Source organism: Agreia pratensis (assembly GCF_900177685.1).
Lineage (GTDB): Bacteria > Actinomycetota > Actinomycetes > Actinomycetales > Microbacteriaceae > Agreia > Agreia pratensis.
Window position 1 is genome coordinate 456868 of the sequence record NZ_FXAY01000001.1, and the last position, 115343, is coordinate 572210.

Genomic DNA, 115343 nt, shown 5'->3' on the forward strand with positions numbered 1-115343 from the left:
ACGACACGACGAAGTGCATCCTCTGCGCCGCGTGCACCTCGAGCTGCCCGGTCTTCTGGACCGACGGCCAGTACTTCGGCCCCGCCGCCATCGTGAACGCTCACCGCTTCATCTTCGACAGCCGTGACGAGGGCGCCAATGTGCGCCTCGACATCCTCAACGACAAAGAGGGCGTCTGGCGCTGCCGCACGACCTTCAACTGCTCCGAAGCATGCCCGCGCGGAATCCAGGTGACCCAGGCCATCGCCGAGGTCAAGCAGGCCATCATGCGAGGCAAGCCCTAGCGGCTGCGCTCTCGAGTGTGCAGAAACGGCCCGTCGCGTTGATACGCACGGGCCGTTTCTGCACACTCGGAGCCTCTCAGGGGCGCCAGCCTCGTGAGATGAGGGCATTGCGCACTCTCGTTACGATCTCGGAGCGGTCTCCGTTCATGTGTTCCTTGAGCACGCGCACGACTCGCCACTCGTCGACAGAGAACGCCTCGAGGCGGTCCACATCGCGGTGGAACTGCCGGCGGTCATCGGCATGCTGGGAGCCGTCGTACTCGACGAGCACCTTGAAGCGCCGGTAGAGAAGATCGCCTCGGCCGATGAACGCGCCATCGGCACCGAAGACGTCGCCGTTGAGTTCGGGCTCGGGAAGGCCGCCCCGCACCAGCAGCAGACGCAACTCGGTCTCCTTCGGGGACTCCGACCCGGGACGCACCCACTCGAGAGCGTGCTTCAGCGTGCGGACGCCGCGCGCACCAGCGTATGAGTCCACGGCCGACCTGAGCTGCTTGACTGTTTTTTGAGGGTAGCGGCCGCCGACGATGTGGTCGCCCGCAATGATGAGCTCGTCGACCGACATGAATGGCGCGCATTGGCACCACGCGTCGACAAGAGAGACGACGGGCATCCGCCGGAGCGACCCGACGTCGATACTGCCCTGTCTTAATCGATGTCCGACGATTCCCGCTGCGCGAGGACTCTGCATCGGTAGAAACGTGGACACGTGCAAGGGCGCAGATTCCAACTGCGTCGGCATCGGGAGTCCGTGCAATTGCGCGGCCGTGACGTGGGAGAAAATGTGACCGCTCGGCATCCGCCTTGCGTAGGCGCGGCATCGAGACCAGACGTCACCGAACGCATCCGCGGCCGGGACGCGCACTCCGTGAAACGGCGCCGCCAGATCCTGTCGACGGAGACGTCCCCGCGAGACGCCGTGATCGAGGGCGTCACGTACCGAGAACGCGCGTCCACGGAGCCCGTCGGGAAGGTCTGCGCGTCGATTCACTCGTCGATGATGCCGCCACCGCCCCTGCTCTCGCAGAAGTTATCCCCACCCCCTGCGGCGATCGAACGTCGAGAGTGCACTTTCGGTCGGTCCGCCGAGGCGGAACGTGCAGAAAGTGCTCATTCGGGGAGACGAGGGCTGCGTCAAGTGGGGGCACAGATGTGGTCGGCCTGAATAGGGTTAGTGGGTGAGCGACAACAGCACCTCCACCGAGAAACCGGCCACCGGCATCCCTGCACTCGTGCAGAAGGTCATGAGGCTGAAGGCCGTTCGGGTGTTCCAGCACTACGCCTCGAACGGCGGACCCCTGATGGCGGCCGGTATGTCGTATCAGGCTCTGTTCGCTGTCTTCGCCGCACTGTGGGCCGGGTTCTCGATCGCGGGACTCGTGCTCGCCTCGAACAGGCAACTGCTCGAGGAGCTGATCACGATCATCGGCAGCGCGGTTCCGGGCCTCATCGGCGAGGGCGGTGCTGTGAACGCCGACGCCCTGTTGAACACGCCCGCCCTGAGCTGGTCTGGCGCCATCGCCCTGGTCGGACTCGTGTTCACGGCCCTCGGGTGGCTGGCGTCTGCACGCGATGCCATCCGGCGCATCTTCTCGGTCGGTCCCGACACGACCTTCTTTCTGCTTCTGAAACTCAAGGATGCCGGGCTCGCCATCGGCTTCGGTATCGTGCTCGTCGTCTCGGCCGGCATCAGCATCGGCAGCACGACCCTCATCGGCTTGGCGTTCGATCTGATCGGCGTCGACAACTCCTCCGGCTTCGCCGTCGTCGTGGCGCGCATCATCGGCCTGCTGATCGCGTTCGCACTGGACACGCTCGTGCTGCTGATCTTCTACCGAGTGCTGACGGGCATCAGAATCCCTTTCCGCCGCGTGATCAGCGGTGCACTCATCGGGGCGGCGGCGCTGGGTGTGCTGAAGGCGCTCGGTGGTCTGCTGCTCGGTGGCGCCAGTAACAACCCGCTCATCGCGTCGTTCGCTGTGATCGCAGGACTGCTGATCTTCTTCAACCTCATCTGCCAGGTCATCCTCATCACCGCCGCGTGGATCTCCATCGGAGTCGCCGATGTGGGGCTCGATGTGCGCGGGCTCTCGCGCGAACAGCTCGACGCGGAGGTGCAGTTGAAGCAGGCGGAGGCGCGAGTGCTCATCGCCGCGGCCGAGCGAGCACGCCTCGAAGACGAGCTTCGCGAGGCTCACGGCCTGCGCCGCCGAGGGCTCTCTCGCAAGCTGAAGGCGGCCGTCCGTGAGGAGTCGCGCTTGAAGGATGAGACCCCTCCGCATCGCTAAACTAGCGGGATGTCTTCGTCGATATCTGGCACATCCCTCCGCATCGCTTCAGTCAACGTCAACGGCGTGCGCGCCGCCTTCCGCAACGGCATGGGCGCCTGGCTCGACAAGCGCGAGGTCGACATCCTCGCGCTCCAAGAAGTACGAGCCGCCACGAGCGACCTCGAGAATCTCCTCGGAGACGAGTGGGACATCCTGCACGACGCCGCGACGGCCAAAGGCCGGGCCGGTGTGGCTCTTGCGAGCCGCAACAAGGCGTCGATCCACCGCGTCACGCTCGGGGCCGACGACTTCGACAGCGCCGGCCGCTGGCTCGAAGCCGACTACGAGGTGGGCGGCAAGGTCGTGACCGTGGTGTCCACCTACGTGCACTCCGGCGAGGCCGGAACGCCGAAGCAGGTCGAGAAGTACAAGTTCCTCGACGCGATGGTCGAGAGGCTCCCCCGACTCATGGAGCACAATCCCCTCTCGGTGATCGTCGGCGACCTCAACGTCGGTCACCGCACCCTCGACATCAAGAACTGGAAGGGCAACGTCAAGCGTGCAGGCTTCCTGCCCGAGGAGCGCGCCTACTTCGATCGTTTCCTCGGCGCCGAGGGCGACCCCGACTACAACGCGGGCGCAGGGTTCGGTTTCGTCGACATCGGGCGGCGCACGGCAGGCGAGGTCGAGGGTCCGTACACCTGGTGGTCTGCCCGCGGACAGGCTTTCGACAACAACACCGGTTGGCGTATCGATTACCAGCTCGCCACACCCGAACTGGCAGCAAAGGTCACCGACTATACGGTCGACCGCGCTGCAAGCTACGCCGAACGCTGGAGCGACCACGCTCCGGTCGTCGTCGACTACTCGATCTAATTTCGCCGCACCACCCTTCGACAAGCTCAGGGAACGACACGACTATGACCGCCAAGCCCCGCCTCTTCTCTGGCATGCAGCCTTCAGCCGAGTCACTGCACCTCGGCAACTACATCGGCGCGCTGCTGAGCTGGAAGGCTCTTCAGGAGACCCACGACGCGTTCTTCTTCCTCGCCGACATGCACGCCATCACTGTGCCGCAAGACCCGGTCGCCCTACGCGAGAACACGCGCCGCACGGCCGCCCAGTACATCGCCGCCGGCATCGATCCGTCGAAGTCGACGCTCTTCGTGCAGTCGCAGGTACCCGCGCACGCGCAGCTGGCCTGGGTGCTCAACACCCTCACCGGCTTCGGCGAGGCCAGCCGCATGACGCAGTTCAAAGACAAGGCGGCGAAGCAGGGTGCCGATTCGGCCTCGGTCGGCTTGTTCACCTACCCCATCCTTCAGGCCGGCGACATCCTGCTCTACCAGGCGGCCGAGGTGCCTGTGGGAGAAGACCAGCGCCAGCACATCGAGCTGACCCGCGACCTCGCGACCCGGTTCAACTCACGCTTCGGCGAGACCTTCCGCATCCCCGAGCCCTACATCCTGAAGGAGACGGCCAAGATCTTCGATCTGCAGAACCCGCAGTCGAAGATGTCGAAGTCGTCGGAGTCTCCCGCGGGCATCGTGTGGCTGCTCGACGACGCCAAGACCACGGCGAAGAAGATCATGCGGGCGGTCACGGATGCCGATGGCCAGATCATCTTCGACCGTGACGCAAAGCCCGGGGTCGCCAATCTGCTGACGATCTTCTCGGTGCTGGGCGAGATTCCGATCGCCACCCTCGAAGCGGACTTCGCGGGGCGCGGTTACGGAGATCTCAAGAAGGCCTTGGTCGATGTCGTGGAAGCGAGCCTCGGACCCGTTCGCGCGCGCACGCTCGAGCTGCTGGCCGATCCTACCGAGCTCGATCGCATTCTCGCGGCGAATGCCGACCGTGCCAACGAGGTGGCCTCGGCAACGCTCGCCGACGTCTACGACAAGGTCGGGTTTCTGCCGCGCTCGAGCTGATCGACGATGCGGGGCGAGATCAGCCTCGCACGCTCTGACCTGCCTCGACGATGACCTCGTGCACCCGGCGTAGGTCCTCCATGAGCGAGCCGATGAGAATCCAGTGCGTCGGACTCGGCGTGAGGATGTGAAAAGGCGCCGTCAAGGCGGGCAATTCAGCCGTGTGCGGCAGAGGCTCCGCGGTCTGAAGGTCGGACTCCTGCATCACGAGGCGCAGATCGTGCGCCGCCTTTCTCATCTGCTCGGCAAGACCTGCGACGGTGCCCTCGGCGTGCAGCGACTCGTCGTATCTGTCGGCCAGCACGCGCACCATGCCGGGCACACGACCCACGATCACTCCCAGCATGGCGAGCAAGTCGTCATCGAGCTCCAACGCGTCGGAGTTGGCGCGCCTGCGAGGGTTGAATCGCAAGCTCTCCTCCGCGCCCGCGACGGCTGCTCGGGCCTTCGCCAGCATGGGGGCCAGCAATCGCGCCTCCACGAGTGCGCCATTGCGCTCGGCCGCGCTCGACGGCTCGGCGAGCAGTCGGGCAAGAGCGTCGAGGCACGCGGCCGTCTCGCGTCCGAGGGCTGCCACCGCGTCGTGTGCCGGCTGAAGACCCGTCGGCGGAACGATCAAGAGATTGATCCCCACAGCGACCGCGGCTCCGAGCGCGGTTTCGACGATTCGACCGGCTGCGTATCCGGATGTCTGCGTGCCGAGCGTGAGAACGAGCATGGCGCTGATCGGCAGCTGCACGGTCGTCGACTGACTGAGGCGAAGCGCCCATCCCGTGAGCAGGGCCACAATGATCGCGAGCAGCACGATCCAGGTCGACGAGCCGAACGCCAGCCCTATGAGGTAGGCGATGATCACCCCGACGATGACTCCGACGGTGCGCTCGAGGGCCTTCGCGAACGACTGGTTCACGCTCGGCTGAACGACGATGATGGCCGCGATGGCTCCGAAGACCGGCACCTGTTCTGGCAGGATCGCGAGGCAGACGATCCACGCGAGGGATGCCGCGACCCCCGTCTTCACGATCTGCAGCAGGGGCGCCCTGCCATCGGCCCGCAGCACTCGGGCGTACCGAGCGGGGGCCAGCCCGGCCTCGACCATACGCCGGGCGAACGCACCGCGCCTGGAATTGTCGGTCGCCGACGGATGCATCACACCGTCAGCCTATTCCTCGGCCAGCCGATCGCTGACGCCGGCTCCAAGCCGAAGCTCGAATCGACGGACCTCGCCGGGACCGACGACAATGGGCACGGCGCTGCCGGGCAGGCGGAATTCTCGCGGCTGATCCCGGAGGTTGCCGATGAGAACGACGGTGGACCGCGCACCGGTGCGACCCGCCGCGAGCGCCGTGAGCCCGGGCGCGCGCGCGGATCGAACGGGCTGACCCTCGAGTTCCGACAGCCAGGAGAGCACCTGCTCCGCCGATTCGTGTGCGGGCGAACGTGCACCCCACTCTTCGAGATACGACAGCGAAAGAACCTTCGGCCCGGTGAGAGCCGCGACACTGGCGAGCAGCCAGGCCGCCAGAGAGGCCGAGCTGCTTCGCACGTCGGTCGCACCGGCCACGAGCGCAGCGCCGTAGCCCTCGTCGAGGTCGCGCCCGGAGGGAGTCGGTGAAGGCGTCGTCGCGACCGCGTTGAACCGTGCGCCCAGCGTGATCGGCCCGATGTGCAACGGGCGGCCGTGTGCAAGACGCCGCGCATTCTCTGCCACCTCGCGCTGCGTGGAGATCGACTCGACCATCTGCTGGCCGGATGTGTCGTGCATGAAGGGCGTGATGCTGAACGTCATCGGCCCACGCCACGAATCAAGCCGCCCGATCGATCGATTGAGCTCCGTGAAGTGCGCCCTCGTTCCGGCAACCACCTGGATGTCGAGCCCGCGCTCGTCGAGTGCGCTCAGGAGGGATCGTGCGATCTCCGGGACGGCGAGATGGTCTTCCCTTGCGAACAGGGCGATGCGCGTGATCTCGAGTGACGGATGCTCGGCGAGCGTATCGAGCACGGGCCCTACCTCGTCGACACGGTCGGCGACCAGACGAACGTCGAGGGGGCGACCATCGGCATCCTCGATCGCCCTCGCCAGCGCCGCTGCCCAGTTGCTCGACGAGGGGTCGAGCTCGACGAGAAGAGCGCCGGCCCAGCGCGCTCGACGGCGTTCGTCAGGCCGATGGATCGAGGCCGCTGTCGACGCCGTCGTCGTCAGCGCCGGCAGGGTGACTCCCCGCACGATATCGCCGATCACGAGTTCGCCCATGACGGGCCCGGAGGCATCGGCCGACTCCGAGGGCTCTGCTCCCGTCGCGACGCACCGCAGAACCAGCGATTGTTCGATGACCTCTCCCGCGCGCACCGAGACGGGAAATGGCAGCGAGAGAGGAGTGGAATACATCTTGTACGAAGCATCGGTCCAGTTGCGCTGGTCTTCCATCTCGAACACATCGCCGGCGAAGCCGAGTCGACAGCTCGTGCTGCGCCCGTCGCCGGTCACGACCCAGTCGAGACCACGGATGTCGACGGCCGGCTGATGCGGGGAGATATGGTCGGGAAAGACCGTCGAGGTCACGGCGCCAGACGGGTGGCTCACGTCGATGGGCGAGCCGGCCAACGCTGGCGAATGCAGCACGATCAGGCCCAGCCTGTTGCGGAGGAAGTCGCTCCCGGCCTCGGCACGGTATGCGATGCTCAGCTCGTCGCCGTCGGTCGCGACCTCCAGCAGCCACTTCAGAACGATCCGCTCGTCTCGCGTTCGCCCTTCGATGAGCAGGGAACCGGCATCCAGATCGACGCCGTGCATGCGATCGACGATCGATGCCACGGTGCGCCAATTCTCGTCGCGCACAACGGCGCGCACGCTGCGCAGGACGAGCACTCCGAGGTGTCGGATGTTCTCGAGCTGGCCCGCCCTCAGCTCGATCGTCCACGGGCCGCGGTGCACGACGGAGGTCGTCTGCTCGTCGGGGCGGAGCAGATCGCGAGGAGGAGCGCTGGACATCATCGGCCGCCTCTGTCTGTTCGAGGTCTAGAGAGTCGTCATGCCGCCGTCGACGCGGAACAGCGCGCCCGTGGCGAAGCTCGACTCGTCGCTGGCGAGGTAGATCATGATGCCCTCGACGTCGGATGCCTGGCCCGCGCGTCCCAGAGGGATACGCGAGACGATCGCCGCACGAGCAGCCTCATCGCCCGAGATGGCCGTCACCAGAGGCGTCTCCGTGTAGCCAGGCACCACCGTGTTGACGCGGATGCCCTCGGATGCGTACGCGGCAGCCACGGTGCGGCCGAGGCCATGGATGCCCGCCTTCGATGAACTGTAGGCGGTGAAGTCCTGCCCTTCGCCGTTGAGGCCCGTCGGGCTTCCGGTGAGGATGATCGAACCACCGCGTCCGAGCATCGAGCGCACGGCGTGCTTGACCGTGAGGAACGTGCCGGTCAGGTTGATGTCGATCGTGCGCTTCCATACGTCGAGGTCGAGGTCTGCGACCTTCGCGTCGTGCCCGAAGAGTTGCACACCCGCGTTCGCGACGACCACGTCTGGCGCGAACCCGTCGGCTTCGAGCTTCTCGAAGGCGTGAGCGACGCTCTGTTCGTCTGAGATATCGAGTTCGATGGCAATTGCCGTGGGCCAGGCCTCAGCAGCGGATTCCGCAGCCGCGCGGTCTCGATCGGAGAAAATCACGCGAGCGCCCTCACGAGCGAAACTCTCTGCGACGCTGCGGCCGATACCGGATCCGGCACCCGTGACGAGTGCGGTTTTTGTCTCAAGCCGTGCGGTCATGTCAGCCATCCCCTGTGAAAGCATCTGCGGTCGAACGGCTTCACTGTACACGCGAATTGGTCAACCGGTGCGCCGCTATCGTCGCCGGTAGCGGCGATTCACGAGGAGTTTACGAAGAGGGGCGCGAAGCAGTGTCGGAGACGACGGCGACAGGAGAGGTGACCGAGACGGCGTCGAGCGAGCGTGATGCGTTGAAGACCCAGAAGCGGTACAGCACGAAGCGGAACGCGGCTCCGAGCACGAGGCCGATGACGTTACCTGAGATGTTGTCGGCCAACACGCTGCGGAATCCGAGCACATAGTGCGAGAACCAGAGGCACCCGAGGCCGATCATCATGCCGACGACGCTGACCGCAAAGAATTCCACGCTCTCGCGCACGATCTTCGTCTGCCGCTTCGAGCGGAAGGTCCAGTAGCGGTTGCCGAGCCAGTTCACGACGATGGCGAGCAGTGTCGAAACCAGCATCGCGAGAATCGGCCCAGCATGGATGACGGTGGGAGAGAAGACCGTGGAGCGCAGGGTATTGAAGACCGACACCTGGACGACGAATCCGATGCCGCCCACCATGCCGAACTGTACGAGCTCGAGCACGATTTTGCGGTATCGCGAAGGCACGAAGCCGAGCAGGTCGATCGAAGCCATGAATGTTCCAGACGCAAAAGGAGAATTGGGAGGATCAACAGCGCTGTCGAGCTCTTCGAGGCTAGCAATGGCGACCCGGTCAATACTGTGAACCGGCCCAGGCTTGACTCTGCGTTCACACAGAATCCACCTCCGCGACACCTGCCGGGCCCGTGGCCGCATGACACTCAACAGAACACCAGGTAACGTCCAGCTATCTCGCCGGTGCAGGCCCTTAGAGTGACCACTGCTCCAGCCGCGATCGGCTGCCGTACGGTTTTGTCAGAGAGGCACCCCATGTCATCCACCCTTGTCGTCATCCCGACGTACAACGAGTTGCGCACCCTGCCCAGCGCGATCGAGCGCACGCTGCAGGCCGTGCCGACCACGCGCATCCTCGTCGTCGACGACAACAGCCCCGACGGCACCGGTCGCCTCGCCGACGAGATCGCCGCCCGCGACGACCGCGTGAGCGTGATGCACCGTTCCGAGAAGAACGGTCTCGGAGCCGCATACATCGCCGGTTTCCGCTGGGCAGAAGATCACGATGTCGACTTCATCATCGAAATGGACGCCGACGGTTCCCACCAGCCCGAAGAGCTCCCCCTGATGATCACCCAACTCGAGCGCGGCGCAGACCTCTCGATCGGAGCCCGCTGGATTCCCGGGGGAAAGACCCGCAACTGGCCGCTGTACCGACGCCTCATCTCGCGCGGCGGCACACTCTACGCACGCATTCTGCTTCGATCGAAACTGCACGACATCACCTCGGGCTTCCGCGGATTCCGCGTCGCCACCCTGAGGCAGATCGACTTCGACAGCGTCGCCAGCCAGGGTTACTGCTTTCAGATCGAGATGGCCTGGCTCATCGAGAAGACCGGCGGAGACGTGCGCGAGTTTCCGATCACGTTCGTCGAACGGGTCGAGGGCGCTTCGAAGATGAGCTCCGCGATCGTCGCCGAGGCTCTTCTCAAAGTGACGTCGTGGGGACTCGCCGACCGCTTCGGATCGTCACGCGGCGCCATGGAATATTCGCGACGCCCCGGCGTTGGGGGTATAAGTAGTAAGTGACCTCGCCGCAAGGCAGGTCGAGATTGTTGCAGTACGTGCTCCGGGGTCGGTGGAATTCCGAACCGGCGGTTATAGTCCGCGAGCCGCAGACGACGCGTTCTCCTCGAGAACGAACACTCTTCGGTTGACCTGGTGAAACTCCAGGACCGACGGTAACGAGGCGAGATCCTTCGCTTCCAAAGTCCGGATGAGAGGAAGCACGCGCACCGCAGTCACGCGCTCTCGCGCGGCTGCATCATGCGAACTCGTCGAACGACGGGGCCCCGGAATACGTCGACCAGACGGAGACCGGATGACCACCCAGAGACACGAGGCCGACGCCATGCGTCGCGCCATCGCGCTGTCGCGGCGAGGTCCGGCCAACGGCGCCAATCCGCGCGTCGGCTGCGTGATTCTGGATGCCGCGGGTCGCGTCATCGCCGAAGGCTGGCACCGCGGCCGGGGCACGGCGCACGCCGAGGTCGCGGCGCTCAGCGCTCTTCCGGATCGCTCGCTCGCCCTCGGCTCCACGGCCGTCGTCACTCTCGAGCCGTGCAATCACACGGGCGCCACCGGGCCGTGCAGCGAGGCGCTCATCGACGCCGGCGTCGGCCGCGTCGTTTACGCGGTGGCAGATCCTGGAGTCTCCTCCTCCGGAGGCGCGGAACGGCTTCGAACGGCGGGCGTCGACGTCGAGGCAGGCGTGCTCGGCGACGAAGCCGAAGAGAACATCCGTCCGTGGCTCACCACGATGCGACGCGGCACTCCGTTCGTGACCGTCAAATGGGCATCCAGCCTCGACGGACGCGCTGCGGCTGCCGACGGCACCAGCCGCTGGATCACCGGGCCGTGCGCTCGAGCCGATGTGCATCGTCGGCGCAGCGAGGCCGGAGCGATCGTCGCGGGCACCGGCACCGTCCTCGCCGACGATCCCAGTCTCACTGCGCGAGATTCCGAGGGCCGCGAACTCTCTGAGCAGCCGATGCCCGTGATCGTGGGCCGCCGATCGGTGCCGCGCGACTCGCGAGTATTCGCGCATCCGGCCGGGGTGATCGAGTACCCGAGCCACGATCTGCCGGGCCTGGTGCAGATGCTCGCCGAGCGCGACGTGCGGCACGTGTTCGTCGAAGGAGGACCGACCCTGGCGAGCGCATTTCTCGCCGCGGGCCTGGCCGACGAAGTGCTCGTCTACATCGCCCCCACCGTGCTGGGCGGGCCCATGACCGCGATCACCGAGATCGGCGTGCGCACCATCTCGGAGCAGGCTCGTATGCGCTTCGACCACGTCGACAGGCTCGGCGACGACGTTCTGCTCGTCGCCAGACCCCTCACCACCCGCCACCTGCCCATCACGAAAGAAGACGACTGACATGTTCACGGGAATCATCGAGGAGCGCGGAACGGTCATCGAGGTCGTTCCGTCACACGACGCGCTTCGGCTGACCGTTCGCGGCCCTCTGTCGGTGTCGGATGCCCGGCACGGCGACTCCATCTCGGTGAGCGGGGTGTGCCTCACCGTCGTCGATCGCTCGGAGGACACCTTCACCGCCGATGTGATGGCACAGACGCTCGCGATGTCGACGATCGCCTCACTCGTCTCGGGTTCGGAGGTCAACCTCGAGCGTGCGGCCCTGGTCGGTGACAGACTCGGCGGGCACATCGTTCAGGGGCACATCGATGGCACAGCAAGCGTCATCTCGGTCTCCCCCGGCGAGGCCTGGAGCGTGCTGCGCTTCCGCCTCGCCGACGATCTCGCTCGCCTCGTCGTCGACAAGGGGTCGATCGCCGTCTCGGGCGTCTCGCTGACGGTGTCGGGCATCGGCCGAGACGATGAGGGCGAGTGGTTCGAGGTCTCGCTCATTCCCGAAACGCTGTCGGCGACGACGCTCGGCACGCTGGTACCCGGCGATCGGGTGAACATCGAGACCGACATCCTCGCGAGACATGTTGAGCGGCTGCTGGCGTTCGGGGCCCGCTCATGAGCACCGCACCGGCGGTCGTGGCCACCCCCCTCTCGCCGATGGCAGACGTGCTCGACGCGCTGCGGTCGGGGCGCCCCGTGATCGTCGCCGACGCCGAGAATCGCGAGAACGAGGGCGACGCGATTCTCGCGGCAGAGCTTGCGAGTCCCGAATGGATCGCCTGGATGGTGCGGCACACCTCGGGCTTTCTCTGCGCGCCGATGATGCGAGAGACGAGTGACCGCCTAGGTCTTCCTGGCATGGTCGAGCGCAACCAGGATTCGCTGCGCACCGACTACACGGTGACGGTCGACGCGTCCTCCGGTATCACCACGGGAATCAGTGCGTCAGACCGGGCAGAGACATTCCGCCGCCTCGCCGATCCCGAGTCGACTCCGCAGAGCTTCATCCGACCCGGGCATGTTCTGCCGGTGCGTGCCGTCTCCGGCGGTGTGCGCGTGCGCCCCGGCCACACCGAGGCGACCGTCGACCTGCTCACGCTGGCCGGCCTCACCCCGGTGGGTGTCATCGGAGAGATCGTCGCCGATGACGGAGAGATGATGCGGCTCCCCGGGCTCCTCGCGCTCGGCGCCGAGTCCGGCCTGCCCGTCACCACGATCGCCGCACTCATCGATTACCTCGACGGGGTGGATGCCGCGGCGCGGCTCGTCGGCACGGCACCCGAGGCCATCGTCGCCGCTCCCGAAGCCGCTGCCGAAGCTCTTCGGGTCACCTTCGAGGTCGAGACGACCGTTCCCACCGTGCACGGCGATTTCCGCATCAGGGCTTACCACGACACGACCACGGGCTACGAGCACCTGGCCCTGATCTCGGGCGATCCGACGGCGGAGTCCGCTGTCGTGCGCATCCACTCCGAATGCCTCACGGGCGAGGCGTTCGGTTCGTTGAAGTGCGAATGCGGCCCGCAACTGCAGGAGGCTCTCGATCAGGTGCACGCCACCGGTGGAGCGGTCATCTATCTGCGCGGTCACGAGGGGCGAGGCATCGGCCTGCTCAACAAGCTGCGGGCTTATCGCCTTCAAGAGGACGGGCTCGATACCCTCGACGCCAACCTCGCACTCGGTCTGCCGGCCGATGCCCGCGACTACGGGGCAGCGGTCGCGATCCTCGAAGACATCGGGGTGAGATCGGTTCGATTGCTCACGAACAACCCCGACAAGGTCAGCCAGCTCGAGCAGCACGGCGTTACCGTGGCGGAGCGGGTGCCCCTCATCGTCGGAGTCGACGCCGCGAATACGGGATACCTCGCAGCCAAAGCCGCCCGAATGGGCCATGTCATTCCCGCCTGGATCACCGAAACCCGTGTGAACCCCACCACCCCCGACGAAAGGCCCTCATCATGAGCGGTGCAGGATCCCCCACATTGAACACCGACGGCACCGGCCTCAAGATCACGATCGTGGCCGGCATGTGGCACGAGACGATCACCAACGGTCTGCTCGCGGGCGCGCACCGCGTGCTCGAGGCCGCAGGCGCAGAGGTCACCGAGATCCGCGTGCCGGGCAGCTTCGAGCTGCCGGTCGTTGCCAACACCGCACTCGAGGCGGGAGCTGACGCGGTTGTCGCGCTCGGCGTGATCATCCGCGGCGGCACGCCCCACTTCGAATACGTGTCGGATGCCGCGACCTCTGGCCTCACGCAGGTGAGCATTCGCACGGGCAAGCCCATCGGATTCGGTGTTCTCACGCTTGACGACGAACAGCAGGGACTCGACCGCGCCGGCTTGCCCGGCTCGAAAGAAGACAAAGGTGCCGAGGCCGCCGAGGCCGCGATCGCCACGGTGCGAGCGATTCAGACGATCATGAAGTTGCGCGCCTGAGTGGCCCTGAGCGGTTTTGACAAAATGAAGTCATGACCGAACTCAATTGCGCTGACACCGACCGCGTGCGTGACATCATTCATGTGTTTGGTGGACTGTCATGGCCGGCGCCCCGCGAGGAGATGGCGAGCATCGGGGCTCGGTTAGAGTGGACAATCTTGTCGGAGACGCCACACTCGACTCGGTTTGACACTGGCTTCCCGACGAACTTTCCGATCGGGGGCGTCACCGTCGACGACGGTCGTATAGGCCAGGTGACTATAAAGCTCACAGACAAGGTCACGGATCCAGACGCGGAGTTGGCCGCGGAATTGTCATCATCGGCGGTTCACTTCCGGGAGGACATTACTGTCCTTGTAGGCGAGCCTGTGAGTGTGCGTGGGGGAGTCGAGTCGCATTGGACTTGGGACCTGGCGAACGGAGGGCGCGTGACGCTCACTCGTTCTAGCTCAGTTGTGACGCTGACCGTATTGCAGGAGCGCTACGCCGACATTGAGCGGAACGAAGAAGCTTTGGGGATCTCAGAGAGTCGCGACCCCGAAGCCGACCTGGTCTAGGTTCGCCATTGGTTCCGACCAAGTCTCAACTCTTTTTATGTGCAGGATCTTGAGAAGTTCCCTCGTGATCCGGAGAACATTCCGGAGTGGTTGCAGAAGCGTGTACTCGAAGCGAGAGGCTGAGGCGAGGTAGAGCCGAACAGTCGGACTCCCGAGTGTGGAAACACTAGTCGGGCTGGGCGCCGACCCAGGCGACGGCGCGACCCGCCGCGTCGCTGGCGGCCTGCATCGCAGCTCGCGCATCCAGGCCCGCAGCCAGGCCGGCGGCGAGCGTGCCGCAGTAGCTGTCGCCCGCACCCGTGGTGTCGACGACATGCTCGACACGCGCGGCCTCGACCTCGATCGAGCCCCAGCGAGAACCGGCAGAGCCCAAGGTCACCAGCAGCGACTCGGGTGACGCCCCGGAGCGCCCGAGCTGCTGCGCCTCGTGTTCGTTGACGATCACCGGGTCTGCCAGGGCGAGAATGTCGGCGGGAAGCTCGGCGAACGGCGCGAGGTTCAGCACGACCTGGGCACCGCGCGATCGCGCCATTCGAGCAGCCTCGGCGATCACGTCGAGGTCGGATTCCAGGGGCGCGAGCAGCACGTCGCCGGGCTGAATATTCTCGAGCGGGCCCAGGTCGGCCACACCGAGACGAGCGTTCGCCCCGGGCGACACGATGATGGTGTTCTCAGCCCGGGCATCCAGAGCGATCATCGCGTGACCTGTGGTCGAACCGGCCGTCACCGTCACCGCACTGGCGTCGATGCCGCGAGCGCGAAGCCTGGCGATGTAGTCATGCCCGCCGGAGTCGTCGCCTACGCGTCCGATGAAGAGCACGTCGGCCCCGGCGGCTGCCGCGGCGACCGCCTGGTTGGCGCCCTTGCCTCCGAAGAAAGTGGCCACATCGCCGCCCATCAGCGTCTCTCCAGGCCGCGGATGCCGCTCCACCTCGACCACCGAGTCGATGTTGAGCGAGCCGACGACGTAGACGCGGGGCATTGTCGATCCATCCTGGGTCGCCTTCGATGGCACACCCGGCACAATCCTAGGCGAGCCACCGGGAGCCGCTCGGAACGCTGGAAGGGCACTGTCCGGCCCGAGGGTGACCCGAGTTTTCTCAGGGGAAGCCCTAAAATGATGGGGCGCGGAACCTGCGCCGACATTTTTTCGCATCGATGGCGTCTCGCGAGACACGACGAACAACGCCGGTCTCTCGAGCAGCGCCCAGATGCCCCCTTCTCGTCGAGCCTCGACGCACTCACCGAAAGCCCGCCATGTCATCCGCAGCCCCGGCCGCAACAGCGCCCGCGCCAAAGACCAACCCCCGTTCCCGCGTCGTTCTCGCCAGCCTCATCGGCACGTCGATCGAGTTCTACGACTTCTACGTCTATGCGACGGCCGCGGTTCTGGTCTTCCCGAAACTCTTCTTTCCGAATGCCGACGACACCACCGCGCTGCTGAGCTCGTTCGCCGCATTCGGCGCCGCGTTCGTCGCTCGTCCGATCGGATCGATCATCTTCGGCCACTTCGGTGACAGGATCGGGCGCAAAGGCACCTTGGTGGCCTCGCTGCTCACCATGGGCATCGCGACAGTGCTGATCGGATGTCTGCCGACAGCGAGCGTCGACGGCTGGATCGTGCTTGCCCCGACCTTCCTGGTCATTCTTCGTTTCTGCCAGGGCCTCGGCCTTGGCGGCGAGTGGAGCGGCGCCGCCCTGCTGGCGACCGAGAACGCCCCCAAGGGCAAGCGGGCCATCTACGGCACGTTCCCCCAGCTGGGAGCGCCCATCGGATTCATTGTCGCCAACGGCGTGTTCCTGTGGCTCTCACTCGGGCTGAGCCCGGAGGAATTCGCGGCGTGGGGCTGGCGTATCCCGTTCCTCGGCAGCGCGCTGCTCGTCGCGGTCGGTCTCTACGTGCGATTTAAGCTGATCGAGACGCCGGCGTTCCAGAAGGTGGTCGAGAAGGGCGAGGTCGCCAAGCTTCCTCTCGCACGCGTCTTCAAGACCAGCTGGCGGCCGCTCATCCTCGGCACGTTCATCATGCTGGCGACCTACGTTCTCTTCTACCTGATGACCACGTTCACCCTCACCTTCGGAACCACGCCCTCGACGGTAGAGGCCGGCAAAGCAGCCGCTGAGAAGGCCGGCAAGCCCTTCTCCGCTGACACATTCGTCGCCGGGCTCGGCTATCCGCGCAACGACTTCCTCGTCATGCTCATCATCGGCGTCGTGTTCTTCGGAATCTTCACGCTGGTCGCGGGCCCCCTCGCCGAGAAGTTCGGGCGCCGCACGACGCTCATCTGGGTGACCGTCGGAATCATCGTCTTCGGTCTGCTCTTCGTTCCGCTCTTCGGCGGCGGGTTCGCGGGCGTGATGGCTCTGCTCATCATCGGCTTCACCCTCATGGGCCTCACCTTCGGGCCGATGGGGTCAGTGCTGCCCGAACTCTTCCCCACCAACGTGCGCTACACCGGGTCTGCGATCAGCTACAACGTAGCCAGCATCCTCGGCGCCGCTGTCGCTCCGTTCATCGCCGTGGCCCTCTGGACGGCGGCCGACGGAAGTACCTGGCTGGTCGGCCTGTACCTCAGCGTCATGGCCGTCATCACGCTCGTGGCTCTCCTCCTGAGCACAGAGACGAAAGACGTCGACTACGAGGCGAACGTCTCCTGATCCCGTAACAGCGCGCATCCTCGAGCCTGTGAACCGCCGCCAGTGGCCAACTGCACTGTCCGGCGGTTCGCAGGCTCGCGGCGTATGGTTCGAGCATGTCGTTTCATCCGGGTACTCCGTGGCATCACGCCGGCTCCTGGCGCGGCAACCGGCCGCATCGTGCCGTTCTCGCCTGGGTCGTCGCATCCGGTCTCGGCGGCCTGATGCTCGCAGCCCTTCTCCTCGCTCCCCCGGTGTCGACTCCGTCGCACGACGCTCCGACGCTCGTCGTCACCACCAGGTGACCCGCGGCTCTCAGACGCGGTGCACAATTGCTAGGGGCCCGCGCACTCCGCTCATCCGGTCGCGCGGCCCTCTGCACTTCCCTCTCTCCGCAGCAGAAAGTTTCGAATGAGTACGAGCACGCAACCACGTCGCAGGATGGGCCGATCGCCGAAGCCCGAAGACGGCCCTCGCGCCCGCTTCAGTCAGCTGCTGCCCTACCTCGCCGAACACCGACCGATCCTTGCCGTGGTCATCGTCCTGAGCATTCTGGGTGCGGCCGCAAGTTTGGCTCAGCCGCTGCTCGTCAGTCAGGTCATCACCGTGGTGCAGGCCGGCAACCCGCTGGGCACTCTCGTCGGCGCACTCGTGGCGCTCGTGATCGTCTCTGGCCTCATCAGCGGGTTCCAGCACTACCTGCTTCAGCGCACCGGCACAGCGGTCGTACTCTCGGCGCGCCGCCAACTCGTTCGTCGCATGCTGCGGCTGCCCATTCGAGAGTTCGACGTTCGCCGCACCGGCGATCTCGTGAGCCGCGTGGGCAGCGACACCACGCTTCTCTACGCCGTCATCACTCAGGGACTCGTCGACGCGATCGGCGGTTCGCTCGTGTTCTTCGGCGCGCTGATCGCCATGCTCATCATCGATCCGGTCCTCCTCGGCCTCACGGTCGCAGTCATCGCCGTCTCTGTCGTCACGGTCGTGCTCATCTCGGGCCGCGTACGCACGGCGAGCCGTAAGCAACAGGAGAAGGTGGGCGACCTCGCGGCCTCCGTCGAGCGCTCGCTCGGGGCCATCCGTACGGTGCGAGCGTCGAACGCGACCGACCGCGAGATCGAGGCGATCGAGCTGGATGCCCGGGGCGCCTTCGACATGGGCGTGCGAGTCGCGAAGATCTCGGCCCTCGTCGTGCCCATCGCGGGAATCGCGCTGCAGGTCTCGCTGCTCGTCGTTCTCGGTGTCGGCGGTTTCCGGGTCGCCGATGGTTCCATCACCATTGCCAACCTGATCTCGTTCATCCTCTTTCTCTTCATGATGATCATGCCGCTGGGGCAGGCGTTCGGCGCCCTGAACTCGGTCAACCAGGCGCTCGGCGCACTCGGTCGCATCCAGGAGATCATCGATCTTCCCGTCGAGACGCAGTTCGACGCCGACATTGCGCGCACCGCGGCCCCCACGGTCGCTGCCGACGGCATCGCGCTCGAATTCGACGACGTGCACTTCGCTTACGCCGGCACACCCGTCGACGATGCTGACGTTCCGGCGGGCGGCCCGATGGCATCGGGAGTTCTGCACGGCGTGAGCTTTGCCGCTCGCCAAGGGCAGCGCACCGCGCTGGTCGGGCCATCGGGCGCCGGCAAGAGCACCATGCTCGCCCTCATCGAGCGGTTCTATGACCCCACGTCGGGAACCGTGCGCCTCGGCGGCACCGATCTCAAGTCACTCGACCGCGAGACGCTGCGGTCGCAGATCGGCTACGTGGAGCAGGACGCCCCCGTGCTCGCCGGAACCATCCGACAGAATCTGCTGCTCGCCTCGCCCGACGCGACCGATGCGCAGTGCGTCGAGGTGCTGCACGCGGTCAACCTCGGCGAGGTGCTCGACCGCAACGACGCCGGACTCGACGCCGCCGTCGGCGAAGACGGCGTGATGCTCTCGGGCGGAGAACGCCAGCGGCTGGCCATCGCCCGCGCGCTGCTCGCGGCACCGCCCATCCTGCTGCTCGACGAGTCGACGTCGAGCCTCGACGGCCTGAACGAGCAGATGCTGCGCGAAGCCATCGACGCGGTGGCGGAGAATCGCACGCTCATCGTGATCGCACACCGACTCTCGACGGTCGTCGACTCCGACCAGATCGTGGTTCTCGAGCACGGCCGCGTGGTCGGCGTGGGAACGCACTCGGAACTCGTGGTGTCGACGCCGCTCTACAAAGACCTGGCAAAGCACCAGCTGCTGGTCTGACCGAGCAAGCACTGATCGAGTAGCGGTCGCGAGGAACGAGCACCGCGTATCGAGATCACATCCGAAAGTGGTCTCGATACGCTTCGGCCGCGGGCGGCCTCGGGCTACTCGACCAGCGCATCCCGAGGTCTTACGAGTTCGGGATGAGCGTGTACTTCGTCGACAGGTACTCGTGGATGCCCTCGAGGCCACCCTCCCGGCCGAGTCCCGACTGCTTGACGCCACCGAACGGCGCTGCCGCATTCGACACCACACCGACATTGAGGCCCATCATTCCGGTCTCGAGTCGGTCGATCATGCGCTGACCGCGCGCCAGGTCTGCGGTGAACACGTAGCTCACCAGACCGTATTGCGTGTCGTTGGCGAGGCGCACGCCCTCGTCTTCGTCGGCGAACGTCACGATCGATACGACGGGACCGAAGATCTCCTCGCGCAGGATCTCGCTGCCGGCGACGACGCCCGAAACCACGGTGGGCTCGTAGAAGCTGCCCGGGCCATCGACACGCTTGCCCCCCGTGACGAGCTGAGCACCTCGCGACACGGCATCCTGAACGAGGCCATCGGCCTTGTCGACGGCCTTGTCGTTGATCAGCGGGCCGATCTCGACGCCCTGCTCGGTGCCGCGGCCGATCGACAGGGCCTTGACCCGCTCCGCGACGCGCCGGGCGAAAACATCGGCGACCGACTCATGAACGATGAACCGGTTCGCGGCCGTGCAGGCCTGACCGATGTTGCGGAACTTGGCGAGCATGGCTCCGTCGACGGCCTTGTCGAGATCGGCATCGTCGAACACGACGAACGGCGCGTTGCCGCCCAGCTCCATCGATGTACGCAGCACGTTGGCAGCCGACTGCGCGATCAGCTTCTGGCCGACGCCGGTAGAGCCGGTGAAGCTGAGCTTGCGCAGGCGCGGGTCGGAGATGATCGGCTCCGACACCGCACCCGACGACGACGTGGTGATCACGTTGAGTACTCCACCCGGCAGGCCGGCGTCTTCGAGCAGCTTCGCGAAGAACAGCGTCGTCAGCGGCGTGAGCTCCGCAGGCTTGACCACCACGGTGCAGCCCGCCGCCAGAGCGGGCGCGATCTTGCGCGTGGCCATGGCGAGGGGAAAATTCCACGGGGTGATCAGGAAGCACGGGCCGACAGGCCGCTGCGACACGACCATCGTTCCCGTTCCTTCGGGGTTCTGGCCATAGCGGCCAGAGATGCGCACCGCCTCTTCGCTGAACCAGCGCAGGAACTCGCCACCGTAGGCGACCTCGCCGGCCGCCTCGGACAGGGGCTTGCCCATCTCGAGCGTCATCAGCAGTGCGAACTCGGCCTTGCGCTCTTGAAGCATGTCGAACGCTCGGCGCAGAATCTCTCCGCGCACGCGGGGAGCCGTCGCCGCCCACTCGGCCTGAGCCGCGACAGCGGCGTCGAGAGCACGGATGCCATCGGCCGGACTGGCGTCGGCGATCGTGCGGATCGAACGCCCCGTGGCCGGGTCGTCGACCTCGATGGTGCGCCCGCCCTCGGCGTCGATCCAACGCCCACCGATGTAGAGCTGATTCGGCACCGATTCGAGAAGCGTGGATTCGGACGTCGATGTCATGGTTCTCCGTACTGCTGAGCGCTAGCGAGATGGCTTGCCGGCGTCCTGAGACGCCCTCGCCAGCTTACTCGGCCACCAGACGACCCGGCCCAGATCGTAGGCCAGCGCGGGAACCAGGAGCGACCTCACCAGGAGAGTGTCGAGCAGCACCCCGAACGCCACGATGAAGGCGATCTGCGCCAGGAAGAGCACCGGGATGACTCCCAGCGCCGAGAAGGTCGCCGCCAACACGATTCCCGCCGACGTGATGACCCCTCCGGTCACGGTGAGACCACGCAGGACCCCCGCACGGGTTCCGTGCGCGATCGATTCTTCGCGCACACGCGTCATCAAGAAGATGTTGTAGTCGATACCGAGAGCCACCAGAAAGACGAAGCCGTAGAGCGGTACCGACGGATCGGCCCCGGGAAACTGGAAGAGGTGGTTGAAGACCAGCGCTGAGACACCCAGCGCCGCGGCGAACGACACGACGACGCTGAGGATCAACAGGACGGGCGCGAGAATCGAGCGCAGGAGCAGCATCAGGATCAACAGGATGACGACCAGCACGATCGGGATGATCGTGTTGCGATCGTGCACGCCCGCCGTATCGGAGTCGATGGCCGTGGCGGTCACTCCCCCGACAAGCGCACCGCTCGATCCGTCGGCCAGAGCCGAGCGCAACGCGCGCACGGTGTCTTTGGCGGCATCCGAGTCGGCCGCGTCGGAGAGCGTGGCCTGCAGCAGAACCTTGCCGTCGACGACGGTCGGCTCGACCGCCATCAGCGTCTGCGCTCCGCCGGGCGCGGAGAGCGAGCCGTCACTGTCGACGTTCGCCGACCCCGAGGGCGAGTTCGCGCTCGTCACCGTGAGCGAGCTCACCCCGTCGGTCGAGAGAACGGCGGATGCGACGTCGCCGAGATCCGCCTCGGGTGCGACGATCAGCGCCGGGCTCCCCGATCCGCCCGGGAAGTGCTCTCCGAGCGCGACTTGACCGTCTCTCGCCTCCGACTGGCCGAGGATCAAGTCGCTCTGCGCAACTCCGTTGGCCTGCAACTGCAGCACGCCCGCTCCCGCCGCGAGGAGCAGCACCGTGGTGATGATCCAGATCGAGCGAGGCCGCCATGCGATGAAGGTCTCCAACCTAGACCAGAAGCCCTTCGGCGCGCCGTGAGCGGTCTTGTGCACGGCGAAACCGTGACGGGCAGGCTCGGTATCGACTCGCACGGCTGCCCCATCCGGCGCGACGTATTTCGGCCGCAGCGGCCAGAACGACGCGCGGCCGCACGCGAGCAACAACGCGGGCAGCAGCGTGAGCGACGCGAGCACGCTGAAGGCCACGCCCACCGCAGAGACCGGGCCGAGGGCCTTGTTCGAGTTCAGATCGGAGAGGAGAAGGCAGAGAAGCCCCGCGATGACAGTGCCGCCCGAGGCCACGATCGGCTCGAGCGACACCCGCAGAGCCGCCCAGGTCGCATCCCACCGCTTCTCGTGCGTGCGAAGCGCTTCTTTGTACCGTGAGACATAGAGCAGCGAGTAATCGGTGGCGGCACCGATCACGAGGATGAACAGAATGCCCTGCACCTGCCCGTTCAGCGTGAAGACGCCAGCCTTCGCGAGCCACCACACGGTGAGCAGGCTCGTGGTCAGCGCGAAAAGCGACGTTCCGAGCACGAGGAACGGAAGCAGCGGCGAGCGGTAGACGATGAAGAGGATCAGGAACACGGCGCCGAGGGCGGTCAGCAGAAGAATGCCGTCGATGCCCGCGAACGCGTCTCCGATGTCGGCTGTGAACCCGGCCGGTCCCGTGACGAAACCCGTCACCCCCTCGACGGAGCCCTCTCGCAGCAGGTAGGAGCGCATCGAGTCGACGGTGTCGCGCACCTCGCCCGAGGCGTCGATGGGCACGAAGACCTCGACCGCCTGCTGGTCTTGTGACGGGATCGCCGGCGAGATGTCGTCGGCCACCCCCGTGACCGTCGAGAGCCCCGCGATCTGCGTCTGGATGTCGGTTCGCTGCTGGTCGGTGAGCTCGGCTCCATCGTCGGTGCGGAACACGACGATTGCAGGGATGGCATCGGAGTCGATGAACGTCTTCTGCAGGGCACTGACCCGGGTGGCATCTGCGCTAGAGGGCAAGTACGTGGTCTGGTCGTTGCTCGACACCTCGTCGATGCGACCGAAGTAGGGGCCGCCGATCGAGGCCGCGGTCAACCACACGAGAATCAGTGCGGCAGGAAGGAGGATCCTCAACCACCGCGGAACGAACACGTCTAGCCTTCGATCTGAGCCGCGAGCACCAGATCAGCGCCGGCGCGGGACATCTCGGCGAGAGCCTCCCGGCTCGATTCGGGGGCCACCCCGGCAACGAGATCGGTGATGACGCGCACATCGCGCCCGTGATGCAGGGCATCGAGGGCAGATGCACGCACGCAGTAGTCGGTCGCGAGTCCGGCGATGTCGATCTCCGTGATGCCGTGAGCATCGAGGAGCTCGACGACGGTGCCGCCCTCCTCGGCCGTTCCCTCGAAGATCGAGTAGGCGGGCCTGCCCTGACCCTTGCGGATGTGGAAGTCGATCGACCGGGTGGTGAGCTCGTCGTGATATTCCGCGCCGAATGTACCGGCGACGCAGTGCACCGGCCAGGTGTCCACGAAGTCCGGGTTCTCGTCGGTGGCGAAGTGGCCGCCGTTGTCATTGTCTGCGTCGTGCCAGTCGCGGGAGGCGAACACCAGGTCGTATGCGGCACGGTGCTCGGCCAGCAGAGCCGAGACACCCGCAGCCACGGCTTCTCCGCCTTCGACGCCCAGGGCGCCCCCCTCGGTGAAGTCGTTCTGCACGTCGATGATGAACAGCGCCCGGACCATGCCGTCTCACTCTCTCTTTCCCGTCGACGTTATGCCGTCGAATCGGACCCCCCGACCGAATTAGTCAGCCAGCTTACTAATCGATCTTAGAGCACGGAGATCACTGATTCGACAGATTGTTTCCGCAACGATATGCCGCGGCCGTGATGGTGTCGAGGGCCTGCTTCGAACTGTCCGAGACGTCGTCGAGGGCGAAGAAGGCGAACGTGAGAACAGAGCCGTCGGCGGCTTGGATGATGCCCGACAGGGTGTAGCCCGTGTCGATCCACCCGGTCTTCGCGATCACGTGGCCGGCAGCATCCGAATTCGAGCCGGTGAAGCGGCCGCCGAGCGTGCCGCTCTCGCCCGCGACCGGCAAGCCGTCGGCGATGATGCCGAGATTGCCCTCACGAGCGGCGATCTTCGCGAAGAGCGCCGTGAGGAAGTTCGGCGAGACGCCGTTGTCGTCAGACAGGCCGGAACCGTCGACGATCACGAGCCCCGCGGTATCGAGTCCATACGTCGCGAGTGCGGCCGGAGTGGATGCACCGAGCGCCGAGAACGTGTTGCCCGAGCCCTGCGCGATCGCCGTGAGGCGCGCCAGCATCTCTGCCTCGGTGTTGTCGGAACGCAGGAGGGCGTCTTGAACCATGGTCGACACGGGCGCCGACTGCACGGTGCCGAGCGTTGCGGCGCCAGCCGGAGCAACGCCCTGACTGATCGGGGCACCTGTCGCTCCGAGAGCGCTCGCGAACGCCGCGCCCGCCCGACCGATCGGGTCTTCGCTACGCGTCGATTGACTGCTCGACGGGTCGGCGCGGTCGCCGTCTACCTGCAGCGCCGTCACCTCGGACGACCACCCGTCGAACAGCTCCTTACGGTTCCACGAGGGCTGCCATGCATCGCCGGCGAACGCCGAGGAGTCGAGCACGATCGACGTCACCGGGGTTCCCCCGAGAGACGCAGTCACCTGCGCAGCCAGGTCGAGCATGCTGGCCGCGCCGGGGTAGATGTTGGAGGAGCCGCTGGCCAGGGTGATGTCTCCCCCGCCCACCAGCACGACCTGTCCGGGCTGCGTTCCGGCGACCACCGTGGTGCTCGCTCGATAGTCGGGGCCGAGAACGGCCAACGCCGCCGCGCTCGTGAGGACCTTCATCACGCTGGCCGTACGGGAGTATGTTCCGCCGCCGTGGTCGTAGAGGATCTCCCCCGTGGTCGCGTTGCGCACGCTGCCCGAGAAGGTACCGAGACGCGAATCGGATGCCGCCTCGGCGATCGAGCAGGTCCGCACGGGTTGGGCCGGAGTTACGGCGGCCGGTACAGAGCGCGCCTCTGGGGTCGGAGTAGGAGTCGAGGTAACCGTCGGCGTGGCACTCGGAGGTGCCGACACTCGGGCGACGGTTTCGACGTTCGGTGTACCGACGAATGCCCCGGCCAGAAGGCCTCCGCCGCCGAGAACGACCAGTGCGGCCGCCGCGGCAGTGGCGGCGAATGCCCGTGGATGCGCACGGGCGCGGCGCACGATTCCGCTCAGCAGCGCGGGCCGCGGCTCAGGTACAGGCTTCTCGGACATCGTTCCATGCTAACCCGGGCCTCGGCGTCGACTCAGGATCGCTATTCGCCGGGGTAGACGACGCCCATCTGTCGTCGCGCCTCATCGAGCACGGTCATGATCGCCACGCTCTCGTCGAGGGGAAGGAGCGCGCTTTCGCGATGACCATCCCGAACGAGGCGCTCGAGCTCCCACGCCTGGAACTGCATTCCACGTGAGACGACCTTCTCGTCGTAGCGTTCGAGAACCGCGCCGTCGTCACCCGAATAGACGGTGAAGCTCGCCTGGTTGTACCAGACCGAGTCGATCTCGATTCGCCCCTCGGTGCCGACGACGGTGGCGGTATTCGCGCCTCGAGTGTCGAGTGCGGTGTGCAGAACGGAGATCGCGCCGCCGTCATGTTCGAGAATCAGCGCCACCTGACGGTCGACGCCCGTCGCCGTCTTGTCGCCCCTGGCCGTGACCGCGGTCGGCGCGCCGAACAGATCGACGGCGAACGACACGGGGTAGATACCGAGGTCGAGCAAGGCGCCGCCGCCCAGCTCGGGATTGTTGATGCGATGCTCCGGATCGGACGGCAGCAACTGGTCGTGGTCGGCGATCAGGGTGCGCAACTCACCCAGCGTTCCGGCCGCGATGATCTCGCGAATGCGCACCATCGACGGCAGGAATCTCGTCCACATGGCTTCGAGCACGACGACACCCGCGCGGCGCGCCGCCTCGGCAACCTCGGTCGCTTCGACCGCGTTCAGCGTGAAGGGCTTCTCGACCAGGACGTGCTTGCCTGCCGCAATGGCGAGGAGAGCGTTCTCGGCATGCATCGGATGCGGTGTGGCCACGTAGACCGCATCCACGTCGGGGTCGGCGACCAGAGCCTCGTACGTCGGGTGCCGAGCCGCGATGTCGAAGCGGGCGCCGAATGCGTCTGCCGACTCCTGGCTGCGAGATCCCACTGCCGCGACCGCGATGCTTGTGGCACGCAGATCGGTGACGAACATCTCGGCGATTCCGCCGGTGCCGAGGATTCCCCAGCGCAATGGAGTGGACACGATTCTCCTTCGAAGTCGGACACCCAACGAAAGAAAGCCCGGATCATCCGGGCTTTCTCATGGTGGGGCCGCCTATCAGAATCGAACTGATGACCTATTCATTACGAGTGAATCGCTCTACCGACTGAGCTAAGGCGGCCTGGCCATCGCATTTCACAGCGAATGGCACAGCAACAAATCCTAGCCGATGTTGACGGGGTTCGCTGACACCGATCAGAGCACGTGCCTCAGCAGGGCGAACGACTCCACGAGCTTCTCGGCCAGGGACTCCTCATCTTCGGCGTCTGCCCACAGAGTGTAGGCATGGCGCATGGCCGCCATGGCGACCAGAGCTGTGAGCCGCGCTCGTGCTTCGAGCGGGCCACCGGCATCCGCCGATTCGAATGCGGCGCCGTGGGCGATCAGGCGACGCTCGATCGCCTCGGCCAGCACGGCCTCGAATCCCCGCATGCCGGAGATCTTAAGCACCAACAGTTCGGGATAATCGCGCAGGACCTGGCGACGGAGTTGATGTAGTTCTCGATCTCCGGTTCCGAGCATCGCCATGTGCTGCATGAGTTCGAGAAGTCCATCGAAGATATCGCGGTCGGAATCGTCGTCGACAAAGCTCTCGATGAGTTCGGACTGCACCGCCAGGGGGTTCTCGCCCACCATCGCGGCCTCTTTCGAGGGGAAGTAATTGAAGAAGGTGCGGGGTGAGATGTTGGCGACCCGACTGATCTCGTCGACCGTCACCTGGTCGAGACCGCGCTCCGCTGCAAGCTCGAGCACCGTGAATTGAATGCTGCGGCTCGTGGCGCGCCGCTTTCGCTCACGGAGGCCGACGCTTTCGTCTAGAACTGCGGATGTCATGGTCAGCTCGTGCATCGCGGATCGGACGCGGGAACGGTTCCCTCGAGGAAGTACGCGTCGACGGTCTTCTTGACGCAGCTCGACGTGCCGTAGGCCGTGTGTCCCTCTCCGACGAAGGTGATCAGGTGACCGCTCGACAACTGGCCGGCGAGGCCCTCGGCCCAGGCATACGGTGTCGCCGGGTCGCCTGTGGTGCCGACGACCAGAATCGGCGCGGCCCCCTGCGCCGTCACGGCGTGGGGCGTGCGCGTGGTCTTGTCTGGCCAGGCATCGCACGAGATGTCGCCGTAGCTCCACCACGGACCGACGGTCGGGGCGGCGGCAACGAGGTCGGCATTCTGCTTCTGCACCGTAGCCGGATCGTTCGTGTACGCGTAGTCGAGGCAGTTGATCGCCATGAAGGCTTCGGTCGAATTGTCTTTGTAGCTGCCGTCGGCGCCACGGCCGTTGTACCCGTCTGCGAATTGCATGGCGTAATCGGCATTCCCGGCGAAGACGTCAGAGAACATGTCGCTCAGGTAGCTCCAGTTCTCTGCGTTGTAGAGCGGGTAGATGATCGCCGTGAGCATGGTCGACGAGCCCAGCTCACGCCCATCCGACGCCCTGATCGGGCTGGCGTCGACCTGTGCGATCAGCTGGCCGATCTTCGCCATGCCGTCGTCGACGCTGCCCTCGAAGGGACACGACGACTTCGTAAGGCAGTCGGTGAGGTAGGCCTTCAACGCGTTCTCGAAGCCGACGGCCTGACCGACGCTGACGTCGAAGTTGCTCGACGTCGGGTCGAGGGCGCCATCGAGCACGAGCCTGCCGACCTTCTGCGGATAGAGATCAGCGTAGGTCGACCCCAGGAACGTTCCGTAGGAGTATCCGAGGTAGTTGAGCTTGCTGTCGCCGAGTGTGGCGCGCAGCAGGTCGAGATCGCGGGCCGCGCTGACCGTGTCGACGTGCCCCAGCAGATCTGCGCTGTTCTTCTCGCACGAGGTCGCGAACTGAGCCGCCGATGCCGTGTACGCGTCGAGCCACTGCTGCGAGCCCCGCGCGCCGGGGAGTATGTCGTAGAGGTACGAGTCCATCTCTTTGTCGGTGAGGCAGCTGACCGCAGACGAGCGGCCGACGCCTCGCGGGTCGAAACCGACCACGTCGTACTGGGCCTGCAGCGCATCGCTCACTGCGAAGTCGAGGCTGTCTTTGATGAAGTCGTAGCCGGAACCTCCGGGGCCTCCAGGGTTGACGAGCAGCGAGCCGAGACGGGCGCCCGGACCGCTGGCAGGATGCTTCACGAGCGCGAGCGAGACGTCTGACTCAGAGGGGTTCGTCCAGTCGAGCGGGGCCTTGGCCTCGGCGCACTGCAGCCCGTCGCCGCAGTCCGTCCAGGTGAGCACCTGATCGTAGAACGGGCGGAGATCGGCATCGACGTCTTCGGCCGACGGGGTCGACTCGGCCACAGGCTTGTCGCTGCCACCCGACGAGGTGCGATCGACGAACCACGTCGAGCAGCCGGAGACGAGAACGGTGACGGTAAGAGCGGCGACGGCGAGAGAGACGAACCGTCGCTTGCGGCGCGGAGTGGTGACTGTCACGGAGTTGTCCTTCGTTGGCGAGTGGCGGTGATGAGAGCTGCCTCGAGTGCGAGGGCCGGAGCGACGTTGGCAGCGATTCGACGACGGGCGACTGCCAGCGCATCGAGCACCGCCAGCGTGTCGGCAGGATCGCTGCCCGACGCGACCTCGTCGAGCCGCGATTGGATGGCGGAATTGATCGTCGGCAGCCCCGAGCCCAACTGAACGAGGAGTATGTCTCGATAGAGCGACATGATGTCGACGAGAATGCGGTCGAGTCCGTCGCGAAGACTGCGGGTGGCCCGGCGCTTCTGATCGTCTTCGAGGGTCTTGATCTGCGAACGGAGAGCAGGTGGCACCGCCTGCCCCGCCTCGACACCCATCGAGCGCAGCGCGCTCTCGCGCTCTTCGGCGTCGCGCTCGAGAGTGATCGCCTTGGCATCGTCGCCTGCGATCTCCATGAGACGCGAGGCCGCGACGACGGCCTGCGGCACGTTCTGGATGCCCAGGGCAAGACTCAACGTCTCGTCGCGTCGGGCGCGCGCCTCGTCGTTCGTGGCCAGGCGGTGAGCCATGCCGATATGGCTCTGCGCCTCACGAGCCGCTCGCTCTGCGACCTGCGGATCGACCTTGTCGCGCCGCTCGATGAGTGCCGCGACCTCGTCGACTCTCGGCACTCGCAGGCGCACCGAGCGAACTCGAGAGCGGATCGTGGGAATGAGATCGGCCTCGCTGGGTGCGCAGAGGATCCATACCGTTCGCTCTGGCGGTTCTTCAAGCGCCTTGAGCAGCACGTTGCTGGTTCGCTCGACCATGCGGTCGGCGTCTTCGATGACCATCACTCGATACCGGCCGACAGACGGAGAGAACTGCGAAATCGACACGAGTTTGCGCACCTCCTCGATCGAGATGATGACTCTCTCGGTGGTGAGCACGGCAAGGTCGGGGTGAGTGCGGGCTTCGACCTGACGGGTGGTGGCAGGATCGCCGTCGGCGCCATGCCTGCTGAGCAGAGCCGCAGCGAACGCGTAGGCGAGGTTCGAACGCCCCGAACCGGGAGGACCGGTGATGAGCCAGGAGTGCGTCATCGAATCGCCCGAGTTCGCGGGGTCGGCAGCGGCTCGGAAGATGGCGATCGCATCGTCTTGGCCGGTCAAGTCGCTCCACACGGTCATAAAGACAACCTACCCGGAGCCGACGACAGGGGGCTCAGGATGCGTCCGTTCCCGACGACGCATCCTCGAGAAGCGGCTCGACTGCCGCGCGGATCCGTGCGGCGAGCGATTCGGGCGACTGCGCTGCGTCGAGCACAAGGAACCGCTCAGGCTCGGATCGGGCAAGGGCGAGGAACGCAGCCCGCACTCGGGCGTGGAACTCGCTCTTCTCGTTCTCGAGCCGATCGAAGCGGGTACGCGATCCATCGAGTCGCGCGCGCGCCTCGTGCTCGTCGAGGTCGAGAAGAATCGTGAGGTCGGGCAGAAGACCTTCCGCCGCCCAGAGAGAAAGACTCCTGATCTCGGCGGAGTCGAGAACGCGACCAGCACCCTGGTAGGCCACCGAGGAGTCGAGATATCGGTCTTGGATGACCACGTCACCGCGTTCGAGCGCCGGTCGCACCTTCGTGCTGATGTGATGTGCCCTATCGGCCGCATAGAGAAGCGCTTCGGCCCGGGGGCTGATGTGCCCGCGGCTGTGCAGCACGATCTCGCGCACTTCTGTGCCGAAGTCTGTGCCGCCGGGCTCGCGGGTGCGCACGACGGTGCGGTGCTTGCCGTCGAGCCACTGCTCGAGGAGCGCGGCCTGGGTGGATTTGCCCGAGCCGTCGCCGCCCTCGAGCGTGATGAAGAGTCCGGGTGCGGTCACGTCGTGGGCGCGGCCTTCGTCGCAGCAGTCTTGGCTGCCGTGGTCTTTGCTGCCGTGGTCTTTGCCGCGGGGGCCTTGCGCGCAGCCGGTTTCGTGGCCGTGGTCGCGCCGTCGGTCTTCGATGCAGCGGCCCTCTTGACGGGGGCCTTCTTCGCCGCAGGCTTCTTCACAGCAGCCTTCTTGGCCGGGGCCTTCTTGGCGGCGGTCTTGCGCGGTGCCGCCGGACCCTTCGCGCGCTTGTCTGCCAACAGCTGCACTGCCCGCTCGAAGTCGACCTCTTCTACGGTCTCGCCCTTAGGGATGGTGGCGTTCGTCACTCCGTCGGTGACATAGGCGCCGAACCGTCCGTCTTTGATGCGGATGGGCTTGCCGCTCTCGGGGTCTGCCTCGAATTCTTTCAGGGCCGACGAGGCACGCCGCGCCCCGTACTTCGGCTGTGCGAACAGTTCGAGGGCGCCGGGCAGGTCGATCTCGAAGATCATGTCTTCGCTGGTGATCGACCGGGTGTCGGTGCCCTTCTTGAGGTACGGCCCGAACTTGCCGTTCTGCGCGGTGATCGGCTCTCCCGATTCCGGGTCGTCGCCGACAACGCGAGGGAGGTCGAGCAGACGGAGGGCGGTCTCGATATCGATCGTCGCCAGATCCATCGACTTGAACAAAGACGCGGTGCGTGGCTTCGGAGCCGTGCTCTTCTTGGCCGCCGGCTTGCGAGCGGGCGCCTTCTTGGCCGTTCCGTCAGCGGCGACCGCAGGCGCGGCCTCCACGACAGCGGCTGCCGCCTCGACCGGCGTCTCGGGCTCGGGGTCGACCTCGGTGACGTAGGGACCGAACCGGCCGTCCTTCGCGACGACGTTCTTGCCTGTCTCCGGGTTCACCCCGATGATGCGATCGACGACCACGGGAGCGTCGATGAGCTCACGGGCTTTCGCTTCGGTCAGCTCGTCGGGAGCGAGATCAGCGGGAATGTTCACCCTGCGCGGCACGGCGTCTTCCGCGGCGCCCTCCTCCCGCACCTCGAGATACGGGCCGTACTTGCCGATGCGGAGAGTGATGTCCGGCGCGATGACGACGGAGTTGACGGTGCGGGCGTCGATGTCGCCGAGATTGTCGATGACGTTGCGAAGGCCCCGGTGACCCTCGTTGCCGAAGTAGAAACCGTTGAGCCAGTCGACTCGATCTTCTTCTCCCCCGGCGATGCGGTCGAGGTCGTTCTCGAGCGTCGCGGTGAAGTCGTAGTTGACCAGGTCGCCGAAGTAATCCTCCAGGAGCCGCACGACCGAGAACGCTATCCAGCTCGGCACGAGTGCCTGGCCTCGCGGTGACACGTACCCTCGGTCGATGATGGTCGAGATGATCGATGCGTACGTCGACGGGCGGCCGATGCCGAGTTCGTCGAGCGTCTTCACCAGGCTCGCCTCGGTGTACCGGGGCGGCGGCGAGGTCTCGTGACCCGCCGCGTCGACCGAAACGGCGCGCAGCAGCTGACCCTCCTTGAGTGGCGGAAGCTTGGCCTCGGCAGGCTCGGCGGGACCGTTGCGGTCTTCGTCCTGGCCTTCCTCGTAGGCGTGCAGGAAGCCGCGGAAAGTGATGACGGTTCCGCTCGCGGTGAACTCGGCGAGCGCGGGCTCGGTCATGCCCTCGACGAGGGTGGGGCCGGCGGCGATGGTGACGGATGCCGTCACACCCTTCGCGTCAGCCATCTGCGAGGCGACGGTGCGCTTCCAGATCAGGTCATAGAGCTTGAAGTCGTTGCCGCGCAGAGTGGAGGCCAGCTGGGTCGGCGTACGGAACGTCTCTCCCGCCGGGCGGATAGCCTCGTGGGCTTCTTGCGCGTTCTTGCTCTTGCCGGCGTAGAGGCGAGGCTTGTCGGGAACGGTCTCGGCTCCATATAGTGACTTGGCCTGCGACCGTGCGGCGTTGAGCGCCTGCTGCGACAGCGACGGCGAGTCGGTTCGCATATAGGTGATGTACCCGTTCTCGTAGAGAGACTGGGCGACACTCATGGTCTGCCGAGCTGAGAAGCGAAGCTTGCGCGACGCCTCCTGCTGCAGCGTCGACGTGGTGAACGGGGCGGCTGGGCGGCGGGTGTAGGGCTTCGAGTCGACCGATGAGACCGCGATGTTCACGCCGGGAGCAGTCAGCGCGGCTGCGAGCGCCTTCGCACCGGCCTCGTCGAGGGGCGTCGCCTTCGACTTGAGCTTGCCGTTCTCATCGAAGTCGCGGCCGGAGGCGACGCGCTCTCCGTTGATACGGGCAAGTCTCGACTCGAAACCCTCCGACTTCGACAACTGATCGAGTTCCGGAGAGAGCTGGGCCGTGAGGTCCCAGTACCCGGCCGCAGTGAACGCGAGCCGCTCGCGCTCACGCTCGACGACGAGCCTCGTCGCAGCGGACTGGACACGACCGGCCGAGAGGCCCGGGCCGATTTTGCGCCAGAGCACCGGCGAGACCTCGTAGCCGTAGAGGCGGTCGAGAATGCGCCTGGTCTCCTGGGCATCAACGAGTGCTCCGTCGATCTGACGGGTGTTGTCCCGAGCCTTTTCGATGGCCTCACGGGTGATCTCGTGGAACACCATGCGATGCACCGGAACCTTGGGCTTCAGCACCTCGAGCAGGTGCCACGCGATGGCTTCTCCCTCGCGGTCTTCATCAGTCGCGAGGTAGAGCTCGCTGGCGCCGGCCAGCGCTTTCTTCAGCTCGGCGACCGTCTTCTTCTTTGCATCGCTCACGACGTAGTACGGCGCGAAGCCCTTCTCGACGTCGACGGAGAACTTGCCGAGCGACCCTGTCTTGAGTTCGGCGGGAAGATTCTTGGGCTCGATGAGGTCACGGATGTGACCGACAGACGCCTGCACCTCAAAACCGTCGCCGAGGTACTGGGCGATGGACTTGACCTTGGTCGGGGACTCGACGATCACGAGCTTTTTCGGGCCTGGCACTGTGCTCCTCAGCAAGAATAAAGAGAATCGAACCACTCGCGATTATCTCGGGTAAGCGTCTTCGACGGGGTTCGGCGGGCACTGATGGCCCATCTGCCACACCATACACACCTCTTTACCCTGATTGCCTAATTGCGCAAGTGGCGAGGATGCGGCGGCAACCCCCTTGCGAAGATCGTGCGGGTGAGGAAGATGGAAAGCGACCTCATAGGAGAGGATGCGAAATGACAACGACAGAATTCGGAAGTTACACCGCCAAGCTGACGGACGGGCCACTGGAAGGTCGCACCGTTCGAACGGAGTTCACCCAGGCGGGCGAACCTCTCGCGCAGCTCGAGATCCCAGCGGGAACTGCGAAGCGCTACGTCTATCTGCGGGGCAGCGGCGTGGAGTACAACGGCGAAGGCGACAACGCCGCGCTGCCGTCGGCCGTCGACTACCGCTTCATCGAGTCTCGGCTGGGCTGAGCGACGGAGCATCACCCCTCGTAGTCCCAGTGCCATGGCTCGTCGGGATCGGTGAGTGGTTCGAAGCCGAACTGCGCAGCGTTGTCGACGAGCCAGGCATGCGCCGCCCCGCCTCGAACGACGGGCGGATTGACGAAGTCCACGGCCAGGGCCTGACCGTGATTCGACGTGCCGGGAATCGCCGCCCGAGGCCAGCCGTACTCGTCGAACGCGCGCTGTTGGCCGGCGAGATCGCGGTAGCCCTCGTCGACTGGAAGGTAGTCGCCGGTCTGCGAGTGGTAGGCGTCGAGCATCTGCACGAGCGCGGCGGCCGCGTCGGGGCGCAGGTAGACAGGAGGATCGGCGCGAACTCCGGGATACGAGATCACCACCAGCTCGTCGAGCGGGATCGCCCCGTTTGCATCGGATGCCTGTTGGGTCTGTCGCGGCACCGCTGCCCGTGCTGTCACAGAGAACGTCGTCGCGAAGATCTGACGGCCGACCGCCACGGTGGCCTCATCACCGACCACGTCGCAGCTCAGGAGCGACGCCTGGTTGAGAGCTGCTGCCTCCGCCGCGATGTCGCAGGCCCGGGCGCTCGATCCCGCTGATGCGGTCTCGGCGGCCGCGATCGCCGCGGAGTCTGCTGCCGCATTCGCTCCTGCTTTGGCCGGCATGACGGAGAAGAGCGACAGGGCGAGGAGTGAGAAGGCCAGCGTTCCTGCGGCCACCGTCAGCGCCAGCATTCCCCCCGCGCCGCGGTCGTCGGCCATGTGGCTCCGAACGGTCATTGCCCGCCTCCCAGCGCACACGTGGTCGAGGTCACGGGAATGGCGGCGAGCGCGAACGGGCCGGCCGTCGCCGACACGGTGACCGTCGCGCACACGAAGCGGCCGTCGACTTTCGACTCGAGAACCGCGTCGTCTCCCAGGAGTTTCGTCACTGTCTCTGCCGCACCTGAATCGTCGCCTCGGCCGAGCAGTCGGGCCGCCGATGATGCCCCATCGGCGACCCGCATCTGTTGCACGATGAGCTGGAATCCTCCGAGTACGGCCGCGACGATGACGAGCACCGCCGGCAGCACTGTGACGAACTCCATGGTGACGCTGCCGCCATCGGCACGAAGTGCGCGGAGCGCTCGGAGCGCACCGAATACTCGAACGGGGATCTGCTGCATCGTGCTGCCCCGCCTATCCGGGGATGCTCAGCGCTGTGCGCACGAGATCCATGAGGATCTGCTTCACCGCATCGCCGCGCAGGAGCATCACTAAGAGGCCGGCCAGGCTCACGGCCGCCATCGTGGCGACGACATACTCCGCGGTCGCGGCTCCCTCGTCGTCGCCCAGCGCCTGCACTGCAGCATCAGTCGACCTCGCCATTCGCGGGTGGGCCGTGTTCAGGTCTCTCATCATTACTCGCTCTCTTTCGGTTTGGGCACGAGTGGGGTGGGGTCTCCAAGCCTCGCCGCGCAGGTGCGTGCGTTCAGCGGCCGGACTCGATCTGTGCGGGCTCACGAGAGTCCGACCACGGTGGAGGAGAAGATGGAGATCATCATCGGCGCGACGCCGAGCAGCATGAATGCGGGAAGAACACACACTCCGAGGGGAATCATGAGGGTCGTGCCGAGAGCAGCGGCGCGCGACTGCGCGCGGCTTGTCGCCTCGCGTCCGAGCTGCCGCGCCTCGCTCTGCAGCAGTTCGGCCGCCGGGACCCCCGCCGCGCGTGACAGCTCGAGTACCCGATCGATGCGTTGCGGATCATCGGATTCACCGAGATCGTGCAGCCGCAGAGCCTCGGTCGCCAGACCGCGAGCGCGTGCGAGCGAGCCGCCACCCGAGAGACCGATGGCCACCAGCTGTGCGGTCAGTCCCGGTGACGATTCGCTCGGCCTCGCCTTGGCCACGAGTCGGGATGTCCACCGCGCGGCGGCGGCTGTGAGCAGAGCTCCGGCGACGAGGCAGCTGATGCCCAGAGGTGTGCCGAACAGGACGCCGATCGTGTCGAACCCCAGAAGTGTTCCGAAAAGCAGGCCGAGCACGGGCATGACACCGACGAACCGCGCGGTGGATCGGGGGCCTGCGAGAGCTGCATCGACGTCTCGATGGAGTTGCCCGATCTGGCGAAGAGAGTCAGCCGTCTCACGCAGGCTCGACGCGAGCGGAGCCCCGCTCTCATTCGCCACGAACCACGATGCGGCGACCGCTCGCCACGCCGAACCAGCCTGAGCGGCTTCTGCCGACGATGCCGCACTCATGATCGCTGCCGGGATCGAGCCCCCGGCGATGACAGATCGCGCGACCGTGTCGACCGCATGGTCACGTGGCTCACCCGCATCACTCAGATAGCGCCATGCATTTGTGGGCGCCACTCCGGCACCGAGCATCACCGCGAGCCGTTGCACCACTGAAGCGACCGCCTCGACAGACAGAGCATCCGCCGCCATCACCCGACCGCCTCGACCTGCAGACGACCGGCGGCATCGATGCCGAACCTGCCCACGGCATCCAGAACCCGGCGCGGCCCGCGACGTTCGAGATGCAGCACGAGGCCGATGGCGCTGACTGCCTGTCTGGCCACCGTCTGCGGACTCATCGCCGCGAGGGAACCGAGCGCCTCGAGGCGCGCGGGCACGTCGTCGAGCGAATTCGCGTGCAGTGTGCCCGCGCCGCCATCGTGCCCGGTATTGAGGGCTGACAGCAGTTCGCGGATCTCGCCGCCCCGGCACTCTCCGAGAACCAGCCGGTCGGGCCGCATGCGGAGGGCCTCACGCAACAGCCGATCGAGCCCTACGCCGCCGGCTCCCTCGAGGTTCGGCTGGCGCGTCTCGAGCGCGATGAAATGGGGATGCTCCACGCGGAGTTCGGCGACATCCTCGACCGCGATGATGCGGTCTGCGGGATCGGCCGCCGCCAGAAGTGCCGAGAGAAACGTGGTCTTACCGCTGCCCCCGGCACCCGTGATCAGCAGATTGGCCCGGTTGCGCACGGCCTCGTCGATGAATGCGCGGGCGCCCTCAGCCTCGGCGCCTTCACCGAAGAGCCCGGAGGCCGCCAGAGAGTCAAGTCGAGGGCGGTCGAGCGGGGGAATCCGGATGGAAAGCAGGGTTCCCCTCGGGGCGATCGGAGGAAGAGCGGCGTGCACCCGGATGCCGTCGTGGAGTCGGACATCGGCGCACGGGGTGGCCTCGTCGATGTGCCGGCCGCCACGCGCGACGATCGCCACGGCGAGCTCACGGAGCTTCGCCTCGCTCGGGCACGACCAGGTCTCCTGCCGCACGAGTCCCGCTCCCCTGTCGACCCAGAGGTCGTCTGGGCCGTTAACGAAGACATCGGTCACGTCGGGGTCACCGACATACCCCGCCAGCGGCCCGAAGTCGGATGCGCCGGCACGGTTGCGCACCTCGGAAGTCGGTCGGCGCGCTCCGAGCGGCTCCGTGCCCGCGCCTTCGGTGGGGGACGGCGGCGCGGGCACGGGTCGAGGCGCGCTCAGCACGGGAGCTGCAACGAAGGGTTCGCGCACGTGCGCTGCCTCGTCGGGCCTGTCTTCCGTGTACTGTCTGCTCGCCATGTCCACGACCGTAGAAGCAGCGGGCGCGCCGCAGGGGACACAATCACGAGACTGTGGAAGGTTCAGTCGAGGCTCAGATGGGGAGGACAAGAACGCCTCGCGGCACACACCGAAGAGAGCGGTTAAAAGAGAAGGGGCGGCACCTAATGGGGGGAAAAGGTGCCGCCGTAGCAACGCTGGATTGGGGGAATCCGTTTGTGCGTTGCATCTGGAAACGAGGTCCAGTGGGATCGAGTTTACTCGCCGGAAACATAACCGCAACTTCCCTCAGCTTTTTCTCAGCGGGCCCCGGCGAAGGCCCGTTTTCCGGGGGCAACGCGATGCAACATCGCCCTCCTTCCGCGCCGTCCTAGCCTGGCTATGCTGGCATCAGCCGTCGCAAAGGAGCGCACTGAAACCCATGAGTAATCGCATCGACAACCTTCTCCACGAGGCCCGCCGTTTTCCGCCCACCGAGCAGTTCGCTGCTGACGCGATCGCTGGCGCAGACCTCTATGAAGCCGCAGAAAACGACCGCCTGCAGTTCTGGGCAGACCGCGCGCGCGAGCTGCTGCACTGGCACACCCCGTTCACCCGCACCCTCGACTGGTCGAATCCTCCTTTCGCGAAGTGGTTCGACGACGGCGCCCTCAACGTGGCGTACAACTGCCTCGACCGCCACGTGCTCGCCGGCAACGGCGACCGCATCGCCCTGCACTGGGAGGGCGAGCCCGGCGACTCGCGCAGCTACACCTACTCCGAGCTCACAAGCGAGGTGAAACGCGCCGCGAATCTGCTGACGAGCCTCGGCATCCGCCAGGGCGACCGTGTGGCGATCTACCTGCCGATGATTCCCGAGGCCGTCATCTCCATGCTGGCTGTCGCCCGCATCGGCGCCGTGCACTCCGTGGTCTTCGGCGGATTCAGCGCTGAGAGCCTTCGCAGCCGCATCGATGATGCGAGCGCCAAGCTGGTCATCACGGCAGACGGCGGGTATCGCAAGGGCTCCGTGTTCCCACTGAAACAAGCCGTGGATGCCGCACTGGCGGCAGACGGCGAAAGCACCGTCTCGCACGTGCTCGTGGTCAAACGCGGCGGCAACGAGGTCGAATGGACCGAGGGCCGCGACCTCTGGTGGCACGACGAGATGGTCGCCGTCGACGACGAGCACGTGGCGAAGGCCTTTCCGGCAGAGAACCCGCTCTTCATCCTCTACACCTCGGGGACGACGGGAAAGCCGAAGGGCATCCTGCACACCTCCGGCGGCTACCTCACGCAGACGGCCTTCACTCACAGGTCTGTCTTCGACTTGCACGCAGAGTCGGACGTCTACTGGTGCACAGCCGATGTCGGCTGGATCACCGGACACAGCTACGTGGTCTACGGTCCGCTGGCCAACGGCGCTACGCAGGTTCTCTATGAAGGGACGCCCGACTCCCCTCACCCTGGCCGCTGGTGGGACATCATCCAGAAGTACGGCGTGTCGATCTTCTACACCGCGCCCACGGCCATCCGCTCGTTCATGAAGGCAGGTCGACAGATTCCGCAGCAGTTCGATCTATCGAGTCTGCGCCTGCTCGGCTCGGTAGGCGAGCCGATCAACCCAGAGGCCTGGATCTGGTACCGCGATGTGATCGGAGGGGGCGAGACACCGATCGTCGACACCTGGTGGCAGACCGAGACCGGCGCCATCATGGTCTCCGCCCTGCCCGGGGTGACCACGCTCAAACCGGGCTCCGCTCAGGTCGCGATCCCGGGCATCCAGATCGAGGTTCTCGATGACGAAGGGCACGATGTCGGACTCGACTCCGGCGGCCTGCTCGTGGTGAGCGAGCCGTGGCCATCGATGCTGCGCGGAATCTGGGGCGACCCAGAGCGCTACAAAGAGACCTATTGGGACAAGTTCGGTGACAAGTACTTCGCCGGTGACGGCGCTCGCCGAGATCGCGACGGCGACCTCTGGTTGCTCGGCCGCGTCGACGACGTGATGAATGTGTCGGGGCACAGGCTCTCGACGGCCGAGATCGAGTCGGCGCTCGTGTCGCATCCCATGGTTGCGGAGGCCGCCGTGGTCGGAGCCGAAGACGAGGCGACCGGCCAGGCGGTCGTCGCTTTCGTGATCGTGCGCGCGAGCCAGGCCGACGTCGCGACGGCCGACGAGGCATCCGCTCTGCTTCGTGCCCACGTCGCCGAGCAGATCGGCGCGATCGCGAAACCACGCACCGTCTTTCTCGTGGCGGAATTGCCCAAGACGCGATCGGGCAAGATCATGCGGCGGCTGCTGAGAGACGTGGCCGAGGGCCGTGAGGTCGGAGACACCACGACCCTCGCAGACACGCAGGTGATGCAGATCATCACCGACAGGCTGAAGTAGTCGGGAACGCCTAGGCGAACTCGACGATCACCTCGATCTCGACAGGAGCGTCGAGCGGCAGAGCGGCGACACCCACGGCCGAGCGCGCGTGGATGCCACGATCGCCGAACAGCTCGACGAGAAACTCGGATGCGCCATTGATCACGCCGGGCTGGCCCGTGAACGACGGGTCGGATGCGACGAATCCGGTCACTTTGACGACCCGCGTCACACGGTCGAGCGAGCCGATCACATTCTCGACGGCGGCGAGCGCGTTGAGGATGGATGTCTGCGCGAGCGACTTCGCGATCGACGGCGAGACCAGTTCGTGGCCGTCACCGACCTTGCCGGTGTATTCGAGGCTGCCGTCGACGAACGGAAGCTGGCCCGCTGTGAACACGAGATTGCCCGAGATCACGGCGGGAATGTATGCCGCAACCGGGGGCACGACCGTGGGAATGGTGATTCCGAGCTCAGCGAGGCGCGCAGCGATCACACTCATCAGGAGGCCTCTCCCGCTGCGGCGACGGGACGCTTGAGGTAGGCGACGAGTCCGCCCTCGGGGCCCGTGACGATCTGCACGAGTTCCCAGCCCTTCGCCCCCCAGGTATTGAGGATTCCCGTCGTGTTGTGGATCATGAGCGGTGTTGTGACGTACTCCCAAGTGGGCATCCGCGTTCCTTTCTGGGCATTTGCCAGCATCATCGATTACTCTCGAGCATATGTCTGCCCAGAAATCTAAGGTTAGCGGCGTCATCGGAGCGATCCTTGGACTCGCGGGGATGAGCGCCATTGCTGGCGTTCTCGTCACGGCCATGGTCGCCCCCGCGCTCGCAGTCACCGGTATCGCCACGAACAACTCCATCGGCATGTTCGAGAACCTGCCGTCGAACATCCGCCCCGACGTGCTTTCGCAGAAGTCGGAGATCTATGCGAAAGATGGCGCCGGAAACCCGGTTCTTCTTGCAGCGGTCTACGACCAGAACCGCGAAGAGGTCGGGTGGGATCAGATCTCTCCCTTCGTGAAGGATGCCGTGGTGTCTGTCGAAGACCCCCGCTTCTACACGCACGGTGGAGTTGACATCGTGTCGGCGGCTCGTGCCGCCGCTCAGAGCGCTGCCGGCGGCGACGGCCCCGGCGCATCGACCATCTCGATGCAATACGTGCGCAACATCCTCATTCAGAAGACCGAAGAGATCCAAGACAAGGCCGAGCGCGACAAGGCCTTCGAAGACGCGACGAAGACCACTGTCGACCGCAAGCTCAAAGAGATGAAGCTGGCCATCGGGCTCGAGAAGGAGTTCACGAAGGATCAGATTCTTCTGGGCTACCTCAACATCTCGAACTTCGGTGGAACCGTCTACGGCATCGAGGCCGCCGCCCAGTACTACTACGGCGTCTCGGCGAAAGACGTGACTCTGGCCCAGGCGACCAGCCTCGTGGCCATGGTCAACGAGCCGAACGGCCTTCGCATCGACCAGCCCGACCAGCCGCAGAAGATCGCCGACAATCAGGCCAGGCGCGACGTCAACATCCTTCCGGCCATGCTGAAAGAGCACAAGATCACGCAGGCCCAATTCGATGAGGCCAAGGCGACGCCTGTCACACCGAACATCGTCGAACCCTCGACAGGCTGTACGACCGCGAACGCCAACATCGGCGCCGGCTTCTTCTGTGACTACGTCTCATACATCGTCAAGAACGATCCCGTGTTCGGCGCAGACGCAGACACCCGCTGGCAGAAGTTCCGCACCGGCGGCTTCAAGATCTTCACAACCCTCGATATCGACCTGCAGACGGCCGCGATCAATTCCATGTTCGAGAACGTTCCGAAGACAGCCGCGGAGCTGGACCTCGGATCGTCCATGGTGACCGTTCAGCCCGGCACGGGCCGAGTGCTCGCGATGGTTCAGAACAAGGTCTTCAATCCGGCCGAAGGCGCGAGTCCCGAAGAGACATCCATCAACTTCAGCACCGACTACGATTACGGCGGATCGACCGGCTTCCCCTCGGGATCCACGTACAAGGCGTTCACGCTGGCACAGTGGCTGAAGACCGGACACTCGATCAACGAGCGAGTCAACGGAAGCGTTCAGACATTCAATCTCGCCACCTTCAAGAACCACTGCGAAGGGTCGGGAGGCGGTACCTACAAGTCCGCCAACGACGGCGGGCCCACAGGATCGATGACCGTTGCCACGGCGACAGCCAACTCCGTCAACAACGCCTTCATCGCCATGGCACAGAAGCTCGACATGTGCGACATCACCCAGACCGCAATGGACTTCGGCATGCACCGCGCCGACGGAGCACCCCTGAAGCAGGTCGTCTCGTCGGTCCTCGGCATCAACGAGGTCGCGCCGCTGACGGTCGCGGCCGCATATGCCGGTATCGCAGCCGGTGGAAACTACTGCAAGCCCATCGCGATCGATCAGATCGTCGATTCCGCGGGTGCCGACGTTCCGATCCCCCCGGGCGAATGCAAGCAGGCCGTCGACCCGAACGTTGCCGCAACCATGGCGATTCCCATGCAGCAGGTCGTGGCGAACGGTACCGCTACGGGCGCCCAGATCGGCGACGGCATCCCTGTCCTCGGAAAGACCGGAACGACAGACGGTGAGAACCACGTCTGGTTTGCCGGTGCCACCACCGCGCTCGCCACCGTCATCTGGGTCGGCAATGTGCAGGGCACAACCTCCGTGCGCTACACGAGCATTCCCGGTTACGGCAACGTCGGAGACATGCGCTGGCCCACCTGGACGCAGTACATGCGTCAGGCGAACCAGAAGTTCCCTGGCGTCGCGTTCCCTAAGGCAGATGGGTCTCTCACCCAGGCTCCACAGGTCGCTGTGCCTGCGGTGCAGGGCAAGACCATCGCTGAGGCCCAATCGCTGGTCGAGGCTGCTGGCTTCACGTTCCAAGACGGCGGAGCAACCGACAACGAGGCCCCCGCGGGCACAGCGGCCGGAACCGATCCTGCCGCTGGTACAAACGCGACCAAGGGTGCGACCGTCACCGTCTACACCAGCAATGGAGCACTGAAGAGCATCCCCGATGTGATCTCCGGCTCCAACACCCTCGGCGACGCCGCCAACAAGCTCGGCCAGGCGGGCTGGAAGTTCGCGGGTACGAAGTACCAGGTGACCGGCGACGGTTGTAACGAGCAGAAACCGATCGGCACAGAACCCGCCGTCGGCAGCTTCGCGAACCCCGCCAGCCAGGGCGTATACATCATCGGTTGTAAGAAGAAGTAGCGACCAGGTGGCATTGTCCCGTCAGGCGACGGCCGCCGCGACAGCCCTCGGGCTGACCGTGGCGGCCGGAGCTGCTGCCTTCGGGTGGGGCTCCCTTGTGGAGCGCCACCTCTTCACCCTTCGCCGCGTCTCCGCCCCCGTGCTTCCCGCCGGCGCGGCGGACATCCGGGTCTTGCATATTTCGGACCTGCACCTGGCGCCGTGGCAGCACGACAAACAGGAGTGGGTGAGGCGACTCGCCCTGCTCGAACCCGACCTGGTCGTCGACACCGGCGACAACCTCGGCCACACCGAGTCGTACGATGCCATCGCATACGCGCTCGAGCCGTTACGCGGCATCCCGGGCGTCTTCGTGAACGGCTCGAACGACTACTTCGCGCCGACATTCAAAAGCCCCCTGCGATACTTCATGGGGCCGTCGAAGATGCATCGCGACCCCACGCGGCTCGACACGAAGCGGCTCGAAGCAACGTTCGCCGATCTGGGCTGGCAGAACCTCAACAACCGCGCCACGAATCTGGTGGTCAACGGCACTCGCATCGAGTTCTTCGGTGTCGACGACCCTCACCGCCACTACGACAGGCTCGACCGCATTCCGGGGGCTCTCGACGAACTGCGCGAAGACGAAGACGACGACTACGCCGCCGATCTCACCATCGGGGTCGCGCACGCGCCGTACCAGCGCGTGCTGAACTCATTCGTGACGCACGGGGCAGACGCGATCTTCGCAGGCCACACGCACGGAGGCCAGGTGTGCGTGCCCGGCTTCGGCGCGCTCATCACGAACTGCGATATCCCGAGAGACCAGGTCAAGGGACTGAGCGTGTGGCGACACGGACTGCGCGCGGCGTACCTCAATGTCTCTGCAGGCCTCGGCACATCGATCTACGCGCCCTTCCGCTTCTCGTGCCTGCCCGAGGCAACGCTGCTCACGCTCACCTCCTCGCGCTGACCCGTGCACGCGGCACCTGCCGAAATCGGCTAGGATGATTGAGGCCTTCGGGCTGATCGGGGTATGGCGCAGCTTGGTAGCGCGCGTCGTTCGGGACGACGAGGTCGCAGGTTCAAATCCTGTTACCCCGACCATCACAAAGACTCCCTCTCACACGAGAGGGAGTCTTTGTGTTTACGGAATGTACAGGTCACAGAGTAGTCACGCTCCGAGAGGACACTCGGCTTACTCCGCTAGATTTCGAGAGTGAACACACTCGCTCGCCGCAGTCCGCGACGGAACGGCATCGTGACCCTCCTGACCGCCGTGGCCTCGGTGACCGTTCTTCTGCTCGGCGGGGTCTTCACTTCTGCCCAGCCCGCGGCGGCAGCCGAAGACGTCGTAGGCAAGCGACCCCTCGTCGTCTTCATCGGAAACTCTTTCACGAGCGGATCAGCGATGGACACCGGCGGCATCGCCCGGTACCCGTCATTGCTGTCCGCCCAGCTCGGGTTTCCGTACATGACCCTGACCGCCGACGGCGCCGGTTATGCCTCCGCCGGAACAGAGTCGCGCACTTTCCTCGCCCTGGCGAAGAAAGTGCCCCAGAACGCCGCTGTCGTCGTCGTGCTGGGCAGTGACGACGACGCCGACAACACGGCGGCGCAGATCCGGGCCGGAGCAGCCGAGACATACGCCCGCATCCACGAGCAAGCTCCAGGGGCAGTCATCCTCGCCGTGGCATCCCCGTGGGGCCAGACGCCCCCGCCGAAAGGCATCACGACGGCGCGCGACGCTGTGCGAGACGCGGCTCTGCAAGACGGCAACGCTTTCATCGACACGATCACCGACAAGTGGCTGGTCGCCGGACCAGCGGGTCAGGTGGGCTCAGACGGAGTGCATCCGACAGACGTCGGCCACGCAGAGATGGCGAGATACCTTGCCCCCGTGATCAGCCAGCTGCTGCCCTCCCGTTCGGTCTAAGAACCGCTTCCGAGCACGCCGCCGCTTTCCTCGAGATAGCAGACGCCGCACAGCGACTCGTAGGTCACGTGCTCACCATCGATCGCGACCTGAGCTCCGTCGAAGACGAAAACATCGTCGATCTTGCGCGAATTGAAGATGGCCTTGCGCCCACAACGACAGATGGTCTTGAGTTCTTCGAGACTGTGCGCGATCTCCATAAGGCGCGCACTGCCGGGAAACGCCGACGTTTGGAAGTCGGTGCGAATACCGTAGGCCAACACCGGCACATCGTCGAGAATCGCAATGCGCAGGGCGTCGTCGACCTGCTCGGGTGAGAGAAACTGCGCCTCGTCGATCAGAAGGCACGAGATCTCGCCCGAACCATTCGCAACCGACAGGTCGCGGCGCTCGATGAAGTCCGCCCTGAGATTCGACGAGGGAGTCACGAGAAAATCGACCTCGCGCGTCACACCGAGGCGAGACACGATGCGGGTGTCGCCCTTGGTGTCGACCGAGGGTTTGGCGATGAGTACGTTCTGCTGGCGCTCCTCGTAGTTGTAGGCAGCCTGGAGCATCGCCGTGCTCTTGCCGCTGTTCATCGCCCCGAACCGGAAGTAGAGTTTCGCCACGCCTCCAAGGGTAGTTGCTCGCGCATCATGCCGGACTCGATAAGCACAAGGGCTCTTGTCGCCGGTTACGAAGCTCAGAACAGAGTCGGCTGCCCCTGGTCGATCTCTTCTGGAATGATCGACCCCGCCGACGGCGCCGGCCCTCGCACCGATCGTCGGTCGCCTCGCCCGATGGCCGAACTTCGAATCCCGCCTGAGGCCGGGTCTTCGATGGCCCGCTGAAGCCCGTGAGCTCGAATAAGCGGCTGGATGCGCGCCGCCAACCACTTTCTATAGTCTTTCGGCGCATAGCTGTTGGCGCCGTAGTACATGCGCCCGTATTGCTCGACGAGTTCGGGATGCGCAGACTGGAGCCACCTGAAGAACCACGTCTTGACGCCCGGGCGCAGGTGGAGCGCCGTGTAGAGAACCGTTGTCGCACCCGCGGCCTTGATCTGGCCCAGGGCGTCGTCTAGATGCGCCTTGGTGTCTGTGAGGTAAGGCAGGATCGGCATGAGAAACACGCTGCAGTCGAGGCCAGCCTCGCGCACTGCCGTGACGGTCGCGAGGCGAGCTCGTGTGGAGGGGGTTCCCGGCTCGATCGACTGCTGCAGGTCGTCGTCGTAGATCGCGATCGACATGGCCAGATCGACGGGCACCGTGGCGCCCGCCTCGACCAGTAGCGGCAGATCTCGTCGCAGAAGAGTGCCTTTGGTCAGAATCGAGAACGGCGTCTGCGATTGCGCCAAGGCCTCGATGATGCCCGGCATCAGGCGGTACCTACCCTCAGCCCTCTGATACGGGTCGGTGTTCGTGCCGAGCGCCACCGGACTGTGCTGCCACGCCGGTCGCCGAAGTTCTTTCTGGAGCACCTCTGCCACGTTGAGCTTGACGATCAGCTGGGCATCGAAATCGGCGCCGGCGTCGAGGTCGAGGTAGGTGTGCGTGGGTCGTGCGAAACAGTAGACGCAAGCGTGGCTGCAGCCTCGATAAGGATTGATGGTCCAGCCATAGGGCAGCGACGTGCTCTGGCCCGGGATCTTGTTGAGAGCGGACTTCGCGAGGATCTCGTGAAACGTGACACCCGCGAACTCGGGGGTCTGCACCGAGCGCACGAGATTGTTGAGCTTCGCCAAGCCAGGAAGAGCCGAAGGCTCCGTCGTTGCTAACGCTTGACCGCTCCACCGCATGCAGTCAGTCGAACATATATTCGAAAGAGAGTCAACTCATCACGACTCCGACGAGGCCTGAACCCTTCGTCGGTCGATGTCGGCTACAGCATACGAAGCAGATGGGTTGCGGCCGAGTCTCTGCCGAGCCGCCGCCACCACGAGGTGGCGCAGATGGCTGATCCGTCCTGATCTCAGCACGCGCGCACGGAAGCGGTACGAATCCATGTACGCGATGCGCGGCGCCCAGACGGGAGACGGACGACGAACGGATATGCCCCGGGTGAGATGGAGGAACGCCTGCGCCGAGGCGATCGACGACAAGAGGTCGATTCCGATCGCCAGAGAGGGCAGCGATACAGATTCTCCGGCGCCATCCCTGGACCGCACCGCAGCGAGCGCCCGCAGATCGGAGTACGGCGGCACATAGGGCAGACTCCTGGCGAGATCCATGCTGTGCTCGGCGATCTCATCCAACGGCATGCGTTCGTCGAGACCCATGAATCGCTCGAATGTCCACGGGCCGGAGGGCGCGAACGAGGTGACCTGCGCAGCGAAACCCACGTTCATCGCCATGAGATCGGGGATTCCTCGAGCCCTGGCGGCTCGCGCGACCAGGACGCCTATCTCCGGCTGTGTCGACTCGGATTCGTCGACCACGAGGTGGGCGCCGGCAATGAATTCATCGACAGATTCCGGGGTGACCCCCTCGGTGAACACCGCAACTCGGGCATCGGGATTGATGTCGAGCACACGATCACGGAACACCTCGGCCTTGTTACGCCCGTAAGTGGATACCGCCGCACCATCGACACGGTTCGCGTTCTGAGGTTCGAATGTTTCGGGATCGGCGATGCTGAATGACGACACACCCATGCGGGCGAGCTTGAGGCCGAACTGGAAGCCGCCCCCGCCCGCGCCGCAGATGGCCACCGTCGATCGGATCAACGCCCTCTGTTCGTCTTCGCTCCAAAAACCGTAGTTGCGCGCGAACTCGGGAGAGAGAACCGTGCGAGGCACTATGCGACGCTCGTCGCTGTGCTCGGCACCCGTCCGACGAATACGAGCCGACGACCCGCCGCCAACAGGCGTTCCACGAGCCCGCTCGTTCGACCCGTGACGGTGGCGGTGGACGCCTCGACGTCGATCTCGATCGGCACGTTGTAATCGAGGTAGTGCTCGATGAACCTCACATCGCCGATGCGCTCGATCGTGATGATGCTCTTCAGATGTCTCTCGAACCACGGCTCGATGATGGCGAACGCTCGACCGAGACCATGGTTGGTGACATACGCCAACATAAGCGCGAAGAGATACCACTGGATCGACTCCTGAACCACGGCAACCTTGTGCCGTGCGATCACTCGCGAGACTTCGACCGCGTTCCACGCCAGCGGGCCGTCATCGAATGCGTCCGGGCAGAAGTCCTCAACGGGCAGAGGAGTGCCGTGGAGCGAATCACCTGGCCGAGCCTGACCGCGCACGATGAGTCTCGACACACCGACGACCCGCGTTCCGTTCGGATGATTCTCGAGCACACAGAACGTGACCGACCGGGAATCGTCGGCATCGCGGTCTGTGCCGTCGGGAAGCAGGTCCTTCTCTGCGAGTTGACCGGTCTGGTCGACGTAGACCCGTTTTCTCAATCGAAAGTGGGCGAGGTACTCATCTTCGAGCCCGGGCACCGCGACGCCATCCACTGCCAGCACACCCATCGCCAGGCGAGAACTCGGAGATGCGTCGAAAACCGTCGACGACACGACTGGAATAACGGCCTCGTTTGTGACGGACTGATCAACGTGCGACATGCCGCCCCTGCTTCGTGTTCTCCGTGGCGCGCATGGAACTTTCGGACCACTGTGGCCCCACTCGCCGCGTGCTTGTTCGATCATATGACAGCCGCGCTCGGCGAGAATGCGCTCGGCACCGCGGCACGCCATGCACGACCTCTCCGAAGCCGCCAAACTTGCTAGTCTGGGCATCGGATATTCGTGACTCGGAGGGATCCCATGCCAGCTGGAGATGCACCGGTCCTTTCTCACGCACGCTCGAGCGGTCCGCACGCCGAGGAACGCACACGCATCCTCTCACTCGCCATCCGTCGAGTCGGCGCATCCGGCCTCGATGTGGGATTCGAGCAGGCGACCCTCGACGAGATCGTGCGCGAGGCCCAGATCTCCTCTCGCGTCGCCACGCGTATCTGGCCCCACCACGACGACTTCCTCTACGACCTGTTCACGGAGATCGCGCAGCAGACCCGACGTGACCTGACCGACACGGAGACGCTCGTCGCCACGTGGGGTTTTCTCGGTTCGCGCCTGGACGACCTGCGCACGCCGGAGGGCCGGCGCGGCATCATGCTCGACGTCGTGCGCACTGCCGCCGAACAGAACCTCGAGGAAGTCACGACCTCCGCTGCCTGGCGGAGCTACGCCAGTCTGTCTTTGACGATTCTGTCGCGCCCCGAGAGCTCGGGTCGTTCTGCAGTGCTTCACGCTCTACGCGACAGCGAGGTCGCCTTCATCGACACCATGGAGATGTTCTACCGGAACATCATGGCCACTGTCGGCTATCGACTCAAAGAAGAGTTCCATAACGATTATCACCCGTTCGTCGTCGCGACCGCCGCTGTCGTCGAAGGCCTCGGCATCTCGCGCACAACCGTTCCCGAGGTCGTCGACTCGCACTTCTCACGGTCGGGTGAGGGCGACGACAACTCGTGGTCGCTCGTCTCGCTCGCTTTCGTCGGCGTGCTCGAGGCCTTCGTCGAGTTCGACCCCGACTACGAACCCGAAGAGGCGATCTCCCGACTCAGCGGCGGCGTCGATGTCACCCCGAGCCCGGCCGAAAACCCGCAGGGCTACTGAGCGGCTTCTTCACGCTCGGCGAGGTATCCGTCTTCGGCAGCGCGACGCAGAAGCTCATCACGAGTGTCGACGCGTCTCCCCTGCGCTTCGTAGCTCGTCCTGATCGCCTTGAGTGCAGCTCGCACCCGCTCGAAGCGCACACCTTCGATCAGTGCGATGTCGACCGTACTCTGGCCCGTCGCATAGAGACGAAGAACCCTACGCTGCCAGTCGTCCGGCTCTATAGCTCCTGAGGGCTCATCGGTGTCGGGGCATGCCTTACCGGAGCCCGGACCTCCCAGTACTCGCCGCGCTGCATCGATCAGAACCTCGGCAGGACGAGACTTGGGCACGAACGCGTCGGCGCCCGACTCGAGGGCATCGGTCTCGGCCTCCGATCCGCCTTCGGTACTCATGATCACGACGCGTGCGCCCGCTTCTGTGCACGCGCGGATTCGCTCACGCAGCGTCGACGGCGACTCGATCACCCGAGCCATCAGGACAACCTCGGGCGGAAAGGATTCGTCAGCTACGAGGCTCTCCCACGAACCCGAGACGGCGACCACGGTGAAGTCCGGGGCATTCGTCTCGATCCACTGGGCCAGTCCGTCAATGACGAGAACGTGGTCGTCGACAAGAGCGATCCTGTGCGGGGGCGCAAGGTCGGTCACGAGATCACCGCCGCCGTGCCGAACTTGCGGATACGGTCCATCGTTTGGCGGAACGACTGAGGGCGACCGAAATAGTATCCTTGGGCGCTTCGCACACCGAGTTCGACCATCACATCGACCATATCCGGGCTCTCGATTCCCTCGACGATCATCGTGTAGTCGAGGTTGTCTCCGAAGCCCTGCAGAGCTTTGATCACCTCTCGCTGCCTGACGTCGCCGAGGTCGTCTATCAGGCTCTTGTCGATCTTGAGGATGTCCATGGGGAACCTCACGAGAGCACCGACCGACGAGTCGTCGGAGCCATAGTCGTCGAGAGCGATGATGACACCCGCGTCTTGCATGATCTCGGCCTCCCGCCGGAGGTCATCGGTGACCGAACGCAGCGACCGTTCGTTCAGTTCGATACACATCGAAACATTGGGATGCGATCGAGCGACCTCCCTGATGAAGGGCCCGAGGTGGTCCTCACTGATCTGCCCCAGTTCGAGGTTGACGGTCATGCACGCGATGCTCGGCTCCACTGCATAGAACTTCTCGGCGGCATCCATGGCCTTGACGACGATCTGTCTCGTCAGCTCATCCATCAGTCCGAGACTCTTGGCCCTCGCGACGAGCGACGACGGCGAGATCGGACCGAGCTCGGGATCGATGTAGCGAACGAGCGCCTCAAAGGCCCAGATCCGGCCCTGGTCGATGCTCACGATGGGCTGGAAGGCGAGAGTAAGCCTGTCTTCGTTGATCGCGCGAGCAACGATGTCGTTTGTGCGGGTCGAGCGGTGCGACGCGATGCTCACGCTGCTTCCCTCCGCCGGGCCTCCCTGACGTCGAGATCTCTTGACCTGCAGCATGCTGCGATCGGCGTCGACCACCAGAAGTTGCGCGTCGATCTCGCGGTGTCCCGAGAACGCGAGTCCGGCACTCACCACCGGCGTGAACTCCTGCCCGTCGAGCGTCAGAGGCGCGCCGAGCTCGCCGATGATCGTGTCAGCCAGCTCCTTGCTCTGCGCCACGGTCTGCAGTTCGGTGAGGATCACGACGAACTCGTCGCCCCCGATGCGCGACACGAAATCTCTGACCCCCACGGAATTGCGAAGGCGAGAAGCGACGACCTTGAGGAGTTCGTCACCGGTGTGGTGCCCTCGGGAGTCGTTGAGCTTCTTGAAATTGTCGAGGTCGATGAAGAGCACCGCTATGCCCGAGTGATAGGACCTGTTCTCGTTCGCCTCGACGAGCGCCGATTGGAAGGCCCCATAGTTGGGCAGCCCGGTCAATGGGTCGCTGTTCGCTCGGCGCTCGAGGTTGTCGACATCGTTCTGGATGCGCACGGTCTCGCTCGCCATATGGGCCAGCGCGGTGAGGGCCTGCTGCTCCACTCCCCCGAGAGGAAGAGCGCCCAGACGACGCGAGGCGACGATGTACTCGTCGATACCCGACTCGAGGCGCACGCGCGATCCGATCTCGCCATGCTCCGGAGGCTGCGTGCGCACCTCTGTCTCACTCGCCTGCAACACCATCTTCGCGCGCAACTCGAGCGCCTTGCGAAGACCGCCTTCCATCGCCCAGGGAAGGTCCACGGCCGCACCCACGACGCCACTCAGTCTCTGGTTCACCCTCCTGAACCGTGTCCACTGCCCGATCACCAGGAAGAGCGTCGCGGCCAGGAGGATCACGAGGGGGGTGAGTCGAGTATCGGAGTCTCGTTCGAGCCACGGAATGACGGCGGTGTCGAGAGCACTCATGATCGTGGAGACCACGGCCACCAGAAGCACGACCGCCGCGACCCGCGCGAGGCTCAGTGCAGACAGCCCGAATGTCTGCTCGAGGCTCCACCGGCCTCGGGCACGGAGGAACTCGAGGAGAAGCGCGACACCGAAGTACGCTCCGCTTGCCAGGGTGTACGCCAGCAATGACCAGACTCCGGCCCGAGCGAGTTCATTGTGCACGGTAACGAACACGAGCCCGCCGACCGTACTGATTCCCACCGCGTAGAGGGCCACCGCAATGCTGCGGAGCACGAACATCTGAGACGCCAAGAGGCCTACGGCCCAGATGGACACACTGAGAAGGTATTCGGACTCCGGCCGCGCGAGCGAAAGCAGAGTCACGGCCACTCCCAGCATGGGCAAACCGCTGACCCGGCCGGAGGGGAATCGCAGATGGGAACACATCACGCATCCGAGCGCGGTGATCAGTTGCACCGTCCACGACGCGGGCTCGCCCGTCACAACACCGACGCCCGCGTAGACCACGGCGGCGATTGCGACCGCCACAAAGGGAACGACGTAGAAACGCTCGAATATCGACAGCTTGAAACGGTTGACCATCAGCCCGGCTCTCCTCGCACGGGGCGCCCTGCACTCAGGAAGCGAGGTGCAGTGCCTGCGCCGTGCTCTTCAGCACCTTTCGGGCCGTCGCCGGCGAGTCGGTCAGTCGAGTGCCGAATGAGGGGATCATCGATCGGATCTTCGGCACCCAGCGCACGTAGTCGTCGGGGAAGCACCGCTCCAGAACATCGAGCATGATCGGCACGGCAGTGGATGCCCCGGGTGATGCTCCGAGCAGACCCGCTATCGAGCCGTCGGATGATGCGATGACCTCCGTGCCGAACTGTAGGACTCCACCGCGCTTCGAGTCCTTCTTCATGACCTGCACTCGCTGGCCTGCCGTGATGAGATACCAGTCCTCGGGTTTCGCCGTGGGCATGAACTCTTGAAGGGCCGCGAACTTCTTCTTCTTGCCCGCCAGAAGCTCACCGACGAGGTACTTGATCAGATCGGTGTTGTCGCGGGCCACAGCGAGCATCGGGCCAAGATTGTGCGCTCTGATCGAGCCGGGCAGATCGAGCCACGAGCCCTTCTTCAAGAATTTGGGACTGAACCCCGCATAGGGGCCGAAGAGCAACGAGGCCTCGCCGTCGACGACGCGAGTATCGAGATGCGGCACGCTCATCGGCGGTGCACCCACCGCGGCCTTGCCGTAGACCTTCGCCCGATGCTCCGCCACGACAGCCGGGTTATCGGTTCGGTAGAACTGCCCGCTGATCGGGAACCCTCCGAAACCGCGGATCTCAGGGATGCCGGACTTCTGCAGCAGGTGCAGCGCACCGCCTCCAGCGCCGACGAAGACGAAACGGGCGTTCACTGTCGTGGGAGTCGACCCGACCAGTTCTTTGACGGAGACGTTCCACGTGCCGTCTTTCTGTCGGCGCAGGTTCGAGACCGAGTGCTCGGTCTTCAGGCTCGCGCCCCGACTGGTGAGAAAGTCGAAGAGATGCCGCGACAACGCCCCGAAATCGACGTCGGTTCCGGCGGCGACTCGAGTTGCGGCAACGGCCTCATTCTTCTGTCGACCGCGCATCAGGGTGGGCGCCCACTCGTAGATGACCGAGGGATCTTCGGTGTACCCGATGCCCTCGAAGAGCGGCTCATCGCGCAGAACCTCGAAACGTTTGCGCAGATACTCGACATTCTTCTCGCCCCGCACGAACGTCATGTGCGGCGCGGAATTGATGAAGGTCGACGGGTCGGGGATGTCTCCGTTCTCGACCAGGAAGGACCAGAACTGCCTACTCAGCTGGAATTGCTCGTTGATCGCGACGGCCTTCGACGCTTCGACCGTGCCGTCGGGCATCTCGGGCATGTAGTTGAGTTCGCACAGCGCGGCATGACCCGTTCCCGCGTTGTTCCAGGGGTCTGAGCTCTCACCGGCCACATCACCCAGCCGCTCGAAGATCCTGATCTTCCAGTCGGGCTGAAGGATCGAAAGGAAAGTCCCGAGCGTGGCGCTCATAATTCCGCCACCGATCAGAACAACGTCTACGGGTTTGCCTGCTGCGCTCACACTTCCCATGATACGTCCGCCCACTCGTCTGGTGAGTCGAAGCGGAAGGTCACGACCAGGGCTTCCCCTTCCGCTCGCGCGTCAGCCTCCTCGAAGACGAGGCGCACCATGCGGAGAAAGGGCGCCAAGGCGGGCAGGACCGGTGCACCCGCTGGACGGACGAATTCGATCCGTCCCCAGGCATCCGCCCCCCGCTGCTCGAGAGTGAGGGTTCGCTCCGCGAAGCCGCCGTATTGATCTCCTATCGCGCCGATAAGCGCGCGCAGCGCAGCGATCTGGCGCTCGTCGAGATGCGCGGCGACCCCATGGTCGTCGCTGTATCGGTCGACCATGTCTGCGAGCGTGCCGCGCGAGATTCGATCGACGATCGCCCGTCGCAGTTCGGAGGCGAGTTCGGTCGCGCGGACGGCATCCCCCGGCTGGAGAGACCTCGATTCGGCGAGTCGGGCCAGGAAGGGCTGCACGTCGCTGCGCAGTGCACCGAGTTCCCCCATGGCATCCGTCTCGGCGAGGCGCAGCAGTACACCGCTCTTGTGTCGCATCCGCTGCGCCTGCGCCTCGTCTCGTGCCTCTTCGAGGCTCGCCACGAGACTGCGCGAGTACGCCGCCGACCCGAGACCGATGGCGATGCTCGGGGCGGCAGCGACCAGCGCCAGGATGCTGAGCGCGGCCGAGGCGTCCGAGCTCAGGTTCTGCAGGAACGCCAGGCCGAATGTGACCGCGACGGCCTGCACGGTGAACCAGAGGATCTCGGCGGAGCGCCTGTAAGGACCTGCCAAGAGGAGCGCCAGTCCCAGGCAGACGGCTCCCCAGTCGTCGCGGATGAGCGTGTTCGTTCCGAACTGGCTGAGCGAATTGAGCACGCTCGCGAGCATCACCCCGCCGAGGAATATCTGATATCTGGCGAAAGAGACGATAGGCCCGAAGGGGTTCGCCGCACGGATGAAGTACACGTACGAGGCGGCGAGCACGAGCTGGGCGAGGATGCCCACCACCGGCAACGAGATCTGCTCGCGCCCCGTCGGCGTGAGAGACAGCGCAACCGAGAGAGCCACACTGACCACGCCCATCGCGATGACGAACATGCGCGCCGTCACCCGGGATACCGGGTCGAGTTCGGCGGCGGTCGACTGCGACGACATCATGAGCCGCCCCTCGGCACGGCGAGAAGCACAGAGGTGCCCGCCCCAGGCGTCGACCAGACAGTGGCCGATCCCCCGACCCCGAGCATCCGGTCGTGCACGGAGAGCCGCAGGCCGAGCCTGTCGGACGGAGTGGCAGAAGCGGAGAATCCGCGGCCGGCATCGGCGATCGTTGCCGTGACCTCGTCGCCGAACGCGACGATAGCGAGCTCAGCCAATGACACGCCCGCGTGAACGACCACGTTGACGAGGCACTGCTCGATCGCGGCGACGATGGCCTCTTCGGCCGCCGCGTCGAGAGTATCGAGCTCATGGACATCTCCCGATACGATCACGCGGAGTCCTCGCGATCCGACCCGCGCCAGCGTGCTCGTGAGCCTGTTCTCGCTCGTCGATTCGATCAAACCCGGTATCGCAGCGCTTCCTGGGGCGCGAAGAAGCTCATCGCTGCGGGCGAGGAGGTCTAGATCTCGGTGGATGACATCGAGATGGCCCTCGGGGATCGGACCCGGCTCGAGCATGGCGATGGCGTGCAGATCACCGAGGACCGTGTCATGGAGGAGGCTCGATGCGTGTCCGAGCAGGCGGGCTTCTTCATCGATGCTCTCCTGCTCTTTCGCTGCACGATCGAGGGCCGGCGCCTCCTGCACGGCATTTCGGCGTGCAAGCCACAGGACGATCAAGAGGGCGAAGACGGCGATGACCGATCCGAGGGCGGTGAAATCGACGACGATCTCGCGTTGGCCGATCTCAGTGCCCAGCACAGACGCGCTGGACGTGGCCACATAGGAGAGCCCGCACACGAGGAGACAGGATGCGAGCGATCGCCGACCAACGCCGGATACCGTCGCTGCGACCACGGGCAGACTGAGCACGATGCTGTCGGATTTCTGACTCGACGCAAGCAGCGGATCGACACTCAGGGCATAGGCGAATCCGGCGCAGCACACGACCAGCAATGCGACCACAGTCTCTAGTGCGCCGTGTCTTCGTTGGAGGACGTATGCACCCGCGCCGAGTACGGCGAGACACAGCACCGGAACGACGGCCCGAGTGATGCCCACCTCGCCCTCGGCGACCGGAGCACGGACCGAGAGCACGAAGACGATCGCCGAAACCGCGGCAAGCAGTATCGACGACAACCAGACGCTCGCATGGCTGAGGGCACGGCTTGTGAAGACCCCCTCGGCGTCTGTGCCCAGTGCCAGGGCGGTCAGGACACGAGCCCGTCTTCCGCCGCTCGGCGGATGAGATCCTGCTTCGACCTGGTGGGGCGCCCCGTGGACGCATAGTGGTCGCGAATGCGTGACAGATTGCTCTTGACGACCTCGAACGGGATGCCGAGTTGCAGCCCGATATCGACCGGACTCAGGCCATCGGCATAGAGACGAAGGATCTCGAGTTCAGCGTCGACGAAGGTCGCCTCGCCCTGCCTTTCCGGCCATGCGGTGCGCACGGCATCGACCACCGAATCTGCCGGTGATGACTTCGACACGAACGCCGAGGCGCCCGCCGCCAGCGAACGCTCGCGAACCTCATCGGTGTCGATCGCGCTCACCACGACGACGAGGGAACCTGCGGCGAGGCATGTTCTCACCCGAGTCTCGATCGAGATCGGTTCCTGCAACTGCAAATCCATCACCACGACATCTGGCGGGAACGCGGTATGCCTGATCATCTCGAACCAGCCGGTGACGCTGATGACGACATCGAGGTCGGGCGCGTTGCTGCGCATGTACATGGTGAGGCCGTCGAGGAGGAGCTCGTGGTCATCGACGATTCCGACTTTGCATGATTGCACCGTCGACTGCACTTCCACGTTCTCCCCCTGAATAGGTTTTCGCGCACAAGCAGACTCCCCCCAGAGGCGCACGGTCACCTCACCCTACTCGTTCGATGAGACGTGCGCAGGGTGCATTTCATATGGTTACAGTCCACGTCGATCCAGCTCTTCTGACATGCGTCGAGCGATCTCGGCGTAGCCTTCATCGTTCGGGTGAAGTCCGTCGTCTGCCATCCATTCTGGATGGCCCTCGATCCAGTGAGAGGCGCCCCCGATACTCTCGGCTCCGATCGACTGCGCTTCAGCAGCAACCCACTCGCTGATAGTCGCCAGGCTCTGCGGCCGCTCGTCGGTGTACCAGAACGGCTCGACGACGATGATGCGCGTCTCGGGCAGCGACCCTCGCAGCTTCGCGAAGTCGGCGACGATTGCCCTGTGCACGTCGTCTGATCTCTCGGGCATGGAGAAGTTGTCGTTGAGCCCCATCGTCACGAACAGAATGTCTGGTGTGGATGCGATCACGGCGTCGACGAGGTCGCCGCCGTCGGGCAGCCGGTCGCGGTTGTTCACAAAGCCCAGACCGTTCACGCTCGGGTTGACTTCGTTCCATCCCCGATCGGCCGAGATGATGCTCGACCAACGCATGCTCGGATCGCTCGCTCCGGTGCCGAGCGTGTACGAGTCACCGTAGAAGGCGACCACCGGGGCGCCTGGGATGCCGGTGGCTCCCGACGACTCAGCCGGGGCGTCGCGCCCCTGGGATGCGCGCACGACTCCCCCTCCGATGATGATCGCGAGCACGGCGAGAACGACGATGAGTACCGTTGGTCGCCGCCTGATCATGGCGTCTATTCGGAGCGGTCGACGTTCTGGATTGCGCTACCCGCATTGACCCGGCTGCGCGGCGAACTGCTGCGGATGCCGATTCTCCGACGGCGGTCTTTCGACTGACGTAGGTCGCGGCCCAGCCTCCGGTCGCCGTGATAGAGGATCGTCTGCCAATCGACCGGCGCATCCGGATCGACGAGTGAACGCTGAGGTTCCTTTTTCTTCTTACGGTCGACGTAGAGGAAGTTCAGGAATCCGAGCCACACATCGACGGCGGAGTTCCAGAGACCGATGTAGGCGCGGATCGCTCCGGCCGCCATGACCGCGTTGAACGCTGCGAAGAGAGCGTTGCCCCAGTTCTGCAGAACGATGTCTCGATAGAGCGTGAACAGAGAGAACAGCACGATCACATAGGGGGTGAGCACGTAGAGAGCGGGTGCTGCCGTGCGGTTCTTGACCTTGGGCGTTCGCACGAACGGAATCTTCTCGCCTGTGATCATCTGCTGGAACGATTTGAAGACGCCCGCCAGGTTGACGGGAAGCAGCACGAGATTGAAGCCGTAGATGCGGAAGATGTCGCTGAATCGGTGCCCGGCCGAACGCAGGTCGCTTCCCATGGCGATGAAGTACGGCAGGGCGGCGAGGAAGACGAAGGGGCTCAGCAGTCGACTGTCGTAGGGGTACGCGAGCAGAAACAGGAGACCGAAGCTCGCCCAGGCGATCGATGCCATGTAGTTGGACCGCAGCAGGATCTCGCTGAGGAGTACCCGCTCGCGATTGAAGCGCCGTTCCCGCAGCTGGTCCCAGAACTTCGGAAGAATGAGAAGTCCTCCGTTCGCCCAGCGGCGACGCTGAACGATGAGCGAACCGAAGTCGGGTGGTGTCGCGCTGTAGCTGAGGCGCTCGGGGTAGTTCACGAGGGTCCACCCGTGAGTTCCGAGGTCGATGCTGGATTCAGTGTCCTCGATCACGGTGCGGTCCTGGATGAAGGTCTTCACTTCGAAGCCGGCGACGACCTCGACCTCGACGATGTCTTCCAGTGCACGCTTGCGGATGACCGCGTTCGCTCCCACCCAGAACGTGGCGTTGTAGTAGGTCATGCCCTGGTGGAGGATGTGCTGGAGGTCGGTCGTTGCACCAGCGACGCGCTCGATCCGAGTGGGAGCTCCGCGGAACGCCGAATACGGCGTCTGAGTCACTGCCACCTGAGCGTTCTCCGGCTGTTCGAGCAGGTAGACGAGTCGCACACAGTAGTCGCGCAGAAGAAGCGAGTCGGCGTCGAGCGTGAGCAGGTATGTGGTGTCGGGAATGATCACATCGGCGGAGGCTGCATCTTCTGCTTCGCGAAGAACGACACCGTCGACGGTCTCCTCCGTCGACCAGGCGCGGCCCATCAGCCCGATGTACGAGTTGAGGTTCATGGCCTTGTTGGCCTCGTGCGACAGCGATGCGAACTTCTTGCGTTCGAAGTAGTCGAGCTTCGCCGTGAAGATCCGCGACAGCCGGAGCGCAAGCGTGATGAGCCGGTCTTGGTCGGGGTACGAATCCTGATCGAGAGCACCGCCCAGGGCTACGATCGTGAGCCGCAGCTCGCGGGCGAGACCCATGACGATCTGGTCGACGAAGAACTCATCGACGTGATCGCCCACCTGCTCGGTATCGGCCATCGCTTCGAGCCACTCCGCTGCGGCGACGTAGTCGTCGACGAGCTTCTGCACGTCGAGACGCGTCACCGCATCGCCCGTGGCGAACCGTGCTGCAAGCTCGTCGACCGATGTCTGAAAGCGCTCACTAGGGATCCTCAGCGCCGCCTCGATCTGTGCGGCGAGCGCTCGCGTCGCGTCGAGCGTCTCCGCCTTCTCCAGGTCGGTGGGGTAGGGCGGGTCGTCGAGCAGCAACACGATGCGCAGGTCGGGAAATTCCTGGAGCGCCGCTGACCACAGGGTGGCTCGAACGACGTTGGTCTCTTCGGCATAGCTCGGGACCAGCACGGTGATGCCGTCGGTGTACTCGGCGAAATGACGATCGAGTTCACCGCGAGGCACGCGAACGTGACTGCGGAATCTGTATAGAGCGCCCTGGCGCGCCAGCAGATACATCAAGGCCGAGAACGTGAGAATCGTGACGACGAGGAGGTAACTCACCGCCTCGATCGTGAAGCGGAAGCCCGCACCCGGATTGTTGACGAGCTCGCGGAAAACCGTCGTGATGACATAGATCAGCCAGAATCCGACGGTGGCCACGATTGCGAGGCGACCCGTCGTGACCATGCGCTTGCTCGGCTTGGGATGCACGATCGACAACGGCTCGCTGCGTCGCTCAGAACCCCACTGCCGTCGCCGGCTCTTCGTTCCGTCGGACATGACAAATCTCCCCAGAAAAGTACCCAATAGCTACAAAGTTGACAGTCTCTCACGATTTTGTGCGAAAGTGAGTACTGATCAATTTTTAGGGGAACTCTTGTCTACACGTTTTCCCGGGCGCCGCTTGTCGATAGTGCGGTTGTCCGGCGTCTTTCTCCTCATCGCAGGACTCGTCTTCTCCGGCTTCCAAGGCTGGAGATGGTTCCAGGACGCGACGAGCGTGACGACGAAAGCCTGGACGGCCGGCTACGTCGACGTCACCGCCACGCCCAGCTTCGCGTTTGAGAACCCGGCCAACTCGGCGGGCAAGAATGTCGTACTGTCGTTCGTCGTCGCATCCAAGACCGACCCCTGCAGCCCCTCGTGGGGCACGTACTACTCGATGGACGAGGCGGATCAGGCCCTCGACCTCGACCGGCGGATCGCACGCCGCGACCAGCAGGGCGGCGACGTGATCGTGTCGTTCGGCGGGCTCCTCAACGACGAGCTGTCGACGGGCTGCACCGACCCGGACAAGCTGAAGAAGGCGTACGAGTCGGTCATCGACCGCTACTCGCTGAGCACCATCGACCTCGACATCGAGGGCACCAACCTGACCGATACCGTGTCGGGCGACCGGCGCGCTGCCGCGATCGCGAGCATCCAGAAGGATCGGGCTGGAACCAGCTCGCCCCTCGCAGTGTGGCTCACGCTTCCCGTTGCCCCGTCGGGCCTCACCGCTGACGGCACCGACGAGGTGACTCGGATGCTCGACGCCGGCGTCGACCTTGCGGGCGTCAACCTGATGACGATGGACTTCGGCGGCAGCCTAGAGGCGGGGCAGTCGATGCTCGATGCCTCGACCGCCGCCGCGAACGCCACGCACGGCCAGCTGCGCACCCTCTACGACCGCCAGGGTATCTCGCTCGGCCCGGTCGAGCTGTGGAACAAGATCGGCCTCACTCCAATGCTCGGCCAGAACGACGTGGCCGGTGAGATCTTCACTCTCGATGACGCCAAGGGGCTCAATGCCTTCGCCGTGAAGAACGGCATCGGCCGCGTATCGATGTGGTCTCTGAACCGCGATACCACCTGTGGCTCGAACTATCCCGACGTCACGCGCGTGAGCGACTCGTGCAGTGGCGTGGCCCAGGGCGATCTGTCGTTCGCCGCGCTCCTCGGTGACACCCTGACCGGCTCGCCCGACTCGGCCGCTGGGGCGGTCACCACGTCGGTGCCGACCAGCAAAGAAGACCTCACAGACGATGCTCGGACCAGCCCGTATCAGATCTGGGATGCAGACTCGGCATACCCGAAGGACACCAAGGTCGTCTGGCACCGCCAGGTGTACACCGCCAAATACTGGACCCAGGGGGACATCCCTGACAACCCCGTGCTGCAGGCATCCGAGACGCCGTGGGAGCTCGTCGGACCTGTCCTTCCGGGCGAGACTCCGGTTCCGATTCCCGAGCTGCCGGCGGGAACGTATCCCGAATGGCAGGGCACGAGCACCTACACGAAGGGCGACTTCGTGATGTTCGACGGCGCCGCCTACGAGGCCAAGTGGTGGACCCAGGGCGACAGCCCGCAGGCATCCGGCAGCAATCAGGACGCCTCGCCGTGGCGGGCCCTCACCGACAACGAGGTTCGCACGATCCTCGGCATTCCGACCGTGGGAACCGGCACCGGCGGCTAGCGCCTGCGCTTGCGGTCCGGCTTGCCGTTCGGCCCGTAGATGATCGTGCCTGCCACGGGAATCAGACCGAACCAGAGCCAGCCGAATTCCCAGTGCCAGACACTGATGCTGGCAAAGAACAACCCCAGTGAGGCGAAGGGCACCAGGGCCATGATCGTCGCGCCCACGCGGCCGGGCTCGCGCCTCTGAGGCGTCGCCCATGCCTGGGTGGCGGGGGCGACGCCGCTCGCAGTAGTGGGCGCGGGGGCGACGGATGCCGAGGGCATGACGGGCGCGGATGCCGCCTCAGGCGCCCCATAGGCGGGTATGGGCTCGTCGAAGACGGCCGGTGCGCCCTGCCCGCTCGACGCGGGCGGTCGGCCGTACGCGGGCAGCGCGCCCAAGGGCTGCGCGGCTGCCGCACTCGATGGAAAGGTCGTCGCCGGCAGATCGGCGAACAGCGGAGCGAGGTCGCCGCGGCTGACCGCGTTTCGTGCGGCCTTGCTGCGCTCGGCGAACTCCGCCTCCGTCAGGCGTCCCTCCGCCACATGCTGGCGCAGTTCAGTGACGGCCTGGTCTCGCTCAGCGGTGCTCAGGCGATAACCGGGGTTGCCTGTGTAATCGGGAAGGGGCATAAACCCATTGTGACCCGCTCACCGCGCCCACGCATCCACCGACCGACTTATCAGGCGGGGACGGCGGCCGATCGATCTGCCGCGACATACTCGGCGATCTGCACGGCATTCAGGGCAGCACCCTTGCGGAGGTTGTCGTTGCTGATGAAGAGGGCGAGGCCGCGACCCGCCGGGGCGCCCTCGTCGGCGCGGATGCGACCGACGTAGCTGGGGTCGTTTCCCGCGGCCTGCAGCGGCGTCGGGACGTCGGACAGTTCGACGCCGGGAGCGTTCGACAGGAGCTCGATCGCTCGCTCCGGACTCAGGGCGTTGGCGAATTCGGCATTGATAGAGAGCGAGTGCCCCGTGAAGACCGGAACGCGAACGCAGGTGCCGCTGACGAGCAACTCGGGCAGCTCGAGGATCTTGCGGCTCTCGTTGCGCAGCTTCTTCTCTTCGTCTGTCTCACCGAGGCCGTCTTCGACGATGGAACCCGCCAGCGGGATCACGTCGAAGGCGATCGGTCGCACATAGGTCTGCGGTTCGGGCATCGATACGGCATCGCCGCGATGCACCAGCTGAAGCAGATCAGGGTCGGCGACGGCGGCCCGCGCCTGCGACGCGAGCTCCTCTGCTCCCTTGAGTCCGCTGCCGGACACAGCCTGGTAGGTCGACACGATCAGACGCGTTAGGCCCGCTTCGGCGTGTAGTACCTTGAGTACCGGCATGGCGGCCATCGTGGTGCAGTTCGGGTTGGCGATGATGCCCTTGCGCGCCTCGGCGATCGCGTGCGGGTTGACCTCGCTCACGACGAGCGGCACGTCGGGATCCATTCGCCAGGCGCTGGAGTTGTCGATCACGAGGACTCCAGCGGCGGCGAAGCGCGGCGCCTGGGCACGTGACCCGGTGGCTCCCGCTGAGAACAGCGCGATGTCGAGGCCAACCGGATCTGCGGTCTCGATGTCTTCGACGACGATCTGCTCACCACGGAACTCGAGCGTTGTTCCCGCTGACCGGGCCGTGGCGAAGAACCGAATGCTTGCAATCGGAAAATCGCGTTCCTCGAGCAGGCGGCGCATCACTGTGCCGACCTGTCCGGTCGCTCCGACAACGCCAACGTTCAATGCCTGTGCAGCCACAACTTGTCCTTGGGGTATCTCAGCCGCGTCGCACCCCCAATAAAGGGGGCAGTACGCGCGCGCATGACGCGGCCGAATGCCACGTTGCCCAATATTACCAAGGCACCGACGGGGCCGCGCTTCAGTTTCGACTGTGCAGCGTCGAGACCGTTCGTGACATTCCTTCACGAATAGGCTGGCCATTTACCGAAAGGCACACCTATGCTCAGGTAATCCCAAGGTTTCCGAGCTTCGCCCCTGCGGCGTGGCCTGAACAGAAACGTGAGCACTCCCGTGAAACCCAGCAGCACCCTCCTACGCGCCGCAGCCATCACGGTTGCCGCGACCCTCGTCGCCGGCTCCGCCCTTCTCGTCGGAGGCACCGCCTCTGCTGCCGAGGTCCAGGTCTCGGGCAGCGAGATCGCCCCAAACGAGTCGACCTACGTCGGCTGGCACGAGGGATACACGCCCCCCGGAGCACCGGCCACGGTGACGGATGCCGGGCTCACCCTCACCGGAAAGTCGCAGATCATCAACGGCCTGGCCACTCCGCTGACCGGCCAGACTTTCGAGGAGATCGCAGCGACCACCGGATTGACTGTGGTCGCCGGCGGAAACAAGTACTCGTACCAGATGCCGATCTTCGCTGATCCCGGCACCGCATTCACGACAGTGCGGTCGCAAACCGACGGCTGGACCCTGACGGGCGGCATCGGAGGCAGCACTGAGGGAATCAAATACACGGCTGCACAAATCGATGGATTCCTCGGCACGGACTTCAGCGTGCTCGCCTTCGGAGTGCAGGTGCAGTCTGGGACGACCACCTTCGCGACGGTCTCGTTCCAGGGAACCACCTACCGGTTCAACAAGGTTGTCGTCCCTGACGCGAAGGTGACGATCGTGCCCAGCACAATCAGCCAGGCCGACGCAGCGAATGCCGACAAGGGGTTCACTGTCTCGGGCGTCGAGTTCGCGCCGAACTCGCCAATCACGATCAGCTTCCGCGCTCCAGACGGAACCGCGTTCGGCTTCTCAGCCGACGGACCGATCGTCACGGACGAGGTCGGCGCCTTCACGCTCGAGCACGTCTACTTCACCTCGTCGACGGGCGTTCTGCCCGCAGGCATCTACGCAGTCGTCGTGACAGATGGCGATAACACCTCTCGTGAGGCGAATATCTCCGTGATCGACCCGACCGCTCCCTCCCCTGTGACTCCGGCAGCACCGACCCCGGAGGCCCTCGCTGCGACCGGTCTCGATGACTCGCCGCTGTTCCTGACCTCCGGTCTCGGACTGCTGCTGGCCGGTATCGCAGCATTCGGCATCACGGTCGTCGCGCGCCGCCGCACCGCCGAGTAACCGAAACACCCGCTAACGACGAACGGGCCGCCTCCCCGAAGGGAGACGGCCCGTTCTGCTGTTCCGGGAGCGGGGCGGCGGGTCAGCGGCCCGTCCCTCCGTGCACGATCGCCTCGGTGTCGCTGTCTAGGCCGAAAGCTGTGTGCACGACGCGGAGCGCGTCGTTGATGGTGTCGGCTCGGGTCACCACCGAAATGCGAATCTCACTCGTCGAGATCATCTCGATGTTGATTCCCGCCTCGAAGAGCGCGGTGAACAGGCGTGCCGAGACGCCGGCGTTCGTTCGCATGCCCGCGCCGACGAGAGCGAGCTTGCCGATCTGGTCGTCGTACTGCAGAGAGAGAAAGCCCACGTCGCTCTGATCGGCGCGCAGCGCCGTGAGTACCGTCTGCCCCTCCGTCTTCGGGAGCGTGAACGAGATATCGGTGAGGCCGGTCGACGCGGCCGACACGTTCTGCACGATCATGTCGATGTTGGCGCCCGTCTTGGCGACGATGTTGAAGATCTGCGCGGCCTTGCCCGGGATATCGGGAACGCCGACAACGGTGATCTTGGCTTCGCCCAGGTCTGTCGCGACTCCGGCGATGAGTGGCTCTTCCACGACATTCTCGCTCTCTGTGGGGAGGCCCTCCGAGGGGTTCTCCGATGGGTTGTAGACGATGGTGCCCTCATTGTTGTTGAACGAGGAGCGCACGTGAAGGGTGACACCGTGGCGGCGCGCGTACTCGACCGCTCGAATGTAGAGGACCTTGGCACCGTTGGCAGCCAGCTCGAGCATCTCTTCGCTCGTGATGCGGTCGATCTTCTTCGCCTTCGGAACCACGCGGGGGTCTGCCGTGAAGATGCCGTCGACGTCGGTGTAGATCTCGCAGACATCGGCGTCGAGGGCCGCGGCGAGCGCGACGGCGGTCGTGTCGGAGCCGCCTCGACCGAGTGTCGTGATGTCTTTGGTATCGCGGTTGAAGCCCTGGAACCCGGCAACGATCGCGATCGCGCCCTCGTCGAGCGCTTCACGAAGCCGCACCGGCGTGACATCGACGATGCGCGCCGAGCCGTGTCGGGCATCCGTGATCATGCCGGCCTGGCTGCCGGTGAACGACCGGGCCTCGTGCCCCAGGCTCTTGATCGCCATCGCGAGCAGGGCCATCGAGATGCGTTCGCCCGCGCTCAGCAGCATGTCGAGCTCGCGGGGTGCCGGCATCGGCGTGACCGCGTGAGCCAGGTCGAGCAGTTCGTCGGTGGTGTCGCCCATTGCCGAGACGGCCACAACTACGTCGTTGCCAGCCTTTCGGGTCTCGACGATGCGCTTGGCGACGCGCTTGATGCTCTCGGCATCGGAAACCGATGATCCGCCGTACTTCTGCACGATCAAGCTCACGTAAACACTCCTGAAATCACGAGGATTGGTCCAACGTGCAATCTTAGCGGGCGCGCGTTCACGCCTTGGCCTTGTCGTAGCTGTCGACGATTGCAACGCTCACGGGAAACTGAACCGGCAGTGCTCCGAACAGGATCCTGCCGGCATCGTCGGCCGCCGTGCGCACCTCGGCAGCCACCGTGTCGGCCAACTCGACGGGCGTGTGCACGACGATCTCGTCGTGCAGAAAGAAGACGAGATGTGGTCGTTCTCGAAGAGGCAGCTCGGGGCCGAGAAGCGCCAGCCTGCGGCGAAGGCCCGCCATCCATGCCAGGGCCCACTCAGCAGCGGTGCCCTGCACGACGAAATTGCGCGTGAAGCGGCCCCAGCTTCGCCTCGCGGTCTTCGCCCGGGCACGCACCGCCTCGGCCGCACCCTCTTGTCGCGAGTCGTCTTGCAGCTCGAGCCATTCGCTTGAGGGGTTGGGAGACGTGCGACCCAGGTGCGTCGACACCACAGCACCGCTCTCGCCCAACCGAGCGGCCTCTTCGACGAACCGGATGGCGTCGGGGTAGGCCCGCGCCAACCGTGGAAGCATGCGGCCGCTCTCGCCCGTCGTTCCGCCGTACATCGCGCCGAGCATGCCGACCTTGGCGTGCGCGCGCGTATCGACGGCACCGGATGCGACGATGCCGTCGTAGAGGTCACGGTCGCGCCCGGCTGCGGCCATCGCTCGATCGCCCGACATGGCCGTGAGGATGCGCGGCTCGAGTTGCGCGGCATCGGCGACCACGAACATCCACCCCGGGTCTGCGATGACGGCGCCGCGAACCTGGTGGGGCAGCTGCAGCGCTCCCCCGCCATCGGCCGCCCAGCGGCCCGTGACGACTCCGCCCGGCACATACACGGGGCGGAATCGACCGCCCTCGACCCAGGCGTCGATCCAGTTCCAGCCGTTGGCGGTGAGCAGGCGAGACAGCTTCTTGTAGCTCAGCAGTGGCTCGATGGCCGGATGCTCGTGGCGCGCGAGTTCCCATCGGTTGGTGCTCGAGACATCGATTCCGGCGCGACGCAGCGACTTGACCAACTCGACCGGCGAATCGGGGTTCGCGCTCGGATCATCGAGCGCGGCGCGGATCTCGAGAAGCAACTCGTGCATGCGGGCGGGCCGCTGACCCAGCGGCGGGCGTTCTCCGAGAAGCTCGACGAGAAGGTCGTTGTGTCGGGAGGCATCCCACGGCAGACCGGCGAACTGCATCTCGATCGCGATGAGACTGCCGGCCGACTCCGCCGCGAGCAACAGCGACAACCGGTTGGGATCGAGCGAGCCCGCAACGGCTGCGCGCTGCAGTCGGAACTCTTCGACGGGATCTGCGCCCGCCGCGTCGTCACGGCCGCGCTGGACACCGAGGTCGAAGAGGGTGTCGGTTTCGCCGTGCTCTGCCCAGGCGCTCGGAGCGTCCCACGACGAGGGCGCGGAGAGGGCGAGCTCTGACTCAGCCGTGGCTGCCGCGTTGCGCAGAATGGTGTGACACAGGCGCAGGTCGACACAACGTTCGATCTCGACCTCTGCGGCGAGCAGAGCCGGGTACCAGCGCCGAGTGTCGTCCCAGACCCAGCGCGGCGACCGCTTCTCGCGCTCGGCGACGGCCTCCGGAAAATCATCGCGCGACACTGCCTGAGGCTGTCCGAGCAGTCTGCCCGCTTCGTCGAGGTCGGTGAACGTCACGGCATCGTCGGCGCCCGGAGCCGCGCTGACCGCGATGTGCACGATCAGCTCTCGACGAGCCGACGCCCCTCGAAGGCACGGCCGAGGGTGACTTCGTCGGCGTACTCGAGATCGCCGCCGACCGGAAGCCCGGATGCGAGGCGCGTGACCCGGATCTGCAGCGTGTTCAGCAGACGCGAGAGGTAGGTGGCCGTTGCCTCGCCCTCGAGGTTGGGATCGGTGGCGATGATGACCTCGGTGATGTTGACGTCGGCCAGCCGCTGCATGAGTTCGCGGATGCGGAGATTGTCTGGTCCGATACCGTCGATCGGGCTGATCGCACCGCCGAGCACGTGATAGAGGCCCCTGAACTCTCTCGTGCGCTCGATGGCGACGACATCTTTGGCTTCTTCGACCACGCAGATGACGGTCTGCTGGCGACGAGGGTCGCGGCAGATCGAGCAGGTCTCCTGCTCCGACACGTTTCCGCAGATCGAGCAGAAGTGCACCTTGTCGCGTACTTCGATGAGCACCTCTGCGAGACGGGTCACGTCGAACGACTCGGTCTGCAGAATGTGGAATGCGATGCGCTGCGCCGACTTCGGGCCGATGCCCGGAAGCCTGCCCAACTCGTCGATGAGCTCTTGGACGATGCCTTCGTACACTTAGCCGTCGCTTCTCTGCGGGTTGCGAGGAGCAACGGGCTGCTCCTCGATGAAATTGGCGCCCAGGATCTCACGCACGACGGCCTCGCCGTAGCGCTGACGGCCGGAGTCGGTCGTCGCGACGGGCGCCGGGCGTGCCGGAGGCGTCTCGGGTCGGCCGCGGGTGAACGTGGGAACAGACGCGGCTTGCTGCGCAGGACCAGAGGCCTGTGCAGGGGCCGGCGGCGACATCGGCGCAGCGGCAGACGGTGCGGGCCTGAACGCCGGCTCACGGAAGTCGGGCTCTGGCTCACGATCTTCTTCGGGCACAGGCTCGCCCACCACATCGGGGCCCGGATCGGACTGCGGGATGGCGACGACAGCCCACGAGCTGGTGACCGCGGCGGGGTTCTGCGGCGCGCTGGTCGCCTCGGGGCGCGATTGCGGCGCGCGTGCCGCGTCGGGTTCGGATGCGGGTGCCGCCGCGGGTGCGGGCTCGGGCGACCGGGCCGCGTTGGTCTGTGGTGTTACGGCAGCTCCTGGCTGCTCTACGCGAGCGATGTACTTGACCCGCACGCCCAGCAGGTCGAGAATCGCCTGCCGCAGGATTTCACTGACTCCCTGGCCGGGCGCCTGCTGCTGCTTGAACTGGTTGACGTCGTTCTCGCTGGGGAAGGCGAGGGTGAGCACGTCGTTCTCGAACGCGCGCACCGTGGCGGTGAACACGACCAGCCAGGCACTGCGCTTGGCCTTCTGCACAGCTTCAAGGATCTCGGGCCAGGTGTCTCGGACCTGCTGAAGGCTGACGGGACCGGTCGGCACGGGGGCACGGACTGGAAGCACGGGCTCGGCCGGAGGGGCAGCGGTCTCGACGGGTGGCGTCACTGACGTCGGCTCAGGAGCCACTGCGTCGGCCGCGACGACCCGTGGTGTCGGATCGGCCTGCCGCGAACTCGACACCGGTGACGAAGAAGACGGCGCGAACGAATCGGCCACAGCAGGAGCGGGGGCCACAGCAGGAGCGGGTGCCGCAGGAGCGGGTGCCGCAGCAGCACGCGGCGCATCGGTCGTCTCTACTCCCACTCGGCGCTCGAGACGTTCGATGCGAGCCAGGGACCCGCGTTCGGTGTCGTCGCTGGCGGGCACAAGAACTCTGGCCACCATCAGCTCGAGATGCAGACGCGGGCTGGTGGCACCGGTCATCTCGGTGAGGGCCGCATTGACGATGTCGGCCGTGCGCGAGAGTTCGGCGTGACCGAACTGCTGCGCCTGGTGATGCATGGCCTGCAACTCGTCGGTGGGCACGCCGCGCAAGACGGCTCCCGCGGCCTCGATACTCGTCGTTGCACTGACGATGATGATGTCTCGCAGGCGCTCGAGCAGGTCTTCGACGAATCGGCGGGGGTCTTGGCCGGTCTGGATGACCCGATCGACGGCACCGAACGCCGCCGCCGCATCACGCACGCCGATCGCATCGATCACCTCGCCGAGGAGAGCGGAGTGGGTATAACCGAGCAGCGCGACGGCACGCTCATATTCGACCGTGTTGTTCTCGGAGCCTGCCATGAGCTGGTCGAGAAGCGAGAGGGTGTCGCGGGGCGAACCGCCGCCAGCGCGCACGACGAGAGGCAGCACGCCGGGCGCCACCTGCATACCCTCGCTGTCGCACAACTGCTGAACGTACTCGAGCAGCTGGGCCGGAGGCACCAGCCGGAACGGGTAGTGATGGGTGCGCGAGCGGATGGTGCCGATGACCTTGTCGGGCTCCGTGGTGGCGAAGATGAACTTCACGTGCTCCGGCGGCTCTTCGACGATCTTGAGCAGCGCGTTGAAGCCCTGCGGCGTGACCATGTGCGCCTCGTCGAGAATGAAGATCTTGAAGCGGTCTCGGGCTGGTGCGAAAACAGCACGCTCTCGGATATCGCGCGCGTCATCGACACCGTTGTGGCTTGCCGCATCGATCTCGACCACATCGAGCGAACCCCCGCCGTCGCGCCCCAGCTCGACGCAGCTGGGGCACACGCCACACGGCGTGTCTGTCGGCCCCTCGGCGCAGTTGAGGCAGCGAGCGAGGATGCGGGCCGAGGTGGTCTTGCCGCAGCCTCGCGGGCCCGAAAAGAGGTAAGCGTGGTTGACCCTGTTGGTGCGGAGCGCTGTCATGAGCGGATCGGTCACCTGCGACTGACCGATCATCTCGGCGAACGCCTCAGGTCGATAGCGGCGGTAGAGGGCGGTGACCATGCAGCAATCGTAACGGTCGCCGCCGACACCGAGCCCGTCGCATCCGGAGCATGTGGGCGGAGCGGCGTCGGCGAGAATAGTGCGATGAAGATTCGCCCTTTCGCCCTCGAAGACACCGACGCCGTAATCGAGCTCTGGACGGCCGCCGGCCTCGTTCGCCCGTGGAACGACCCGCGCAAGGACATCGAGCGAAAGCTCACAGTGCAGCCCGAGCTCTTCCTCGTCGGCGATGCTGACGGTGTTGTGGTCGCGGCGGCGATGGTGGGATACGACGGTCACCGCGGATGGGTCAACTACCTGGCCGTGTCGCCCGAGTCCCGGGGCCTCGAATACGGCCGCCGACTGATGGAGGAAGCCGAGCGTCTCCTCACCGAACTCGGCTGCCCGAAACTCAGCCTCCAGATCCGAAGCGACAACACAGAGGTACGCGCGTTCTACGAGCACCTCGGCTACACGCAGGATGCAGCTGTGAGCTATGGAAAACGCCTCATAGCCGACTGACGCATGCTGTGGGCTCGGATTCCGTGCAGCCTGAGCGGCACCTCGTCGAATAGCGGCGACGCTCCTCCTGCACTGCACCGAATCCGGCGACCAGAGTGCACAGATCGGCCATCGGGCCAATGTCGTCGGATTGATCACTCCAGAGTTGCGCCATGAATCGCGTACTAGACATCGTCATCGCCCATAACGGAATTGCCCACAGCAGCACTCTGCGAGCTGCCGGCGCAAGTGACTCCATGGTCGCTCTCGCCGTGGCCCGCGGCGACGTCGCGCGCATCCGCAACGGGTGGGTGGCGATCGAGTCGGCTCCCCGAGAACTCGTCAATGCCGTCGCGGTAGGCGGCCGGCTGAGCTGCATCAGCGTGCTGAGAATGCACGGCATCTGGTGCGCTGACGATCGCTATTCGCACATCAGCACATCACGTCGCCCGGGGCGCCTGCGCTCGCCGATCGGCGGGCCGCTCGGCAACCCGGCGCGCTGGGGGCTGAAGGTGCACGTCATCGCCGGGCGCCATGACCCTTCACGCCTCGTGGACACCATTGATGAAGCCCTCCTGCACCTGTTCTCGTGTCACGCTCGAGACGACGTGATCGCCTACCTCGATTCGGCGTTGAATCTCGGGCTCACGACTCGTTCCCGTCTGGCGGAGCTTCCTCTGACGGACACCTACCGCGCCTACCTCGAATTGCTCGACCCGGCCGCTCAGTCCGGCCTAGAGACGAAGGCGCGCCTCGGCTTTCGACGGCGGGGAATAGGGTGCCGCTCGCAGGTACACATCGCAGGAGTCGGCTTCGTCGATCTGCTGATCGGCGATCGACTCGTCATCGAGTGCGATGGCATCAACTGGCACAGCTCTGCCAGGGCCCATGATGAGGACTGCCGCCGCGATCTCGAGCTCCACCGCCTTGGCTACATCGTGATCCGGGTCACCTATCGTCAGGTGATGTTCGACTGGGCGAACATCGATGAGGTCGTGCGGGGCTACGTCTCGAGGCGGGAGCACCGCTGGTCGGCCCGGCACAGACGCGCCGGACTCGGTTTTCGTGCAGCATGAGCCGCACCTCGTCGAATAGCGAGGAGGATCAGCCCGGGCTGCACCGAATCAGATCACGGCCAGCGTCTGCCGCGCGATCTCCAGCTCTTCGTTCGTCGGAATCACGAGCACGGCCACGCGCGACGCATCAGTCGAGATGAGTCGCGGTCCGCGCTCGGGCGAGGCATTGCGCTCCTCGTCGATCTCGATGCCCAGGATGCCGAGACCTTCCAGCGCGCCGGCCCTGATCAGCGGGGTGTTCTCCCCCACGCCCGCGGTGAAGACGATCGCGTCGAGCCGCCCCAGGTGCGCAGCGTAAGCGCCCACGTACTGCTTCAGCCGGTGCAGGTAGACATCGAGAGCAGCCTGCGAATCGACGTCACCCGCGTTCGCCGCGGCGACCATGTCGCGCATGTCTCCGTGGCCGGAGAGCCCCAGGATGCCGCTTCCGCGATTGAGCAGGGTGTCGAGATCGTCGAAGGACTGGCCCGTCTTGCGGTGCAGGTGAAAGAGCACGGCTGGGTCGAGATCGCCCGAGCGGGTGCCCATGACGAGGCCTTCGAGCGGCGTCATCCCCATCGATGTCTCCACCGACTTTCCGTCGGAGACGGCACAGGCCGACGCGCCGTTGCCGAGGTGCAGCACGATCGTCTTCGTGTCGCCCAGCGGGCGGCCGAGAAACTCCGCCGCCGCCTCGGAGACGAACTTGTGCGAGGTTCCGTGAAAGCCGTAGCGGCGCACTCGGTGACGCTCGGCCAGCTCCTTGTCGATCGCGTAGGTGTAGGCGGCCGGCGACAGTGTCGAGTGGAACGCCGTGTCGAACACGGCCACGTGCGGCACAGCCGGGAACGCCTTCTGTGCCGCCTCGATGCCCTGCAGATTGGCCGGGTTGTGCAGGGGCGCCAGCTCTGCCAGGTCTTGGATGTTTATCTTGACCAGCTCGGTCACTACGGTCGCCTCGAAGAACCGCTTTCCACCATGAACAACGCGGTGCCCGACCGCGACAGGCGGATGCTCGTCGAGCGACGGCCCGTTCGCCCGGAACGCCTCGAGCATCACCTGAAAGCCCTGCGAGTGATCGCGGATCGGCAGGTCGAGCTCGGTCGAGCCCTGACCGTTGCTGTGTTTGGAGTGCCCTGTCTCGTCTCCGATGCGCTCGACGAGGCCCGACGCCAGAACCTCTTCGGTGGTCATCTCGATGAGCTGGTACTTGAACGACGATGAACCGGAGTTCACTACGAGGATCGCGCTCATGCTTCAGGCTCCTTCTACTGCGACCACATCGACCGGCTGAGCAGCCGCCTGGATGGCCGTGATGGCGATGGTGTTCACGATGTCGGCCACGAGTGCGCCGCGCGACAGATCGTTGATCGGCTTGTTGAGCCCCTGCAGAACGGGGCCGATGGCTACCGCTCCGGCGCTGCGCTGCACAGCCTTGTAGGTGTTGTTACCGGTGTTGAGGTCGGGGAAGATGAAGACCGTGGCGCGACCGGCCACCTGACTCTCGGGCATCTTCGTGGCCGCCACCGCGGCATCCGCTGCGGCGTCGTACTGGATCGGCCCCTCGACCAGCAGGTCGGGCCGACGTTCGCGCACGAAGCCGGTGGCGGCGCGCACCTTCTCGACCTCTGCGCCGGAGCCCGACGTTCCGGTCGAGTACGAGAGCATCGCGATGCGCGGTTCCACTCCGAACTGCGTCGCCGTCGCGCTCGACGAGATGGCGATGTCGGCCAGCTGCTCGGCCGTCGGGTCGGGGATCACCGCGCAGTCTCCGTAGACCAGCACCCGGTCGGCGAGCGCCATGAGAAAGACGCTCGAGACGACGGATACGCCGGGCTGGGTCTTGATGACCTCGAACGCCGGGCGGATGGTGTGCGCCGTGGTGTGCGCCGCGCCCGAGACCATGCCATCGGCGAGGCCGAGCTTCACCATCATGGTTCCGAAGTACGACACGTCGGTGACCGTGTCACGCGCCTGCTCGACGGTGATGCCCTTGTGCGCACGCAGCCGGGCATACTCTTCGGCGAACGGCTGGCGGTACTTCTCGTCGAACACGCTCACGATGTGGGCGCCCTCGAGGTCGAGCCCCAGACCGGCGGCCCTCGTGCGGACCTCGTCTTCTTCTCCGACGATGGTGAGCTCGGCGATGCCGCGAGCGAGGACCGTGCTCGCCGCCTTCAGCACGCGGTCGTCGTCGCCCTCGGGCAGAACGATGTGCCGGCGCACGTGACGGGCCTGGTCGATGAGCCCGTATTCGAACATCAGCGGCGTGACCACGGTCGACGAGCTCACGTCGAGCAGTTCGAGCAGCTTGGCGCCGTCGACGTGCTGCTCGAAGAGGGCGAGCGCACTGTCGTACTTGCGCTGAGAGTCGGCGGCCAGGCGTCCGCGGGTCGAGGTGATGCGCAGCGCCGTGTCGTAGGTTCCGAGGTCAGTCGTCACAATCGGCAGAGTCGAGTCGAGGCCTGAGATCAACCGCGTGATCGGTTCCGGAAGCTCGAAGCCACCATTGAGGATGATGCCGCTGAGCGAGGGGAAGGTTCCGGAGGCATTCGCCATCAGAACCGCGAGCAGCACCTCGGAGCGGTCTGCGGGAATCACGACGACGGCGCTCTCGGTGAGGCGCGGCAGAACGTTGACCATCGACATTCCGGCGACGACGACGCCCAGCGCCTCTCTGTTGAGCAGGCTCGGGTCTCCCGAGAGCAGCGAGCCGGCGGTGGCCTCCACGAGGTGCTGCATGGTCGGGGCGACCAGAACGCGGTCTTCGGGAATGGCCCAGATCGGAACAGATACGGGGCTGTCGATGGCGGAACCGATCGCATCCCGGATCTCGTCGAGCCGCTCGGGGTCGGCGCGGTTCGACACGATGCCGAGCAGTGTGGCGTGCGCAAGTTTGAGCTCGACCAAGGCCAACTCCGTGAGCTGGCGCATGTCGTCGGGCGTGCGCGACTCGGAGTAACCGAGCGTCTCTGAGGATCCCTGACCCTTGCGTCCACCCAGCACCAGCAGCACGGGAGCGCCGAGGTTCGCCGCGACGCGGGCGTTGAACGAGAGCTCGCTCGGGCTGCCGACGTCGGTGTAGTCGGATCCGAGAATGACCACGGCGTCGCACTCTCGCTCGACCGCCTTGTATCGCTCGACGATGACCGACAGAGCGGCATCCGGGTCGTTGTGCACGTCGTCGTAGGTGACGCCGATGGTCTGCTCGTAGCTCAGCTCGACACCGTCGTGCGCGAGCAGCATCTCGAGCACATAGTCGCGTTCGGCCACCGAGCGCGCGATGGGCCGGAAGACTCCGACCCTCTGCAGCGAGTGGCAGAGGGTATCGAGCACCCCGAGCGCAATTGTGGATTTTCCCGAGTGACCCTCGGCGGACGCAACGTAGATGCTTTGTGACATCGCTACTTTCTTTACGCGGGATAGGCGTGCCTAACCAGCTTAAAGCCCGTGCCACCTTAAAGATCAAAGACCCCCCGCGCACCCGCCAGAGCCCGGTTACCCTTGCTACGTTTCCGTCCTGGGGGAGTTGGCCTGGATGGCGCCACGCGGGGAGCCGTCAACCACTTTACGCGAGGTTGTGTGCTGCTCGCGAACTGAGGTGTACTGGATGCATGCGTATTGCAATCGCCGGTGGTCACGGCAAGATCGCCCTCATCCTCCAGAAGCTCCTCAGCGAGGCCGGCCATGAGGCCATCGGCCTCATCCGCAACCCCGACCAGGCGGGTGATCTGCTCGCGGTCGGCGGCATCCCTGTCGTCCTTGATCTCGAACAGATCTCGGCCGAGACGCTCGCAACCGATCTCGCCGGGGTGGATGCCGTGGTGTTCGCCGCCGGCGCCGGCGCCGATTCGGGGGCGGCTCGCAAGCTCACCGTCGACCGGGATGCGGCCGTGCTGCTGGCCGACGCGGCCGTGATCGCCGACATCCGTCGTTACGTGATGATCTCGGCCATGTCGGCCGACTCGTTCGAGCCGGATTCCGACGATGTCTTCCAGGTGTACCTGCGCGCGAAGAGCGAGGCAGATTCGGCCGTGCGCCAGCGCGACCTCGACTGGACGATCATTCGCCCGGGCGCTCTCACCGACGACCCCGGAACCGGTCTCGTGCACCTCGCCGAGAGCACGGGCCGCGGCTCGATCCCCCGCGCCGATGTGGCCCAGCTGGTGTACTACAGCCTCGTCGACGGGGTGGGACTGCACGCCCAGTTCGAGGCGATCGAGGGCGACGACCCGGTGGCCGAGGCCCTCACGAGGGCCCGGTACTGACGACCATCGACATCGTGAGGCGGCGGTCTCTACGCCTGCTTCTGATCGGCCTCGTGTCTGTCGCCGTTCTCGGAGCGGTGATCATCGTGATCGTCATCACGACGAACGCGAACAGACCGATCGCAGATTCCGACCTCATCGGCTCGTGGACTTCCGAGAGCGGCAGCGGAACTCTGGATGTACGCGCGGACGGGTCGTTCTCGATCGACGACATGTCCGCGGATCCGTGGACGCTATTGGACGCCACCGGCACATTCTCGGGTGAAGGCACGTGGCAGTCGGATGCCAAGGTTCGAGACGTGGTCTTATCGTTTGCCGACTGGCGCGAGAGCGAAGGGTCGAGTGCGGGTGTTCCCGACCCGGCATCCGTGACGAGCTTCGGTTTTCACATGCGTCTGTCGGGCGAGCGGAAAGATCTGACGATGTCGTTCACGGCGACGGATCCTGACACCTTTTTCACCTTCACCAGAGTGAAGTAGCGCGGCTCAACAGAAAACCCCTGACCGATGGCTTGGAGCCTTCGATCAGGGGTATCGGCGGTGGCGGAGAGATTCGAACTCTCGATAGGTTGCCCTATACACGCTTTCCAAGCGTGCCTCTTCGGCCGCTTGAGTACGCCACCTGAGTTCTTACGAACCTGACTATCCTAACCGATGACGTGTGCGGCGTGTACGCAACGCTCTACTCGGCGCCCGAGCAGTCGCCCTCCGACCGCAGAACGGTGGGAAAGTCGTGCTCGTCGAGCGGTCGGCCGAGCTTCGCCGGCCTTATCAGGGTCGACCGGTCGAGAGGCGTGTGATCAGTCGAGTCTCGAGCTCCATCCGGATGGCCGAGCCGCCGGGCGGGCCGGGTGTCGAAGTGCGGTCGGCTTCGCGAAGCATCCGGAATGCGGCCGCGCCCATCTCGACGATCGGCTGTCGCACGGTGGTCATGGGCGGTGTCGCCCATGCCGACTCCTGGATGTCGTCGAAACCGACGATGCTCACTCGCCCCGGGATCGACAAGGAAGCATCGCGGGCAGCATCGTAGACGCCCAGCGCCATGAAATCGGAGCACGCGAAGATCGCCGACGGCCTGCTCGCGCTCGACGAGAGCATGGCTGCGGCAACCCGGTGCGCCTGCTCTCGATCCCAGTCGCCGTATGCGAGCCACTTCGCCGGAACAGTGACCCCCGCCGCTCTGAGCGCTGTGACGAAACCATCGATTCGCGCGCTGCTCGACAGCTCTGCGCGCCGACCACCGACGACCCCGATCCGTGTATGCCCCAGCTCGAGCAGATGCTCTGCGGCAAGGCGTCCACCGTCCCAGTTGGTCGCGCCGATACTCGCGATGTCTGCCGGGGGCCGGCTGATCGGATCGATGACCACGACAGGGATGTTCGCCGTCGTCAGCATGTTCAACTGCGCCGCGGTCGTATCGACGAGAACGATGATCGCCCCCAGCGAAGGTCTTCTGAGCAGGCGGCGCATCCAGTCGTCATCGGAACGGGCGACGCTGAGGACGACGTCGACTCCGTCGGCCGCGGCGGCTGCCTCGACGCCCTCCAACACCCCGCTGATCCAACTTCCTTCGACCTGCTTCACAACGACATCGATGAGCGGAACGGAGAGTCGCCTGTCGTCGCCGACGCGAGTGCGCGTCTTGCGCCGATATCCCAGCTCCTGCGCGGATGCCATGACGCGGCGGCACGTCGCGTCTGACACATCGGTGCCCCCGTTCAGCACTTTCGAGACGGTCGGCACACTGGTTCCTGCGCGAGCGGCGATCTGCGCGAGAGTCGGCGCCCGCGCTGGATCGATTGGTGACGACATACCTCGACTCTACAAAAAGTTGCGCAAGTTTCGACTCAGGCGCGCGCCACCGAGGGCTTGATTCGCATTCATCACTGGGTCAGAATGAATAAAGACCCGCGAATAGCTCCGCCTAATTTGCGCAAATTATGCCGTGCCCCACAGAGCGCGATGCAGCACCTCAAGGATGACGATGACTGACACACAACAGACCGCTCCGGCGAAGAGCGCCCTCGTGGTGCGGGGAGGGTGGGACGGACACCAGCCGGTCGAGGCCACAGAGATGTTTCTGCCCTTCCTGACGGCGAACGGCTACGAGGTTCGCGTCGAAGAATCGCCGGCTGTCTACGCCGACGACTCGTATCTGCCCACTGTCGATCTCATCGTGCAGCTCAACACGATGTCGTCGATCGAGGCTGCGGAGTTCACCGGATTGAGGGCTGCGATCGAGGCGGGCACGGGCTTCGCGGGCTGGCACGGCGGCATCGCCGACTCGTACCGCAACAACTCCGACTACCTCCAGATGGTCGGCGGCCAGTTCGCCTCGCACCCCGGCAAGCGCCCGAGCGAGCGCACGGGCGAGCAATCCGACAACTATGTTCCCCACATGATCGAGATGACCGATGCCGCGGCGACTCACCCGATCACACGCGGCATCAGCGACTTCGAGTTGGTGACCGAGCAGTACTGGGTACTGCACGACGACTACAACGATGTGTTGGCCACCACCACCCAGGCCGTGCGGGAGTGGGATCCCTGGAATCGCCCCATCACATCACCCGCCATCTGGACCAGAAACTGGGGCGCGGGGCGCATCTTCGTCTCGACGCCAGGCCACCGCGTCGAGATCCTCCAGAATCCCAACGTCAAGACCATCATCGAAAGGGGACTCCTGTGGGCATCCCGCTGACCGTCGGCATCATCGGCGTCGGAAAGATCAGCGAGCAGTACCTCGCGAACCTTCCCGGTTTTCCCGGTCTCCGGCTCGTGGCCGTCGCCGACCTCGACGAGGCTCGCGCCAGAGAGGTCGCCGAACTACACGGCGTGCGTGCATTGACGGTCGACGAGCTGCTCGACGATCCCGAGGTCGATGCCGTGTTGAATCTCACCATTCCGGCCGCTCACGTCGAGATCGGCACCCGCGCCCTTCTCGCCGGTAAGCACGTCTTCGCAGAGAAACCCCTCGGATTGAATGCGGCGGAGGCCGCATCGATGATCGATCTCGCCGAAGAACTCGGCCTGAGATTCGGCAGCGCGCCCGATACGGTGCTCGGTACAGGCATCCAGACCGCTCGCCGTGCCATCGACTCGGGGCTGATCGGCGAGCCGATCGCCGCGCAGGCCTTCTGGTCGTCGCCCGGGCACGAGGCCTGGCACCCCGCCCCCGCTTTCTACTACCAGGCGGGCGGCGGGCCGCTGCTCGACATGGGCCCCTACTACCTCACCTCACTCGTTCACTTCTTCGGGCCGGTCGTGCGGGTCAGCGGCCTGACGAGCCGCTCGAACCGGATGCGCACGGTCGGCTCGGGCGCGCTGGAGGGCACCCCGATCCCCGTTTCGGTCGACACCCACGTCACCGCACTGCTCGAGCACGCCGGTGGTGTCTCGTCGACCATTACCGTGAGCTTCGAAATCTGGAAGACCCGCTCTCCGCTTTTCGAGGTCTACGGCTCAGCCGGCACCCTCGCTGTTCCCGATCCGAACCAGTTCTCCGAACCCGTGGAACTCGCGCGAAGCGGGACCCGCGAGTGGGAGACCCTCCCCGACTCCGCCGGCTACATCAATACGGGTCGCGGCATAGGCCTCGCCGACCTCGCGGATGCGATTGCTGGCGACCTGCCGCACCGCGCTTCGGGCCGACTCGGCCTGCATGTGCTCGAGATCATGGACGCGATCCAGCTCTCCAGCGCACGACGCGAGACCATCACGATCGCCAGCACGGTCGAGCGGCCCGAGGCGGTTCCGCTGCGCGCGGTCTAGTCGTGTGCGTTCCAGCGGCGACGAGGCATCGAGGCTGCAAGCAGACGTCGCAAGGACGCCCGCACAGGAATAGGGTTGTCTGTGGCCCGCCTCGCATCGCCGCGAGAGTCGCGGGCTGCGCGCCGCCGGCACTCTGGAGAACCCCCTTGACCGAATCTGCTCCCGTCGATCCCACCACCACCGATGCCTGGAAGAACCTCGCTGCGATCGCCGATGGCTTCTCGCCCGACCTTCGCGGATGGTTCGCAGACGACGCCCTCCGCGCCGAGCGCTACACCTTTCAGGCTGCAGACCTCACCGTCGATCTGTCGAAGGGGCTCGTCACCGAAGAGATTCTGGCCAACCTGCTGCAGCTCGCGAAAGACGTCGACGTCTCAGGTCGCTATGCGGCCATGATCGCAGGCCAACACATCAACGTCACCGAAGACCGCGCAGTACTGCACACCGCTCTCCGCCGCCCCAAAGACGGAGAGGGCCTCGTGCCGCCCAAGGGCTTCATCGTCGATGGTCAGGACATCGACGCCGACGTGCACGCAACCCTCGACAAGGTGTACGCGTTCGCCGACAAGGTCCGCTCAGGCGAGTGGACCGGTGTCACGGGCAAGCGCATCGAGACTGTCGTCAACATCGGTATCGGCGGCTCCGACCTCGGCCCCGTGATGGTCTACGAGGCGCTGAAACCCTATGTGCAGGCCGGCATCGAGGCGCGTTTCGTCTCGAACATCGACCCCAACGACGTCTACGAGAAGACGGCGGGCCTCGACCCGGAGACCACACTCTTCATCGTCGCGTCGAAAACCTTCGGCACCCTCGAGACCCTCACGAACGCCCGACTCGCACGCGAGTGGCTTTGGGCCGAGCTGAGCGCGGTCGGAGTTCTCGAGGACACCGACGAGGCACGCAAGGGTGCCGTCGCCAAGCACTTCGTGGCAGTCTCGACGGCTCTCGACAAGGTCGAGGCCTTCGGGATCGACCCCGAGAACGCCTTCGGGTTCTGGGACTGGGTAGGCGGCCGGTACTCGGTCGACTCCGCCATCGGCACCTCCGTCGTGATCGCCATCGGCCCCGACAACTGGCGCGAATTCCTCGCGGGATTCCACGCCGTCGATGAGCACATGCGCACCGCCGCACTCCACGAGAACGTGCCGGTTCTCATGGGCCTGCTCAACGTCTGGTACACGAACTTCCTCGGCGCCCAGAGCCATGCTGTGCTGCCCTACGCCCAGTACCTGCACCGCTTCGCCGCGTATCTGCAGCAGCTCACCATGGAGTCGAACGGCAAGAGCGTGCGCTGGGACGGCTCGCCCGTCACCAGCGACACCGGTGAGATCTTCTGGGGCGAGCCGGGCACGAACGGGCAGCACGCGTTCTACCAGCTCATCCACCAGGGCACCCGCCTCATTCCCGCTGATTTCATTGCGGTGGCCAACCCGGCGCATCCGTTGAAAGACGCGACCGGCGACGGCGCGGGCGTCGAACCAGGTCAAGATGTGCACACGTTGTTCATGGCCAACTTCTTCGCGCAGACCAAGGCGCTCGCCTTCGGCAAGACGGCCGACGAGGTGCGCGCCGAGGGCACCAAGGAGTCCGTCGTTCCCGCCCGTGAGTTCGCCGGCAACAAGCCGACGACCTCGATCCTCGCTCCTGCCCTGACGCCGAGCGTTGTGGGTCAGCTCATCGCCCTGTACGAGCACATCGTCTTCGTGGAGGGCACCGTCTGGGGCATCGACTCGTTCGACCAGTGGGGCGTCGAGCTGGGCAAGCAGCTCGCACTGCAGATCACACCCGCGGTCGCAGGCGATGCTGCCGCACTCGAGAGCCAGGACTCGTCGAGCAAGTCGCTGATCGCGAAGTACCTCGAACTGCGCAAGTAGCCCGCTGACCGCCGGGCTTTCGGCCCGGCGGTTCCCGAGTGATTCACACCCACAGAACCTAGGATCAAGGCTATGAATCTCGACGACATCCCCATCACCACGACCACCGGCGAATCAACGACGCTGGGTGCGTTCGACGGTGTCAGATTGATCGTCAACGTGGCGAGCCGCTGCGGTCTTGCACCGCAGTACGAGAAGCTCGAGACGCTGCAGAAGACCTACGGCGACAAGGGCTTCACGGTGCTCGGCTTCCCGAGCAACCAATTCCTCCAGGAACTCTCCACCGACGAGGCGATCCAGGAATACTGCTCGATGACCTGGGGCGTCACCTTCCCGATCTTCGAGAAGATCAGGGTGAATGGGCGCAATGCGCACCCGCTCTATAAAGAGCTCACCAAGACGCCCGATGTCAACGGCAAGTCGGGGCGCATCAGCTGGAACTTCGAGAAGTTCGTGGTGACCCCCGACGGCACTGTGCACCGCTTCAGCCCGAGAACAGAACCCGATGATCCTGCGATCCTGAAGGTGATCGAGGCATCGCTGCCCGCCCCAACGCAGTAGCGACAGTGCGGAGAGATCCGGCGACCGTCTCCCCGGAGCACCGCGCGGAGGCGTTGAAGGAGCGCGTCTACGTCACTTTCACGAGCCTCGCGGTCGTCTTGGCAATGCGGTCGCACTCCGCTGATGAGCTGAGCGCCGGCGAGGCGGCATCGACCCTCAGTATCACCGTGATCGGCACTCTGCTGGCAGTCTTCGTGGCCGACGTCGTCTCGCACCTCGCCGTGCACGCGGCTGTGCCGACGGCCGCGGAGATCCGGCGGATGGCAGCGGTGAGCTTCGGTGCCTTCGCCACGGCCGTGCTCCCTCTTGTCTTCATCGGGTTCGCCGCTCTTGATCGCTGGAGCGTCGACGCGGCGCTGCGCGCATCCACCATCGCACTCACCATCTCGCTGATCGCCATCGGCTTCCTCGCCGCGCGCCGGGTGAAATTGGCCTGGTGGCAACGCCTCGTCGTGCTGGGCGCGGAGTTCGCCGTCGGCGCAGCGGTCGTGGGGCTCGAACTGCTGGCACACGGGTGATCACTCGTAGGCTTGATGCATGGGCGGCACCACGGAACCTCGTGACTCGCGACTGAACGTCGCTCGCTACCAGGTCGACAAGCTGACCCCCGAGAGTGAGCGCGACAACACCACTGACGCCGGCCAGCCGACGATGGAGCAGCGGGCGCAGATCGTCGAGATCTCGATTCAGCAGGCCATGCGGCGGGGTGATTTCGACGATCTGCCCGGTGCAGGAAAGCCGCTGTCTGGTCTGCAGAACGCCTATGACCCCAACTGGTGGATCAGGCAGAAGATCGAGCGCGAGCGTCTCACCGGCCTGGGGCCGCCAGCCCTGACGCTGCGCACGGAGGACGCTCAGCTCGAAGAGCGACTCGACGGCGCTCCGTCAGAAGACGCTGTTCGAAGCATCCTGAATGACTTCAACGCGCGCATCATCGAGGCGCGTCGGCAGTTGCAGGGCGGGCCTCCCGTGGTCACGACACCACGCGACATCGACGCTGAGGTGCAGGGTTGGCGCGAACGACGGGATGCGCGATACAGGCAATACACGGAGGCTCGGGAGCGCGATGAGGCCGCCTACAGGGCTATGGGCTGGCGCGAACGCCGTCGCGCACGGCGCTCACGCCGCTGATAACCGTCGTGCCGACTCGAACTGACCACGGAGTCGACCCCGGCCATCCGAAATATTCACGGAGTGAACGATTTAGGCTGACCATAGCCATGGGCAGCAGCACGTGCAACCCCATTGCACCCGAGCAATGGGCGAACGAAAGTAGTCGAATGAGAGAGCTTCACTATGGGGGCGGAACCCTGGTCGTCGGTCGCGAGGTCTGCACGGCCGTCTTCGACTACGCCCTGGCACTGGCCCGCGTCGGGCGGTCCGACCTGATCACCGTGCCCATTCTGGTGAACGGTCAGATCGATGAATCGAACATCCTGCTGGGCCCGACCACACAGATCTTTTGCACACCCGCAACGCAGACAGCCGAGGGCCTCGATGACTCCTCCAAGGTCACCGAGCTGCGCGAACGCATTGCGTCACTTCACCGACCGATCACCGCGATTTCTGGCGATGCCGCCGTCTACCCGGATTTCGAACTCGAGTATTGACCGGGTGCGCGCTACAGTTCTGGTCATGTTGATCGAACCGGCCAGCAAGGCTCCTGCCACGGAGCAGCGCCCTGACTGAGCAGACCCCCGGCGACCTTGCCAGACTCGTCACCTTCAGTGACGCGGTCGTCGCCATCGCTGCGACCCTGCTCGTATTGCCCCTCGCTGAGAACGCCGCTCAAGGAGGCATGCCCACGCTCGGCGAGATCGTCGCCGAAAGCGGCGGCCAGATTCTTCTGCTGCTCCTCGGATTCTTCGTGATCTGCAGATTCTGGCTCAATCATCACGACATCATGCGCAATCTCGTGACGTTCGATGCACCTCTTTTTTGGGCGAACGCGGTATGGATGGTGTCGATCGTCCTGCTGCCGTTCACGACCGGCCTGATCGGAACATCCGACAGCAGCGATCCGGCGACCACCGGCCTGTACATCGGCAACATGCTCATCACCTGTCTGGCCGCATTGGCGATGGAGTGGCACGTCACGCGCACTCCGTCTCTGCAGACTCCCGAGACGAGAGGCACTGCACGCCTTACCGGTGGCGTCGTCGCAGCCATCGCGCTCGCCATCGCTCTTGTGCTCGCCGTGCTCGTGCCGGCTGTCGGGCCATGGGCTCTTCTGCTTCTCGCCGTAGACGGGTTCGTCACCAAAGCGCTTCGCCGCAGAACAGAAAAGCCGGGCTCACCGCGCAAGTAACGCGGTGAACCCGGCGATTTTTCTGCCGAGAATCAGTCGTTAGGCGACCGACTGCTCCCTGCGGGGCAGCTTCCACCCCGGGCGCACGTAGTGGCACGTGTATCCGTTCGGGTACTTCTCCAGGTAGTCCTGGTGCTCCTCTTCGGCCTCCCAGAAGTCGCCCGCAGGCTCGACCTCGGTGACGACCTTGGCGGGCCACAGACCGGATGCGTCGACATCGGCGATCGTGTCGAGCGCGACCTGCTTCTGCTCGTCGGAGGTGTAGAAAATGGCCGAGCGGTAGCTCTCGCCCACGTCGTTACCCTGGCGGTTCTTGGTCGACGGGTCGTGAATCTGAAAGAAGAACTCGAGCAGGTCGCGGTAGCTGATCTGCGAGGGATCGAACACGATCTCGAGGGCCTCGGCGTGCGAGCCGTGGTTGCGATAGGTCGCGTTGAGTGTGTCGCCGCCGGAGTATCCGGTGCGGCTGGAGATAACTCCCGGGCGCTTGCGGATCAGGTCCTGGACGCCCCAGAAGCATCCGCCGGCCAGAATGGCGGTTTCAGTGGTCGTGGTCATCGTGAGATCTCCTCGGTGCTTGTGGATGCGGTGGGTGTGGATGTCGTGAACAGGCCGCGGTAATCACCGTAGCCCTCCTTCTCGAGGTCTGCCTCTGCGACGAAACGAAGTGACGCAGAGTTGATGCAGTAGCGAAGACCCCCGGCCTCGACCGGGCCGTCGTCGAAGACGTGTCCGAGATGGCCGTCGCCATGGGCGGAGCGCACCTCGGTGCGCACCATGCCGAAGGCCTTGTCTGTCTTGATCACGATGTTCTCGGGATCGATCGGGACAGTGAAGCTGGGCCAGCCCGAACGGCTGTCGTACTTGTCGGTCGACGCGAACAGTGGTTCTCCCGAGACGACGTCGACATAGAGGCCGGCGTCTTTCTTGTCCCAGAACTCGTTCTGGAAGGCGGGCTCTGTCTTGTCGTCTTGCGTTACGCGGCGCTGCTGCCGGGTGAGGCGGGCTATCGCCTCGGGACTCTTGACGTACTGGGCTGACACTGTCGTCTCCTTGTTGGTGCGCGGCTGGCTGCCGCGGTTATCAGGTAGAACCGGTATGACTCGTCGGATGTTCCGCGGTCGGCAAACACTCAGGAATCAGACGAAGCGACCCGCGCGGCACCGCGGACACGGGGGTCCTCACTCTGTGTCCATCGAGCGACGACCGCATCGGCACGCACACGATCCCGGCCGTCGAACGAGTCGACGAGAGGGCGGATCACATCGCGTGCGAGAACGAGAGCGAGTTCATCGACAGCACTCGATCGGAGGAAGCCTTCGAGCCGCGTCAGATCAGTCACGACGAGCATGTCGACATGTGTCTGAAGAAGGATGACCGCGGCGAGCCGACGTTCGTAGACGTCGGCCTCCCAGAGCAGCGAGCTCAGGGCGGTGATCTCGTCGTGCCCGAGTTCGGCGAATCGGCGCAGCGTGTCGCGAAGAGTCGCTCGGATGGCACCCACCGACGTGCCGTAGAAGCCGATGCCTTCGCCGATCAGCGCACGGTGCTCCTCTGCGCGTTGCCACGACGACTCGTACTGCAACGCTTCGTCGACGAGCTCGCAGGCTGCGACTATTCGCTGCGACTCCACTACTCGCTCTCGGCGACCAGGGTGCCCATCACGTCGAAGAACGCGTTGTATCCGATGACGGTCTGCTCGAGCTGGCCCTCGTCGAAGCCCGGAGAGTCCTGCGTCATGATCATCTGGGTGCTGCCGCCGATCTCTGCGAGGTCGACTGTGATAACACCGCGCGCGTCGAGCGCAGGATTGTCTGTGATCGTCATGACGAGGTGGGTCGGCGCATCGACCTCGAGGTACTCGCCCACCCAGCTGATCGATGTGTCGTCGGGCAGTTTCATGACCGCGTTCCATGAGCCGCCGGGGCGTACGTCCATCGACAGGGTCTCGGCGGGCACATCGACCCCGTCGGTACCGAACCACACCGCGAACTTCTCGGGATCGGTCCACGCATCGAAGACCGCCTGCGGCGTCGCTGCGAACGAACGGGTGATGCTGAGTTCTGCCATGGTCGTACTCCTCGTCGATGCTGATCTGCAGTGGACACTACCCGCTTCGCCCGGGTGGTGTCACCGGCGCACCGGCCGAGGGCGCTGTCATCAGATCCACCGACGCCGGCTCGATCGGCGCATCCGTCTTCTCGCTGCGCACGAACCCGATTCCGACCAGGATGAGCACGCCGCCGAGCAGCTGAGGCAGAGTCAGCTGCTCACCGAGCAGGAGCCACGCATAGAACGTGGCGGCGACCACTTCGAGCAGGCCGACGAACGATGCGAGCCTCGAACCGAGCATCTGGGTGGCGGTGATGCTCGTCGCGTAGGCGACCGCAGTCGAGACCACTCCGACGAGCAGAAGCGGGATCCACCAGGGCGCCGCGGTGCCGAAGAGAGCGACATCATCGAAGGTCACGGTGAACGGGACCAAGCCTGTCAGCCCCACGGCGCCGAGCGCGATGCCACCGATCAGGAGACCGGCCGCAGCGAGAGCTACAGGGGGAAGACCGTCGTCGGGCTGCGCTGCGATCAGGTAGTACACGGCGCATCCCGCCATCGCCCCGACGGCGAGCGTCAGTCCGAGTATGTCGAGACTCGACGTGCCACCGGGCGACACGACCATGACGAGGCCGACGAGCGCGACGACCGAGCCTATGAGAACGACGGCCTTGGGCATCCGGCGCGTGCGCGCCCACGCAAAGGCGACGAGCAGCAGCGGCGCCATGTACTCGATGAGAATGCCGGTGCCCACGGGGATGCGCTGAATCGCGGCGAAGTAGAGAAGCTGGGTTCCCGCTACGCCGATGAGGGCCATCGCGAGCACCCTGCCCCGCGAGCGCCAAAGAGCCGACCAACGGCCGCGCAGAAACAGGATGGCGAAGGGCGCCAGCACGACGCCTCCCACGAGCGCGCGCACGGTGACCGCGGCAGCCGGGCTCCAGCCGGACTCGAGCAGAGGCTTCACGAGGGCGCCGGAGCTGCCGAATGTGGCGGCCGCGATGACGGCGATGACCAGACCTGCTGAGGTCGACGACCGTGGCATGCGATTCCCTTTCACCGGCTGTTGTGGTGCTCTGATCCAGACGCTAGTCTCAGATCGAGTAAGGAGTCAATTTGCATTTTGCCCCTGACACCGAAGACATTCTGGGTTTCATCGTCACCCTCGGAAATACGGTCGCGGGCGCCTCCCGGAGCGGAGCCGACGAGATCGGCACGCCCGCTCAGCTCACCGGGCTTCTCGATACCCACGGCTACACGGGCCGCTTCGACCGCGACGAGCGCGAACTCGCCGAGGTGCATCGAGTGCGCACGCAGCTCAGACACGTCTGGAGTCTCGACCGCGACGCGGCCGCGGTCGAGGTGAACGCCATGCTGCGGCAGACCCGGGCACTCCCCCAGCTCGTTCGTCACGACGCACTCGACTGGCATCTGCACGCGTCTGAAGACGATGAGCCTCTCGCCGAACGCATTCTCAGCGAGGCGTCGCTGGCTTTCGTCGACGTGATCCGCAGCGATGAGATGACCCGCCTGCGCACCTGCGGAGCCCCGGATTGCGAGGGAATCTTCGTCGACCTGTCGCGCAACGGATCGAAGAGGTTCTGCAGCGTGCGCTGCGGCAACCGGGTGAACATGATCGCGTTCCGCGAGCGCGCCGCGGCCGACAGCGCCTAGCGTCGGGCGGATAGCCTTGTCGCATGGCACGAACGATCTCCACCAATACCTCCGTCGACCGCCAGGGCATGCTCGAATTCGTGCGCCCACGACACCGGATGCTCGTCGCCACGACGCGCGCAGACGGCCGGCCCCAGATGTCGCCGGTCTCAGGCGGGGTCGACGCCGAGGGCCGCATCGTGATCTCGACGTATCCCGGTCGCGCGAAGACGCGAAACGCTGAGCGGCGCCCGGACGTCTCGGTGCTGGTGCTCTCCGACGACTGGAACGATGCCTGGATTCAGGTCGACGGCGATGCCGAGGTGCTGCACATGCCCGAGGCATCCGACGCGCTCGTCGACTACTACCGGAGCATCTCGGGAGAGCACCCCGATTGGCAGGAGTACCGCGCCGCCATGGCTCTGCAGAACAAGTCGCTGCTGCGCATCACACCCACGCGCTGGAGCCCCGTCTCGACGGGCGGGTTCCCCGCCGACGTCGCCGCGCGCCTCGACGGAGTCTGAGCAGCCTCAGACCGCCCGCCATAGGGCGAGCATCAGAGAATCCCGAGGTGGTCGAGAAGGATCCGGGTGCCGATGAGGATCAGGATGAGCCCGCCGGCGATCTCTGCCGGGCGGCGGAACTTCACTCCCGCCCGGTGGCCGATCAGGATTCCGGCGAAGGTGAGAACGAAGGTCGTCACACCGATGAGAATGGCGGTCTCCGTGATCGAGATCGCCAGGAACGCGAACGAGAGGCCCACCGCGAGCGCGTCGACACTCGTCGCCACAGAGAGCACCAGGAGTTCGCGAATCTTCAGCCGGTCGTCGACTTCCTTGTCCTCGGGGTTCGAGAACGCCTCCCACAGCATCTTTCCGCCGATGAGGCCGAGTAGGACGAAAGCGACCCAGTGGTCGATGCCTGTGATGTACGACGCGAACTGGGTGCCGAGCAGCCACCCGATGACCGGCATGACGGCCTGGAAGACGCCGAACGCCGTAGAGATGATGAGCGCGTTGCGCAGGTTGAAGCGGCGCATGTGCATGCCCTTGCCGAGCGCGACAGCGAATGCGTCGGCCGAGACTCCGAGCGCGACGAAGAAGACAGACCAGAGGGCCATGCGATGGGAGACCTTTCACGACGAACAAGCAATGCAGTTGCTCGCCGTTGAGGCTTCAAGAATGCCAGCCGACCTCGCCATTGGAGGCCGAAAAGCCCGGATTCACGGCTTTTCGGGCTGCCTAAGCTCCCGGGCGGGAGCGCTCGGCTCGTCGACATTCCAGGTCTTGATGATGGCCCAACCCACGGCCGCGATCGGCACAGCGAGCACCGCTCCCGTGATACCGCCGAGGATCGTTCCCGCGGTGAGGGCGACCAGAATGACGAGCGGGTGCAACTTCAGCGACTGCGCCATGACCACGGGCTGCAGGAAGTTGCCCTCGAGCTGGTTGACGACCACCACGATGATCACCACGATCAGAGCGACCAGCGGCCCATTCGCCACGAGAGCGACGAGGGCCGCAAGGATTCCGGCGGCAGTGGCTCCCACGATCGGGATGAACGCGGTGACGAACACGATCACGGCCAGCGGCAGCGCCAGGGGAACGCCGAGAATCGCGAGGCCGATGCCGATACCGGCCGCATCCACGAAGGCGATGATGGCAGTTCCGCGAACGTAGCCGCCGAGAACGCGCACCGCAGTGGCACCGATCCGCTCGCCACGGGCCTTGCGGTGACCGCGGAAAGGGCGCAGGAAGAACGCCCAGATCGCGGGGCCGTCTTTGAGGAAGAAGAACAGGATCACGATGGCCAGCGCCGCGCCCGTGGCCAGTTCACCGACGACGGATGCGCCGGCCAGCGCACCCGATCCGGCCTGGCTGCTCGTCGCGAAGTCGATCAGCGCCTGCTTGGCAGACTCGATCTGCGATGCGTCGACCGGAATGGGGCCGTTCGTCACGAAATTCTGCAGCTGATCGAGGCCATCCTTGGCCGACGACGCCAACGTGTCCCACTGGCCGCGCACGGCGAAGACGATGAGCGTGACGAGGCCACCGATCACCAGAATGCCCGCGAGCAGCGTGAGCCAGGTCGCGAGAATCGCCGACATGCCGCGCTTCTTGAGCAACCGCATGACGGGAGACGCCGCCGCCGCGATGATGAGTGCGATCAGCACGGGAATCACCACGAGCTTCAGCTGCACGAGTGCGAACACCACGATCACGGCCAACGCGAGAACGATGATGATCTGGCCACTGCGAATGGCCAGTGCCCCCATCTTGTCGGTGAGCAGGGAACGCAGAGACGGAGTAGCCGAGGGCTCACCAGAGGGAACGGTCATATACACACCCTAGGGAAAGATCGAATATTGCCATCCCCCTAGACTTGGCCGGTGTCGACCAGCCCAGATCTTCCGCGCCGGGCGTCGGCCGCCTCCGCGAGAGCCGGCGGCCGAGCGCTCGCTCTCGTCGGCATCGTTCTCGTCGCCGTCAATCTGCGCACCGCCGTGGCCGCGCTGTCGCCGATCTTCTCCCAGATCAGTGTCGACGTTTCTCTCGACAGTGTGGGCGTCGGCCTCCTGGGCACCCTCCCTCCCCTCTGTTTCGCGGTCTTCGGGTTGCTCGCGCCCGCGCTCAGGAGGCACCTGCGCCTCGAGACCCTGCTGATCACGGCGCTGGGCGCCATCCTGATCGGGCACCTCACTCGAGGCCTCGCGCCGAACTACGCCGTTCTCGCCCTGGCGAGCGTGCTCACCTTCGCCGGCATGGGCGTGGCGAACGTGGTTCTCCCGCCGGTCGTCAAGAAGTATTTCCCCGCCTCGATCGGCCCGATCACCTCGATGTACGTCACGATCATGGCCCTGTTCAGTCTGATCCCGCCGCTCGTCGCCGTACCGATCGCCGATTCGCTCGGCTGGCGCGTCAGCGTCTCGATGTGGGCAGCGCTGGCTGCGGTGGCGATCATCCCCTGGCTCTCACTCTGGATGCGCGACCGCCGGGCGACGTCCGCGGCGATGCGGGCGGCCGCGGCATCCGGGGCGCTTACAGACGACGACGTTCTGCCGGAGATCTCGTCGGCTGTCGTCGGCCGGGTCTGGCGGTCGCCTCTGGCCTGGTCGATGGGCCTGCTCTTCGGCACCACGAGCCTCAACGTCTACGCGGCCTTCGCGTGGCTTCCCGAGCTCTTGACCGACCTCGCCGGCGTATCTCCTGCGCAGGCGGGCATCCTGCTCTCGCTGTACGCCGGCATGGGCATTCCGTTCTCCCTCGCCGTGCCGATTCTGGCGAGCCGGATGCGATCGGTCTCGCCGCTGATCGCGCTCGGCTTCGCCTGCTTCGCGGCCGGATATCTCGGGCTGCTCCTCGCTCCGGCCGCGCTCCCGTGGATCTGGGTGGCGCTCATCGGCGCTGGACCTCTGACGTTCCCCCTCGTGCTCGTTCTCGTCGGCCTCCGAAGCCGCACGCCGGAGGGGACCGTCGCGCTGAGCGGATTCACACAGGGTGTGGGCTACGCGCTCGGTGCGCTCGGCCCGCTGCTCGTCGGCGTTCTGCACGACCTGTCTAAAGGCTGGACCGCACCCCTCGTGTTCCTTCTCGTCACGCTCGTCGTCATCGCCGTCGCGGGCAGAGTCGTCGCACGGCCCCGGATGCTCGAAGACGACTGGCGCCGCACCGCCCGCGACGAAGCCCCCCAGCGGTGAGATGACGCAGACGGCGGCTTCTCACCCGGGCAAACTCGCCAGATGCGCCACCTCACCATCACAACTGAACGTGTTAGCTCGGTGAGATGTCGCAGAGCGTGGGTCCAGCGGCGGGCGAGGTGACCAGCGCGGAGGGCGCTAACGGCGGCGGTCGTAGCTCACGAAGCGGTAGCGGATGCCCGTGCGCGACTCGAGCCAGTCCGTCGCCTCGGCAGGGCTCCAAACGGCGGGGTCGACGGCGGGCGCCCGGGTGTCTCCGGCCACCTCGAGGTCGACCTCGGTCACCTCGAGACGGGATGCTCGGGGCAGGGCCTGCGAGTAGATCTCACCGCCGCCGATGACCCAGACGGGAGCCGACGAATCGTCGCGACCCGTCGCATCCAGAATCTCGTCGAGCGAATGCTCGACATCGGCGCCGTCGGCGGTGAAGTCGCGATCGCGGGTCAGCACGACGTTGCGTCGCCCGGGAAGGGGCCGGAAGCGCTCGGGTAGCGACTGCCAGGTGCGCCGTCCCATCACAACCGTGCCGCCCAGCGTGACCTCTTTGAAGTGCGCGAGGTCTTCTGGAAGGTGCCAGGGAATCGTGCCGTCGTCGCCGATGACTCCGCCGCGGGCCTCGGCCCAGATGAGCGCCACGCTCATACGGCGACGGGCGCCTTGATGGCGGGGTGGTGCACGTAGTCGACGACCTCGAAATCGTCGTAACGGTAGTCGAAGATGCTGTCGGGAGTGCGCGTGATGCGGAGTTTGGGCAGCGGGTAGGGCTCGCGGGTGAGCTGCTCGGTGACCTGGTCGACGTGGTTGTCGTAGATGTGGCAGTCGCCGCCGGTCCAGATGAAGTCACCCACCTCGAGGCCCGCCTGCTGCGCCACCATGTGGGTCAACAGCGCGTAGCTCGCGATGTTGAACGGCACGCCGAGAAACAGGTCGGCGCTGCGCTGGTAGAGCTGGCACGAGAGCTTGCCGTCGGCGACGTAGAACTGGAAAAGGGCGTGGCAGGGGGCGAGGGCCATCTCGGGGATCTCTGCGACGTTCCACGCCGACACGATTATGCGCCGCGAGTCGGGGTCGCTCTTCAGCGTCTCGATGACCTGGGCTATCTGGTCGATGTGGCCGCCCGAGGGCGTCGGCCATGAGCGCCACTGAACGCCGTAGACCGGGCCGAGTTCGCCGTCGGCGTCGGCCCACTCGTCCCAGATCGTGACACCGTTCTCACGCAGCCAGCCCACATTGCTCTCACCGCGCAGGAACCAGAGCAGCTCGTAGGCGATCGACTTGAAGTGCACCCGCTTGGTGGTGATGAGCGGAAAGCCCTCACTCAGATCGAAGCGGAGCTGGGCGCCGAAGACGCTGGTCGTTCCCGTGCCGGTACGGTCGGACTTCGCAGCCCCCGTCTCGAGCACGTGGCGCAGCAAATCTTCGTACGGAGTCTGAAGTGTGGGCACCCTGCGAGCTTAATCCAACGGATGCCCTGACGGGACGAACTATCCTTGCCTGACAATGATCACTCGACGTCAAGCCGCCCTCCGCCTCGACATCTCGATGGAGATGGCGCGCAGACACGGCATCGCTGCCAAGATCTCCGAAGCCGAACTCGACGAGCTGAACGACAACCCCCCGCCGTGGCTGGCACAGTCGCGGGCGAATCGCACGGGCAAGAAGGCCGTCTGGGTGCAGCTGCGCTGCGATGTGTGCGGTTTCGAGGAGGCGGTGCGGCCGAAGAAATGGTGGCCCGAGTTCACGTACCTGACGTGCGAACATCACAGCATCGGCGACGTGCCCCTGCCCGCCGCCGGCCTCAAACGCAGCGAACTCGACGGACTCGGCACACGCTTCATCGCGATCATCGACGCCTGAGCTACCTCCGAGCTTCCTCCGCATGACCCCCATTCGGGGCTGACCACGGGCAGGATGAAGGGATCGAGAGAAGGGAAGCACTATGCCTGGAAGCACGACCGCCGACTTCATGCCGATCATCTTCTGGATCATCTGCGGCATCATCGCTGTGGTCTTCGTCTTTGGGATCGTCAGTGTGGTCGCCAACGTCAGGCGTGCGCGCCGGGCCGGGCACAACCCGCTCACCATGCAGACCGACATCGCCACGAAGCTGCTAGACAGCGACGCTCTCAGTTCCCAACCCAGCGTCGAGGCGCGGCTCGAGAAGATCGAACAGCTGCGCGCGGCCGGCACCATCAGCAACAACGAATACGACGCCGCACGCGCCCGGCTGTTGACGCAGCTCTAGCGTTTCGGTCAGACGGCCAACCGGACGATCGGCGCATCGGCCTCGTTCCAACGGAACAGCACCAGATGCCAGAGTCCCAGGCGCTTTCGCGAAGGGTCGATCACACCATTCGCGCCGAGTTCGAGCAACCGATCGCGGACCATCCACGACGCCGGAGTACCTCCGGCCGCGGCGATGTCCTGCCAGGGCGCCAGCGCGTCAGCAAGGTCGATGCCGAGCGCCTCGAGCGCATTCGAGTCGCGCAGATCGACGACGCCAGCCGCCTCGACATCGAGCTCGACAATCTCACGCGCCTTCGACCGAGCTTCTTTATGGGCGATCATCGCCGCCTCGACGCCGTCGATCGAGGAGCTCAGATACAGCGTCGGCTCGTGCTCCCTCGAGTAGCGCCCCGCAGAACGCGATCCTGCAATCGCGAACTCGCGAAAGCTCGGATCGATCGCACGATAGAACGTGCCGCTGATCGTCGGAACGAAGATCGAGTCTGTATCGGCCACGATGCCAGTTTCTCACCCCAGCATTCCAGCACAGTGGCTCGCCCTCATCTGTCCTCCGAGCCGAGTAGCGTGACGCCATGGGCGTGATGAACGAGTTGATCGATAGAAGTACGGTTCTGAGCTTGGTTGGGCTTCTTCGCGAGGCAGATGGCACGCGCGCCTGGGGCTCCGTAGAAGAGTCGGCTGAGCACGTCGACGGCCTGCAGCTGCGGGCGCGGAGCGACCTCGTGGCTGAGGCGATAGTGGCCGACGAGTCGGATTACAGCCTGCTCACCACGACCGTAAGGCGGGCGCTGCGATCGCCGACGTTTGCCGGCTGGATGATCTGGCCCGTGTCGGAAGCGATCACGACAGCCGCACTGCGCGGCTGGTCGAGTGACGCGCACGAGGAACCCGTGCACTTCGACGACGGGCTCGAGTTACTGGCGGAGCTGACCCCGCGCCTCTCCGCGGAGTTCGCGATCCGGCGATTTCTGGCGGCAGATCTCGATCGCGCACTGGCGAAGATTCTGCCCTGGACCGGCAGCGGAGACGAGCACGTGCGGCGACTCGCCTCCGAGGGCACCCGGCCGTTCCTGCCGTGGGCCGTCCGCGTCGCCGCGCTCACCTCGTCACCCGAGAAGACCGTGCCGATCCTCGATGCGTTGCGGACAGATCCGAGTGAGTACGTGCGACGGTCGGTCGCCAATCATCTGAACGATCTGAGCCGGCACAACCCAGGGCTGGTCGTGCAGACGGCAGCGCGCTGGCTCGAGAGACCCGACACGAACACAGCGTGGGTGGTCCGTCATGGACTCCGAACGCTGGTGAAGAGAGCCGACCCCGGCGCCCTCGCGCTGATGGGGTTCTCCGACGCCACGGTGCGGGTCTCGCCTATCACGGTCGCCGACGAGACGATCGTTCTGCCGGGGTCACTCGACTTCTCGTTCACTGTCGCCAACGAGGGCGATACTGCCGCGAGACTGGCGATCGATTACGTCGTGTCGTACGTCAAAAGCTCCGGCGCACTGGCGGAGAAGGTGTTCAAGCTCAGCACGCGAGACGTACACCCCGGCGAGACGCTCGGCCTACGCAAGAGGCACGCCATCCATCAGATGACCACCCGCGTGCACTACCCGGGCACCCACCTGATCGAGCTGCAGATCAACGGACGGCGCTACTCGAGTCGCCCCTTCGAGGTCGAGATCCCGTCGGCGGTCTCCCCTGGTTGAGCGCTCCTCGGCCGAGTGTCGCTGAGGCTCGAGGAGACGCGTGCGCGAAGACGGCGAGGAACCACCACCCAGAGCAGAATGACGACGAGCAGCACGCCGACACCGGCCACGATTCCGCCCGCGCGACCGAAAACGAAATCGAAGATGAGCATCGCCGTTCCCGCCAAAGTGACAGCGACACCCGCCATGGTCAGCTGAAGAAAGCGGTCTGTGGCCCCCACGATCGTGGCCTTCGCGTGCCGCCTGAACAGGATGCGATGCACGCTCACCGGGGCGAGCCCCATAACGGTCGTGAGTATCGTGACCGTGACCAGCGAGGCGTAAACGATCTTCTGATAGTCGTCGAGGTCGCTGAACCTGCTCTGAAAGACGGCGGCCAGAAGAAAACCCGTGAGAATCTGCGTTCCGGTCTGGATGACACGCAGCTCCTGGAGGATCTCGTCCCAGTTGCGGTCGAGTCGCTCAGTGATCGTCTCGCGGCGACCGTCGTTCGGGTCGGCGTCCAGATCATCGAGGCCTGTCTTCGTGTCCACGATCGCTCCTCACACTGCGTGTGCCGTCAGGGTATCGAAAGTGCTCGTCGGGTCAGTGCAGAATGAGCTCGAAACACAGGGACTGCGGCATGTGTTCGGCATATGGCGCATAGACCGGAATCGGCGTGAATCCCAGGCTGGAATAGAGGCCCACGGCTTCAGGCTGCCGATCACCCGCCTGCAGGATGAGGCGCCGGGCACCTCCCTGTCGAGCGATGCCGATGATCTCGTTCATCAGGGCGCGACCGAGACCTCGCCCACGTCGCCTGCCGTCGACGATAACCCTCTTGACCTCCCACTCCGCACCCGAATCGGTCTGCAGCATCCGAAGCCCGGCGTGCGCGACGGGCACGCCGTCGTCGACGAGCAGTACTGTGTCGACGACCGTCGACTCGTCGACCGCGAGCGCACGGTGGATCGCCTCCGACAGCTCGGCGTCGGCCGGGCTCGACAGGCCATACCGCACCTCCATCTCCGCATCCATGACGTCGCGCAAGGCGATCGCGCGCGGGTCGGACCATGCAACGTGCTGAATATCGAGTTCGGGCTTTTCGGGCATCAGACAATCCTCGCAAACAATTTGGCCTTTTGTGCTTGTGCGGCACGCAACATGGGATGCACGATGAGCGTACAAAGCGGTTGCGCTCGTTACAGCACGGGTGTATACCGCTCGTCAACCCCTGATTTCAATGGTGAGGTTCCATCGGATCCGCCCCTACGATCACATAGAGGGGTGAACGGCATCCACGGGGGATGGGGCTGCACGATGAGCGAGACGGCGTCACAACATCCGTACTCCGTGCTGCACGACCGATATCGCATCGATTCGTTCGTGGGCAAGGGCGGCATGGCCTCGGTCTATCGCGCCCATGACCAACTGCTCGGCCGAGACGTGGCCGTGAAACTCTTCGAGCCTGCCCCGGCGAATACCGAGGAACTCGCTCGCCAGCACCACGAGTTGGCCGTGCTGGCCAGCCTCAACCACCCGAGCCTCGTCACCCTGCACGACGCGGGGATCGACCGAACGGACCCCGCAAGCCCTCGCCGTTTTCTCGTGATGGAGCTCGTCAAGGGCAAGAACCTCAAAGAGGCTCTCGCTGAAGGGCCGCTAGTCAGACGTCAGGTCGCCCAGCTCGCCTACGATCTGGCAGAAGGACTCGAGTACGCACACCACCACGGGGTCGTGCATCGCGACGTCAAGCCCGCGAACATTCTGCTGGCCGAGTACACAGAGCACGGCGTTCGCACCCGGGCCAAGCTCGCCGACTTCGGTATCGCACAGTCGCGCAACGGGCTGCCCGCCAGCGAAGGCTCGGCCACCGGAACGGCCGCGTATCTGAGCCCTGAGCAAGCGCGAGGCGAAGCTCTCGGGCCGGCGAGCGACGTGTATTCACTCGGACTCGTCCTTCTCGAATGCCTGAGCGGGGTGCCCTCCTTCAGCGGGCCGAAGCTTCAGGCGGCGATGGCGCGCCTCATCGACGACCCTGAGGTCCCCGACGATCTGCCGGTGGATTGGCGCATCCTGCTCACGGGAATGACATCGCGCTCCATCTCTGACAGGCCCGCTCTGGGTGAGATCATTCTGTTCTTCCGGCGTGCTTTCCTCGCCGACTCCGGCCGACACAGTGCCCCCGATGCGGGCATGCTGCCGAGCGACGAAGCGACAAGGCTCGCGGCCGTCCGGCGCTACGACGTGCTCGACACCCCGCCCGATGGGGCATTCGACCGCATCACAGCCCTGGCCGCCCGACTGTTCGACGTGCCCGTCGCCATCGTCAGCATCGTCGACTTCGACCGCATCTGGTTCAAGTCGCACCATGGGCTCGAGGTCTCCGAGATCGGTCGCGACGCCGGCCTGTGCGCCTCCGCCATCCTCGGTGGCGAACCATGGGTTGTAGACGACGCCACATTCGATCCGAGGGCGATGGCGAATCCACTCGTGGCCGGGGAGTTCGGGCTGAGGTATTACGCGGGCGTTCCGCTGACCACCCGTGACGGCCACAATCTCGGCACGCTCTGCGTGCTCGACTTCGAGCCTCGCGAGACGACCACGGCCGACCTGCAGACACTGGGCGATCTTGCAGCCATGGTCATGAGCGAACTCGAATTGCGCCTCGAGCTACGCCGGGTCTCCGGCGCAGCATCGATCAAGGCCTAGAAGCCGGCCGACGCGTCGTCGAGAAGTGCGATCTCCTGGCCCGTGAGTTCGAGACGCGCACCCTCGAGCAGATCAGGCAGCTGAGCGCGCGTTCGCGCGCTGGCAATCGGCGCGACGACGGTCGGGCGAGCCAGCAACCAGGCCAGCGCGACGCTGGCGATCGCGACGCCCCGCGCATCCGCAATCGTCGCCAGGGCCGATACGACGCCGAGACCCTCGTCGGTCAAGTAGCCCTTTGCGCCCGCACCCCGACTGCTCTGATCGAGATCTGCGGCAGTGCGGTACTTGCCTGTGAGAAAGCCGGCGGCCAGCCCGAAGTAAGGAAGAACGCCCAATTGTGCGCGCTCGGCGACGGGCGCGAGGTGTTCTTCAAAGTCTGACCGGTGCACGAGGTTGTAATGCGGCTGAAGCGCCACCGGCGCCGCGAAGCCGTTGCGCCTGGCGATGCCGACCCACTCCGATACGCGCTCGGCCGAGAAGTTGGAGATACCGACATGGCGGATCTTGCCAGCCTTGATCAGTGCGTCGAACGCGGCGACCGTTTCTTCGAGCGGCGTGTTCTCGTCGTCGAAGTGCGCGTAGTAGAGGTCGATGTAGTCGGTTGACAGGCGGGCGAGGCTCGCGTCGGCTGCGGCTGCGACGTTGGCGGCTGAGAGCCCACGGAACTCGGGGTGCTGGCTCACCTTCGTCGAGATGACGACGTTCGATCGATTACCCCGGTCCGTCATCCAACGGCCGATGATCGACTCCGACTCACCACCCGTGTTGCCGGGCACCCATGCCGAGTAGCCGTCTGCCGTGTCGATGAGGTCACCACCGTCGGCCACGAACGCGTCGAGCACATCACGCGACGACGCCTCATCACTGGTCCACCCGAAGGTGTTGCCGCCCAGGGCGAGCGGAAAGACAGCGAGATCGGATGAGCCGATGACGGCCATGATGACTCCTTCACTTTTAGAGACGTACTGTTTTGTATAAAACGCATCCCCGATGCGGCCGCTCCACCTCGGCATCACGCTCATTTGCGCCTCTGACCGGCGATCTGAAGTTCTCGGGGTGATTCAGGAGGTGAAATATGTGCAGTTCGAGATGCTTGCTCTTCCGCTCGGGCACATCCGACGGTATTGGTGAAATCTTGGAAAACACCTACAGGGCGTCGCGACTCCAGTCAAGCGCATGCTGCAAAGGATACGTACCGCCTATCATTGCTTCCGTGACCGATCCTCGAATCAAAAGAACCCGCCTGCACGTCCTCGAGACGACGCGCCGCATGCTCTCCGAGCGCAACGGTGAGACCATCACGCTGAGCAGTCTCGCGAAAGAGGCTGAGGTTTCCCGCCGCACACTGTACGTGCACTGGGGCACGATCGAGCAGGTCATCAGCGAGGCCGTCAGCCTCGCGCCGGGCTCCGACGGATTCGACCCGGAGGGCCTGTCGACCCGCGAACGCGTCGTGCACTTCCTCAACAGCGTGCGCGACGGCATTCACGAGCCCATCACCAAGGTCGCTCTGACATCGCTGATTCACCACGCAACACAGGAGGACAAGGCCGTGGCGTCTATGGACGACATGAGCGGCAAGCGCCTGGAGCAGTTGCGCGAACTGGTGGGACCGGTATCGATCGAGCAGTTCGTCGAGCTCGTCGGCCCGGTGTATTTCAGCGAACTCGTGCTGCACAAGCCAGCCTCCGACGAGCTCATCGAGCGCCTCGCCGATGTGGCCGTCGAGCTGCTCGGATCGAGCGAAACGGTCGCCGCCGGCTAGGAGCCCGTTCTGCTCGGCATGTCCTCATTAATGCGGCTGTCGAGCGCATCAGGTCGCGACCTACGATTATCGAAGCAGGCGTGCCAACTTGTGGCGCTGCATCGAAGGATCGAGGTCGCGGTGATACAGAATCCCCCGTCGCGCACCGACCGCATCCTTCGCCCTATAGCCCAATTGCACGGGCAAACCCGTCTTGTCACGGCGGCGCTGCTCATCCCGGTCTTCGCGGCCGTGTTCTGGTTCTCGATCCCGCGGGGAACGTGGCCGCGGGTCTTCGTCGCCCTGCTCGTCGTGACCGCCATCTACGCGACAGCATCGTTCCTTCTCTCGCGCGTCTCGATTCGCCTCGCGCACGATTGCGTCTCCGAACGCGGTTTCTTCACGAGCAACCGGGTCGCGAGCAAACGCATCGAGAGCGTGCTCATCATCACCGCCTATCGAGGTCAATCGCTCGATACCGTTCGACAGCTCTTTCTCCTCGATACGAACGGCGAAGCGCTCCTGCGGATGCGCGGGCAGTTCTGGTCTTCCGACAGCATCGAGGCCATGGCCTCGGCATTCGACGTTCCCGTGAAGCGAATCGAGGAGCCGTTGACACGGGCCGAGTTGCGCCGCGACTACTCGCCGATCCTCTACTGGTTCGAGCGCTGGCCGTGGCTCGGGGTAGCGGTCGCGGCGGGCGCGATGGCGGCGTTGTCTCTTCTGCTCATCCTTCTCATGTCGCCCGAGAACCTCGTGGTGCGCTAGACCGCATCGCCCCATTCTGGCCAGCTCCCCTTCCGAAAGAGTGGGGGTCAGACGCGTCGGCCGGTCAGCGTCGACGAGCGTTGCCGAAGATTCCGCGCATCACCTCGGAGAGAATCGTCTTCGCGACAGGTGAAGCGAGCACCTGCTCGATCGGCGTCTTCGATGCGCTCCGAGACGACGAGCTGCGCGTCGTGCGGCGAGGCTGGGTTTGCCGGGCCATTCGATCGTATTCAGCGTCGATCTTCTTCTGAGCGGCCGATCGCTCCTTCTCGCCCTTCGCCGCCTCACGTGAGGCAATCTCTTCTGCCTCCGCCCGGGCGGCGGTTGCCGCAGCCGCCTCGAGCCGACGCGCCAACATCTCCTTCGCCGAGTCCGGATCGACCGCGACTCCGTAGCGGCTCAACAGCGGTGACGCCTGCACAGTAGCCTGCATCTCGGTCGCCGGTGTCGGATCCATCGATCCCTGAGGGGCGCGCATCCGCGTCCACGCGACCGGTGTCGGAGCACCCTTCTCGTTCATCACCGTGACGATCGCCTCGCCGATGGCCAGACTCTGCACTACCTCGCCCAGGTCGTACTCGCTCACCGGATAGGTCTGCACGGTCTGCCGAAGAGCCTTGGCGTCGTCTGGGGTGTGCGCTCGAAGCTGGTGCTGCACTCTCGAACCGAGCTGGGCGAGCACATCGCCAGGAACGTCCTTCGGGGTCTGAGTGACGAAGAAGATGCCCACGCCCTTCGATCGGATCAGGCGCACCGTCTGCGTGATGGCGGCGAGGAAATCCTTCGACGCGTCGGCGAAGAGCAGATGGGCCTCGTCGAAGAAGAACACGAGCTTCGGCTTGTCGATGTCTCCGACTTCGGGGAGGTCGTTCATGAGGTCGGCCAACAGCCACATGAGGAAGGTGGAGAACAAGGCGGGCTTGTCCTGCACGCCGGGAACCTCGAGCAGACTGACGATGCCCCGACCGTCGGACGCGAGCCGCAGGAAGTCGGCCGTGTCGATCTCGGGTTCGCCGAAGAACACATCGGCGCCCTGGTCGGCGAACGTGATGAGCTCTCGCAGGATCACGCCGACGGTGGCCGGTGCGAGGCCGCCGAGTTCTTTCAGCTCGCCCTTGCCCTCGTCGCTCTGCAGATAACTCAGAACCGAGCGCAGGTCGGAGAGGTCGATGAGTGGGAGACCCTGCGAGTCGGCGTAGTGGAACACGAGCCCGAGGCTCGACTCCTGCGTCTCATTGAGACCGAGAACCTTCGACAGCAGCAGGGGGCCGAAGCTGGTGATCGTGGCTCGGATCGGCACTCCGGTGCCGAGGCCGCCCAGCGTGAAGTACTCGGTGGGAAACGCGGTCGGTCTCCAATCCTGCCCGATCCCCCGGGTGCGCTCCATGAGTTTGTCGCTCGGCGCGCCAGCGGTGGCGATGCCCGACAGGTCACCCTTGATGTCTGCTGCGAACACGGGCACGCCCGCCGCGGAGAGCTGCTCGGCAAGGCCCTGCAGTGTCTTCGTCTTGCCCGTCCCTGTGGCCCCGGCGACGAGTCCGTGCCGCGCGATCATGCCGAGGGGAATACGCACCTGCACATCGGCAAGCGCCTCGCCGTTGACGAGCGCCCCCATCTGCACAGCCTCTCCTTCGAAGTCGTAGCCCGCGCGAACGGCCTCGACCGCTGCGTCGCTGAGGGGCCCGGATGCGACGGGCCGGGTGGGCGCCGAAGGCCCGGAAGGCGCCGGGTCGGCGTCCGCAGCCGCCGCGGCTTCCGCCCGCTGCGTCGCCTCGTCGAGAGCGGCCTGAGCCGCATCCGCAGCAGCCTGCGCCGCGGCGGCCGCAGCCCTCGCCTGCGCGAGTGCGGCAGCAGCATCCTGAAGAGAACCGTCGGCGTTCGTCATGACCAAACTCTACTCACGGACGGCGTGCTCGCTCAGTGCAGCAGCAGCGGACGGCGGGTCGCCCAGGATGCGACGAGTTCCGGGCGCACCGCCACTCCCGTGCCCGGCCCCGTCGGAACCCGGAGGCGACCGTCGACGAGCTCGAAGGGTTCTGTGAGGTCTTCTGCGTAGTACCGACGCGATGCCGAGGTGTCTCCCGGAAGGGTGAATCCGGGCAGCGCCGCGAGGGCGACGTTGGCGGCCCTGCCCAATCCCGTCTCGAGCATGCCGCCGACCCACGCGGCGACGTCGCGCTCTGCACACACGTCGTGAATGCGCACCGACTCGAGGTATCCCCCGACCCGCCCCGGCTTGACGTTGATGATCGATGTCGCATCACGCTCGATCGCATCGCGCGCGATGTCCGCCGACGTGATGGACTCGTCGAGGCAGACCGGAGTATCGATGGCGGCCGCGAGAATGGCATGGCCCGCGATGTCGTCTTCGACGAAGGGCTGCTCGATGAGCACCAGACCGAATTGATCGAGCTCGCGCAGATGATCGATGTCTTCTCGCGTATAGGCCGTATTCGCATCGACCTGCAGCAGGGCGGCATCACCGAGCAGCGCGCGCACCGCGCCCACGGGCTCCAGATCCCAGCCGGGCCTGATCTTCAACTTGATGCGCCGGTACCCCTCCGACACATAACCCGAGACCTCGTCGAGCAGCTCGTCTATCGATGGTGCGATGCCCACCGAGACCCCGCAGTCGACCTCGTCGCGCACGGCACCGAGGTAACTCCCGAATGAGATTCCGGATGCGCGCAGCTGGGCATCCAGAACCGCCGCCTCGACGGCGGCCTTCGCCATGCGGTTGCCCACCACGAAGCCCAGCCGCGCATCCAGTGTCTCGGCCGACACGTCGGGCCCGGCCAGGATGGCGGGCACCAGGTAGTTCTCGATCACGTACTCGCAACCAGAGACGTACTCGCTCGAATACACGGGGTCGGCTCCGGCCACGCATTCGCCCCAGCCCTCGACTCCGTCGGAGGTGACGAGGTGCACGAGAAGCACGTCGCGTTCGGTCTGGATTCCGAAGCTCGTCTCGAAAGGCCTGACGAGGGGCATGGCGAGGCGATGCAGGGTCACGCGCTCGATCTTCATGCGCGCGGCCCGCTCACGATACGAGAGGAACGAGTCGGTCTTCGAGACCCCACGCCTGCCCGTAACCCCCGTCGGACTCGGGAGCCTGCATCAGCTCGAGGTAGACGCGGGCGTCGAAGGCCTCCGGGCCGAGGACGCCGACCCCAGACCATGCACCCGTGCTGAGCAGCTCGAGTGCGATCACGGGGTTCAACGCCGTCTGCCACACCACGCACTGCGCCTCGTACTCGCGCATCGTCCACTCGTTGTCTGCCACGTGATAGAGGTAGACCTCGCGGGGACGCCCATCGACGCCGGTGCCGGTGACCCACAGCCCGGCGCAGGTCTTGCCGGTCATGCGTGGGCCGAGGGTCGCCGGGTCGGGAAGTCCGGCGGCAACCACATCGCGGGGCGCCACCTCGACGGGCCTTTCGGCCGAGCGCACCCGCACGGGAACAGTGGAGTCGAGACCGAGCTGGTGCAGGGTCTTCAGAATGCCGATGAACTCGTTGCCCAGCCCGTACTTGAAGGTGACGCGCTTGGCATCGACCCAGCGGGGCATGAGCAGAACCTCTTCGTGCTCGACGTTCACACACTCGACGTCGCCGATACCCTCGGGAAAGGTGAAGATCTCGGGCTCGGAGAACGGCGGTGTGGTGAACCAGCCGCGCTCCTTCTCCCAGATGACGGGAGGGTTCAGGCATTCCTCGATCGTGGTCCAGATCGAGAAGGAGGGCGCGAAGATCTCGTTGCCGGCCTCGTCACGCACCACGAGGTTGGCGCCGTCGCGTGTGCCGAGCTCGTCGATCTCACTGAACAGGTGATCGGCGGCATAGCGCGCGAACACGTCGCTGAGCCCTGGCTCCACACCGATTCCCACGAGTGCGAGCCGGCCCGCTGTCTCCCAGTCGGCCGCCTGGGCGAATTGATCGTCGCCGAGTTTGACGCCCGTCTCGGAGTGCGGGTCGGTGGGGTGCGGCTCCGAGAGACTCATGGCCATGTCGAGGTAGTCGGCGCCGGCCGCGAGCGCACCCGCGAAGATCGTGGGCACGAACTTGGGCTCGACGGCGTTCATCACGTGGGTTGCGCCGTGCCTCGTGGCGACGTCGGCGACGTTGTCGGGGTCGGATGCGTCGATCGCGTCGACCGCGAATCGGCCGGCGACCTCGCTGCCGTGCTTCGACGCGATCCAGTCGACGGTGCGCTGAGCGCGCGCGACGTCGTAGTCGGTGACGACGATCTGTTCGAAGAACGACCGCCGCGCTGCGATCTTGGCAATAGCGTCACCGACGCCGCCGGCACCGACCAGGAGAATCCTCATGGGTGAACGCTACCCCAGGCTCACCGCGCTCCACGAGACTGCGGGCAGGGTGATCGTGATGACACCGTCGGCGATCACAGCGGACGTGTTGGGGGTGAGCCCGACGCGGTTCTGATCAGCAAGGGTGTTCGCGGCGTAGACGTCGTCATCGGCGAGGGTTGACGCCTCGAGCAGCCGCAGGTCTCCCAGCGCGGCCATGTCGATCGTGACCGTGGCCTCGTCGGTCTCGCTGCGATTCACGAGGAAGACGGCTGCTGTTCCGGCTTCGGCGTCGACCGTTGCGACAGCGTCGACGGTGGCGACCGTGCCGTACTCCTTCGTCTCGTGTGTGTCGCTCTCGAGCCGCACCTCGAGAACCGTGCCCTGCGCGAGGCGCGAGGTGGTGGCGAAAGGGAAGAATGTGGTCTGGCGCCATGAGTCTCCTCCCGGCTCGGTCATGATCGGAGCGATCACGTTGACGAGTTGCGCCAGCGATGCCGACTGAACGCGATCGGCGTGCTTCAGCAGCGAGATGAGGAGGCTGCCGAACACGACCGCGTCGGCGACGGAGTACACGTCTTCGAGCAGTCGCGGGGCGACGGGCCACTCCTCGACGTCGGTGATCCTGTCGACCGACTGGTATCGATCGATGTACCAGACGTTCCACTCGTCGAACGAGATGTTGATCTGCTTGTCCGAGCGCAGTTCTGCCTTGACGCTGTCGGCGGTCGCCACCACCGCCTCGATGAAGTGGTCCATGTTGACGCCCGAGGCGAGGAAGCTGGTGAGATCTCCGCCCTTCTCTTCGTAGTAGGCGTGGCAGGAGATGTAGTCCACGTCGTCGTAGCTGTGCTGAAGCACCGTCCGCTCCCACGAGCCGAAGGTGGGCATCTGAGCACCCGACGATCCGCAGACCACGAGTTCGACTCGATCGTCGAGCTGGCGCAGAGCCTTCGCCGTCTGGCTCGCGATCTTGCCGTAGTCCTCAGCGTTGCGATGACCGAGCTGCCACGGGCCATCCATCTCGTTGCCGAGGCACCACATGGTGACGCCGAAGGGCTCGACCTGGCCGTTGGCGATGCGCTGGTCGCTCAGCGTCGAACCAGAGCGGATGTTCGTGTACTCGACGAGGTCGAGTGCCTCCTCGACGCCGCGGGTACCCAGGTTGATAGCGAGCATCAGCTCGCTGTCGACCTTCTTCAGCCACGACGAGAACTCGTGCAATCCGATCTCATTGGTTTCGGTCGAGTGCCAGGCGAGGTCGAGCCGGCGCGGACGGTCTTCTCGCGGACCGACGCTGTCCTCCCATTTGAATCCCGAGACGAAGTTCCCGCCGGGATAGCGGATGGTGGTGGTGCCGAGTTCTTTGACCAGATCGATGACGTCGCCGCGGAAGCCCTCGTCGTCGGCCGTCGCGTGGCCGGGCTCGTAGATGCCGTCGTAGACGCAGCGTCCGAGATGTTCGACGAACGAGCCGAAGATGCGGCGGTTGATCGTGCCGACGGCGAAGTGCGGGTCGAGGGTGAGGCGTGCGGTGACCATGGTGTCTCCCGAGGTAAGAGGGGTGAAAGGTGGATAGGACGTGCGATTACTTGAGGGCGCCGAGCGAGAGACCGCCCTGCCAGTACTTCTGCAACGACAGGAACGCGATGACCAGCGGGATGATCGAGATGAGCGACCCGACGACGATGAGCGTGTAGAGCGAGGTTCCGCCGCCATTGTTGGATGCCGCGAGCGCCTGCCACCCGCCCAGGCCGACGGTCACGGGGTACAGATTCTGGTCGCTGAGTACGGCAAGCGGAAGAAAGTAGTTGTTCCATGTTCCGACCACCGAGAGCAGCAGCACGGTGACGACCGCCGGACGCATCAGTGGAAGCGCGACTGTCAAGAAGGTGCGCAGCTCTCCTGAACCATCGACGCGAGCAGCGTCGAGCAGTTCGTCGGGAACGGCGTCTGCCGCGTAGACCCTCATCAGGTACACCCCGAACGGGCTGAGCAGCGACGGCAGAATGACCGCCCAGATCGTGTTCGTGAGGTGCAGCTGAGACATCAGCATGAACGTCGGGATGACCAGAGCGGTGAGCGGCACCATTACAGAGCCGAGCAGGATGGCGAACGAGAAGTCTCGCCCCTTGAACGGGAACTTGGCGAAGCCGTAGCCGGCGAGAACCGCCAAGATCGTCGCGCCCACACCGCCCAGCAGGGAGTAGAGAGCCGAATTGCCCAGCCAGCGGAAGTAGATGCCGCCCTTGTAGGTGATCAGCTCCTGGATGTTGGCCAGCAGGTTGAAGTTCTTATCGAACCACAGGGCGCCGCCCGTGCCGGTGAAGAGTCCTTGCGGGTCTTTGGTGCTGGCCACGAACAGCCACCACAGCGGAAGCAGGAAGTAGATGATCAGGGCCACGAGAAACACGTGCGCCGTGATGTTCGGCCTCTTCTTCGCCGTGGAAACTCTGGTGATGGTCGTCATGACAGCCCTCCCCGGCGCTTACGGCTGGCGAATAAGAAGATGTACACCGCGATGAAGACCACGATGCCGAGTGAGAACGAGATGGTCGATGCGTAGTTGAACTGCGAGAACCGGAAGGCGAGATCGAACGCGTAGATGTTGGGAGTGAAGCTCGACGTGATCGAGCCGTTCGAGATCGGCCTCAGCACCTGCGGCTCTGTGAAGAATTGCAGTGTGCCGATGAGGGCGAAGACCAGGATGAGCGCCATGGCGCTCGAGATCATGGGCACCTTGATGCGGAACGCGATCTGGCGGGGTCCGGCGCCGTCGATCCGCGCGGCCTCGTAGATGCTGGGGTCGATGCCCCGCAGCGCCGCATAGATGATGATCATGTAGTAGCCGGCCCACTGCCAGACGACGATGTTGAGCAGCCCGCCGAAGATGTTTCCCGAACTCAGGATCTCGGGTGCGCTCTGATTGACCACCTTGAAGAGATCGGTGAGCGGCCCGAACGTCGGGCTGTAGAGGAATCCCCACATGAGGGTGCCGACCACAGCCGGGATGGCGTAGGGCACGAAGATGGCGAGTCTGGCGAAGCGTGAGAGTCGCGTGGTGAGGGCGTCGAGGACGAGCGCCGCAGCGAGCGAGACGGCCATCTGAATGGGAATGAGGATGACCGCGAATCGGATCACGAACCAGATGCCGGAGAGGAACTCGGGATCGGTGAATGCCTTGACGTAGTTGCCGGCCCCGGAGAAGATCGTGCCGGTGGCGAGACCCTTGGAGAAGAGGCTGAGGTAGAACGCGTAGACGAGGGGCGCTACGAGGAAGACGAGGAAGATCACTCCGAACGGAGCGATGAAGAGCCAGCCTATCCAGGGGCGACGCAGATTGCGGCGCCGGGACGGTGCTCTCAGCACGGCGGCGGGGTTGGTCATGTCAGTCCTTCGATCGACTGGGGGTGAGGTCTCGGGTGTGGTGCCCTACGACAGGCTCGGGGAACGGTGGTTTCCCGAGCCTGTCGAAGGGGTGGAGCAGCACTACTTGACGGTGAAGCCCTGGGCCTTGGCGTAGTCGGTCATGGTCTTCTGCAGATCATCGAGCGACTCCGATCCGGACTTCGAGCCATCGATGATCGAGACCATCGACTTCGTCAGCTCCGAGTAGTAGTACGTGGTGAACGGACTGTAGGTGTAGCCCTCGTACGCGTTCTCCGCCGGAATGTAGACGTCCTTATTGGCTGTCTGGCCGTTGAAGAATTTGACGGGGGTGTCGGCGAACGCGTCGGAGGCGAGCATCTTCTGGTTGAGCGGGAAGATCGTCTGGGTGTCGACGCCGTCCTGCAGCTCCTCGTCGGATGCGTACAGCTCCTTGGCGACGGTCGCCGCCAGATCCTTGTCCTTGGCCTGCGTGGTGACAGCGAACGTGGATCCGCCCCAGTTCACGGAGACGGGGTTTGCCGGGTCCCACTGCGGGAGCGGGGCAGCCTTCCACTCGGCGCCGTCGCCCTCGGTCGAGGCTCCAGCTCCGGTCAGGTATCCGGGAGCCCACGCTGCCGAGACATACGTGGCGTACGAGCCGTTGGCCAGACCGCCGATGTAGTCGGTGTTGAACTGGTCCTTCGTGTCGACGAGGCCCTTCTTGACGAGATCCTGCCAGTAGTCGGCGACCTTCTTGCTGCCGTCGTCGTTGAGATCGATGCCGATCTTCTGGGGATCGGCCGACTCGTAGTCCCAGGCCTTCTGGCCGTTCTGCGTCATCAGAGCCGTGAACCAGGCGGGCACGTTGCTGCCGAAGTCGCCCATGAACGGGCCGCCCGCGTCTTTGAGCTGTTGCGCCGCCGCGGCGTATTCGTCCCACGTCGTCGGCACAGTGATGCCGTACTTCGTGAAGATGTCGGCACGATAGATCATGGCCATGGGGCCGCCGTCGACCGGAATCGCGTAGACGGAGTCGCCGCTCGAGACGTCTTTCCACGCGCCGGCGCTGAAGTTCGCCTTCACGTCGTCGGCACCGTGCTCGCTCAGGTCGACTAGGGCATCCTGCAGGATGAAGCCGGGAACGACCTCGGCCTCGAGCATGACGACGTCGGGGGCACCCGTGCCAGCGGCGATCGCCGTGGAGAACTTGGCGTATTCGTCGGCGCCCTGACCGGCGTTCGACCAGCAGACCTGCACGTCGTCGTGCGATTTGTTGAACATGTCCACGACCGTGTTGATGTTCGGGTACCACGCCCAGACGGACACCTGAGGGGCGTCTTTGTTGACGATCGTGTTGCTGCACGAGCCTGCGTCACCGCCAGCGGAGTCAGTACTGCCTCCTGCACTGACATCGGGCGAGCAGCCGGCGAGAGTGGCCAGGAGAGCGCCAGCGCTCACCACGGCCAGAAGCGATTTGGTCTTCACTGTGAATGGTTCCCTTCGAAAGAAGAACCGCGACGATGCTGTCGCGGATTCGGTGGGGTGCGAGAGCAGCCGAACCGCGGACGAAGCGATGAATGTGACCATCAGCGAATCGCCCTTGATTCGGGGTGCTCGACGTGAGGCGAGAAGCCTCACATCGAATTCTTGTTTTGTACAACGTTGTAAAGTAAACGTTGTAAAAGTGATTCTGCACCGCGCTCCGATGGGTGTCAAGTAGAGATTCCCATCGGTCGCTCAATCGATACCGAACGCGTCACCCCGACGTTCCGGTGCCGCACACTGCTCGCTCAGCCGGCGCTCAGATGGCACTCGACTCGCGTTGCACAATGTGGAATTCCGTTGCGAGATCGCGCGCGGGAGCGTGCGAGTCAGGGTGCTCGATGCGCTCGAGGAGCAGGTCGACCGCGGTCTCGGCAATCTGGTCCTTCGAGGGATCGATCGTGGACAGCGACGGGATCGAGTAGCGGGTCTCATCGATATCGTCGAAGCCGATCACGGCGACATCGTCGGGAATCCGGAGACCGGCCTCCTGCATCACACGCATCGCGCCCAACGCCATCGAGTCGTTGAAGGCCACGAGACCGTCGAACGGCACGCCCTTGGTGAGGAAGGCGCGCATCGCCTCGGCCCCGTCTTTCCTGTGCCAGCTGATGACCGGAATGACGAGAGACGCGTCGTACTCCACCCCTCGCTCGGCGAGAGCCTGCTGGTAGCCGTCGAGTCTGAGGCCGGCCGAACCCACCACCTCGCCGGGGTGCGCTCCGAGGGCGGCGACGCGCCGCCGCCCCAGAGACAGCAGATGGTCGGTCGCTGCCCGGGCCCCCTCGGTGTTCTGCATGGTCACGTGATCCTTCGGACCGTTGAATATGCGGTCGCCGAGAAGCACCATCGGCATGGCGTTATCGAGGTGATGTGCGTCTTCCTCCCCCAGCGCGAGCACGCTGTAGAGGATTCCGTCGACGAGCTGCATGCGAGGGCCCCGCAGAATCTCTAGCTCTTCCTTCTTTCCTCCCGGCATCTGCTCGATGATCACCGAAAGGCCCTTTGCCCTCGCAGCCCTCATCACCGCATCGGCCAGCTCGGCGAAATAGGCGTTGCGCAGGTCGGGGATGAGCAGACTGATCACGCCGGAGCGGCCCGAGCGCAGGCTGCGCGCCGAGAGATTCGGCTGATAACCGAGCTCGTCGATCGCGGCTTCGACCTTTTTTCTGGTGGCCGGCCTGATGTGTGGATAGTCGTTGATGACGTTCGAGACGGTCTTGATCGACACGCCCGCCAATCGGGCGACATCATGCAGGGTTATGGCCACGGGTTGAGACTACAACGTTGCAGAAATGCGCACTATCGACTGCGGGCGAGCACGAAGCACGCGCTGAGGTGGCGCATATGGCGGCATCCGCGGGCGGGGAAGCCGCCGCTTGTGACATCTCAGGGGTGCGAGCGTGCCGTAGATCGGTAGATTCTGTGCTGAGGTGGCACGGATGGCTGCTCCGCGGTGGGCGCAGGTCGCCATTTGAGACATCTCAGGGTGCGCTGGTCTCGAGACGTCGGCCGCTGAACGACCTGCTCAATCAGCGAAGAGGAGAATTTTTCCCCACCGCTTCAGATGCGAATCGGTGCCGACGCTCGTTCTCCCGGTACAACCGGTTGGCGATCGGAGCCCACACGATGACCGCGACGCCGACGCCGAGGAGAAGCCCGCCGACGGTATCGCTCAGCCAGTGGGCGCCGAGGTAGGTTCGGCTCAGCAGCATCAGAATCACGTAGACGACACCGGCGACCCAGACCCAGGTGCGACGCAGGATGACGGCGAGCACCACCGCCATCGTCGTGGCGTTCGCGACGTGGCCCGACGGAAACGACCCGAAGTCCGCGTGCACCAGAATCTCCTCGGGCCTGGCCCTGCCGAAGAGGCCCTTCAAGAGCTGAACGAGCCCCGCTGACATAATCGTCGCGACCGTGAAATAGAGGGCGGCCCAGAGCCGACGAAACAGGCAGAGCGCCGCGATGATGGCGAGCGGAACGATGAAGACCCCGATGACTCCTCCCCCGAGGTAGTTCATCGCCAGAGAGGGAACCTCCCACACCGGCGAGCGATGCTCGAGAATCTCATCCATCCACTCGGTGTCGAAACCGAGCGGATTGCCGGCGCCGCGCACCATTACGAGCGCACCAATCAACACGGCCACCACAAGAACGGCGAACGCGCTGACGAGGGGCCAGAACCGCTGCACCCTGCGGGTCTTCTGATCGACGCTCTGCTGCGTCTTGTCTCCTGGCAGCTCTGTCGTCATTCCCCGACCGTACCGGCTCAGTCGAAAAAGCGAGGAGGGCTTGCGATCGGTGTCAGTGCCCGAGCGCGGGCACCGTCGACGGGCGCACGATCAACCACAGCGACGCCACGGCCACGGCCGCTGTGACGGCCATGACCGCTCCCATCGGCACAGCGCTGGTGATGCCGAGGAACCCGACGACCGGAGAGATGAGGCCTGCGAGTCCGAAGTTCACTGCGCCGAGGAGCGCCGCCGCGGTGCCCGCCTCACGGCCGTGCCGATCGAGTGCGAGCACCTGAACGCACGGGAACCCGAAGCCGCACGAGGCGATGAAGAACCAGAGCGGAACAAGGATTCCGATCAGGCCCACTCCAGCCGAATCGAGCACCACGATGGCGATGGCGCAGAGGAGCATCATCGTGGTCGTTCCCGCCAGAATCCACTGCGGAGCGACGTATTTCGTGAGCCGAGCCGATATCTGCGTGCCCGCCGCGATACCGATCGAGTTGATGGCGAAGAGAAGCCCGTACTGCTGGGGGTCGAGCTTGTACACGAGCTGAAAGAGGAACGACGAGGCCGACAGATAGGTGAAGAGGCCGGCAAAAGTCATGCCACCGATCAGGGCCACGCCGATGAAGATGCGATCGGTCAGAACCGATCTGTAGCGCTGGCGCAGCGTCGAGTGCCCGCCGTCGCGCGGGCGTTCCTTGGGCAGCGTCTCGACGATCCAGAGCCAGACCGCGACAACCACGAGCACCCCGTAGATGGCGAGAGCCCAGAAGATTCCTCGCCAGTCGGTGAAGCGCAGCATCTGCGATCCGATGAGCGGGGCGAGCAAGGGCGCGAGGGTCGTGATGAGCGCCAGGCGAGACAGCATGCGAACCAGTGGACGGCCGCCGAACAGATCACGCACCATGGCCATGGCGACCACTCCACCCGCCGCGGCGCCTGCACCCTGCAGTACGCGGAAGACGCCCAGTGTCACGATCTCCGGCGACACTGCAGCGCCGACACAGGCCGCGATGTGCAGCAGCGTCGCGATGATCAGAGGAAGTCGACGCCCGATCCTGTCGCTCCACGGGCCGACGACCAACTGGCCGAGGGCGAACCCGATCGTCGTGCCGGTGAGCGTCAGCTGGATCGCTCCCGCCGACACCCCCAGATCTTCTTCGAGGATGGGAAATGCCGGCAGGTAGAGGTCGATCGTGAGCGGCCCCAACGCGGTGAGCCCGCCGAGCAGCAGAACGTAGACGAGGCGCTGGCGGCGCGACAACTTATCGCCTGGGTGGGCGACGGTGATGGAGTCGGTGGTCACAGAATTCCTTGCGCACATCGGTGCAGTAGACGAATGGCAACAACCTTACCGAATCGATTCGACCCCTGATTCGGATTCGTCACGCATCCGCGCGAGATCGACTCATCGGCGTCGTCAGAAACGCTCGGCCAGGGCGGCGCCGGCGACCTCGAGCCACCGCTCCGCATCGACCTGCGCGGCCTCCGCGGAGCCTGCGAGCACAGAGAGCGAGAGAGCATCTGCGAACTGCACGGTGGGCGCCGAGATACGGCCCGCGACGAGATCGACCCTTGTCGCGCCGACGCTCGCCGCGGCCAGCACAGCTGACACGGCTTTGCCCGCCGCCGATTGGGAGTCGAAGCTCCCCTCGCCTGTGACAACGACGTCGCACGATGCGATCGCCGCAGGAAGTTCGCAGATCTCGGCCACGCCGGTCGATCCGGGCACGAGCCTCGCACCCCACACGAGCAGGCCGAAGCCCACTCCGCCGGCGGCGCCGGCACCCGGATGCGTCGGGTCGGCATCCGGGTGCGCCACGGGTCCCGCGCGCGAGACCGATCGAGCCAGGGTCGCAAGACCTCGCTCGAGCGCGTGCACCGCCTCGGCGGTCGCCGCCCCCTTCTGTGGGCCGTAGACCGCCGCTGCGCCATCCGCCCCGAGCAGTGGGTTCGTCACATCGCACAGCACGTCGACGCCGCCTGGCGGCAGCGGCCGCACCGCGTGAAACTCGGTGGTCGAGAGGTGATGCAGGCCGCGGTTCCCGGCCCGCACGGGCCGACCCGAGGCATCCAGGAACCGGGCACCGAGCTCTTCGAGAACACCCGCGCCGCCGTCGGTCGACGAGCTGCCTCCGATGGCGAGCACGACGCGGCGCACGCC

110 protein-coding genes, 3 tRNA genes, 1 other RNA gene and 1 riboswitch (2 of these 115 only partly in view) are annotated in these 115343 nt (G+C 65.2%); of the genes, 43 read left to right on the plus strand and 71 right to left on the minus strand.

From position 1 onward, the window contains the following. A protein-coding gene (locus B9Y86_RS02185; protein ID WP_085482505.1) for a succinate dehydrogenase iron-sulfur subunit crosses the window boundary here: on the plus strand, positions 1-284 show its 3' end. 475 nt of this gene lie to the left of the window's left edge; 284 of the gene's 759 nt are visible here — the last part of the coding sequence; the start codon falls outside the window, past its left edge; its stop codon occupies positions 282-284. A gap of 76 nt (positions 285-360) precedes the next feature. Here the strand turns inward: B9Y86_RS02185 and B9Y86_RS02190 are convergent, their stop codons facing one another. Continuing rightward, entirely contained in the window at positions 361-849 is a 489-nt protein-coding gene (locus tag B9Y86_RS02190) for a DUF559 domain-containing protein (protein ID WP_085482507.1), read from the minus strand. A 613-nt stretch (positions 850-1462) separates the two neighbouring features. Between B9Y86_RS02190 and B9Y86_RS02195 the strand changes: the two genes are divergently transcribed. Genes B9Y86_RS02195 through trpS form a run of 3 tightly spaced genes read left to right on the plus strand, consistent with a single transcriptional unit; the run spans position 1463 to position 4485 of the window. Further along, a complete protein-coding gene (locus B9Y86_RS02195) occupies positions 1463-2572 on the plus strand; it encodes a YhjD/YihY/BrkB family envelope integrity protein (protein ID WP_139824690.1) in 1110 nt (369 codons plus the stop codon). 9 nt (positions 2573-2581) lie between these two features. Next, positions 2582-3430 (plus strand): exodeoxyribonuclease III, encoded by an 849-nt coding sequence (locus B9Y86_RS02200; RefSeq protein ID WP_085482509.1) that lies wholly within the window; start codon positions 2582-2584, stop codon positions 3428-3430. Between the two features lie 44 nt (positions 3431-3474). Beyond that, complete coding sequence (gene trpS, locus B9Y86_RS02205; RefSeq protein WP_085482511.1) at positions 3475-4485, plus strand: tryptophan--tRNA ligase; 1011 nt, start codon at positions 3475-3477, stop codon at positions 4483-4485. Between the two features lie 19 nt (positions 4486-4504). Here trpS and B9Y86_RS02210 read toward each other — a convergent pair whose 3' ends face one another. From B9Y86_RS02210 to B9Y86_RS02225, 4 genes are all read right to left on the minus strand, one after another. Continuing rightward, positions 4505-5635, minus strand: coding sequence for an FUSC family protein (locus B9Y86_RS02210; protein ID WP_228515351.1), 1131 nt, complete (start codon positions 5633-5635; stop codon positions 4505-4507). Between the two features lie 12 nt (positions 5636-5647). Then, positions 5648-7477: a D-apionate lactonase family protein gene (locus B9Y86_RS02215; protein WP_176223225.1), complete on the minus strand. Its 1830-nt coding sequence runs from the start codon at positions 7475-7477 to the stop codon at positions 5648-5650. Between the two features lie 27 nt (positions 7478-7504). After that, positions 7505-8257, minus strand: coding sequence for an SDR family NAD(P)-dependent oxidoreductase (locus B9Y86_RS02220; protein ID WP_244894594.1), 753 nt, complete (start codon positions 8255-8257; stop codon positions 7505-7507). Between the two features lie 109 nt (positions 8258-8366). Continuing rightward, entirely contained in the window at positions 8367-8900 is a 534-nt protein-coding gene (locus B9Y86_RS02225) for a GtrA family protein (RefSeq protein ID WP_085482517.1), read from the minus strand. 276 nt (positions 8901-9176) lie between these two features. Here B9Y86_RS02225 and B9Y86_RS02230 point away from each other — a divergent pair, with 276 nt between their 5' ends. The 6 genes from B9Y86_RS02230 (at position 9177) to B9Y86_RS02255 (ending at position 14287) form a co-directional block, all read left to right on the plus strand. Beyond that, complete coding sequence (locus tag B9Y86_RS02230) at positions 9177-9950, plus strand: polyprenol monophosphomannose synthase (protein WP_085482519.1); 774 nt, start codon at positions 9177-9179, stop codon at positions 9948-9950. Between the two features lie 32 nt (positions 9951-9982). Continuing rightward, positions 9983-10154: riboswitch (FMN riboswitch) on the plus strand. A gap of 88 nt (positions 10155-10242) precedes the next feature. Beyond that, complete coding sequence (gene ribD, locus B9Y86_RS02235) at positions 10243-11298, plus strand: bifunctional diaminohydroxyphosphoribosylaminopyrimidine deaminase/5-amino-6-(5-phosphoribosylamino)uracil reductase RibD (RefSeq protein WP_085482521.1); 1056 nt, start codon at positions 10243-10245, stop codon at positions 11296-11298. A gap of 1 nt (position 11299) precedes the next feature. Next, positions 11300-11911, plus strand: coding sequence for a riboflavin synthase (locus tag B9Y86_RS02240; RefSeq protein WP_085482523.1), 612 nt, complete (start codon positions 11300-11302; stop codon positions 11909-11911). Then, positions 11908-13254 carry a GTP cyclohydrolase II gene (ribA, locus tag B9Y86_RS02245; protein WP_085482525.1) on the plus strand — a complete coding sequence of 449 codons (1347 nt, stop codon included), beginning with the start codon at positions 11908-11910 and terminating at the stop codon, positions 13252-13254. Before B9Y86_RS02240 ends, ribA begins: the two co-directional genes overlap by 4 nt. Then, positions 13251-13730 carry a 6,7-dimethyl-8-ribityllumazine synthase gene (gene ribH / locus B9Y86_RS02250; RefSeq protein ID WP_085482527.1) on the plus strand — a complete coding sequence of 160 codons (480 nt, stop codon included), beginning with the start codon at positions 13251-13253 and terminating at the stop codon, positions 13728-13730. Before ribA ends, ribH begins: the two co-directional genes overlap by 4 nt. Positions 13731-13762: 32 nt before the next feature. Beyond that, complete coding sequence (locus B9Y86_RS02255) at positions 13763-14287, plus strand: DUF6301 family protein (RefSeq protein ID WP_085482529.1); 525 nt, start codon at positions 13763-13765, stop codon at positions 14285-14287. A gap of 166 nt (positions 14288-14453) precedes the next feature. On the opposite strand, the gene B9Y86_RS02260 is transcribed toward B9Y86_RS02255, so the two are convergent. After that, positions 14454-15269 (minus strand): ribokinase, encoded by an 816-nt coding sequence (locus B9Y86_RS02260; RefSeq protein ID WP_085482531.1) that lies wholly within the window; start codon positions 15267-15269, stop codon positions 14454-14456. 275 nt (positions 15270-15544) lie between these two features. Here B9Y86_RS02260 and B9Y86_RS02265 point away from each other — a divergent pair, with 275 nt between their 5' ends. The 3 genes from B9Y86_RS02265 to B9Y86_RS02275 all read left to right on the plus strand — a co-directional run bounded on the left by B9Y86_RS02265 (position 15545) and on the right by B9Y86_RS02275 (position 19168). Further along, a complete protein-coding gene (locus tag B9Y86_RS02265) occupies positions 15545-16945 on the plus strand; it encodes an MFS transporter (protein ID WP_085482533.1) in 1401 nt (466 codons plus the stop codon). A 95-nt stretch (positions 16946-17040) separates the two neighbouring features. Further along, positions 17041-17229, plus strand: coding sequence for a hypothetical protein (locus tag B9Y86_RS02270; protein ID WP_085482535.1), 189 nt, complete (start codon positions 17041-17043; stop codon positions 17227-17229). 106 nt (positions 17230-17335) lie between these two features. Further along, positions 17336-19168, plus strand: coding sequence for an ABC transporter ATP-binding protein (locus B9Y86_RS02275; RefSeq protein ID WP_085482537.1), 1833 nt, complete (start codon positions 17336-17338; stop codon positions 19166-19168). A 130-nt stretch (positions 19169-19298) separates the two neighbouring features. On the opposite strand, the gene B9Y86_RS02280 is transcribed toward B9Y86_RS02275, so the two are convergent. The 11 genes from B9Y86_RS02280 to topA form a co-directional block, all read right to left on the minus strand. Continuing rightward, the gene (locus B9Y86_RS02280) at positions 19299-20765 is read right to left on the minus strand and encodes an NAD-dependent succinate-semialdehyde dehydrogenase (RefSeq protein ID WP_085482539.1); all 1467 of its coding nucleotides are present in this window, start codon (positions 20763-20765) and stop codon (positions 19299-19301) included. A 21-nt stretch (positions 20766-20786) separates the two neighbouring features. Then, a complete protein-coding gene (locus tag B9Y86_RS02285; RefSeq protein WP_244894595.1) occupies positions 20787-23015 on the minus strand; it encodes an MMPL family transporter in 2229 nt (742 codons plus the stop codon). 2 nt (positions 23016-23017) lie between these two features. Then, on the minus strand, positions 23018-23611 hold the full coding sequence (locus B9Y86_RS02290) for an isochorismatase family protein (RefSeq protein ID WP_085482541.1): 594 nt from the start codon (positions 23609-23611) through the stop codon (positions 23018-23020). A gap of 100 nt (positions 23612-23711) precedes the next feature. Next, positions 23712-25163 carry a D-alanyl-D-alanine carboxypeptidase/D-alanyl-D-alanine-endopeptidase gene (locus tag B9Y86_RS02295; RefSeq protein ID WP_244894596.1) on the minus strand — a complete coding sequence of 484 codons (1452 nt, stop codon included), beginning with the start codon at positions 25161-25163 and terminating at the stop codon, positions 23712-23714. 41 nt (positions 25164-25204) lie between these two features. After that, positions 25205-26191 carry a Gfo/Idh/MocA family protein gene (locus B9Y86_RS02300; RefSeq protein ID WP_280522289.1) on the minus strand — a complete coding sequence of 329 codons (987 nt, stop codon included), beginning with the start codon at positions 26189-26191 and terminating at the stop codon, positions 25205-25207. A gap of 63 nt (positions 26192-26254) precedes the next feature. Next, positions 26255-26330, minus strand: a tRNA-Thr gene (locus B9Y86_RS02305). 74 nt (positions 26331-26404) lie between these two features. Beyond that, on the minus strand, positions 26405-27043 hold the full coding sequence (locus tag B9Y86_RS02310; protein WP_085483718.1) for a TetR family transcriptional regulator: 639 nt from the start codon (positions 27041-27043) through the stop codon (positions 26405-26407). Between the two features lie 2 nt (positions 27044-27045). Further along, positions 27046-28623, minus strand: coding sequence for an alpha/beta hydrolase (locus B9Y86_RS02315; protein WP_085482543.1), 1578 nt, complete (start codon positions 28621-28623; stop codon positions 27046-27048). Continuing rightward, positions 28620-29777, minus strand: a complete 1158-nt coding sequence (locus B9Y86_RS02320; RefSeq protein ID WP_085482545.1) for a DNA polymerase III subunit delta' — start codon at positions 29775-29777, stop codon at positions 28620-28622. The genes B9Y86_RS02315 and B9Y86_RS02320 overlap by 4 nt, the downstream gene beginning before the upstream one ends. 34 nt (positions 29778-29811) lie before the next feature. After that, complete coding sequence (gene tmk, locus B9Y86_RS02325) at positions 29812-30465, minus strand: dTMP kinase (protein WP_085482547.1); 654 nt, start codon at positions 30463-30465, stop codon at positions 29812-29814. Next, on the minus strand, positions 30462-33404 hold the full coding sequence (topA, locus tag B9Y86_RS02330) for a type I DNA topoisomerase (protein ID WP_085482549.1): 2943 nt from the start codon (positions 33402-33404) through the stop codon (positions 30462-30464). The genes tmk and topA overlap by 4 nt, the downstream gene beginning before the upstream one ends. A gap of 224 nt (positions 33405-33628) precedes the next feature. Between topA and B9Y86_RS02335 the strand changes: the two genes are divergently transcribed. Then, entirely contained in the window at positions 33629-33871 is a 243-nt protein-coding gene (locus B9Y86_RS02335; RefSeq protein ID WP_085482551.1) for a hypothetical protein, read from the plus strand. A gap of 11 nt (positions 33872-33882) precedes the next feature. Here B9Y86_RS02335 and B9Y86_RS02340 read toward each other — a convergent pair whose 3' ends face one another. From B9Y86_RS02340 to B9Y86_RS02360, 5 genes are all read right to left on the minus strand, one after another. After that, positions 33883-34641 carry a M15 family metallopeptidase gene (locus B9Y86_RS02340; RefSeq protein WP_085482553.1) on the minus strand — a complete coding sequence of 253 codons (759 nt, stop codon included), beginning with the start codon at positions 34639-34641 and terminating at the stop codon, positions 33883-33885. Then, a complete protein-coding gene (locus B9Y86_RS02345) occupies positions 34638-35027 on the minus strand; it encodes a TadE family protein (RefSeq protein ID WP_085482555.1) in 390 nt (129 codons plus the stop codon). The genes B9Y86_RS02340 and B9Y86_RS02345 overlap by 4 nt, the downstream gene beginning before the upstream one ends. A 13-nt stretch (positions 35028-35040) precedes the next feature. Further along, entirely contained in the window at positions 35041-35229 is a 189-nt protein-coding gene (locus tag B9Y86_RS02350) for a DUF4244 domain-containing protein (RefSeq protein ID WP_139824746.1), read from the minus strand. A gap of 131 nt (positions 35230-35360) precedes the next feature. Next, entirely contained in the window at positions 35361-36293 is a 933-nt protein-coding gene (locus B9Y86_RS02355; protein WP_085482559.1) for a type II secretion system F family protein, read from the minus strand. Beyond that, positions 36293-37417, minus strand: a complete 1125-nt coding sequence (locus B9Y86_RS02360) for a TadA family conjugal transfer-associated ATPase (protein ID WP_085482561.1) — start codon at positions 37415-37417, stop codon at positions 36293-36295. Before B9Y86_RS02360 ends, B9Y86_RS02355 begins: the two co-directional genes overlap by 1 nt. A 400-nt stretch (positions 37418-37817) precedes the next feature. Between B9Y86_RS02360 and acs the strand changes: the two genes are divergently transcribed. Continuing rightward, positions 37818-39770, plus strand: a complete 1953-nt coding sequence (acs, locus tag B9Y86_RS02365) for an acetate--CoA ligase (protein ID WP_085482563.1) — start codon at positions 37818-37820, stop codon at positions 39768-39770. A gap of 10 nt (positions 39771-39780) precedes the next feature. Here acs and B9Y86_RS02370 read toward each other — a convergent pair whose 3' ends face one another. Beyond that, the gene (locus tag B9Y86_RS02370) at positions 39781-40251 is read right to left on the minus strand and encodes a RidA family protein (RefSeq protein WP_085482565.1); all 471 of its coding nucleotides are present in this window, start codon (positions 40249-40251) and stop codon (positions 39781-39783) included. Further along, positions 40251-40421 (minus strand): Sp36 family protein, encoded by a 171-nt coding sequence (gene sp36, locus B9Y86_RS17465; protein WP_170927111.1) that lies wholly within the window; start codon positions 40419-40421, stop codon positions 40251-40253. Before sp36 ends, B9Y86_RS02370 begins: the two co-directional genes overlap by 1 nt. Before the next feature lie 110 nt (positions 40422-40531). Between sp36 and B9Y86_RS02375 the strand changes: the two genes are divergently transcribed. The 4 genes from B9Y86_RS02375 (at position 40532) to B9Y86_RS02390 (ending at position 44918) form a co-directional block, all read left to right on the plus strand. Then, positions 40532-43003 (plus strand): transglycosylase domain-containing protein, encoded by a 2472-nt coding sequence (locus B9Y86_RS02375; RefSeq protein WP_176223226.1) that lies wholly within the window; start codon positions 40532-40534, stop codon positions 43001-43003. 13 nt (positions 43004-43016) lie between these two features. Continuing rightward, on the plus strand, positions 43017-43955 hold the full coding sequence (locus tag B9Y86_RS02380) for a metallophosphoesterase (protein ID WP_085483720.1): 939 nt from the start codon (positions 43017-43019) through the stop codon (positions 43953-43955). 57 nt (positions 43956-44012) lie between these two features. Next, positions 44013-44089: transfer RNA gene (locus B9Y86_RS02385), tRNA-Pro, on the plus strand. Positions 44090-44201: 112 nt separating this feature from the next. After that, positions 44202-44918 (plus strand): SGNH/GDSL hydrolase family protein, encoded by a 717-nt coding sequence (locus B9Y86_RS02390; RefSeq protein WP_085482569.1) that lies wholly within the window; start codon positions 44202-44204, stop codon positions 44916-44918. Here the strand turns inward: B9Y86_RS02390 and B9Y86_RS02395 are convergent. From B9Y86_RS02395 to B9Y86_RS02410, 4 genes are all read right to left on the minus strand, one after another. After that, positions 44915-45529 carry a thymidine kinase gene (locus tag B9Y86_RS02395; protein ID WP_085482571.1) on the minus strand — a complete coding sequence of 205 codons (615 nt, stop codon included), beginning with the start codon at positions 45527-45529 and terminating at the stop codon, positions 44915-44917. The genes B9Y86_RS02390 and B9Y86_RS02395 overlap by 4 nt on opposite strands. Before the next feature lie 74 nt (positions 45530-45603). Further along, entirely contained in the window at positions 45604-46698 is a 1095-nt protein-coding gene (locus tag B9Y86_RS02400; RefSeq protein ID WP_085482573.1) for an Rv2578c family radical SAM protein, read from the minus strand. A gap of 39 nt (positions 46699-46737) precedes the next feature. Further along, a complete protein-coding gene (locus B9Y86_RS02405; RefSeq protein ID WP_085482575.1) occupies positions 46738-47697 on the minus strand; it encodes a ThiF family adenylyltransferase in 960 nt (319 codons plus the stop codon). Then, positions 47697-48485 carry a GNAT family N-acyltransferase gene (locus tag B9Y86_RS02410; protein ID WP_085482577.1) on the minus strand — a complete coding sequence of 263 codons (789 nt, stop codon included), beginning with the start codon at positions 48483-48485 and terminating at the stop codon, positions 47697-47699. Before B9Y86_RS02410 ends, B9Y86_RS02405 begins: the two co-directional genes overlap by 1 nt. 201 nt (positions 48486-48686) lie before the next feature. Here B9Y86_RS02410 and B9Y86_RS02415 point away from each other — a divergent pair, with 201 nt between their 5' ends. Then, complete coding sequence (locus tag B9Y86_RS02415) at positions 48687-49544, plus strand: hypothetical protein (protein ID WP_176223227.1); 858 nt, start codon at positions 48687-48689, stop codon at positions 49542-49544. Here the strand turns inward: B9Y86_RS02415 and B9Y86_RS02420 are convergent. From B9Y86_RS02420 to B9Y86_RS02455, 8 genes are all read right to left on the minus strand, one after another. Continuing rightward, a complete protein-coding gene (locus B9Y86_RS02420; protein WP_085482579.1) occupies positions 49538-50194 on the minus strand; it encodes a response regulator in 657 nt (218 codons plus the stop codon). The genes B9Y86_RS02415 and B9Y86_RS02420 overlap by 7 nt on opposite strands. Beyond that, a complete protein-coding gene (locus B9Y86_RS02425; RefSeq protein ID WP_085482581.1) occupies positions 50191-52518 on the minus strand; it encodes a putative bifunctional diguanylate cyclase/phosphodiesterase in 2328 nt (775 codons plus the stop codon). The genes B9Y86_RS02420 and B9Y86_RS02425 overlap by 4 nt, the downstream gene beginning before the upstream one ends. Before the next feature lie 34 nt (positions 52519-52552). Next, positions 52553-54034, minus strand: coding sequence for a malate:quinone oxidoreductase (locus B9Y86_RS02430; RefSeq protein WP_280522290.1), 1482 nt, complete (start codon positions 54032-54034; stop codon positions 52553-52555). Further along, complete coding sequence (locus B9Y86_RS02435) at positions 54031-55179, minus strand: hypothetical protein (RefSeq protein ID WP_139824692.1); 1149 nt, start codon at positions 55177-55179, stop codon at positions 54031-54033. The genes B9Y86_RS02430 and B9Y86_RS02435 overlap by 4 nt, the downstream gene beginning before the upstream one ends. Further along, complete coding sequence (locus B9Y86_RS02440; RefSeq protein WP_085482589.1) at positions 55176-56318, minus strand: sensor histidine kinase; 1143 nt, start codon at positions 56316-56318, stop codon at positions 55176-55178. Before B9Y86_RS02440 ends, B9Y86_RS02435 begins: the two co-directional genes overlap by 4 nt. Before the next feature lie 71 nt (positions 56319-56389). Then, positions 56390-56995 carry a response regulator transcription factor gene (locus tag B9Y86_RS02445; RefSeq protein ID WP_085482591.1) on the minus strand — a complete coding sequence of 202 codons (606 nt, stop codon included), beginning with the start codon at positions 56993-56995 and terminating at the stop codon, positions 56390-56392. A 108-nt stretch (positions 56996-57103) separates the two neighbouring features. Continuing rightward, positions 57104-57802, minus strand: a complete 699-nt coding sequence (locus tag B9Y86_RS02450; RefSeq protein ID WP_085482593.1) for an SGNH/GDSL hydrolase family protein — start codon at positions 57800-57802, stop codon at positions 57104-57106. 5 nt (positions 57803-57807) lie between these two features. Beyond that, positions 57808-60150 carry a glycosyltransferase family 2 protein gene (locus B9Y86_RS02455; protein ID WP_085482595.1) on the minus strand — a complete coding sequence of 781 codons (2343 nt, stop codon included), beginning with the start codon at positions 60148-60150 and terminating at the stop codon, positions 57808-57810. 97 nt (positions 60151-60247) lie between these two features. On the opposite strand from B9Y86_RS02455, the gene B9Y86_RS02460 reads away from it, so the two are divergent. Then, positions 60248-61825, plus strand: a complete 1578-nt coding sequence (locus tag B9Y86_RS02460; protein WP_176223228.1) for a chitinase — start codon at positions 60248-60250, stop codon at positions 61823-61825. Here B9Y86_RS02460 and B9Y86_RS02465 read toward each other — a convergent pair. Both B9Y86_RS02465 and B9Y86_RS02470 read right to left on the minus strand, forming a co-directional pair. Next, positions 61822-62439, minus strand: a complete 618-nt coding sequence (locus B9Y86_RS02465) for a DUF1707 SHOCT-like domain-containing protein (RefSeq protein WP_085482597.1) — start codon at positions 62437-62439, stop codon at positions 61822-61824. The genes B9Y86_RS02460 and B9Y86_RS02465 overlap by 4 nt on opposite strands. A 50-nt stretch (positions 62440-62489) precedes the next feature. Then, entirely contained in the window at positions 62490-63557 is a 1068-nt protein-coding gene (locus tag B9Y86_RS02470) for an aspartate-semialdehyde dehydrogenase (RefSeq protein WP_176223229.1), read from the minus strand. A gap of 261 nt (positions 63558-63818) precedes the next feature. On the opposite strand from B9Y86_RS02470, the gene B9Y86_RS02475 reads away from it, so the two are divergent. Next, positions 63819-64895 carry a hypothetical protein gene (locus tag B9Y86_RS02475; protein ID WP_085482599.1) on the plus strand — a complete coding sequence of 359 codons (1077 nt, stop codon included), beginning with the start codon at positions 63819-63821 and terminating at the stop codon, positions 64893-64895. Between the two features lie 82 nt (positions 64896-64977). Here the strand turns inward: B9Y86_RS02475 and B9Y86_RS02480 are convergent, their stop codons facing one another. From B9Y86_RS02480 to B9Y86_RS02495, 4 genes are read right to left on the minus strand one after another with little or no spacing between them, the layout of a single operon-like run. After that, positions 64978-66273 carry an aspartate kinase gene (locus B9Y86_RS02480; protein WP_085482601.1) on the minus strand — a complete coding sequence of 432 codons (1296 nt, stop codon included), beginning with the start codon at positions 66271-66273 and terminating at the stop codon, positions 64978-64980. 58 nt (positions 66274-66331) lie between these two features. Beyond that, the gene (locus B9Y86_RS02485; protein WP_244894597.1) at positions 66332-68023 is read right to left on the minus strand and encodes a bifunctional 3'-5' exonuclease/DNA polymerase; all 1692 of its coding nucleotides are present in this window, start codon (positions 68021-68023) and stop codon (positions 66332-66334) included. A gap of 2 nt (positions 68024-68025) precedes the next feature. Continuing rightward, on the minus strand, positions 68026-68625 hold the full coding sequence (recR, locus tag B9Y86_RS02490) for a recombination mediator RecR (protein ID WP_044441714.1): 600 nt from the start codon (positions 68623-68625) through the stop codon (positions 68026-68028). Next, complete coding sequence (locus tag B9Y86_RS02495) at positions 68626-70845, minus strand: DNA polymerase III subunit gamma and tau (RefSeq protein ID WP_085482603.1); 2220 nt, start codon at positions 70843-70845, stop codon at positions 68626-68628. Positions 70846-70929: 84 nt separating this feature from the next. Here B9Y86_RS02495 and B9Y86_RS02500 point away from each other — a divergent pair, with 84 nt between their 5' ends. After that, the gene (locus B9Y86_RS02500) at positions 70930-71346 is read left to right on the plus strand and encodes a GNAT family acetyltransferase (protein ID WP_085482605.1); all 417 of its coding nucleotides are present in this window, start codon (positions 70930-70932) and stop codon (positions 71344-71346) included. Positions 71347-71498: 152 nt separating this feature from the next. Further along, on the plus strand, positions 71499-72401 hold the full coding sequence (locus tag B9Y86_RS02505; protein ID WP_085482607.1) for an endonuclease domain-containing protein: 903 nt from the start codon (positions 71499-71501) through the stop codon (positions 72399-72401). Positions 72402-72449: 48 nt separating this feature from the next. Here B9Y86_RS02505 and B9Y86_RS02510 read toward each other — a convergent pair whose 3' ends face one another. The 3 genes from B9Y86_RS02510 to ffs all read right to left on the minus strand — a co-directional run bounded on the left by B9Y86_RS02510 (position 72450) and on the right by ffs (position 75941). Next, on the minus strand, positions 72450-73634 hold the full coding sequence (locus B9Y86_RS02510) for an acetate/propionate family kinase (protein WP_085482609.1): 1185 nt from the start codon (positions 73632-73634) through the stop codon (positions 72450-72452). Between the two features lie 3 nt (positions 73635-73637). Continuing rightward, positions 73638-75782 carry a phosphate acetyltransferase gene (gene pta / locus B9Y86_RS02515; protein ID WP_085482611.1) on the minus strand — a complete coding sequence of 715 codons (2145 nt, stop codon included), beginning with the start codon at positions 75780-75782 and terminating at the stop codon, positions 73638-73640. Positions 75783-75844: 62 nt separating this feature from the next. Then, positions 75845-75941: signal recognition particle sRNA small type (gene ffs / locus B9Y86_RS02520), an RNA gene on the minus strand. A 53-nt stretch (positions 75942-75994) separates the two neighbouring features. On the opposite strand from ffs, the gene B9Y86_RS02525 reads away from it, so the two are divergent. Both B9Y86_RS02525 and B9Y86_RS02530 read left to right on the plus strand, forming a co-directional pair. After that, positions 75995-76648 carry an NAD(P)H-binding protein gene (locus tag B9Y86_RS02525; protein ID WP_085482613.1) on the plus strand — a complete coding sequence of 218 codons (654 nt, stop codon included), beginning with the start codon at positions 75995-75997 and terminating at the stop codon, positions 76646-76648. Between the two features lie 14 nt (positions 76649-76662). After that, positions 76663-77127: a hypothetical protein gene (locus B9Y86_RS02530; RefSeq protein ID WP_085482615.1), complete on the plus strand. Its 465-nt coding sequence runs from the start codon at positions 76663-76665 to the stop codon at positions 77125-77127. A gap of 58 nt (positions 77128-77185) precedes the next feature. Here the strand turns inward: B9Y86_RS02530 and B9Y86_RS02535 are convergent. Then, positions 77186-77270 (minus strand) — tRNA-Ser (locus B9Y86_RS02535). Between the two features lie 148 nt (positions 77271-77418). Continuing rightward, positions 77419-78459 carry a LacI family DNA-binding transcriptional regulator gene (locus tag B9Y86_RS02540; RefSeq protein ID WP_085482617.1) on the minus strand — a complete coding sequence of 347 codons (1041 nt, stop codon included), beginning with the start codon at positions 78457-78459 and terminating at the stop codon, positions 77419-77421. Between the two features lie 172 nt (positions 78460-78631). Here B9Y86_RS02540 and B9Y86_RS02545 point away from each other — a divergent pair, with 172 nt between their 5' ends. The 8 genes from B9Y86_RS02545 (at position 78632) to B9Y86_RS02580 (ending at position 85161) form a co-directional block, all read left to right on the plus strand. Continuing rightward, the gene (locus B9Y86_RS02545) at positions 78632-79348 is read left to right on the plus strand and encodes a ThuA domain-containing protein (protein ID WP_410371422.1); all 717 of its coding nucleotides are present in this window, start codon (positions 78632-78634) and stop codon (positions 79346-79348) included. After that, positions 79333-80418: a Gfo/Idh/MocA family protein gene (locus tag B9Y86_RS02550; RefSeq protein ID WP_085482621.1), complete on the plus strand. Its 1086-nt coding sequence runs from the start codon at positions 79333-79335 to the stop codon at positions 80416-80418. The genes B9Y86_RS02545 and B9Y86_RS02550 overlap by 16 nt, the downstream gene beginning before the upstream one ends. Positions 80419-80564: 146 nt before the next feature. Then, the gene (gene pgi / locus B9Y86_RS02555; RefSeq protein WP_085482623.1) at positions 80565-82292 is read left to right on the plus strand and encodes a glucose-6-phosphate isomerase; all 1728 of its coding nucleotides are present in this window, start codon (positions 80565-80567) and stop codon (positions 82290-82292) included. A 72-nt stretch (positions 82293-82364) separates the two neighbouring features. Then, the gene (locus B9Y86_RS02560) at positions 82365-82853 is read left to right on the plus strand and encodes a glutathione peroxidase (RefSeq protein WP_085482625.1); all 489 of its coding nucleotides are present in this window, start codon (positions 82365-82367) and stop codon (positions 82851-82853) included. Positions 82854-82858: 5 nt separating this feature from the next. Beyond that, positions 82859-83371 carry a hypothetical protein gene (locus B9Y86_RS02565; RefSeq protein WP_085482627.1) on the plus strand — a complete coding sequence of 171 codons (513 nt, stop codon included), beginning with the start codon at positions 82859-82861 and terminating at the stop codon, positions 83369-83371. A 19-nt stretch (positions 83372-83390) separates the two neighbouring features. Then, the gene (locus B9Y86_RS02570; protein WP_085482629.1) at positions 83391-83984 is read left to right on the plus strand and encodes a DnaJ family domain-containing protein; all 594 of its coding nucleotides are present in this window, start codon (positions 83391-83393) and stop codon (positions 83982-83984) included. 149 nt (positions 83985-84133) lie between these two features. After that, positions 84134-84463 (plus strand): hypothetical protein, encoded by a 330-nt coding sequence (locus B9Y86_RS02575; protein ID WP_085482631.1) that lies wholly within the window; start codon positions 84134-84136, stop codon positions 84461-84463. 71 nt (positions 84464-84534) lie between these two features. Beyond that, entirely contained in the window at positions 84535-85161 is a 627-nt protein-coding gene (locus tag B9Y86_RS02580; protein ID WP_280522296.1) for a TMEM175 family protein, read from the plus strand. A gap of 39 nt (positions 85162-85200) precedes the next feature. On the opposite strand, the gene msrA is transcribed toward B9Y86_RS02580, so the two are convergent. The 5 genes from msrA to B9Y86_RS02605 all read right to left on the minus strand — a co-directional run bounded on the left by msrA (position 85201) and on the right by B9Y86_RS02605 (position 88258). Further along, positions 85201-85719, minus strand: coding sequence for a peptide-methionine (S)-S-oxide reductase MsrA (gene msrA / locus B9Y86_RS02585; RefSeq protein ID WP_085482635.1), 519 nt, complete (start codon positions 85717-85719; stop codon positions 85201-85203). Beyond that, the gene (msrB, locus tag B9Y86_RS02590; RefSeq protein ID WP_085482637.1) at positions 85716-86204 is read right to left on the minus strand and encodes a peptide-methionine (R)-S-oxide reductase MsrB; all 489 of its coding nucleotides are present in this window, start codon (positions 86202-86204) and stop codon (positions 85716-85718) included. Before msrB ends, msrA begins: the two co-directional genes overlap by 4 nt. Positions 86205-86293: 89 nt before the next feature. After that, positions 86294-86794 carry a DNA alkylation repair protein gene (locus tag B9Y86_RS02595; protein WP_244894599.1) on the minus strand — a complete coding sequence of 167 codons (501 nt, stop codon included), beginning with the start codon at positions 86792-86794 and terminating at the stop codon, positions 86294-86296. Further along, positions 86794-87231 carry an SRPBCC family protein gene (locus tag B9Y86_RS02600; protein ID WP_085482639.1) on the minus strand — a complete coding sequence of 146 codons (438 nt, stop codon included), beginning with the start codon at positions 87229-87231 and terminating at the stop codon, positions 86794-86796. Before B9Y86_RS02600 ends, B9Y86_RS02595 begins: the two co-directional genes overlap by 1 nt. 37 nt (positions 87232-87268) lie before the next feature. Then, a complete protein-coding gene (locus tag B9Y86_RS02605; RefSeq protein WP_085482641.1) occupies positions 87269-88258 on the minus strand; it encodes an EamA family transporter in 990 nt (329 codons plus the stop codon). A 71-nt stretch (positions 88259-88329) separates the two neighbouring features. Here B9Y86_RS02605 and B9Y86_RS02610 point away from each other — a divergent pair, with 71 nt between their 5' ends. Together B9Y86_RS02610 and B9Y86_RS02615 are read left to right on the plus strand one after the other, a co-directional pair. Beyond that, positions 88330-88887 carry a CGNR zinc finger domain-containing protein gene (locus B9Y86_RS02610; protein ID WP_085482643.1) on the plus strand — a complete coding sequence of 186 codons (558 nt, stop codon included), beginning with the start codon at positions 88330-88332 and terminating at the stop codon, positions 88885-88887. 23 nt (positions 88888-88910) lie between these two features. Beyond that, entirely contained in the window at positions 88911-89390 is a 480-nt protein-coding gene (locus B9Y86_RS02615; protein WP_085482645.1) for a PPOX class F420-dependent oxidoreductase, read from the plus strand. Positions 89391-89422: 32 nt separating this feature from the next. On the opposite strand, the gene B9Y86_RS02620 is transcribed toward B9Y86_RS02615, so the two are convergent. Then, positions 89423-89986: a manganese efflux pump MntP gene (locus B9Y86_RS02620; RefSeq protein ID WP_085482647.1), complete on the minus strand. Its 564-nt coding sequence runs from the start codon at positions 89984-89986 to the stop codon at positions 89423-89425. Positions 89987-90088: 102 nt separating this feature from the next. Next, on the minus strand, positions 90089-91204 hold the full coding sequence (locus tag B9Y86_RS02625; protein WP_085482649.1) for an AI-2E family transporter: 1116 nt from the start codon (positions 91202-91204) through the stop codon (positions 90089-90091). Positions 91205-91255: 51 nt separating this feature from the next. Between B9Y86_RS02625 and B9Y86_RS02630 the strand changes: the two genes are divergently transcribed. After that, a complete protein-coding gene (locus B9Y86_RS02630) occupies positions 91256-92563 on the plus strand; it encodes an MFS transporter (RefSeq protein ID WP_085482651.1) in 1308 nt (435 codons plus the stop codon). 138 nt (positions 92564-92701) lie between these two features. Here the strand turns inward: B9Y86_RS02630 and B9Y86_RS02635 are convergent, their stop codons facing one another. Both B9Y86_RS02635 and B9Y86_RS02640 read right to left on the minus strand, forming a co-directional pair. After that, entirely contained in the window at positions 92702-93205 is a 504-nt protein-coding gene (locus B9Y86_RS02635) for a dihydrofolate reductase (protein ID WP_085482653.1), read from the minus strand. After that, on the minus strand, positions 93202-94008 hold the full coding sequence (locus tag B9Y86_RS02640) for a thymidylate synthase (protein ID WP_085482655.1): 807 nt from the start codon (positions 94006-94008) through the stop codon (positions 93202-93204). Before B9Y86_RS02640 ends, B9Y86_RS02635 begins: the two co-directional genes overlap by 4 nt. Positions 94009-94063: 55 nt before the next feature. On the opposite strand from B9Y86_RS02640, the gene B9Y86_RS02645 reads away from it, so the two are divergent. Continuing rightward, entirely contained in the window at positions 94064-94420 is a 357-nt protein-coding gene (locus B9Y86_RS02645) for a hypothetical protein (RefSeq protein ID WP_085482657.1), read from the plus strand. 82 nt (positions 94421-94502) lie between these two features. Next, positions 94503-94808 (plus strand): SHOCT domain-containing protein, encoded by a 306-nt coding sequence (locus tag B9Y86_RS02650; protein ID WP_085482659.1) that lies wholly within the window; start codon positions 94503-94505, stop codon positions 94806-94808. A gap of 8 nt (positions 94809-94816) precedes the next feature. Here the strand turns inward: B9Y86_RS02650 and B9Y86_RS02655 are convergent, their stop codons facing one another. Next, complete coding sequence (locus B9Y86_RS02655; RefSeq protein ID WP_085482661.1) at positions 94817-95305, minus strand: RES family NAD+ phosphorylase; 489 nt, start codon at positions 95303-95305, stop codon at positions 94817-94819. A gap of 77 nt (positions 95306-95382) precedes the next feature. Between B9Y86_RS02655 and B9Y86_RS02660 the strand changes: the two genes are divergently transcribed. Next, positions 95383-96516 (plus strand): DNA alkylation repair protein, encoded by a 1134-nt coding sequence (locus tag B9Y86_RS02660; protein ID WP_085482663.1) that lies wholly within the window; start codon positions 95383-95385, stop codon positions 96514-96516. On the opposite strand, the gene B9Y86_RS02665 is transcribed toward B9Y86_RS02660, so the two are convergent. Both B9Y86_RS02665 and B9Y86_RS02670 read right to left on the minus strand, forming a co-directional pair. Then, entirely contained in the window at positions 96462-97049 is a 588-nt protein-coding gene (locus B9Y86_RS02665) for a DUF6328 family protein (protein WP_217809154.1), read from the minus strand. The two genes, B9Y86_RS02660 and B9Y86_RS02665, sit on opposite strands and share 55 nt — an antisense overlap. Positions 97050-97101: 52 nt before the next feature. Further along, complete coding sequence (locus tag B9Y86_RS02670) at positions 97102-97608, minus strand: GNAT family N-acetyltransferase (RefSeq protein ID WP_085482665.1); 507 nt, start codon at positions 97606-97608, stop codon at positions 97102-97104. Positions 97609-97815: 207 nt separating this feature from the next. Here B9Y86_RS02670 and B9Y86_RS02675 point away from each other — a divergent pair, with 207 nt between their 5' ends. Beyond that, complete coding sequence (locus tag B9Y86_RS02675) at positions 97816-99207, plus strand: GAF domain-containing serine/threonine-protein kinase (RefSeq protein WP_085483731.1); 1392 nt, start codon at positions 97816-97818, stop codon at positions 99205-99207. On the opposite strand, the gene B9Y86_RS02680 is transcribed toward B9Y86_RS02675, so the two are convergent. Continuing rightward, entirely contained in the window at positions 99204-100145 is a 942-nt protein-coding gene (locus B9Y86_RS02680; protein WP_085482667.1) for an aldo/keto reductase, read from the minus strand. The two genes, B9Y86_RS02675 and B9Y86_RS02680, sit on opposite strands and share 4 nt — an antisense overlap. Before the next feature lie 275 nt (positions 100146-100420). Here B9Y86_RS02680 and B9Y86_RS02685 point away from each other — a divergent pair, with 275 nt between their 5' ends. Beyond that, on the plus strand, positions 100421-100972 hold the full coding sequence (locus B9Y86_RS02685) for a TetR/AcrR family transcriptional regulator (RefSeq protein WP_176223230.1): 552 nt from the start codon (positions 100421-100423) through the stop codon (positions 100970-100972). A gap of 120 nt (positions 100973-101092) precedes the next feature. Beyond that, positions 101093-101719, plus strand: coding sequence for a hypothetical protein (locus B9Y86_RS02690; RefSeq protein ID WP_139824693.1), 627 nt, complete (start codon positions 101093-101095; stop codon positions 101717-101719). A gap of 64 nt (positions 101720-101783) precedes the next feature. On the opposite strand, the gene B9Y86_RS02695 is transcribed toward B9Y86_RS02690, so the two are convergent. From B9Y86_RS02695 to B9Y86_RS02745, 11 genes are all read right to left on the minus strand, one after another. Next, positions 101784-103604: a helicase HerA-like domain-containing protein gene (locus B9Y86_RS02695; RefSeq protein ID WP_085482673.1), complete on the minus strand. Its 1821-nt coding sequence runs from the start codon at positions 103602-103604 to the stop codon at positions 101784-101786. A gap of 32 nt (positions 103605-103636) precedes the next feature. Next, the gene (menC, locus tag B9Y86_RS02700) at positions 103637-104731 is read right to left on the minus strand and encodes an o-succinylbenzoate synthase (RefSeq protein ID WP_425319455.1); all 1095 of its coding nucleotides are present in this window, start codon (positions 104729-104731) and stop codon (positions 103637-103639) included. Between the two features lie 28 nt (positions 104732-104759). Then, positions 104760-106046 (minus strand): saccharopine dehydrogenase family protein, encoded by a 1287-nt coding sequence (locus B9Y86_RS02705; RefSeq protein ID WP_085482677.1) that lies wholly within the window; start codon positions 106044-106046, stop codon positions 104760-104762. A 9-nt stretch (positions 106047-106055) separates the two neighbouring features. Then, a complete protein-coding gene (arfA, locus tag B9Y86_RS02710) occupies positions 106056-107567 on the minus strand; it encodes an arabinosylfuranosidase ArfA (RefSeq protein ID WP_085482679.1) in 1512 nt (503 codons plus the stop codon). Positions 107568-107613: 46 nt separating this feature from the next. Beyond that, complete coding sequence (locus B9Y86_RS02715; RefSeq protein WP_085482681.1) at positions 107614-108495, minus strand: carbohydrate ABC transporter permease; 882 nt, start codon at positions 108493-108495, stop codon at positions 107614-107616. Beyond that, positions 108492-109412 (minus strand): carbohydrate ABC transporter permease, encoded by a 921-nt coding sequence (locus B9Y86_RS02720; RefSeq protein WP_085482683.1) that lies wholly within the window; start codon positions 109410-109412, stop codon positions 108492-108494. Before B9Y86_RS02720 ends, B9Y86_RS02715 begins: the two co-directional genes overlap by 4 nt. A 102-nt stretch (positions 109413-109514) precedes the next feature. Further along, entirely contained in the window at positions 109515-110879 is a 1365-nt protein-coding gene (locus B9Y86_RS02725; protein WP_085483734.1) for an ABC transporter substrate-binding protein, read from the minus strand. Positions 110880-111195: 316 nt separating this feature from the next. Further along, positions 111196-112206 carry a LacI family DNA-binding transcriptional regulator gene (locus B9Y86_RS02730; RefSeq protein WP_085482685.1) on the minus strand — a complete coding sequence of 337 codons (1011 nt, stop codon included), beginning with the start codon at positions 112204-112206 and terminating at the stop codon, positions 111196-111198. A gap of 262 nt (positions 112207-112468) precedes the next feature. Further along, complete coding sequence (locus B9Y86_RS02735) at positions 112469-113191, minus strand: phosphatase PAP2 family protein (protein ID WP_085482687.1); 723 nt, start codon at positions 113189-113191, stop codon at positions 112469-112471. Positions 113192-113243: 52 nt separating this feature from the next. Next, positions 113244-114485: a multidrug effflux MFS transporter gene (locus B9Y86_RS02740; protein WP_244894600.1), complete on the minus strand. Its 1242-nt coding sequence runs from the start codon at positions 114483-114485 to the stop codon at positions 113244-113246. Between the two features lie 114 nt (positions 114486-114599). Beyond that, positions 114600-115343, minus strand: partial view of a glycerate kinase gene (locus B9Y86_RS02745; protein ID WP_085482691.1) — the 3' portion only. Its footprint extends 378 nt past the window's final position; the window shows 744 of its 1122 coding nt (coding positions 379-1122); its start codon lies off the right edge, out of view — the gene reads right to left on this strand; it ends in the stop codon at positions 114600-114602.

Excerpts from the sequence above, each read along its gene's own strand:
- B9Y86_RS02190 (WP_085482507.1), bottom strand. The coding sequence starts at position 849 with ATGTCGGTCGACGAGCTCATCATTGCGGGCGACCACATCGTCGGCGGC.
- B9Y86_RS02200 (WP_085482509.1), top strand. The coding sequence starts at position 2,582 with ATGTCTTCGTCGATATCTGGCACATCCCTCCGCATCGCTTCAGTCAAC.
- trpS (WP_085482511.1), top strand. The coding sequence starts at position 3,475 with ATGACCGCCAAGCCCCGCCTCTTCTCTGGCATGCAGCCTTCAGCCGAG.
- B9Y86_RS02210 (WP_228515351.1), bottom strand. The coding sequence starts at position 5,635 with ATGCATCCGTCGGCGACCGACAATTCCAGGCGCGGTGCGTTCGCCCGG.
- B9Y86_RS02215 (WP_176223225.1), bottom strand. The coding sequence starts at position 7,477 with ATGTCCAGCGCTCCTCCTCGCGATCTGCTCCGCCCCGACGAGCAGACG.
- B9Y86_RS02220 (WP_244894594.1), bottom strand. The coding sequence starts at position 8,257 with ATGACCGCACGGCTTGAGACAAAAACCGCACTCGTCACGGGTGCCGGA.
- B9Y86_RS02225 (WP_085482517.1), bottom strand. The coding sequence starts at position 8,900 with ATGGCTTCGATCGACCTGCTCGGCTTCGTGCCTTCGCGATACCGCAAA.
- B9Y86_RS02230 (WP_085482519.1), top strand. The coding sequence starts at position 9,177 with ATGTCATCCACCCTTGTCGTCATCCCGACGTACAACGAGTTGCGCACC.
- ribD (WP_085482521.1), top strand. The coding sequence starts at position 10,243 with ATGACCACCCAGAGACACGAGGCCGACGCCATGCGTCGCGCCATCGCG.
- B9Y86_RS02240 (WP_085482523.1), top strand. The coding sequence starts at position 11,300 with ATGTTCACGGGAATCATCGAGGAGCGCGGAACGGTCATCGAGGTCGTT.
- ribA (WP_085482525.1), top strand. The coding sequence starts at position 11,908 with ATGAGCACCGCACCGGCGGTCGTGGCCACCCCCCTCTCGCCGATGGCA.
- ribH (WP_085482527.1), top strand. The coding sequence starts at position 13,251 with ATGAGCGGTGCAGGATCCCCCACATTGAACACCGACGGCACCGGCCTC.
- B9Y86_RS02255 (WP_085482529.1), top strand. The coding sequence starts at position 13,763 with ATGACCGAACTCAATTGCGCTGACACCGACCGCGTGCGTGACATCATT.
- B9Y86_RS02260 (WP_085482531.1), bottom strand. The coding sequence starts at position 15,269 with ATGCCCCGCGTCTACGTCGTCGGCTCGCTCAACATCGACTCGGTGGTC.
- B9Y86_RS02265 (WP_085482533.1), top strand. The coding sequence starts at position 15,545 with ATGTCATCCGCAGCCCCGGCCGCAACAGCGCCCGCGCCAAAGACCAAC.
- B9Y86_RS02270 (WP_085482535.1), top strand. The coding sequence starts at position 17,041 with ATGTCGTTTCATCCGGGTACTCCGTGGCATCACGCCGGCTCCTGGCGC.
- B9Y86_RS02275 (WP_085482537.1), top strand. The coding sequence starts at position 17,336 with ATGAGTACGAGCACGCAACCACGTCGCAGGATGGGCCGATCGCCGAAG.
- B9Y86_RS02280 (WP_085482539.1), bottom strand. The coding sequence starts at position 20,765 with ATGACATCGACGTCCGAATCCACGCTTCTCGAATCGGTGCCGAATCAG.
- B9Y86_RS02290 (WP_085482541.1), bottom strand. The coding sequence starts at position 23,611 with ATGGTCCGGGCGCTGTTCATCATCGACGTGCAGAACGACTTCACCGAG.
- B9Y86_RS02295 (WP_244894596.1), bottom strand. The coding sequence starts at position 25,163 with ATGTCCGAGAAGCCTGTACCTGAGCCGCGGCCCGCGCTGCTGAGCGGA.
- B9Y86_RS02310 (WP_085483718.1), bottom strand. The coding sequence starts at position 27,043 with ATGACATCCGCAGTTCTAGACGAAAGCGTCGGCCTCCGTGAGCGAAAG.
- B9Y86_RS02320 (WP_085482545.1), bottom strand. The coding sequence starts at position 29,777 with ATGACCGTGTGGAGCGACTTGACCGGCCAAGACGATGCGATCGCCATC.
- B9Y86_RS02335 (WP_085482551.1), top strand. The coding sequence starts at position 33,629 with ATGACAACGACAGAATTCGGAAGTTACACCGCCAAGCTGACGGACGGG.
- B9Y86_RS02340 (WP_085482553.1), bottom strand. The coding sequence starts at position 34,641 with ATGACCGTTCGGAGCCACATGGCCGACGACCGCGGCGCGGGGGGAATG.
- B9Y86_RS02345 (WP_085482555.1), bottom strand. The coding sequence starts at position 35,027 with ATGCAGCAGATCCCCGTTCGAGTATTCGGTGCGCTCCGAGCGCTCCGC.
- B9Y86_RS02350 (WP_139824746.1), bottom strand. The coding sequence starts at position 35,229 with ATGGCGAGGTCGACTGATGCTGCAGTGCAGGCGCTGGGCGACGACGAG.
- B9Y86_RS02355 (WP_085482559.1), bottom strand. The coding sequence starts at position 36,293 with ATGGCGGCGGATGCTCTGTCTGTCGAGGCGGTCGCTTCAGTGGTGCAA.
- B9Y86_RS02360 (WP_085482561.1), bottom strand. The coding sequence starts at position 37,417 with ATGGCGAGCAGACAGTACACGGAAGACAGGCCCGACGAGGCAGCGCAC.
- acs (WP_085482563.1), top strand. The coding sequence starts at position 37,818 with ATGAGTAATCGCATCGACAACCTTCTCCACGAGGCCCGCCGTTTTCCG.
- B9Y86_RS02370 (WP_085482565.1), bottom strand. The coding sequence starts at position 40,251 with ATGAGTGTGATCGCTGCGCGCCTCGCTGAGCTCGGAATCACCATTCCC.
- sp36 (WP_170927111.1), bottom strand. The coding sequence starts at position 40,421 with ATGCCCACTTGGGAGTACGTCACAACACCGCTCATGATCCACAACACG.
- B9Y86_RS02375 (WP_176223226.1), top strand. The coding sequence starts at position 40,532 with ATGAGCGCCATTGCTGGCGTTCTCGTCACGGCCATGGTCGCCCCCGCG.
- B9Y86_RS02400 (WP_085482573.1), bottom strand. The coding sequence starts at position 46,698 with ATGCGGTGGAGCGGTCAAGCGTTAGCAACGACGGAGCCTTCGGCTCTT.
- B9Y86_RS02410 (WP_085482577.1), bottom strand. The coding sequence starts at position 48,485 with ATGTCGCACGTTGATCAGTCCGTCACAAACGAGGCCGTTATTCCAGTC.
- B9Y86_RS02415 (WP_176223227.1), top strand. The coding sequence starts at position 48,687 with ATGCCAGCTGGAGATGCACCGGTCCTTTCTCACGCACGCTCGAGCGGT.
- B9Y86_RS02425 (WP_085482581.1), bottom strand. The coding sequence starts at position 52,518 with ATGGTCAACCGTTTCAAGCTGTCGATATTCGAGCGTTTCTACGTCGTT.
- B9Y86_RS02435 (WP_139824692.1), bottom strand. The coding sequence starts at position 55,179 with ATGATGTCGTCGCAGTCGACCGCCGCCGAACTCGACCCGGTATCCCGG.
- B9Y86_RS02450 (WP_085482593.1), bottom strand. The coding sequence starts at position 57,802 with ATGATCAGGCGGCGACCAACGGTACTCATCGTCGTTCTCGCCGTGCTC.
- B9Y86_RS02455 (WP_085482595.1), bottom strand. The coding sequence starts at position 60,150 with ATGTCCGACGGAACGAAGAGCCGGCGACGGCAGTGGGGTTCTGAGCGA.
- B9Y86_RS02465 (WP_085482597.1), bottom strand. The coding sequence starts at position 62,439 with ATGCCCCTTCCCGATTACACAGGCAACCCCGGTTATCGCCTGAGCACC.
- B9Y86_RS02495 (WP_085482603.1), bottom strand. The coding sequence starts at position 70,845 with ATGGTCACCGCCCTCTACCGCCGCTATCGACCTGAGGCGTTCGCCGAG.
- B9Y86_RS02500 (WP_085482605.1), top strand. The coding sequence starts at position 70,930 with ATGAAGATTCGCCCTTTCGCCCTCGAAGACACCGACGCCGTAATCGAG.
- B9Y86_RS02505 (WP_085482607.1), top strand. The coding sequence starts at position 71,499 with ATGAATCGCGTACTAGACATCGTCATCGCCCATAACGGAATTGCCCAC.
- B9Y86_RS02510 (WP_085482609.1), bottom strand. The coding sequence starts at position 73,634 with ATGAGCGCGATCCTCGTAGTGAACTCCGGTTCATCGTCGTTCAAGTAC.
- pta (WP_085482611.1), bottom strand. The coding sequence starts at position 75,782 with ATGTCACAAAGCATCTACGTTGCGTCCGCCGAGGGTCACTCGGGAAAA.
- B9Y86_RS02525 (WP_085482613.1), top strand. The coding sequence starts at position 75,995 with ATGCGTATTGCAATCGCCGGTGGTCACGGCAAGATCGCCCTCATCCTC.
- B9Y86_RS02540 (WP_085482617.1), bottom strand. The coding sequence starts at position 78,459 with ATGTCGTCACCAATCGATCCAGCGCGGGCGCCGACTCTCGCGCAGATC.
- B9Y86_RS02545 (WP_410371422.1), top strand. The coding sequence starts at position 78,632 with ATGACTGACACACAACAGACCGCTCCGGCGAAGAGCGCCCTCGTGGTG.
- B9Y86_RS02560 (WP_085482625.1), top strand. The coding sequence starts at position 82,365 with ATGAATCTCGACGACATCCCCATCACCACGACCACCGGCGAATCAACG.
- B9Y86_RS02570 (WP_085482629.1), top strand. The coding sequence starts at position 83,391 with ATGGGCGGCACCACGGAACCTCGTGACTCGCGACTGAACGTCGCTCGC.
- B9Y86_RS02575 (WP_085482631.1), top strand. The coding sequence starts at position 84,134 with ATGAGAGAGCTTCACTATGGGGGCGGAACCCTGGTCGTCGGTCGCGAG.
- msrA (WP_085482635.1), bottom strand. The coding sequence starts at position 85,719 with ATGACCACGACCACTGAAACCGCCATTCTGGCCGGCGGATGCTTCTGG.
- B9Y86_RS02600 (WP_085482639.1), bottom strand. The coding sequence starts at position 87,231 with ATGGCAGAACTCAGCATCACCCGTTCGTTCGCAGCGACGCCGCAGGCG.
- B9Y86_RS02605 (WP_085482641.1), bottom strand. The coding sequence starts at position 88,258 with ATGCCACGGTCGTCGACCTCAGCAGGTCTGGTCATCGCCGTCATCGCG.
- B9Y86_RS02615 (WP_085482645.1), top strand. The coding sequence starts at position 88,911 with ATGGCACGAACGATCTCCACCAATACCTCCGTCGACCGCCAGGGCATG.
- B9Y86_RS02620 (WP_085482647.1), bottom strand. The coding sequence starts at position 89,986 with ATGGCCCTCTGGTCTGTCTTCTTCGTCGCGCTCGGAGTCTCGGCCGAC.
- B9Y86_RS02625 (WP_085482649.1), bottom strand. The coding sequence starts at position 91,204 with ATGACCGTTCCCTCTGGTGAGCCCTCGGCTACTCCGTCTCTGCGTTCC.
- B9Y86_RS02635 (WP_085482653.1), bottom strand. The coding sequence starts at position 93,205 with ATGAGCGTGGCGCTCATCTGGGCCGAGGCCCGCGGCGGAGTCATCGGC.
- B9Y86_RS02645 (WP_085482657.1), top strand. The coding sequence starts at position 94,064 with ATGATCACTCGACGTCAAGCCGCCCTCCGCCTCGACATCTCGATGGAG.
- B9Y86_RS02650 (WP_085482659.1), top strand. The coding sequence starts at position 94,503 with ATGCCTGGAAGCACGACCGCCGACTTCATGCCGATCATCTTCTGGATC.
- B9Y86_RS02660 (WP_085482663.1), top strand. The coding sequence starts at position 95,383 with ATGGGCGTGATGAACGAGTTGATCGATAGAAGTACGGTTCTGAGCTTG.
- B9Y86_RS02670 (WP_085482665.1), bottom strand. The coding sequence starts at position 97,608 with ATGCCCGAAAAGCCCGAACTCGATATTCAGCACGTTGCATGGTCCGAC.
- B9Y86_RS02675 (WP_085483731.1), top strand. The coding sequence starts at position 97,816 with ATGAGCGAGACGGCGTCACAACATCCGTACTCCGTGCTGCACGACCGA.
- B9Y86_RS02680 (WP_085482667.1), bottom strand. The coding sequence starts at position 100,145 with ATGGCCGTCATCGGCTCATCCGATCTCGCTGTCTTTCCGCTCGCCCTG.
- B9Y86_RS02695 (WP_085482673.1), bottom strand. The coding sequence starts at position 103,604 with ATGACGAACGCCGACGGTTCTCTTCAGGATGCTGCTGCCGCACTCGCG.
- B9Y86_RS02705 (WP_085482677.1), bottom strand. The coding sequence starts at position 106,046 with ATGAGGATTCTCCTGGTCGGTGCCGGCGGCGTCGGTGACGCTATTGCC.
- arfA (WP_085482679.1), bottom strand. The coding sequence starts at position 107,567 with ATGGTCACCGCACGCCTCACCCTCGACCCGCACTTCGCCGTCGGCACG.
- B9Y86_RS02715 (WP_085482681.1), bottom strand. The coding sequence starts at position 108,495 with ATGACGACCATCACCAGAGTTTCCACGGCGAAGAAGAGGCCGAACATC.
- B9Y86_RS02720 (WP_085482683.1), bottom strand. The coding sequence starts at position 109,412 with ATGACCAACCCCGCCGCCGTGCTGAGAGCACCGTCCCGGCGCCGCAAT.
- B9Y86_RS02735 (WP_085482687.1), bottom strand. The coding sequence starts at position 113,191 with ATGACGACAGAGCTGCCAGGAGACAAGACGCAGCAGAGCGTCGATCAG.